Origin of the sequence: Streptomyces dangxiongensis (assembly GCF_003675325.1) — a bacterium.
Classification (GTDB): Bacteria; Actinomycetota; Actinomycetes; order Streptomycetales; family Streptomycetaceae; genus Streptomyces; species Streptomyces dangxiongensis.
Genome location: NZ_CP033073.1, coordinates 6,427,487 through 6,542,829, shown reverse-complemented (window position 1 = coordinate 6,542,829; position 115,343 = coordinate 6,427,487). Strand labels below are relative to the sequence as shown.

Sequence of the window (115,343 nt, the reverse complement as noted above, 5' to 3'; positions counted from 1 at the left end):
CGGCGCGGGCGCGGGCCACACCGTCGGGTCCGGCGAGGACGGACAGCCCGACGAACTCGAACTCCCCTTCCAGGCCGACCCGGTTGACGTACGCGACGTACATCTGGTTCTCGAAGGCGCGCACCGGGATCATCGACTCGGCGACGAACTGGTACGGGTGCATCTGCGCGGTCGGGACGAGGAGGAGGTCGGTGCCGGCCAGGGCGTGGGCGCGGACGTTCTCCGGGAACTCGACGTCGTAGCAGATGAGCAGGCCGACGGTCAGGCCGTTCAGCTCGGCCTGGACGACGTGTTGCTCGCCCGGCGTGAAGTGGTCGCGCTCGAAGCAGCCGAACAGATGGGTCTTGCGGTAGTTCGCGAGCCGGGTGCCGTCGGCCGAGATGAGCTGCGCCGAGTTGTAGACGGTTTCGCCGTCGCGCTCCGGGTAGCCGTAGGCGACGGCCAGGCCGTGCCGCGTCGCGATCTCCGCGATCGCGTCGGCGGAGTCGCCGTCGGCGGGCTCGGCGAGGCGGGGGATGTCGTCGCCGATCGCGTACCCGGTGAGGAACATCTCCGGCGTGGCCAGCAGCCCCGCGCCCGCGGCGGCGGCCCGGCCCGCGGCCTCGTCGAGGACCTTGAGGTTCTCGACGATCGAACCGGGGCGGCCGGAGCCTTGGAGCAGGGCGGTGCGCATGCGGGTTCCTCACCGGTACGGGGGGTTTGGGGGCCGATTAGACGGTACGGTCGGCGCGCTCGGCCGGACAAGCAGGAGCCGTTGCGCGCCGGTGCGCGGTTCGTTGCGTCGAGCCCGGGGCGGGCGGCGATTCGTTGCGCACCTCCACGGAACGCGCGTGCGGACCCCCGGCACGACCTGCGAAAAGAACCTCGCGAGGCGCGCTGCGGGGAGACTGCCGGGAAGCCACCGAGGGGAGACGGACGGGGCGCCACCGCAGGGCGGCGAACGGGACCCCACCGCGGCCTCCAGGCGTAGGGCGCCGCCTTGGCCTCCGCGAGGCGTGGACGTCGCCGCGGCCTCAGCGAGGCGTGGGGCGTCGGACGCGCGCTGTGCGGCCGGAACCGTACCGGCCCGGGTCGCGCGCGTGAGCGCGCGGGCCCGGGCCGGTTCTGCCGGTCGGTGGTGCGGGGCACGGGCGCCCGCTCGCCGCCGGAAGGCCGCGTCCCGTCCGGCCGCCGGACGGGACGCGCCGGGATCACCCCGGTGCGCCGGAGGAGAACCGTCGCAGCAGCGGCGACAGCACCAGCACCGACTTGGTGCGTTCCACGAAGGGCTCGCCGGCGATCCGCTCCAGCACGCGTTCGAAGTGGCGCATGTCGGAGGCGAACACCTGGGCGATCGCGTCCGCGTCACCGGTGACGGTCGACGCGGCCACGACCTCCTGGTAGCGCTCCAGACCCCGCTGGATGGTCTCCGGAGAGGTGTTGCTCCGGCAGTAGATCTCGATGTACCCCTCGGTCTCCCAGCCGAGCGCCGCCGGGTCCACCCGGACGGTGAATCCGGTGATGGCTCCGGTGGCGCGCAGCCGGTCCACGCGGCGTTTCACGGCGGGGGCCGACAGGCCGACCATCTGCCCGATGTCCGCGTAGGAGCGGCGGGCGTCCTCGGCGAGGGCGTGCACGATGCGTTCGTCGAGATCGTTCAGCACAGGGGGTGGTTCACTTCTTCGGTCCGGTCACTTCTCTGCCGTCACCGCGAGGTCCTCGTCGGTCGCGAGACGGGAACGGCGGTAGCCGTACAGGAAGTAGAACACGAGCCCGACAGCCATCCAGACACCGAACACGGTCCAGGTCACGGTGGACAGGCTGCCCATCATCCACACGCAGCAGATGAAGCCCAGCGCGGGCAGCACCCACGACAGCGGGACGCGGAACGTGCGCTTCATCTCCGGACGGGTGCGGCGCAGCACCACGACGGCGATGTTGACGAGAGCGAAGGCGAACAGCGTGCCGATGCTGGTGGCGTCGGCGAGCTGCCCCAGCGGGATGGCCGCGGCGAGGACGCCGCAGAAGAGGGCCACGATGACCGTGTTGGCGCGCGGCACCCCGGTCTTGTGGTGGACCCGGGCGAAGACCTTCGGCACCAGGCCGTCGCGGGACATCGCGAACAGGATGCGGGTCTGGCCGTAGAGCACGGTCAGGACGACGCTGGCGATGGCGATGACCGCGCAGAAGGCCAGCAGGGTGCCCCAGAAGCTCCGGCCGGTGACGTCCGTCATGATCTGGGCGAGCGCGGCCTCGGAGTTCTCGAAGGTCCGCCAGGGCTTCGCACCGATCGCGACGGCGGCGACCAGCACGTACAGGGCCGTGACGATGACCAGGGAGAGCATGATGGCGCGGGGCAGGTCGCGCTGGGCGTCCTTGGCCTCCTCGCCGGCGGTGGAGGCGGCGTCGAAGCCGATGTAGGAGAAGAACAGCGTGGCACCGGCGGCGCTGACGCCTCCCATGCCGAGCGGCATGAAGTGGGAGTAGTTGCCGGACTTGAAGCCCATGAGGCCGATCGCGCAGAACAGCACCAGCGCGGCGATCTTCACGCACACCATGACGGTGTTGGCGCGCGCGGACTCCTTGGCGCCGCCGAGCAGGAAGGTCATCGCGAGGAGCACGACGATCAGGGCGGGCAGGTTGAACACGCCGCCGTGGACGCCGGGCGGGTTGGCCAGGGCGTCGGGGATGGTGACGCCGAAGGTGCCGTCCAGCAGCTCGTTCAGGTACTCGCCCCAGCCGACGGCCACGGCGGCGACCGAGACGCCGTACTCCAGGAGCAGACACCAGCCGCACACCCAGGCGATCAGCTCGCCCATCGTTGCGTATGCGTACGAGTACGAGGATCCGGAGACCGGGATGGTGCCGGCCAGCTCCGCGTAGGACAGGGCCGAGAACAGCGCGGTGACACCGGCGATCACGAAGGAGAGGATGACGGCCGGCCCGGCCTTGGGGACGGCCTCGCCGAGGACGACGAAGATGCCGGTGCCGAGGGTGGCGCCAATGCTGATCATGGTCAGCTGCCACAGGCCGAGGGAGCGCCTCAGCCGGCCTCCCTCACCCTGGCCGCCCTCTGCGACCAGGCGTTCCACGGGCTTGCGGCGCATCAGGCGCGCGGCGACGCCCGGGGACGCGGGGGCGGCCGGCTTCTGGTTCTGCGGGGGTGCGCCTTGATCGAGCACGCGGTTGGCTCCTTATCGCTGCCGGGGATTGCGAGGCGGGCCGGCATGATCGCCGGCCCTCGTGGGTGGGGACCGGTGGGAGCCTGCGCGGGCAGGAACCGACCGAGCGGGGTCCCCCGCCACACCACGTCTAGCGCAGCACCCTACGAGGCGGGCCTTCACGGGCGTAATGCAGCAACCTTGCGCATCTCCGGATGATCATTGCGTCTATCGGCCGGGAGTGCCCATTCGTTGCGCACGCGTTGCCGAGCGTTGCACAGCCCCCTCACGGAGCGCCTTCCCCGTCCGGCCGGCCGCCGTACGGCCCGCGGCCGCTCGCCGGAGAAGTGGCCGCTCGCCGGAGGAGGAGCATCGGACCGGCGCGTTCCCGCTCGCCGCCCGCGCACCCCGCGCGGCGCCACCAGGGTCTCCAGCGAGGGCGCCCGCCGTCCGTGCCGACGGAACGCCGACGGCCCCCGTTCCTCCCGGGCGCGGGAACAAGGGGGGCCGTCGGGACGGAGGCGGGGTCAGTTCCAGCTTGCGTGCAGCGGCTTGCCCTCGGTGTAGCCGGCCGCGCTCTGGATGCCGATGATGGCCTTCTCGGCGAACTCGTCCAGGGAGGCGGCGCCGGCGTAGGTGCAGGAGGAGCGGACGCCCGCGATGATCGAGTCGATCAGGTCCTCGACGCCCGGGCGGGCCGGGTCGAGGAACATGCGGGAGGTGGAGATGCCCTCCTCGAACAGCGCCTTGCGGGCCCGGTCGTACGCCGACTCCTCGGACGTGCGGTTGAGCACCGCGCGCGCGGAGGCCATGCCGAACGACTCCTTGTACAGGCGGCCGTCGGCGTCCTGCTGGAGGTCGCCCGGGGACTCGTAGGTACCGGCGAACCATGAGCCGACCATCACGTTGGACGCGCCGGCCGCGAGTGCCATCGCGACGTCGCGCGGGTGGCGGACACCGCCGTCGGCCCAGACGTGCTTGCCGTACTTCTTCGCCTCGGCGGCGCATTCGAGGACCGCGGAGAACTGCGGCCGGCCCACGCCGGTCATCATGCGGGTGGTGCACATGGCGCCGGGGCCGACACCGACCTTGATGATGTCCGCGCCCGCGTCGATCAGGTCCTTGACACCCTCGGCGGAGACGATGTTGCCGGCGACGATCGGCACCCGCGGGTCGAGCGCGCGCACCACCTGGACGGCGCTGATCATCGACTCCTGGTGGCCGTGCGCGGTGTCGATGACGAGCGTGTCCACGCCCGCGTCGAGCAGTTGCTTGGCCTTGCCCGCCACATCGCCGTTGATGCCGACGGCGGCGGCGATCCGCAGCCTGCCGTTCGCGTCCACGGCGGGGGTGTACAGGGTGGCGCGCAGGGCGCCCTTGCGGGTGAGGATGCCGGCGAGCCTGCCGTCGGCGTCCACGGCCGGGGCGTAGCGGCGGTTGGCCGCGTCCAGCCGGTTGAAGGCCTCCCGCGGGTCGATGTCCGCGTCGAGGAGCAGCAGGTCCTTGGACATGACCACTTCGAGCTGGGTGAAGCGGTCGACGCCGGACAGGTCCGTGTCGGTGACGACACCGACGGGCCGGTGGTTCTCGTCCACGACGACACCGGCGTTGTGCGCGCGCTTGGACAGCAGCGACAGGGCGTCGGCGACGGTCTGGTGCGGGGCCAGCACGATCGGGGTGTCGAGCACCAGGTGGCGGCTCTTCACCCAGGAGACGACCTCGGTGACGACGTCGATGGGGATGTCCTGCGGGATGACCACCAGGCCGCCCCGGCGGGCGATCGTCTCGGCCATGCGGCGGCCGGCTATGGCGGTCATGTTGGCGACGACGAGCGGGATGGTGGTGCCCGTGCCGTCCGGCGAAGCGAGGTCCACACCCTGACGCGAGCCCACCGCGGAGCGGCTCGGCACCATGAACACGTCGTCGTACGTCAGGTCGTACGCGGGCTGGATGTCATTGAGGAAACGCACGTGCTGCACATCCCAGTCGATCAGAGGTGGCCCCCGGACAGGTGTGCCAGGGGGAAAGAGCACGTACTTCATTCTCCCATGACGCCACCCCTGTGCTGCCCTCACAGAACGTCCAGGCCGGCCGCGGCAGCCTAGGAGGATCCTCCAAGCGCGAGCACGACGGTGAGCGCGGGCGCCTCGTCGGCCGCGTCGGCGAACACGTCCAGCGCGGTCCGCCACGCGTCCGGATCCGACTCGGCGTACGGCCGCCAGCCCCGTACGACGATCAGCAGGCCCTGATCGACAGCGGCCTCGGGCCACACGCCGGCGTCGGCGAGGGAGTCGGCCAGCGCGTCCCAGTTCCGGCCGAACCAGTCGGGCAGGTCCAGGGCCCGGGCGACGCGGTCCATCAGGCCCGCCTTGTCCGTGACGCCGTCCAGGTCCAGGGTGACCCGGTACCGGCCGCGCAGGTCTTCCGTCATCTCAGCACCGCCCGGAACGACTTGTAGTGATCATCGGTGTAGTACGTCTCCCCGTCCTGCCCGGTGACGACGCGCCGGGCCCCGCGGTCGCGCGAGCCGGGCGTGCGCACGGTGTACTCGTGGTAGTGACCGCGCCGCTGCCGCGGCAGCCGCCCCTCGACGTTCCCGAAGACGACTCCGTCCCTGGCGTACGGGAAGGGGCCGCCCCGGTCGATGAGGGCGAGGGTCCGGCGGGCCTCGGCGGGCAGCCGGGACTCGCGGACCGTGGCCATGCCCGCGGCCCAGGCCGGGGCGGACGCCCCCGGTGCCGACGGAGCCGTCGTGGCGTCCTCGGGGGGCGCGCAGCCCGTCAGCAGCACCGAGAGGCAGACGAGCAGTCCCGTCAGCGCGACGAGCAGCCCCGTCGGCGCACGGGGGACGAGCCGCGGCAGCGTGCCGGCGAGGCCGCCGCCGTCCCGCCGCGTCGGGACGGCGACCCGCTGCCGGGGCCCGCCGTCAGTGCCCGTCGGGGTCGGCACGGTTCAGTGCGGACTTCGGCGTGGGTCCCGCGGTCATCAGGTAGTCGGCGGCGGACGTGTCCGTCACCAGGCTGGTGACCAGCCCGGAGCGGAGCACCGCGTCGATCGCCGCCGCCTTGCGCTGCCCGCCCGCGATCGCCACGACCTCCGGGACGCGGCGCAACTGGTCGGCCTTGACCGTGATGCACCGCTCCCCCAGATCCCGCCCGATCCGGCGCCCGTCGGCGTCGAAGAGGTGCGCGGACATCTCGGCGGCGACACCGAGCGAGGCGTAGTGCGCGCGCTCCTCGTCGCTGAGCATGTCGTGCACGGTCGAGATGCCCGGCTCCCACGAGCCGATGGAGACGCAGGCGACCGTGACCTTGTCGAAGTACTCGAAGGCCCGCGCGATCCCCGTCTGGTGGCGCAGCGCCACCGCGGTGGCCGCGTCCGGCAGCAGCATCGGCGCGTAGATGGGGTGCGCGTCACCGCCCGACACCTGGGCGGCCCGGCGGACAGCCTCCACCGAACCGCGCTCGGCGGTCCCGGCGTCGTACACGCCCGTTAGCTGCACCACCGTGCACGGCGGCAGCCGGTCGAGCGCGGCGGCCATGTTGATGGTGGACCGGCCCCACGCCAGACCGAGCACGTCCCCCTCGTTGACGAGTTCGCCGAGCAGGTCGGCGGCCACCTCCCCGAGGTTCTCCGGGTCGGGCGTCTCCTCGGCGTCGGCCGGGGACTCGACCACGACGGCGTGCCTGAGGCCGTAGCGGGCGCGGAGCGCGTCGGAGCGCTCGGCGTCCAGTTCGGCCGGCACCCGGATCTCGATGCGCACGAGATCCCGTTCGAGAGCCGTCTCCAGGACCCGGGCCACCTTGAAGCGGCTGACGCCGAACTCCTCCGCGATCTGGATCTTGGACTTGCCCTCGAGGTAGAAGCGGCGGGCCATGGCCGCCGCCTGCACCAGCTCAGCGGGTCCCATCCGCATGGCTGACCGGCCCGCCGACATACCCGACACGGCGATCTCCTCACTGCTGTTCACACTCTGGATTCGCCGTTCATCCTTGCAGATCCGGCGCTGCTGATCCGCCCTGATGGGCGCCGTTCATTCAAGCGTTCACTTCGCTGTGGCTCAGTGGTCGCATGCCCAGGACGCAGGGGCGGTGGCCGTCTCCGCCTGCGTGCGCAGGGCCTGTACGGCCGCTGCCGGGTCCTCGGCCCCGTAGACGGCGGAGCCGGCGACGAACACGTCCGCTCCCGCGTCCGCGCACCGCTCGATCGTGGCGGCCGAGACCCCGCCGTCGACCTGGAGCCACAGCTCCAGACCGTGCTTGCCGATCAGCTCACGGGTGCGGCGGATCTTCGGCAGCATGATGTCGAGGAACGACTGGCCGCCGAAGCCGGGCTCGACCGTCATGATCAGGAGCATGTCGAGTTCCGGGAGCAGGTCCTCGTACGGCTCGATCGGCGTGGCGGGCTTGAGCGCCATGGACGCGCGGGCGCCCTTGGCCCGGATCTCCCGGGCGAGCCGCACGGGGGCGGCGGCGGCCTCCACGTGGAAGGTGACCGAGGAGGCGCCCGCCTCGACGTACCGAGGCGCCCAGCGGTCGGGGTCCTCGATCATCAGGTGGCAGTCCAGCGGGGTGTCCGTCGCACGGGCCAGGGACTCCACGACCGGCACACCGAGCGTCAGATTCGGGACGAAGTGGTTGTCCATGACGTCGACATGGAGCCAGTCGGCGCCTTGCACCGCCTTGGCCTCCTCCGCGAGGCGGGCGAAGTCGGCGGAAAGAATGCTGGGATTGATCTGCACGGCCATGCCCCAAGCCTGCCATGCCCGGGGCACTGATGTTCCCCACTGTCCACAGGCAGGTTCGCTCATCGTACTGGTACGACGATATGTGACTGCCTGTGGACATCACCGGACGCAGCGGCACCGCCGGCCGGTAGGGCGGACCGGCAGGTGGACGGGTTCGGTCGGCAGGCGGAGTCCGCGGGTGCGCCGGATCAGCCGGTGCGCCGGATCAGGGCCAGGTACATCGCGTCGGTGCCGTGCAGATGCGGCCAGAGCTGCACGTCAGGTCCCTCGCCGAGCGAGGGGAGGTCGGGCAGCAGCGGCCGGGCGTCGATCAGCTCGGTCTCCGGCCGTTGCTTGAGGACGTCGGCCACGACCGCCCGGGTCTCCGCGAGGTGCGGGGAACAGGTGGCGTAGCCGACGACGCCGCCGACGCGGACCGAGTCGAGCGCCGTACGCAGCAGCCCGCGCTGGAGCGGCGCGAAGCTGTCCAGGTCCTCGGGGCGCCGGCGCCAGCGGGCCTCCGGGCGCCGGCGCAGCGCGCCCAGCCCGGTGCACGGCACGTCCACCAGCACCCGGTCGAAGGAGCCCAGCCGCCACGGCGGCCGGGTGCCGTCGGCGGTGAGGACCTGGTAGGGCCCGGGGTTGCCGTGCAGCGCCCGGGCCACGAGACCCGCCCGGTGCGGCTGCTTCTCCGAGGCGAGCAGCGTGGCCCCGCGCTCGGCGGCGAGCGCGGCCAGCAGCGCGGCCTTGCCGCCGGGCCCGGCACATCCGTCGAGCCACCGCGCGTCGGATCCGTCGAGCGGGGCGTTGGCCAGTGCGAGGGCGACCAGCTGGCTGCCCTCGTCCTGCACGCCGGCCCGCCCCTCGCGCACGGCCTCGACCGCGCCCGGCTCGCCGCCCTCGGCGAGTCGCACGGCGTACGGGGACCAGCGTCCGGGTTCGGCGGCGTCCTCCCGCAGCAGTTCCCCGGTGGTCGCGCGCCCGGGGCGCGCGACGAGCGTCACCTCGGGCCGCTCGTTGTCGGCGGCCAGCAGCTCCTCGATGCCGGCCCGGCCGCCGCCGAGGGAGTCCCACAGCGCGGAGACGACCCAGCGGGGGTGCGAGTGCACGACGGCGAGGTGGTCCTCGGGATCGTCGTCGTACGGCGGCGCGACCTTCTCGATCCACCCCTGGAGGTCGTCCTGTGCGATCTTGCGGAGCACGGCGTTGACGAACTTGGCGCGCCCGTCCCCGAGCACCACCCGGGCCAGTTCCACGGAGGCGGAGACCGCGGCGTGCGTCGGGATCCGCGTGCCGAGCAGTTGGTGCGCGCCCAGGCTGAGGACGTCGAGCACCGGCGGGTCGACCTCGCGCAGCGGCCGGTCGACGCAGGCGGCGATGACGGCGTCGTACGTGCCCTGCCGGCGCAGTGTGCCGTACACCAGCTCGGTGGCCAGGGCGGCGTCCCGGGCGTCGAAGTCGCCCTTGTCGCGCGCCTTCCTCAGCAGCGGGGGCAGCACGAGGTTGGCGTACGCGTCCCGCTCGTCCACCGCGCGCAGCGCCTCGAAGGCCAGGATGCGGACGGGGTCCTTCTGGGGACGGCGGTAGGGTTTGGCGGGCCCACGGGGCCGCCGGGACTGCTCGCTCACGAAAAAGGTGCTCCGGATGTGATGAAGGGGATGCGGGTCCCAGCCTACGTCGGCGTGTCGCCGCCGCCGTCGTCCGGGCGTCAGCCGCCGAGCGTCTCGCCCTCCGCGATGCGCGTCCCGCGCGCCCAGTCGGCCGCCCGCATCGGCTTCTTGCCCTGGGCCTGCACCCACAGCAGCTCGACGGCGTACGAACCGGTGCCCACGTGCACGCTGTTCTTGCCCGCCGCGAGCCGGCCCGGCGCGAGGTCCGTCCGCTCGGGCACGGGCGTGACGTGGACGAGCTTGAGCCGCTCGCCCCGGAAGGTGGTCCAGGCGCCGGGCGCCGGGGTGCAGCCGCGCACGACCCGGTCGACACGCAGCGCCGGCGCCGCCCAGTCCACCTGGGCGTCCTCGACGGTGATCTTCGGCGCGACGGTGATGCCCTCGGCGGGCTGCGGTACGGCCTTCAGGGAGCCGTCCTCGACGCCGTCCATGGTCGCGGCCAGCAGCCCGGCGCCCGCGAAGGCGAGCCGGGTGAGCAGGTCACCGCTGGTGTCGGTGGGGCGGATCTCCTCGGTCACGGTGCCGTAGACGGGCCCGGAGTCGAGTCCCTCCTCGATGAGGAAGGTGGAGGCCCCGGTGATCTCGTCGCCCGCCATGACGGCGTGCTGCACCGGCGCCGCCCCGCGCCAGGCGGGCAGCAGCGAGAAGTGCAGGTTCACCCAGCCGTGGGCCGGGATGTCCAGGGCGACCTTCGGCAGCAGGGCGCCGTAGGCGACGACCGGGCAGCAGTCCGGCGCGATCTCCCTCAGCCGCTCCAGGAATTCCGGGTCGCGGGGCTTGAGGGGCTTGAGCACCTCGATCCCGGCCTCCTCCGCCCGCTCGGCCACGGGCGACGCGACCAGCCTGCGTCCGCGTCCGGCCGGCGCGTCCGGCCGCGTGACGACGGCGGCCACCTCGTGTCGCCCGGAGGCGAGCAGAGCGTCCAGGGCGGGAACGGCGACCGCGGGGGTACCGGCGAAGACGAGCTTCATGGGCGGGATCGGGCCTCTCGGGCGGGGGTCGGACGGGCAGCGCACCAGTCTATGACCACGGGCGGCGCGCGGGCGGGTGAGCGGCGTACGCGGATGCCCGCGCGCCCCCAGCCCGTGACCAGCGGAGCGTCAGCGCGTTGGTCAAGACAGAGTTGACCACATCGGGCCCCTTCGGCGGCCCGGTTCCTTTCAACGCCGGTTCGAGAGGCTTGTTCATGGCCGACCATGCAACCCACGACGCCCAGGCCCGGGCCAGCCTGCACTTGCTGGTGCGGGACATCGAGCGGGTCCGCCGGCAGGTGGACGCGCTGCGCACGCTCACCGCCCAGCTAGGCAACGTCTACCGCCCGCGCCGCTCCGGCCCCTCCACGGGCTTCGTCGTCTACGGCCGGGCCCCCGCCCCGACCGTGCGCCTCGCCCAGGAGCTGCGGGACAGTGTCGAGACGCTGGTGACGGCCGCCGTGGACTTCGACCGTTCACTGGGCTTCTCGTGGGACGCGGTGGGCTCCGCGCTCGGGGTCACCAAGCAGGCCGTGCACCGCCGCTACGGCGCCCGTCGCGCCGCGGCCCAGGCGGCTGCCGAGGCCGACCGGGCGACGGAACCGGCCGGCACCCGCACGCTCAACGCGAGCGCGGGACTGCCGACGGTGCCGGCGGCCCGCTCCATGCCGACCCAGCCGACCGCGGGCAGCCCGGTGCTCCGCGACGAGGCCCGTCCCACGGCCTTCCCCGGCCCGCGCAACGGCTGACGGGCGACGGCCCCACGCCCGTCAGCCGATGTCGGGCGGATCGATCCGTACCCGCACCGGCTCCTCGCTCCCCCGGGCCGTGCGAGCGGCCTGCGCGGTCTTCAGGGCGGTGGCCAGCGCGGCGCCGCTGCCCGGTGGCACGCGGACGAGCGCCCGCTCCCAGTGCTCACCGGGCGGCGGCCCCCCGGACCTGCGGGGCCGGCCGGGCGGCGCGGGCGGCAGCGGTACCGGCCCCAGCACCTCGGCGTCCGGCGGCAGTTCGGCCGCTCCCAGGAAATCGGCGACGGCCGCGGGCGTCCCGGACACGGCCGCCATCCGGGACACCGGCGGGAACCCCAGCTCGGCCCGCTCGGCCAGCTCCCGCACGGCGTGCCCGACGGGGTCCCAGCGCACGAGGGCCTGTACGGGGCGCAGGGTCGGCTCGGCCACCACGACCACCGTGCCCCCCTCGGCCTGGGGCCGCACCAGCGCGCCGGCCGCGATCCACCGGCGCAGCGCGTCCTCACCGGCCCGCAGGTCGGGCCGTACGAGCATGGCCCAGCCGTCCAGCAGCAGGGCCGCCGCGTAACCGCCCTCGGCGACCGGTTCGGCGCCGGGTGTGCTGACCACCAGCGCGGGCGTGCCGGGCACCGTGTCCAGCACATGCTCACGTCCCGAGGTGCGCACCGGTACGGCGGGGAAGGCCCGCCCCAGTTCCTCCGCGGTGCGCCGCGCGCCCACGACCTGGGCGCGGAGCCGGAAGCCGCCGCACTCCTGGCAGTGCCAGGAGCTCTCCTCGCGCCCGCACCAGTCGCATCGCAGGACGCCCCCGTCCTGCCCCTGGAGCGGTCCGGAGCAGTGCCGGCACCGGGCGGGCGCCCGGCACCGGTCGCAGGCCATCCGGGGCGCGTACCCCCGCCGGGGCACCTGCACGAGCACCGGCCCGTGCCGCAGCCCCTCGCGGGCCGCCTGCCAGGCCAGGGTGGGCAGCCGGGCGGCGCGGGCGGCCTCGTCGCGCGCGAGGTCGCCGTCACCGACCGTCCGGACCAGCGGGGCGGCGCGCCGCACCTGCTCCCGCCCGGCGGCCAGCGGCCGGGCCCAGCCGCTCTCGACGAGCTGGGCGGCCTCCACGGTGCAGCTCCAGCTCCCCAGCAGGAAGGCGCACCCGTCGAGGGCGGCGCGCAGGAGCAGGACGTCCCGGGTGTGCGGCTGCGGGGCGTGCTGCTCGCTGTGGCTGTCGTCCCCGTCGTCCCAGACGGCGACGAGGCCCAGGTCCCGCACGGGCGCGAACATCGCGGCCCGGGTGCCGACGACGGCACGTACGGATCCCCGCCGCACCGCCAGCCACTGCGCGTACCGCTTCTCCGGTCCGGCGTCGGCGGTGAGCAGCGCGTGCCGGCCGGTGCCGAGCAGCTCGGTCAGCGCGGCGTCCACGCGGGCGGCGGCCCGCCCGTCGGGTACGACGACGAGGGCACCGCGTCCCGAGGCCAGCGTGGCGGCGACGGCCCTGGCCAGTTCCTCGCTCCACAGCGGCCCCGGAAGCGCGTTCCACACGGCCCGGGGCGCCCCGCCCGAGGCCAGCGCGCCGAGGAACGCGCCCCCGTGTTCGTACCGCTCCCAGGAGCCGGTGTCCGGGGCCCGCGGCGGCGGCAGCGGTGCCGGGGAGGACCGCTGCTCGGCGCGCGCGTTGCGCGGCGGCACGGCGAGCTGGAGCACATCGGCGAGGCTTCCCGCGTAGCGGTCGGCGACGGCCCGCGCCAGCCCCAGCAGCTCCTCGCCGAGCACGGGCTCCGGTGACACGACCTGGGCGAGGGCAGCTAGGGGGCCGGAGTAGTCGGACTCGGCCCGCCGCTCGACGAGGAAGCCGTCGACGAGCCCGCCGCCCTCCCGGCGCCCCTCGCGCACCCGGTGCCGCCCGGCCCCGAACCGCACCCGCACGCGCACCCCGGGCTGCGCCTGCGCGTCCAGGTCGGCGGGCACGGCGTAGTCGAAGTACCGGTCGAGGTGCAGCACTCCCTTGTCGACCAGCACGCGGGCGACGGGCAGCCGCTCGGCGAGCGCGGCTCCCCGCCAGGTCCGCGGCTTGGCCCGCGGCACCTTCGCCTTCCGCACGCTCTCCCGGATGAGCGCGAGCTGCTCCGGCGGCGCCCCTTCGGCCCCGCCGTCCCCCGGCCCGTTCTCGCTGCTCACGCTTGCATTCTTACCAAACGCCACTGACAACGCCGCCCGGACCCGACCACCAGGGCCTGTCCACCGGGCCCGGCGTCCCGCCCGCACCCGTCCCACCGCCCCGCCACGCCCGCCCCACGCCCGGGCCGCCGCCCCGCGTCCGGGCCCCGCCCCGCGCCGGTCCCCGCGACCCGTCCGCGCGCACGCCGAGGCCCGGCCCCCCGCGCAGGGGAGCCGGGCCTCGGTGAGCGGTATCGCGGGGTTACAGGCCCGCGGCGGCGCGCAGGGCGTCCACGCGGTCCGTGCGCTCCCAGGTGAAGTCGGGCAGCTCGCGGCCGAAGTGGCCGTAGGCAGCGGTCTGGGAGTAGATCGGGCGCAGCAGGTCGAGGTCGCGGATGATCGCGGCCGGGCGGAGGTCGAAGACCTCGTCGATCGCCTTCTCGATCTTCTCGGTCTCGATCGTGTTGGTGCCGAAGGTCTCGACGAAGAGACCGACGGGCTCGGCCTTGCCGATCGCGTAGGCGACCTGGACCTCGCAGCGGGAGGCCAGGCCGGCCGCCACGACGTTCTTGGCGACCCAGCGCATGGCGTAGGCGGCCGAGCGGTCCACCTTGGACGGGTCCTTGCCGGAGAAGGCGCCGCCACCGTGGCGGGCCATGCCGCCGTAGGTGTCGATGATGATCTTGCGGCCGGTGAGGCCGGCGTCGCCCATCGGGCCGCCGATCTCGAAGCGGCCGGTGGGGTTGACCAGCAGGCGGTAGCCCTCGGTGTCCAGCTTGATGCCCTCGTCCAGGAGCGCCTTCAGCTCCGGCTCCACGACGAACTCGCGGATGTCGGGGGCGAGCAGCGACTCCAGGTCGATGTCGGAGGCGTGCTGGGAGGAGACGACCACCGTGTCGAGGCGGACGGCCTTGTCGCCGTCGTACTCGATGGTGACCTGCGTCTTGCCGTCGGGGCGCAGGTAGGGGATGGTCCCGTTCTTGCGGACGTCCGACAGGCGCTTGGACAGGCGGTGCGCCAGGAAGATCGGGAGCGGCATCAGGGTCGGCGTCTCGTCGGACGCGTAGCCGAACATCAGGCCCTGGTCGCCCGCGCCCTGCCGGTCCAGCTCGTCCTCGTCACCCTCGACCCGGGCCTCGTAGGCCGCGTCGACGCCCTGCGCGATGTCCGGGGACTGCGCGCCGATGGACACCGAGACACCGCAGGAGGCGCCGTCGAAGCCCTTCTTGGAGGAGTCGTAGCCGATGTCCAGGATCTTGCCGCGGACGAGGGTCGCGATGTCCGCGTAGGCCTTGGTCGTCACCTCGCCGGCCACATGGACCAGGCCGGTGGTGATCAGCGTCTCGACGGCGACCCGGGAGGTCGGGTCCTCGCGCAGAAGCGCGTCGAGAATGGTGTCGCTGATCTGGTCAGCGATCTTGTCGGGGTGACCCTCGGTCACGGACTCCGAGGTGAACAGGCGACGGGACACAACGCTCCCTGTGGTTGCAGCGGCTGCTGGCTGATCATTTGCGGTCGACACAGGGCTGCGCCCGGTCGACCGTGAACAGTTTATCGGTCGCACTCGGCCGACGGGCCACCATCTCGTTTCTCGGAGGCGTTGTGACCTGCGGCACAGGCATTCTGCACAATCGCGGCCGGTGTGACCAGAGCCGCCACACCCGGCTCGAGCGCCCCGACACGCGCCGTTCACCCGGGCGGAGGCCCCGGCCGGTGGCCAGCGGGCGGGTCAGTCCAGCCGCTGGGCGACCAGATCCCAGACGATGTCGGCCAGGGCCTCCTTGGGGCCGTGCGGCACCGCGGTCTCACTGCCGTCGGCGCCCAGGACGACGGCCTCGTTCTCCTCGGAGCCGAAGGTCTTGCGCTCCCCCACCTCGTTGACCACGAGCAGGTCGCAGCCCTTGCGGGCGAGCTTGGTGCGGCCGTTGGCGAGGACGTCGTCGGTCTCGGCGGCGAAGCCGACGACCACCTGTCCGGGGCGGGCGCGGTCGGCGGAGATCTCCGCGAGAATGTCTGGATTCCGCACCAGCACGACCGGATCGGGCTCGTGGCCGTCCCTCTTCTTGATCTTCCCGGCGGCGTAGACGGCCGGACGGAAGTCGGCGACGGCGGCGGCCATGACCACGGCGTCGGCGTCCGCCGCGGCCTTGAGGACGGCCTCGCGGAGCTGGACGGCCGTGCCCACCGGGACGACGTCCACGCCCGCCGGGTCGGGCAGGCCGGTGTCGGCCGCGACCAGCGTCACCCGGGCGCCGCGGGCGGCGGCCGTACGGGCGAGGGCGTAGCCCTGCTTGCCGGAGGAGCGGTTGCCGAGGAAGCGGACCGGGTCGAGGGGCTCGCGGGTGCCGCCCGCGGAGACGACGACGTGCCGCCCCCGCAGGTCGGGCTCGGTGACGCCGCGGGCCAGCACCCGGCGGCAGACCTCGAAGATCTCCGCCGGGTCCGGGAGCCGGCCCTTGCCGGTGTCGACGCCGGTGAGGCGGCCGACGGCGGGCTCGATGACGACGGCGCCGCGACGGCGGAGCGTGGCCACGTTCTCCCGGGTGGCCGGGTGCTCCCACATCTCGGTGTGCATGGCCGGGGCGAAGACGACCGGGCAGCGGGCGGTCAGCAGCGTGTTGGTCAGCAGGTCGTCGGCGAGGCCGTGGGCCGCCTTGGCGAGCATGTCGGCCGTGGCCGGGGCGACGACCACCAGGTCGGCGTGCTGGCCGATGCGGACGTGCGGGACCTCGTGCACGTCGTCCCACACCTCGGGCGAGACGGGCTTGCCGGACAGGGCCGACCAGGTGGCGGCGCCGACGAACTGCAGCGCGGAGGCGGTCGGCACCACCCGGACGTCATGGCCCGACTCCGTGAACCTTCTCAGCAGCTCACAGGCCTTGTAGGCGGCGATGCCACCACTGACCCCCAGCACGACCCTCGGCTTGTCCACCGTGTCTCCCGGACTCGAAAAACGTACGACCGACTCCATGACACACCACAGGCCCGGCAGCGTGACTGCCGGGCCTGTGGATAAGTCGATCGCAATCTGAAAAAACTACTGCGCCGGGCCCTCGATGGCCTCAGAGGTCAGCAGACCGGCGTTGATCTCGCGCAGGGCGATCGAGAGCGGCTTCTCGTGCACGTGGGTGTCGACGAGCGGACCGACGTACTCGAGGAGGCCCTCGCCGAGCTGCGAGTAGTACGCGTTGATCTGGCGGGCACGCTTGGCCGCGTAGATCACGAGGCTGTACTTCGAGTCGGTGGCCTCGAGAAGCTCGTCGATCGGCGGGTTGATGATGCCCTCGGGCGCGGTGATGGAAGAGGACACGCTCTACCTTCCGATGGATGGAAAAGAATCAGTCATCGTGATCACAGTCACGATCACACAATGTCCATCAAGGCTAGCAGCTCGCGCGCCACGTCCTCGACGGAGGTGTTGACCAGGGTCACATCGAACTCCGGCTCGGCCGCCAGCTCGGTCCTGGCCGCCTCCAGGCGGCGCTCGATGACCTCGGGCGGCTCGGTCCCCCGCCCGGTGAGCCTGCGCACCAGCTCCTCCCAGGAGGGCGGGGCCAGGAACACCAACTGGGCGTCGGACAGCGACTCGCGGACCTGGCGTGCGCCCTGGAGGTCGATCTCCAGCAGGACGGGCTCGCCGTTCTCCAGCCGCTCCTGCACGGCCGCGCGGGGCGTGCCGTAGCGGTTGCCGGCGAACTCCGCCCACTCCAGCAGCTCGCCGTTGGCGATGAGCTTGTCCATCTCGTCGTCGGTGACGAAGAAATAGTGGACTCCGTGCTGCTCGCCTGGGCGCGGCTTGCGGGTGGTCGCCGACACCGAGAGCCAGACGTCGGGGTGTTTCTTGCGCATATGAGCGACGACCGTGCTCTTGCCGACCCCCGAGGGGCCGGAGAGCACGGTCAGCCGCGGACGTGCGTCCGGGGGTTCGGGGGACGTCCCCCGGAGTGTTACTGCCATGCAGCGATTATCCAGCAATCCCGGAGTGCCCGGGACTCCCTGTCCGTCGGGAGGCGGACTCAGGAGCCGGTGCTGCCGAACTCACGCTCCAGGGAGGCGATCTGGTTGGAACCGAGACCGCGCACGCGGCGGCTCTCGGAGATTCCCAGACGCTCCATGATCTGCTTGGCGCGGACCTTGCCCACGCCCGGCAGGGACTCCAGCAGCGCGGAGACCTTCATCTTGCCGATGACGTCGTTCTCCTGGCCCTGCTTGATGACCTCGTGCAGGGAGGCGCCGGAGTGCTTGAGTCGATTCTTGACCTCGGCCCGCTCCCGGCGAGCCGCGGCGGCCTTTTCGAGCGCGGCTGCGCGCTGTTCAGGGGTAAGGGGCGGAAGAGCCACGCCTACGTCACCTCGGATGTCGAACTGTCGGATACGGACCGGTGAGGAACCTAGTCGCCCCACACCTGGGGAGCTACGAGCAACACGCGTCACCCGTTCTCCCCCACTGCCATGGAGGGCGTCGGAGGCACCCCCACTGCTCGGAGACTAGCGGGCAAGTCCGCCAGAGTCAGCGAGAACAGCGGAAAAGTCCTGGTCAGCCTCCGTCAGGTCGGACATTTCAGGCATATTGCCCTCGATTTGCAGATGTATTCACACTCAGGTCGGTGCGACAGCGCTCAGCCGAGCACGCGACCGGCGGTTCAGGCGCCGTCGACGGCCGCCCGGATCTCCTCCGCGACGCGCTCGGCCGCCCCGCGCAGCGCGCTGACGTCGGGACCGTGACGCAGAACACCCCGGCTGACGTTGGGCACCACGTTGCGCACGGCCGCCCCGAAGACACGGGGAAGGTCCGCGGGGGTCGCTCCCTGGGCGCCGATGCCGGGCGCGAGGAGCGGGCCGTTGATGTCGAGGCCGTACGAGGACAGGTCGCCGAGCGTGGCGCCGACGACCGCGCCGAAGGAGCCCAGCGGCTCCTCCCCGGCGTTCTCGGCCGCCAGGTGGGCCAGCATGGTCGCGCCGACGGTCCGGCCGTCGGCGCGCACCGCGTGCTGCACCTCGCCGCCCTCCGGGTTCGAGGTCAGCGCCAGCACGAACAGGCCGGCGCCGCTCTCCCGGGCCAGTGCGACGGCCGGGCTGAGCGAGCCGTAGCCGAGGTACGGCGAGACGGTCAGGGCGTCGGAGAACAGCGGGGCGTCCTGGCGCAGGAACGCCTCGGCGTAGGCGGCCATGGTCGAGCCGATGTCGCCGCGCTTGGCGTCCATCACGACCAGGGCACCGGCCGCCCGCGCCTCCCGGACGGACGTCTCCAGGACCGCGAGGCCCCGCGAGCCGAACCGTTCGTAGAAGGCGCTCTGCGGCTTCAGGACGGCCACCCGGTCGGCCACGGCCTCCACCACCGTGCGGCTGAACCGTTCCAGCCCGGCGACGTCGTCGTCCAGGCCCCACTCGGCGAGCAGGGAGGCGTGCGGGTCGATGCCGACACACAGCGGGCCGCGCTCGTCCATGGCGCGGCGGAGGCGGGCGCCGAAGGGCTCGTACGAGGTCATGCGTGCTTCCTCACGTCGGCGCCGACCGCGTCGGCGAGGGTGGCGTAGGGGCTGGTGCGCAGACGGGCGGCGAGGCCCTTGTGGACGGCGCGGCACCAGAACGGGCCCTCGTAGACGAAGGCGCTGTAGCCCTGGACCAGCGTGGCACCGGCCAGGATGCGCTGCCAGGCGTCCTCGGCGCTCTCGATGCCCCCGACGCCCACCAGGGTGATCCGGTCGCCCACGCGCGCGTACAGGCGGCGCAGCACCTCCAGGGAGCGTGCCTTGAGCGGGGCTCCGGACAGGCCGCCGGTCTCCTCGACCAGCGCGGAGGCGGAGCGCAGGCCGAGGCCCTCGCGCGCGATGGTGGTGTTGGTGGCGATGATGCCGTCCAGGCCGAGTTCGACGGCCAGGTCGGCGACGGCGTCGACGTCCTCGTCGGCGAGGTCCGGGGCGATCTTCACCAGCAGCGGGACGCGCCGGTTCGCCACCGTGCGGTCGGCGGCCTCGCGCACGGCGGTCAGCAGCGGGCGCAGGTGGTCCACCGCCTGGAGGTCGCGCAGTCCGGGCGTGTTGGGCGAGGAGACGTTGACGACGAGGTAGTCGGCGTACGGCGCGAGGCGCTCGGCGGACTTCACGTAGTCGGCGACGGCCTCCGCCTCCGGTACGACCTTGGTCTTGCCGATGTTGACGCCGACGACGGTCCGGAAGACCGGCTCACGGGTCGCCAGGCGGGCCGCGACGGCCAGCGAGCCGTCGTTGTTGAAGCCCATGCGGTTGATCAGGGCGCGGTCCTCGACCAGCCGGAACAGCCGCTTCTTCGGGTTGCCGGGCTGCGGCTCGCCGGTGACCGTGCCGATCTCGACGTGGTCGAAGCCCAGCATGGACATGCCGTCGATGGCGACGGCGTTCTTGTCGAAGCCGGCGGCGAGGCCGAAGGGGCCGTGCATCCGCAGCCCGAAGGCCTCGGTGCGCAGCTCCTTGTGGCGGGGCGCGAGGGCGGCGGCGGCGAAGGTGCGCAGCACGGGGACGCGGGCGGCCAGCCGGATCCAGCGGAAGGCCAGGTGGTGGGCCTGCTCGGGGTCCATCCGCCGGAAGACAAGGCGGAAGAAGATCTTGTACATGTGGGTGTCCTCATGAAGAGGGGGACACCGTTTCCGGTGTCCCCCTCGGGGCTGCTAGTCGCGGGCCGCGATCAGGTGTTCGGCGTGTTCCTGGAGCGAGCGGACGCCCACGTCGCCGTGGTTGAGGGCGTCGATGCCCTGGACGGCCGCCGCGAGCGCCTGGACGGTCGTCAGGCAGGGCACGGAGCGGGCCACCGCGGCCGTACGGATGTCGTAGCCGTCGAGGCGGCCACCGGTGCCGTACGGGGTGTTGACGATGAGGTCGACCTCGCCGTCGTGGATTAGCTGGACGATGGTCTTCTCGCCGTTGGGGCCGGTGCCCTCGGACTGCTTGCGGACGACCGTGGCGTTGATGCCGTTGCGCTTGAGGACCTCGGCGGTGCCGGAGGTGGCGAGCAGCTCGAAGCCGTGGGCGACCAGCTCGCGCGCCGGGAAGATCATCGAGCGCTTGTCGCGGTTGGCGACCGAGATGAACGCGCGGCCCTTGGTGGGCAGCGGGCCGTAGGCACCCGCCTGCGACTTGGCGTACGCCGTGCCGAAGACGGAGTCGATGCCCATGACCTCGCCGGTGGAGCGCATCTCCGGGCCGAGGATGGTGTCGACGCCGCGGCCCTGGATGTCCCGGAAGCGGGACCAGGGCAGGACGGCCTCCTTGACCGAGATCGGCGCGTCGAACGGCAGCTCGCCGCCGTCGCCCTTCCTCGGCAGCAGGCCCTCGGCGCGCAGCTCGGCGATGGTCGCGCCCAGCGAGATGCGGGCGGCGGCCTTGGCGAGCGGTACCGCGGTCGCCTTCGAGGTGAAGGGGACCGTACGGGAGGCGCGCGGGTTGGCCTCCAGGACGTAGAGGATGTCGCCGGCCATCGCGAACTGGATGTTGATCAGGCCGCGCACGCCGACGCCCCTGGCGATGGCCTCGGTGGAGGCGCGCAGGCGCTTGATGTCGAAGCCGCCGAGGGTGATCGGGGGCAGCGCGCACGCCGAGTCGCCGGAGTGGATGCCGGCCTCCTCGATGTGCTCCATGACTCCGCCGAGGTACAGCTCCTCGCCGTCGTAGAGGGCGTCGACGTCGATCTCGATCGCGTCGTCGAGGAAGCGGTCGACGAGGACCGGCCGGGAGGGGCTGATCTCCGTCGACTCGGCGATGTAGGAGGCGAGACGGGTCTCGTCGTAGACGATCTCCATGCCGCGCCCGCCGAGGACGTAGGAGGGCCGGACCAGGACCGGGTAGCCGATCTCGTCGGCGATGGCCTTGGCCTCCTCGAAGGTGGTGGCCGTGCCGTGCTTGGGCGCCGGCAGGCCCGCCTCCGCCAGGACGCGGCCGAAGGCGCCGCGGTCCTCGGCCGCGTGGATGGCCTCGGGGGGCGTGCCGACGACCGGCACGCCGTTGTCCTTCAGGGCCTGCGCCAGGCCCAGCGGGGTCTGGCCGCCAAGCTGGACGATGACGCCCGCGAGCGGGCCCGCCTGCTGCTCGGCGTGGACGATCTCCAGCACGTCCTCGAGCGTCAGCGGCTCGAAGTACAGGCGGTCTGAGGTGTCGTAGTCCGTGGAGACGGTCTCCGGGTTGCAGTTGACCATCACGGTCTCGTATCCGGCGTCGGACAGCGCGAAGGAGGCGTGCACGCAGGAGTAGTCGAACTCGATGCCCTGGCCGATGCGGTTCGGGCCCGAGCCGAGGATGATCACCGCCGGCTTCTCGCGGCGCGCGACCTCGGTCTCCTCGTCGTAGGAGGAGTAGAAGTACGGCGTCTTCGCGGCGAACTCGGCGGCGCAGGTGTCGACCGTCTTGTAGACCGGGCGGATGCCGAGGGCGTGCCGGACCTCACGGACGACGTCCTCGCGCAGGCCGCGGATCTCGCCGATCTGCTGGTCGGAGAAGCCGTGCCGCTTGGCCTCGGCGAGCAGGTCGGCGGTCAGCTCGGGCGCGCCGGCCAGCTCGTCCGCGATCTCCTTGATCAGGAAGAGCTGGTCCACGAACCACGGGTCGATCTTCGTGTAGTCGAAGACCTCCTCGGGCGTGGCGCCCGCGCGGATGGCCTGCATGACGGTGTTGATCCGACCGTCGGTGGGCCGTACGGCCTCGCGCAGCAGGGTTTCCTTGTCACCGGGGTCGCCGGTGAAGGCGAACTGGCTGCCCTTCTTCTCCAGCGAGCGCAGCGCCTTCTGGAAGGCCTCGGGGAAGTTGCGGCCGATGGCCATGGCCTCGCCGACCGACTTCATGGTGGTGGTCAGCGTGGAGTCGGCCTGCGGGAACTTCTCGAAGGCGAACCGCGGGGCCTTGACGACCACGTAGTCGAGCGTGGGCTCGAAGGAGGCCGGGGTCTCGCGCGTGATGTCGTTCGGGATCTCGTCCAGCGTGTAGCCGACGGCCAGCTTGGCGGCGATCTTGGCGATCGGGAAGCCGGTCGCCTTGGAGGCGAGGGCGGAGGAACGCGACACGCGCGGGTTCATCTCGATGACGATCACGCGGCCGTCCTCGGGGTTCACCGCGAACTGGATGTTGCAGCCGCCGGTGTCGACGCCGACCTCGCGGATGACGGCGATGCCGACGTCGCGCAGGATCTGGTACTCGCGGTCGGTCAGCGTCATCGCGGGCGCGACGGTGATGGAGTCACCGGTGTGCACGCCCATCGGGTCGAAGTTCTCGATGGAGCAGACGACCACGACGTTGTCGTGCTTGTCGCGCATCAGCTCCAGCTCGTACTCCTTCCAGCCGAGGATGGACTCCTCCAGGAGGACCTCGGTGGTCGGGGAGAGGGTCAGGCCCTGGCCGGCGATGCGGCGCAGCTCCTCCTCGTCGTGCGCGAAGCCGGAGCCGGCGCCGCCCATGGTGAAGGAGGGGCGGACGACGACCGGGTAGCCGCCGAGCGTCTCGACGCCCTGGATGACGTCGTCCATGGAGTGGCAGATGACCGAGCGGGCGGACTCGCCGTGCCCGATCTTGCGGCGGACCTCCTCGACGACGCCCTTGAACAGGTCGCGGTCCTCGCCCTTGTGGATGGCCTCGGGCTTGGCGCCGATCAGCTCGACGCCGTACTTCTCCAGCGCGCCGTTCTCGTGCAGCGAGATGGCGGTGTTCAGGGCCGTCTGGCCGCCCAGCGTGGGCAGCAGGGCGTCGGGGCGCTCCTTGGCGATGATCTTCTCGACGAACTCGGGGGTGATCGGCTCGACGTAGGTGGCGTCGGCGATCTCCGGATCCGTCATGATCGTCGCCGGGTTGGAGTTGACGAGGACGACGCGCAGGCCCTCGGCCTTGAGCACCCGGCACGCCTGGGTGCCGGAGTAGTCGAACTCGGCGGCCTGGCCGATGACGATCGGGCCGGAGCCGATGACCAGGACGGACTGGATATCGGTGCGCTTAGGCACGCTGGCCCTCCATCAGGGAAACGAAGCGGTCGAACAGGTAGGCGGCGTCGTGCGGTCCGGCTGCCGCTTCCGGGTGGTACTGCACGGAGAAGGCGGGCTGGTCGAGCAACTGGAGCCCCTCCACGACGTTGTCGTTGAGGCAGACGTGCGAGACCTCGGCGCGGCCGAACTTCGTCTCGCTGACCTTGTCGAGCGGCGCGTCCACGGCGAATCCGTGATTGTGCGCGGTGACCTCCACCTTGCCGGTCGTACGGTCCTGGACCGGCTGGTTGATGCCGCGGTGGCCGTACTTCAGTTTGTAGGTGCCGAAGCCGAGCGCGCGGCCGAGGATCTGGTTGCCGAAGCAGATGCCGAACAGGGGGGTCCTGCGCTCCAGGACGGCCGACATGAGCGCGACCGGGCCGTCGGCCGTGGCCGGGTCGCCGGGGCCGTTGGAGAAGAAGACGCCGTCCGGGCCGACGGCGTAGACGTCGTCGGCGGTGGCGGTGGCGGGCAGGACGTGCACCTCGATGCCGCGCTCGGCCATGCGGTGCGGGGTCATGCCCTTGATGCCGAGGTCGATGGCGGCGACGGTGAACCGCTTCTCGCCGACCGCCGGGACGACGTACGCCTCCTTGGTCGCGACCTCCTCGTACAGGCTCGCGCCCTTCATGTGCGGCTGGGCCTGCACGCGCTCCAGCAGCTCGGCCTCGGGGGCGACCGCCTCGCCCGAGAAGATGCCGGCGCGCATCGAGCCGCGCTCACGCAGGTGACGGGTGAGGGCCCGGGTGTCGATGCCGGAGATGCCGACGACGCCCTGGCGCTCCAGTTCGTCGTCCAGGGAGCGCTTAGCGCGCCAGTTGGACGGCACGCGCGCGGGGTCGCGCACCACGTAGCCGGAGACCCAGATGCGGCCCGACTCGTCGTCCTCGTCGTTCCAGCCGGTGTTGCCGATCTGCGGGGCGGTCGCGACGACGATCTGGCGGTCGTACGACGGGTCGGTCAGGGTCTCCTGGTAACCGGTCATGCCGGTGGAGAACACGGCCTCGCCGAAGGTCTCCCCCACGTTCCCGTAGGCGCGGCCGCGGAAGAGGCGGCCGTCCTCCAGGACGAGTACGGCGGGAAGCGCCTTGTTCCTCTGGGAGGAGCTTCCCCTGGTGGAGGTCGTCATCGTGCGCCTTCCGTCTCGGTGGTCATCTGGTTCAGGGTGTCGACCCACTCGGTGTGCTCGGCCGCGCGGTCGGAGCGGAACCCGGAGTCGATCAGTTTGTCGCCGTGCGCCCAGGTCACCACCAGCAGTCCGCCCTCGGTGAGGACCTTGCCGGCGATGCCCTTGTCCAGGCGCGCCTCCCGCAGTGCGGCGGTGGGGACGAAGAAGTCGGCCGCCCCGGGGCGCTCGACCTCCAGGCCCGCGTCGGTCAGGGTGAGCTCGACCCGGCTGCGGGTGCCGAGGCCGTGGGCCACGATGCGGTCCAGCCACTGTCCGGCGGTGGTGGAGCCGTGGTAGCGGCCGCTCATCGTCAGTCTCGCCTCGCCGGGCTCGTCCGGCGCGGTGGGCAGCTCCGGGATGTCGCCCTGGAGGGTGCCGCGCCACTTCCAGCCCTCGCGCATCAGCCAGTAGACGAGCGCGATGAACAGGACGAGTCCGACGAGCCAGCCGATGCGGGCCGGCCAGTCGGTGACGTCGGCCGACCTCCTGGCCTCGGCCAGCAGGATTACAGGTGTCACGTGAGCTTCCCGTCGACGAGCGTGCCCTTGCCCCGCAGCCAGGTGTGGGTGACCCGGCCCGGCAGCTCGCGCCCCTGGTAGGGGGTGTTGCGGCTGCGTGAGGCGAAGCCCGCGGGGTCCACCTGGCCACGGTATGCCGTATCGACGAGGGTGAGGTTGGCGGGCTCACCAGCCGAGACGGGACGGCCGTGCCCGGTGGCCTGTCCGATCTGCGCGGGCCGGAAGGACATGCGGTCGGCGACGCCGGCCCAGTCCAGCAGGCCCGTGTCGACCATGGTCTCCTGGACCACCGACAACGCCGTCTCCAGGCCGACCATGCCCATGGCGGCGGCGGCCCACTCGCAGTCCTTGTCCTCGTGCGGGTGCGGGGCGTGGTCGGTGGCGACGATGTCGATCGTGCCGTCGGCGAGCGCCTCGCGCAGGGCCATGACGTCCCGCTCGGTGCGCAGCGGCGGGTTGACCTTGTAGACGGGGTTGTACGTCCGTACGAGCTCGTCGGTGAGGAGCAGGTGGTGCGGGGTGACCTCGGCGGTGACCCGGATGCCGCGGGACTTGGCCCAGCGGACGATCTCGACCGAGCCGGCGGTCGACAGGTGGCAGATGTGGACGCGGGAGCCGACGTGCTCGGCGAGCAGCACGTCCCGCGCGATGACCGACTCCTCGGCGACGGCCGGCCAGCCGCCCAGGCCCAGCTCGGCGGAGACGACGCCCTCGTTCATCTGGGCGCCCTCGGTCAGGCGCGGCTCCTGCGCGTGCTGGGCGACGACCCCTCCGAAGGCCTTCACGTACTCCAGCGCGCGGCGCATGATCACGGCGTCGTCCACGCACTTGCCGTCGTCGGAGAAGACGGTGACGCCGGCGGCGGACTCGTGCATGGCGCCCAGCTCGGCGAGGTTCCTGCCCTCCAGGCCGACGGTGACGGCGCCGATGGGCTGCACGTCGCAGTAGCCGTGCTCCCTGCCGAGCCGCCAGACCTGCTCGACGACGCCGGCGGTGTCGGCGACCGGGAAGGTGTTGGCCATGGCGAACACGGCCGTGTAGCCGCCGCTCGCCGCCGCGCGGGTGCCGGTGAGCACCGTCTCGGAGTCCTCTCGGCCCGGCTCGCGCAGGTGGGTGTGCAGGTCGACCAGGCCGGGCAGCAGCACCTTGCCGCCGGCCTCGACGACCTCGGCGCCTTCGGCGGACAGCCCGGTGCCGACCTCGGCGACGGTCTCGCCGTCGATGAGCACGTCCTGCGGCTCACCGCCGAGCACCCTGGCGCCACGGATCAGGATCTTGCTCATGGTCTTACTTCTCCTCGGCCGTGAAGGGGGTGTGCGCGGAGCGCTCGTCGGCGGGCTGGTGGTGGGAGACGGACGGGCGGGCGTGGGTGACGGCGGGTTCGTTGCCGCCGAGCAGCAGGTAGAGGACGGCCATGCGGATGGAGACGCCGTTGGCGACCTGCTCCACCGCGGTACAGCGGTCGGAGTCGGCGACCTCGGCGGTGATCTCCATGCCGCGGACCATCGGGCCGGGGTGCATCACGATGGCGTGCCCGGGCAGTCTGGCCATGCGGTCGCCGTCGAGGCCGTAGCGCCGCGCGTACTCGCGCTCGGTCGGGAAGAAGGCCGCGTTCATCCGCTCGCGCTGGACGCGGAGCATCATCACCGCGTCACTCTTGGGCAGCGTGCTGTCGAGGTCGTACGAGACCGCGCACGGCCAGGACTCCACTCCGATCGGCAGCAGGGTGGGCGGGGCGACGAGGGTGACCTCGGCGCCGAGGGTGTGCAGCAGGTCCACGTTGGAGCGGGCGACCCGGCTGTGCAGGACGTCACCGACGACGGTGACGCGCTTGCCGGACAGGTCCTGGCCGAGCCCGGTGTCGCGGCCGGTCAGCCGGCGGCGCAGGGTGAAGGCGTCCAGCAGTGCCTGGGTGGGGTGCTGGTGGGTGCCGTCGCCGGCGTTGATGACGGCGGCGTCGATCCAGCCCGAGTTGGCCAGGCGGTACGGGGCTCCGGAGGCGCCGTGCCGGATGACCACGGCGTCGACGCCCATGGCCTCCAGGGTCTGGGCGGTGTCCTTCAGGGACTCGCCCTTGGACACCGACGATCCCTTGGCGGTGAAGTTGATGACGTCGGCGGACAGGCGCTTCTCGGCGGCTTCGAAGGAGATGCGCGTGCGCGTGGAGTCCTCGAAGAAGAGGTTGACGATCGTCCGGCCGCGCAGGGTCGGCAGCTTCTTGATCGGCCGGGCGGCGACCCGGGCCATCTCCTCGGCGGTGTCGAGGATCAGGACGGCGTCGTCGCGGGTGAGATCGGCGGCCGAGATGAGATGACGGTGCATCTGTCAGGCTCCGTAAGGCAGTTCAAATGGGGAGAAGCAGGGCAGACCAGTGCGCGTACCGGCACGCCGAGGCGGCCGGGCGCCCGGCTTGCTACTGACCGGCCGGCTTGGCACCGAGCAGCACGGTGTCGCGACCGTCCTCCTCGGTGAGCTGGACCTTGACCGTCTCCCGCAGCGACGTGGGGAGGTTCTTGCCGACGTAGTCGGCACGGATGGGCAGTTCGCGGTGGCCGCGGTCGACCAGGACCGCGAGCTGGACCGCGCGCGGGCGCCCGATGTCGTTCAGGGCGTCCAGGGCGGCGCGGATGGTGCGACCGGAGAACAGCACGTCGTCGACGAGGACGACGAGCCTGCCGTCGATGCCGTCACCGGGGATCTCGGTGCGGGCCAGCGCGCGCGGCGGGTGCATGCGCAGGTCGTCGCGGTACATGGTGATGTCGAGCGAGCCGACCGGGACCGTCCGGTCGGTGATCTGCTCCAGCTTGGCGGCGAGCCGCTGGGCGAGGAAGACGCCCCGGGTCGGAATGCCGAGGAGCACCACGTCGTCGGCGCCCTTGGCGCGTTCGACAATCTCGTGGGCGATGCGGGTCAGCACCCGCGCGATGTCGGGGCCCTCCAGGACGGGCCGCGCATCGGCGGCGGACGGATTCGCGTGGGTGTCCATAAGAAACGGACCTCCTTCTCCGCCTCACGGGACGGACCTTAAAGGACGTCGGATTTGCGCCATCCACGGTAGCAGGTACCCGGAGCGGCCCGGTGCGTCACCCCCTCGGCCCAGCCGGCCCCCGCCACCACGGAAGAGTCGGTGTGGACCATTCGGCTTGACGCAGAAGAGTCACGCTGCGTAACCTCACAGTGAGTTACCAGCGGCGCGGCGGGAAGGCAGCCGGCCGCGTCGACACAGTGTCCGGGGAGCTATATGTCCAGCGAATACGCCAAACAGCTCGGGGCCAAGCTCCGGGCCATCCGCACCCAGCAGGGCCTTTCCCTCCACGGTGTCGAGGAGAAGTCACAGGGGCGCTGGAAGGCCGTGGTGGTCGGTTCGTACGAGCGCGGCGACCGCGCCGTGACCGTACAGCGCCTGGCCGAATTGGCCGATTTCTATGGCGTTCCCGTGCAGGAGCTGCTGCCGGGCACCACGCCGGGCGGCGCCGCCGAGCCGCCGCCGAAGCTGGTCCTGGACCTGGAGCGGCTGGCCACCGTGCCGGCCGAGAAGGCGGGCCCCCTCCAGCGCTACGCGGCGACGATCCAGTCCCAGCGCGGCGACTACAACGGGAAGGTGCTCTCGATCCGCCAGGACGACCTGCGCACACTCGCCGTCATCTACGACCAGTCCCCCTCGGTCCTCACCGAGCAACTGATCAGCTGGGGCGTCCTGGACGCCGACGCGCGCCGCGCGGTGGCCGCCCACGACGAGGCCTGAGCCCCCGCTCGCGCCTCAGCAGAAACGTGCCGCCGGGGCGGCCGGAACCTCACGGTTCCGGCCGCCCCGGCGGCGTTCACGACTGTTCCGGCGCTCTGCCGCGCCCGGGCCGGCACACGTGCCGCCCAAGGAGCGCGGGGCCGCATCGCGGATGCGGCCCCGTGACGTGGGCACGAGCGACCACGGACGACCCGCAGCCGCCGCCGAGCGCGCCTAGGCGCGGCGCAGCGTCGGCTTCAGCTCCTTCAGCCGGCCCAGCAGGCCGTTGACGAACGAGGGCGACTCGTCGGTGGAGAACTCCTTGGCCAGTTGCACCATCTCATCCAGGACGACGGCGTCCGGGGTCTCGTCCACCCAGATCAGCTCGTACGCGCCCAGCCGCAGGATGTTGCGGTCGACGACCGGCATACGGTCGAGCGCCCAGCCCACCGCGTACTGGGAGATCAGCTCGTCGATCCGCGCCGCGTGCTCCGCGTAGCCCTCGATCAACTGCATCGTGTACTCGCTGACCGGCGGCTGCCGGGTGTCCGACCGGGAGAGCCGGATCCAGTCCGCGAGCACCGTCAGAACGTCGGCGTCGCGCTGGTCGCCCTCGAAGAGGATCTGGAAGGCGCGCTTGCGGGCCGTGTTGCGGGCAGCCACGGTTAGCTGTTCACCCGGCCGAGGTAGTCGCTGGTGCGGGTGTCGACCTTGATCTTCTCACCGGTGGTGATGAAGAGCGGGACCTGGATCTGGTGACCGGTCTCCAGGGTGGCGGGCTTGGTGCCGCCGGTGGAGCGGTCGCCCTGGACGCCCGGCTCGGTCTCCTGGACGGTCAGCTCGACGGCGGCCGGCAGCTCGACGAAGAGCACCTCGCCCTCGTGCTGAGCGACGGTGGCGGTGAAGCCCTCGATCAGGAAGTTGGCGGCGTCGCCGACGGCCTTGCGGTCGACCATGAGCTGGTCATAGGTCTGCATGTCCATGAAGACGAAGTACTCGCCGTCCATGTACGAGAACTGCATGTCGCGCTTGTCGACAGTGGCCGTCTCGACCTTGACACCGGCGTTGAAGGTCTTGTCGACGACCTTGCCGGAGAGCACGTTCTTGAGCTTGGTGCGCACGAAGGCCGGGCCCTTGCCGGGCTTGACGTGCTGGAACTCGACGACGGACCAGAGCTGGCCGCCTTCGAGCTTGAGCACCAGGCCGTTCTTGAGGTCGTTCGTGGAAGCCACGGTTGCGGAATCTCCTGGACTGACGTACGACCCCGGGACACGCGCCCAGCGGCTCCGGAGAAGTGCCTCTTCCCTGGGTTCGCTCAGAGCGCGAGCAGCTCCTTGGTCGTGATGGTGAGTAGCTCGGGTCCGCCGTCCGCCTCGGGGCGCACGACGAGCGTGTCATCGATCCGGACACCGCCCCGGCCCGGGAGGTGGACCCCCGGTTCGACGGTGACCGGCACGCAAGCGTCCAGTTTACCCATGGCCGCGGGAGCTAGCTGCGGGTCCTCGTCAATTTCGAGTCCGACCCCGTGTCCGGTCAGCGGTGGCAGGGACTCCGCATAGCCCGCCGAGTCCAGTACCTGCCGTGCGGCGTGGTCCACGTCACGGTAGGCGGTACCGGGTGCCAGGCACTCGCGCCCGGCCCGCTGGGCGGCGAAGACGAGGTCGTACAGCTCGATCTGCCAGTCGGCGGGCGAGGTGCCGATGACGAAGGTGCGGCCGATCTCGCAGCGGTAGCCGCGGTAGGTGGCGCCGAGGCACACGGAGAGGAAGTCGCCCTCCTCCACGCGCCGGTCGGTGGGGCGGTGGCCGCGGCGGCCGGCGTGCGGTCCGGTGGCCACGGAGGTGGGGAAGGCCGGGCCGTCGGCGCCGTGGTCCACCAGGCGCCGCTCCAGCTCCAGCGCGAGGTGCCGCTCGGTACGGCCGACCAGGATGGACTCCAGCAGCTCACCGAGGGCCTGGTCGGCGATCTCGGCGCCGATGCGGAGACAGGAGATCTCCTCCTCGTCCTTGACCACCCTGAGCTGTTCCACTGCGCCGCCGAGGTCGACGAGGCGGAGCCCCGGGGCGACGGAGGTGATCGCCCGGTGCCGGCTGACGGTGAGGTGGTGCTCCTCCACGGCGAGGCCGTCGGCGTCCTGCCCCGCGGCGAGGTCCGCCGCGGCGACCGCCGGGTCGCCCCCGGGGGACGCGAGGACGTGCAGGCGCAGGTTCTCGTCCGGCCGGCCTTCGGTGGCGCGGTCGCCGGGCGGACCCGCGCACACCAGGAGGTCCTCACGCCGGCCTAGCAGGAGGACGGCGCCCTGGGGGGCGGCCCCCGCCAGATAGCGCACGTTGGCGGGTCGGCTGACCAGGGCGGCGGGGGCGCCGGCCGCGTTGCAGCGGTCCCTCAGCCGGGATCGGCGGTTCGCGTACACCTCTGACATGAGATGAGCGTAGGAGTTCTGCCCGGATTGTGCCGGTTGGCAAGGGCCGAGTGGGGACGGAGGCCGTGGGGACGGGGGTCCACGGCGCCCCGGATCCGGCCCTCCGGACGCCCTGGGACGGCGCCGCGTCGGATTCCGGGAGCCCGTGGCACGGGGCTTGTGGCACGGCACCGCGGGCCCGGGGCGGGGCACCTTGGGGCCCGGGGCGGGGCACCGCGGGACCCGAAGCGGGACACCGCGGGCCCCGGAGCAGGACGGGACGCAGTGAATTCCGCTAGCCGACAGCACGGGCCTGGAGCGCGGCTCCCCGAGGCCCGGGGACCGGCCCTGCCACGCTTCGCGGCGCGGCTCGATGACGCATCGGGGCGCGGCTCAGCGGCCCCCGGGACTCCGTGACGGATCTCGGGCGCGGCTCCGTGACACCTCGCAGCGCGACTCCGTGACGCATCGGGCGCGACTCAGCGGACCCCAGGAGCCCGTGACACACCTCGCGGCGCCACTCCCTCACGTCCCGCAGCGCGACTCCGTGACGCATCCGGCGAGGCTCAGCGGACCCCCGGACCTCGTGACACCTCGCAGCGCGGCTCCGGTTCCGTCGGACCTGGGGCGCGGCACGCAGGCGCCGGGGCCCGGTTCACCAGCGGCGCGCGTGTGCGGCCCCGGGGCGGGTGGCCCGCGTCGTTTCGCGTGGTCCTCGGGGGCGCCGTCGTTCACCAGCTCGGCGGGCTCGCTATGGCTCTCGCCAGGACCTCGTCCAGGACGCGGGCCGTCGCGGGGACGTCGAGCTGGGAGTTGTCGATGATCGGCAGGCCCGAGCCGTACCAGCCGGCCATGCGGCCGTGGATGCGGGCCACCTCCTCGTCGGTGAGACGGCGGTTGCCGCTGCGTTCGGCGTTGCGCTCCAGGACGATGTCCAGGCCCGGCAGGAGGACGACCGGGAGCAGGCCGGGGCCCACGTGCCGCTTCCAGCCGCCGAGGCCCACGACCGGGCGGTCGGGGAAGACGGCGTCGTCCAGGATGCAGGAGATGCCGTTGGCGAGGAAGTTACGGGCGGCGAAGCCACAGGTGCGGCGGGCCAGGCGGTACTGCGCCTCGGAGTTGTCGTTCCAGCCGGACTGGGGGTCGGCGAAACCGGAACGTACCCATTCGCGGACGTCGTCCAGGCTGATGTGGGCCGTGGGGACGCGGCGGTGGTCCGCCCAGTACTTGGCGACGCTGGTCTTGCCCGCGCCCGCCGGACCGATGAGGAGGACGGCGAGGGTGGTGGAGGCCGGGTCCGGGGCCGGGACCGTGGCCGTGGCGGGCGGCGCCGACGGCACGCCGACCGGGCCGCCGGGTGGCAGCGGCACGTGCCCGGTGGTATCTGGGGCCGGCGGCGGGCCGGGGGTGTGCTGAGGCGGCGCGTGCCGCGGGGGCGCCGGCGGCACCGGACCGGAGCCGGGCGGGGCCTGCGGCGGCGGGCCGGGCGGGGCCGGGAAGCCCGGTGGGAGGACGGGGACGGGACCCTGGGATGTGCCCGGGGGCGGCCCCGGGTGGTGTGCGCCCGACGCCCCGCCGGCGTGCGGGTCTCGCCCCGGGTGGTGTGCGGCCGACGCCCAGCCGGCGTGCGGTCCCTGCCCCAACTGGTGGGGCGGCGGCAGCGGAGACCCGACTGCGTACTGCATCCGTTGCCACTCCGTCTCGTCGTCTTGGCTCGTTCGCCGCCGAGGCGTCCGAGTCGGTGTCGACACGCCCCTCCAGCTCACTCGCTACAGGCAATTGGCGCTGGCAGCGAGGGTGCGCCCCCGCTCGCCACCGAACGGTACCGTCCCCGGCCGTCGTTCGGTGAAACGACCGGGGGCGGCCCGAAGTGCCCGGTCCGGCAGGGAAGAAGCACGCACCACCGGAAAATACGTGCCGGAACACGTGCACAAGAAGCCGGGAACCGGAACGCGGTGCGCCCGGAGCGGTGTGCGGCCTACTGGCCGACCTCGCCGTAGGCGGCGAGCAGGACGGCCGGGTCGGGGCCCTCCAACAGGGTCGGCCGGGCCAGGCCGTCCAGCACGACGAAGCGCAGCAGGTCGCCGCGGGACTTCTTGTCCACCTTCATCGTCTCCAGCAGCTTGGGCCACTGGTCGTAGCGGTAGTGCAACGGCAGGCCGACGGATTCCAGGATGGCGCGGTGACGGTCGGCCGTCGCGTCGTCCAGGCGGCCCGCCAGGCGGCCGAGTTCGGCGGCGAAGTGCATCCCGACGGCGACCGCGGCGCCGTGCCGCCACTTGTAGCGCTCGTTCTTCTCGATGGCGTGGCCGAGCGTGTGACCGTAGTTCAGGATCTCGCGCGGACCGGACTCCTTCAGGTCCGCGGAGACGACCTCCGCCTTGACCCGGATCGACCGCTCGATCAGTTCGGCCGTGTGCGGGCCCGCCGGGGTCCGGGCGGCCTCGGGGTCGGCCTCGATCAGGTCCAGGATCGCCGGATCGGCGATGAAACCGGCCTTGATGACCTCGGCGAGGCCGGAGACGTAGTCGTGGACCGGGAGGGAGTCCAGCGCGGCCAGGTCGCACAGCACGCCGGCCGGCGGGTGGAAGGCTCCGACCAGGTTCTTGCCCTCGGCCGTGTTGATGCCGGTCTTGCCGCCGACCGCCGCGTCCACCATGGCCAGCACGGTCGTCGGGACGGCGATCCAGCGCACCCCGCGCAGCCAGGTCGCGGCGACGAAGCCGGCCAGGTCCGTGGTCGAGCCGCCGCCGACGCCGACGATGGCGTCGGTGCGGGTGAAGCCGGACTGGCCGAGCGCCTTCCAGCAGTAGGCGGCGACCTCGGCGGTCTTGGCCTCCTCCGCGTTGGGCACCTGGATGGCGACGGCCTCGTACCCCTGATCGGCCAGGTCGGCGCGGAGCGCGTCGCCGGTCTCGGCCAGCGACTCCGGGTGGATCACCGCGACCCGCTTGGCCTGCTCACCGATCAACCCGGGCAGCTCGCCCAGGAGTTGCCGGCCGACGAGCACCTCGTACGGGTCGGTGCCCGCGGTGCCGGCGACCTGGACACGGGTGACTGCCTCGCTCATGCTTGTTTCAACTCCAGTGCGTCCAGCGCTGCTTGCGTGACCTCTTCGGGGGTGCGGCCGTCCGTCGGCACCACGGCGGTGGCGACCTCCTCGTACAGGTGCCGCCGCGCCTCCATCAGCTCGCGCCACTGCTTGCGCGGGTTGACCGCGAGCAGGGGGCGGGCCACGTTGAGCCCGGTGCGCCGGACGGCCTCATCGACCTCCATCGAGAGGTAGACCACCCGGTGCCCGGCGAGCGCCGCGCGGGTGTCCGGGTCGAGGACGGCACCGCCGCCGAGCGCGACGACGCCCTCGTGCTCGGCGAGCGCGGTCCGTACCGCCCGTTTCTCGATCGCCCGGAAGGCGTCCTCGCCCTCGTCCACGAAGATCTCGGCGATGGCGCGGCCCTCGGCGGTGACGATGTCCTCGTCGGTGTCCCGGTAGCCGACGCCGAGGCGCTCGGCGAGGAGCCGGCCGACGGTGGACTTGCCGACGCCCATGGGTCCGATCAGGACGATCGCTGGCACGGCACTCACCGGATCGCGAGGTTGTCGAGGTAGGACCGCACGTTGCGGCGGGTCTCCGGGACGGAGTCGCCGCCGAACTTCTCGGCGACCGCGTCTGCGAGGACGAGCGCCACCATGGCCTCGGCGACGATGCCGGCGGCCGGGACCGCGCAGACGTCGGACCGCTGGTGGTGGGCCTGGGCGGCCTCACCCGTGACGACGTCCACCGTCTGCAGGGCCCGGGGCACGGTCGCGATCGGCTTCATGGCCGCGCGGACGCGCAGCAGCTCACCGGTGGTGAGGCCGCCCTCGGTGCCGCCCGAGCGGCCGGTGGAGCGGCGGATGCCCTCGGCGGTGGTGACGATCTCGTCGTGCGCCTGGGAACCGGGCACCCGGGCCAGCCCGAAGCCGTCGCCGACCTCGACGCCCTTGATCGCCTGGATGCCCATGAGAGCCGCGGCCAGGCGGGCGTCCAGACGCCGGTCCCAGTGCACGTGCGAGCCGAGGCCGACCGGCACGCCGTAGGCCAGCACCTCCACCACGCCGCCGAGCGTGTCGCCGTCCTTGTGGGCCTGGTCGATCTCCGCGACCATCGCCTTGGAGGCGTCGGCGTCCAGGCAGCGCACCGGGTCGGCGTCGAGCTTCTCGACGTCGGCCGGGGTGGGGTGGAGGCCGTAGGGGGCCTTGGCCGCGGCCAGCTCCACGACGTGGGAGACGATCTCGATGCCGGCCGTCTCCTTCAGGTACGACCGGGCGACCGCGCCGAGGGCCACCCGGGCGGCGGTCTCACGGGCGGAGGCGCGCTCCAGGATCGGGCGGGCTTCGTCGAAGCCGTACTTCTGCATGCCTGCGAGGTCGGCGTGGCCGGGGCGCGGGCGGGTCAGCGGTGCGTTGCGGGCCAGGCCGCCGAGCACCTCGGGGTCGACCGGGTCGGCCGCCATGACCTGCTCCCACTTCGGCCATTCGGTGTTGCCCACCATGACCGCGACCGGGGAGCCGAGGGTCAGGCCGTGCCGCACCCCGCCCAGGAAGGTGACCTCGTCCCGCTCGAACTTCATCCGCGCACCGCGGCCGTAGCCGAGCCGCCGCCGCGCAAGGTGATCCGCCACCATCTCCGTGGTGATCGGCACGCCGGCGGGAAGGCCCTCCAGCGTCGCGACAAGTGCGGGACCGTGCGACTCGCCCGCGGTCAGCCAACGCAGCCTGCTCAACGATGCTCCTCAGTGTTCGCGCCCGGTACTGCCCGGCATACGCGGGTGTGTGCGTACGGCGACGGCGCGACCGGGTGCGCGATCCCGGTACGCCACCCCCGATCCTCCCACGTATCAGGGGTGCGGCGGCCTCCGGTCCACAGGACGGACGTCCGCGGGGGTGTCAGCGGGCGGCGAGCGCCCGCTCGCCGGCGCGGCGCATGGCCTCCACCGGGGCCGGCGCGCGCCCGGTCATCCGCTCGACCTGGAGGACGGCCTGGTGCACCAGCAGGTCGAGGCCGCTGACCACGGCGCCGCCGAACATGGACCAGCGGGCCGCCAGTTCGGTGGGCCAGGGATCGTAGAGCACGTCGAAGAGGGTGGCGGGGCGTTCCGGTACGGCGGTGGCGAGGGCATCGGTCGTGCCGGCGGGCGTGGTGGCGATCACCAGCGGGGCGCGCAGCGCCTCGGCGGCGTCGGCCCAGTCCGCCGTACGGACCTCCACGTCGAGCCGCTCGCCCCACTGCCGCATCTCGGCGGCGCGGGCCGCGCTGCGGACGTAGGCGACGACCTCGCCGGTGCAGACGCGGGCCAGCGCGGCGAGCGCGGAGGAGGCGGTGGCGCCGGCGCCGAGGATCGCGGCGGAGTCGACCTGCTCGATGCCGTGCTCGCGCAGCGCGGCCACCATGCCCGGGATATCGGTGTTGTCGCCGATGCGGCGGCCGTCCTCGGTGAGGACGAGCGTGTTGACCGCGTCGACGGCGGCGGCGGTCTCGCTGATCTCGTCGGCCAGAGCGATGACCGCCCGTTTCAGCGGCATGGTCAGCGACAGCCCCGCCCACTCCGGTCCGAGCCGGTCCAGGAAGCCGGGCAGGGCGGCCTCGTCGACGTCGAAGCTGTCGTAGGACCAGCCGGTGAGCCCGAGTGCGTCGTAGGCGGCCCGGTGCAGCACCGGGGAGAGGGAGTGGGCGATGGGCGAACCGAGCACGGCGGCCCGGCGGCCGTCGACTGCCCTTGATGTCATGGAAACCTGTCCTTGAGCCTCGCGGATGCGGGTGTGCCCCCGCGCCCGGGCCGCGTTCTTCGTCGCGTGCGCCCGGAGATCCGTCCCGCCGTCAGTTCTTCTTTCTCGACGCGTTCCACTCGTTGACGAGTTTCTCGTGGTCCTCGAGCGTCTTGGTGAATTTGCTGGTCTTGCCGTCCATCGAGATGAAGTAGTACCAGCCGTCGTGTGTCGGATCGAGCGCTCCCCTGACCGCTTCCTCGCCGGGGTTGTCGATGGGTCCCGGCGGCAGGCCCTTGGAGAAGTACGTGTTGTAGGGGTTGTCGTACTTGCGCAGCTCGGCGATGCTGAGGTCGATCTTCGACTGGTTCTTCACGTAGTTGTAGGTGGAGTCGAACTCCAGCCGGCCGTACGTCTGCGGGTTGTCCGGTTCGAGGCGGTTGTAGACGACCTCGGCCATCTTGCGGAAGTCGTCGTGGCTCGTGCCCTCGGCCTGCGCCAGGCTCGCCACGGTGAGCAGTTGCCACGGGCTGTCGAGGCCGAGCGACCTGGCCCGGCTCTCCACGCCCAGCTCCTGGTACTTGGCGGCGGCCTGGGACACCATCTTCTTCAGGACGGCCTCGGGTTTCTGGCCCTTGACGACGGCGTAGCTGGAGGGGAAGAGGAAGCCTTCCAGCGGGTCCTTCAGATACGGGTGGTTCAGCGCCCAGGCGGGCAGCCCGAGTCGCTTGTACTCCTTCTTCGCGACCCGTGCCGTGGTGCCGGCCGCCACTCCGAGGCGCTTGTCGACCAGGGTGTAGACGGCCGTGTTGCGCAGTCCCTCGGCGATGATCAGGTTGCTGCGGCTCTTCGGGCTGAGCATCAGTTCCACCGCGCTCGCGGCGGACATCTGCTTCTCCAGGGTGTAGACACCGTCCTGGATGGACTTGCCCCGGGGGTTGGCCTGGAGGGCGGAGACGAACGCGGCGGCACTCTCGACGACGTCCGCCTCGTGCAGCTTCTGGCCGATCTCCCAGCCGCCGGCGTTCTTGGGGATCTCGACCGTGATCTGGTGGCCGTTCCCACTGCCCGCGTAGTCGGGGGCCGCGCCGAAACGGTTCTGGTAGAACTTGTAGCCGAAATAGCCGACCCCGCCGAGGCCGCCGCCGAAGACCAGGACGACCACCATGCAGGCGCAGCCGGTGCGGCCCTTCTTGCTCTTGACGGGTTTCTTGCCGCGCCGCTCGCGCCGGGTCCGCAGCTCGTGTTCCTCGTCGTCGTCCGCGCCGCCACCGCCCGCGAGGACCGCGTGCTCCTCCTCGGCCGGCGCCTCCGGCTCCGGGTCCGGCTCGGGGCGTCGGCGGCCGGGCGGCACCGGCGGCGGATAGGCCTCGTCCGTGCCGTAGAAGTCGGGCTGCTCCCCGCCGTACGCCACGGGCTGCTGGCCGTACGGGTCGCCCGGGTCGGCGGCGTACGGTACGTGGCCGTGGGTGCCGGTGGCGTCCCATCCGCCCTGGTGGAGCGGGTGCGGGGCGTGCCCGGCGAACTCCTCGTCGTAGCCGGGCTCGCCCTGTCCCTGGCCGTACGGCTGCTGCTGTGCGTCGTGACCGGGCTGCTGCTGCTCCTGGCTCCAGTCGCCGTACTGCGGCTCCTGCGGATGGTGCTGCGGCCGGCCGCCGTAGGGGGACTGCTGACCCTGCTGGGCCTGCTGTCCCTCCCATCCGCCGTCCCCGTACAACGGGTCCTGCGGATGCCACGGTTCGGAGCCCGGGCCCCGGCCATACTCAGTCATCGATCCCCTAGAGCCGCGAGGCCGGCGGTCACGCGGCCGGTGGGCCGGTGTCCGCTCCGCCTCTTGCTGTGCACCGGCTGTTCGAACACCGGTGCATCGCGCGGAACGTTACCGTATCGCGATCAGATGACCACTTCGACGCCTTCGCCGGGTGCCTTGCCTGACACCCGTTCGGATTCCAGGGCCTGCTGCAAAATGATGACCGCGGCCGCCTGGTCGATGACCGCGCGGCCCTTCTTCGACCTCACGCCGGAGGCGCGCAGCCCCTGACTGGCCGTCACGGTCGTCATCCGCTCATCCACCAGGCGCACCGGCACCGGCCTGATGCCGCCGGCCAACTCCTGGGCGAAGGCGCGCACCTTGACCGCGGCCGGGCCCTCGCCCCCCTTGAGGGAGCGAGGGAGACCGACGACGACCTCGATCGGTTCGTACTCCTCCACCAGTTGCCGCAACCGGCGGTGGGCGGCGGGGACGTCCCGGCCGGGGACGGTCTCCACCGGGGTGGCGAGGATCCCGTCGGGATCGCACGAGGCGACCCCGATCCGGGCATCCCCGACGTCGATCGCGAGCCGGCGTCCTCTGCGCATCGTGATGGCCGTCCCCTACTTGGCGGTCTCGGCGACGAGCCGCTCGACGGCCTCGACGGCCTCACCGACGGCGGCCGGGTTCTGACCGCCGCCCTGGGCGACGTCCGGCTTGCCGCCACCGCCGCCGCCGAGAGTCTTGGCAGCGGTCCGGACCAGGTCGCCGGCCTTCAGACCGCGCTCGCGGGCGGCGTCGTTGGTGGCGATGACCGTCAGCGGCTTGCCGTTGTTCACGGTGAACAGGGCGACCACGGCGGCCCGGCCGCCCTGGATCCGGCCGCGCACGTCCAGGACCAGCCTGCGCAGGTCGTCCGGGGTGGTGCCGTCCGGGACCTGCCCGGTGACGACGGCCACACCGCGCACGTCCGTGGCGGACTCGGCGAGACCGGCGGCGGCCTGGAGCACCTTCTCGGCGCGGAACCGCTCGATCTCCTTCTCGGCGTCCTTGAGCTTGCCGAGCATGGCGGAGACCTTCTCCGGCAGCTCCTCCGGGCGGCCCTTGACCAGCTCCTGGAGCTGGGCGACGACCGTGTGCTCGCGGGCGAGGAAGTGGTAGGCGTCCACACCGACGAGGGCCTCGATACGGCGGACGCCCGAGCCGATGGAGGACTCACCGAGCAGCTTCACCAGGCCAAGCTGGGCGGTGTTGTGCACGTGCGTGCCGCCGCACAGCTCCTTGGAGAAGTCGCCGATGGTCACCACGCGGACCCGCTCGCCGTACTTCTCGCCGAACTCGGCGATGGCGCCCTGCTTCTTGGCCTCGTCGATGCCCATGACCTCGGCGTGCACGTCGAGGTCGCGGGCGAGGACCTCGTTGATCTTCTGCTCGACGTCGGTCATCACGGCCGTCGGGACGGCGGAGGGGGAGCCGAAGTCGAAGCGGAAACGGCCGGGCTGGTTCTCGGAACCGGCCTGGGCGGCCGTCGGGCCGAGGGCGTCCCGCAGGGCCTGGTGGGTCAGGTGGGTGGCCGAGTGGGCGCGGGCGATGGCCTTGCGGCGGCGCGAGTCGATCGAGGCGTGGGCCCTGGCGCCGACGGTGACCTCGCCGACCTGGACGACACCCTTGTGGACGTACACGCCCGGGACCGGCTTCTGGCAGTCGCGGACCTCGATCACGGCACCGGAGTCCACCCTGATGCGGCCGGTGTCACCGATCTGACCGCCGCCCTCGGCGTAGAAGGGGGTGCGGTCCAGGACGACCTCGACCTCGTCGCCCTCGGTGGCGGCCGGTGAGGAGACGCCGTCGACGAGGAGGCCCACGATCGTGGTCTCGCTCTCGGTGTCGGTGTAGCCGGTGAAGTCGGTGGCGCCGGCGGAGTCGGCGATCTCGCGGTAGGCGCCCATGTCGGCGTGGCCGGTCTTCTTGGCCTGGGCGTCGGCCTTGGCGCGCTCCCGCTGCTCCTTCATCAGGCGGCGGAAGCCGTCCTCGTCCACGGAGAGGCCCTGCTCGGCGGCCATCTCCAGGGTGAGGTCGATGGGGAAGCCCCAGGTGTCGTGGAGCAGGAAGGCCTTGTCGCCGGAGAGGACCGTGCCGCCGGACCGCCGGGTCTCGGTGACGGCGGTGTCGAGGATGTTGGTGCCGGCCTTCAGCGTCTTGAGGAAGGCGTTCTCCTCGGCGACGGCGACCTTCTCGATGCGCTCGCGGTCGGTGACCAGCTCGGGGTACTGCTGGCCCATCATGGCGATCACGACGTCGATCAGGTCGTGGACGACCGGGCCGGTGGCGCCGAGCAGGCGCATGTTGCGGATGGCGCGGCGCATGATGCGGCGCAGCACGTAACCGCGGCCCTCGTTGCCCGGTGTGACGCCGTCGCCGATGAGCATGGTGGCGGTGCGCATGTGGTCGGTGACGACACGGAGGGAGACGTCGGAGGCCTGGGCGTCGCCGTAGCGGACACCGGTCAGCTCGGTGGCCTTCTCGATGACGGCCATCGACGTGTCGATCTCGTACATGTTGCGCACGCCCTGGAGGATCATGGCGAGCCGCTCCAGGCCGAGGCCCGTGTCGATGTTCTTGCTCGGCAGGTCCCCGAGGATCTCGAAGTTGTCCTTGCCGATGCCCTCGCCCCGCTCGTACTGCATGAAGACGAGGTTCCAGATCTCCACGTACCGCTCGTCGTTGACGGCGGGGCCGCCCTCGGCGCCGAACTCGGGGCCGCGGTCGTAGTTGATCTCGGAACAGGGGCCGCAGGGGCCGGGGACGCCCATGGACCAGTAGTTGTCCTTCATGCCCAGGCGCTGGATGCGCTCCTTGGGCACGCCGACGACCTCGTGCCAGATCCGCTCGGCCTCGTCGTCCTCCTGGTAGACGGTGATCCACAGACGCTCGGGGTCGAGGCCGTAACCGCCCTTGTCCTGGGGGCCGGTGAGCAGCTCCCAGGCGAGTTCGATGGCGCCTTCCTTGAAGTAGTCGCCGAAGGAGAAGTTTCCGCACATCTGGAAGAACGTGCCGTGGCGCGTGGTCTTGCCGACCTCTTCGATGTCCGGCGTGCGCACGCACTTCTGCACGCTGGTCGCGCGGCTGAACGGGGGCTTGACCTCGCCCAGGAAGTAGGGCTTGAAGGGGACCATGCCGGCGGGGACGAGGAGCAGAGTCGGGTCGTCCGCGATGAGCGACGCCGAAGGGACGACGGTGTGCCCGCGCTCCTCGAAGAAGCTCAGCCAGCGGCGGCGAATCTCGGCCGACTCCATCAGTAGTCCTCATTCCGGTTGTGCGTGTACGTCGGGTTCTCGATGTACTTCGGGTTGCTGCGGTCGTTCTCGATGGCGGCGTACCGCCGGGGGGCGGCCGGTCCGGGGGGCGCGTCGATACCCAGCGCCTCGCCCAGTTCGGCCTCGCGCCGCGCCATGTTGTCGCGGACGTCGAGCGCGAAACCGACCGCGCGGTCCTTCAGCCGCTGACCGGTCTCCAGGGCCTTGTTCGCCGCGGTGGCGGCCAGGCTCTCCGGGGTGAGCTGCTTGAGCTTGCGGTTGACCTTGGTGGTGGCCCACACACCGGCGGCGGCACCCGTGGTGAACCAGAACGTACGGCGGAACATCTGACCGGCTCTCCTACTTTTCGGCGTTTCCGCGGTTCCGCCTGCCCCGCCGCGCGGCCGGCACCGTCCGGCCCACGATGACGGTCCGCCGGGTCGGCCCGGCGGGCGCGTCCTCCTTGCGGCCGCCCAGCGCCCGGCGGACGCCGTAGCCGAAGGCCGCGACCTTGACCAGCGGGCCGCCGAACGTGGAGGCGACGGTGGTGGACAGTGCGGAGGCGTTGGACGTGACTTCCTGGACGTCCGAGGCGATCGCGTCGACCCGGTCGATCTGCGTCTGCGCGGAGCGCACCGCCTGGGAGGCGTCGGCGAGCAGCGGGACCGCCTGGTCGGTCACGTCCGCGACGAGCTTGGTGGTCGCCCTGAGCGTCTGGGCCAGCCTCGCCAGTGCGACGGCGAGGAAGGAGACCAGGATCGCCCAGAAGACGGCCACCAGAATCCCGGCCACCTCTCCACCGGACACTGTGCGCACCCGCTCCCTGAAACGTGCTCTGAACATCGGAACCATGAAAAAAGCAGTGCCCCGAGCCTATCGCGCCGGGGCCGGGGCTCCGCACCGCATTCGGCGGGCGCCACGGGCGGAGTCGCGGGAAGCGGTTGTACGGAATGAACACACTTCAGTACGCTCCGTGTCCCATGCGAGGTCCTCAGGCCCCCGGCCCCTGGGCGGACGGCGATCCGCCCCTCGAACTCACCGCCTTCGTCGGGCGCTCGGCCGAGCTGGCCGAACTGACGGCGGCGCTCGGCCAGGCCCGGCTGGTGACCGTGACCGGCACGGGCGGGGTCGGCAAGTCCCGGCTGGCCGTGCGGGTCGCGGCGCGCTCGGCGGCCGGTGCCGCGCCGGGGGGCGCGGGCTGGGGGCGGGTGGACCTGGCGGCCGTGCGCGATCCTCAGTTCGTGGAGTACGCGGTCATGGAGGCGCTGGGCCTGACCGACCGGACCAGCCGCCTGCCCCGCGAGACGCTGCTGGAACACCTGGCCGGCCGGCGGACGCTCCTGGTGCTGGACGGGTTCGAGCATCTGGCACCGGCCTGCGCGGAGCTGGTGGCGGAGCTGCTGCGGAAGCTGCCGCGGCTCGGGGTGCTGGCCGTGGGCCGGCGTCCGCTGGGCCTGGCGGGCGAGCGGCTGTTCCCGCTGGCCCCGCTCGGCGAGGACGAGGCGGTGGAGCTGCTCCGGGACCGTGCGCGCGAGCAGGGCCTCACGGTGGCCGACGGCGCGGAGGTGCGGGAGCTGTGCCGCCGGCTGGACGGGATCCCGCTGGCGCTGGAGCTGGCGGCGGGACGGCTGCGGGCGCTCTCCCCCGCGCAACTGCTCCAGCGTCTGGACGACCGGTTCCGGCTGCTGACCGGCGGCGGCCGGGACGCGCTCCCCCGGCACCGGACGCTGCGCACGGCGATCGGCTGGAGCCACGAGCTGTGCACGCCCGCCGAGCGGCTGCTGTGGGCACGGCTGTCGGTGTTCGCCCGGACCTTCGACCTGGAGGCGGCCGAGTACGTCTGCAGCGGGGACGGGCTGGCCGCCGAGGACGTCCTGGACGTGCTGTCGGAGCTGCTCGCCCAGTCGGTCGTCTCCCGCGAGGAGACCCCGGCGGGCCCCCGCTACGGGATGCTGGACACCGTCCGGGCCTACGGCGCCGACTGGCTGGAGGCGACCGGGGACGCGGAGCGGCTGCGGCGGCGGCACCGCGACTGGTACCTCGGTCTCGCCACGATGTGCGAGCTGGACTGGTTCTCACCCCGGCAGCGGGAGGTCGCCGCGCGGGTGGACGCCGAGCTGCCCAATCTGCGGGCCGCGTTGGACGTCTCCCTGACCGACCCGGAGGACGCGCACCTCGGCCAGTACCTGGCGGGCTCGCTGTGGTTCTGCTGGGTGGGCTGCGGGCGGCTCGCGGAGGGGCGGCGCTGGCTGGAGCGCAGCGTGGACCTGGAGTCGGGCTACGAGCGGTCGCGGCTGAAGGCGCTGTGGGTGCTCGGTTACGTGGCGGTCCTCCAGGGTGACGCCGTGCCCGCATTGAGGGCCCTCCAGGCCTGCCGCGACCAGGCGGAGCGGGCGGCCGACCCGACGGCGCTGGCGTACGCGGAGCACCGCACCGGCTGTCTGGCGCTGGTCACGGACGACATGGCCCGCGCGGAGACGCTCCTGCGGTCGGCGCTGGCCCGCTACCGGGAGATCGGCGAACTGAACAGCAACGTGCTGATGGGTCAGGTGGAGCTGGCGATGACCCGGGCGTTCCAGGGGGACCTGCCGGACGCGGTGCGCCTGTGCGAGGAGGTGCGCCGGGTGTGCGAGGACCACGGGGAGCGGTGGGCTCGCTCGTACGCCCTGTACGTACTGGCGTACGCGGCCTGGCGCGGCGGGGACACCAGCGGTGCGCGGGAGCTGCTGGCGGACTGTCTGGACCACGCGCACGCCTTCCGCGACCTGCTGGCCTGTGTCCTGGCGATCGAGCTGCTGGCGCTGGTGACGGTGACCGAGGGCGACGCGGCCGAGGCCGCCGTGCTCCAGGGCGCGGCGGGCCGGCTGTGGCCGTCGGTGGGGCTGCCGCTGTTCGGGTCGGCGCACTACAACGCCCCGCACGAGAGCTGCGAGGCGTCCGCACGGCGGGCGCTCGGTGACGCGCGGTACGAGGCGCACGTGCGGCAGGGGGCCGGTCTGGACCGGGAGGCGGCGGTGGCCCGGGCGCTGGGACACGGCGGGGCACGGCCGCTGGACGGGCTGCCGGGACCGCGCGGGCCGGTGCCCGGGGACGGCGACGCGGACGGCGGGGAGGCCGGGAGGCGCGGGGAGGCCGGGAAACGCGAACCCGCCGCCTCGCCCACCCGGAAGGGCGGGGAGACGGCGGGCTGAGGGCTTACGCCGAGACCGGGGTCAGCGGGCGTAGTACTCGACGACGAGCTGCTCGTCGCAGATCACCGGGATCTCCTTGCGGTTCGGCTCGCGGTCCAGGCGGAAGGCCAGGGCGCGGAGGTTCACCTGGAGGTAGCGCGGGGTCTCGCCGTCGGGGGCGAAGCCACCCTCACGGGCGACCTGGAAGAGCGTCTTGTCCTTGGAGCGGTCGCGGACCTGCACGACGTCGTCCGGGCGGACACGGAAGGACGGCTTGTCGACCTTCTGGCCGTTGACCTGGATGTGGCCGTGGACGACCATCTGGCGGGCCTGGTAGATCGTGCGGGCGATGCCCGAACGCAGGACCAGCGCGTCGAGACGGCGCTCGAGCTCGATGATCAGGGCCTCACCGGTCTTGCCCTGGACCTTGGAGGCACGCTCGTAGGCGCGGACGAGCTGACGCTCGGACACGTCGTACTGCGCGCGCAGACGCTGCTTCTCCAGCAGACGGACCTTGTAGTCCGAGTTCTGCTTGCGGCCGCGGCCGTGCTCACCCGGCGGGTAGGGGCGGGCCTCGAAGTACTTGACGGCCTTCGGGGTCAGCGCGATGCCGAGGGCACGCGACTTCTTGACCTTGGGGCGGGACTGGTTCGCCACTTGTGTCTCTTTTCGTGAAATTCCGGCTTGTCAGCGTTTAGGGAGGTCGCATCCGCAGCCGGGAGAACCCGTCGGGTCCGCAGGGGACCTGCCGGGCAGCCGCTTCCCTGGTCTGGGCACATACGTGCAGCACGCGAGTGGCCCACCGACCGTCCCGGAACTCCGGGTGGTGGTGGGCTGCCCGCGACACCGTTCGACGGTGCGCGACGCTCCTGGAGCCGGTCCGCGAGGGACCGGATCTCCGGCTGGCTCTCCCGCTCTGACGGCACGGGAGTCAGCACTTCGGAGGAGTCTACAGGGTGGTCAGGACCGCTTGCGACCGAGGTGTTCGCGGGTCCACTCGACCGCGTCCGCGTACCGGGCCTCGGCGCCGTGCCGGGTCGGCGTGTAGTACGCGCGGTCCCGGAGGGCGTCCGGGGCGTACTGCTGCCGGGCGATGCCCTCGGGCAGGTCGTGCGGGTACACATAGCCCTGCGCGTGGCCGAGGTCGGCGGCGCCCTTGTAGTGCCCGTCGCGCAGGTGGGGCGGGACCGGGCCGGCCAGGCCCTTGCGTACGTCCTCCCGCGCGGCGCCGATCGCGGTGGTCGCGCTGTTGGACTTGGGGGCGAGGGCCAGGGCGATCGTGGCGTGGCTGAGGGTGAGCGCGGCCTCGGGGAAGCCGATCATGGCGACGGCCTGGGCGGCGGCGACGGCGATGGGCAGCGCGTTCGGGTCGGCGAGGCCGATGTCCTCGCTGGCGGAGATCATCAGCCGGCGGGCGATGAACCGGGGGTCCTCGCCGGCCTCGATCATGCGGGCCAGGTAGTGCAGGGCCGCGTCGACGTCGGAGCCGCGGATGGACTTGATGAGAGCGCTGGCGACGTCGTAGTGCTGGTCGCCGTCGCGGTCGTACTTCACCGCGGCGCGGTCGACGGTCTGCTCCAGCGTACGCAGGCTGATCTCGCTCTCGCCCTGGGCCAGGGCGGCCCCGGCGGCGGCCTCCAGGGCGGTCAGAGCGCGGCGGGCGTCACCGCCGGCGATCCGCAGCAGGTGCTCCTCGGTGTCCGCGGGCAGGCCGACGGCGTCCTTCAGGCCGCGCTCGTCGGCGAGGGCCCGGCGGAGCAGCCCGCGCACGTCGTCGTCGGTGAGCGGTTCCAGCGTCAGCAGCAGGGAGCGGGAGAGCAGCGGCGAGATCACCGAGAAGTACGGGTTCTCCGTCGTGGCCGCGATCAGGGTCACCCAGCGGTTCTCCACGGCCGGCAGGAGGGAGTCCTGCTGGGCCTTGCTGAAGCGGTGGATCTCGTCCAGGAAGAGGACGGTCTCCTTGCCGAAGCCGCCGACGGCGCGGCGGGCGCCGTCGATGACCGCGCGGACCTCCTTGACGCCCGCGGTGATCGCGGACAGCTCCACGAACCGTTTGTCGGTCGCCTTCGACACGACGTGGGCCAGGGTCGTCTTGCCGGTGCCGGGCGGGCCCCACAGGACCACCGAGGACGGCCCGGCGGGGCCGCCGGAGCCCTCGCCGACCAGCCGGCGCAGCGGCGAGCCGGGTTTCAGCAGATGCTGCTGGCCCACGACCTCGTCCAGCGTGCGCGGGCGCATGCGCACGGCCAGGGGGCTGCCTGCCGGGTCCTTCTCCTGGCGTTCTTCCGCCGCGGCGGTGAAAAGGTCGGGTTCCACGTCAAAACCCTAGAACACGGCACTGACAACGCGGGAACCGCCGGTCAGCTTGTCCAGAAGTCCCACCAGCGGGTCAGCACCAGCATGCCGATGATGCCGACGTGCAGGACCGGCAGCACCCAGGTGAACTCGCCGAAGAAGGACCTCAGCGGGCGCGGGGCCGGCAGGAAGCCGTTGCGGACGTTGAACGAGGTGACGTACCAGAACATGACGATGGTGGCGACCCAGGCCAGCGAGCACCACAGGCACAGCGCGTTGATCCGGTACAGCGACTGGAACTGGAGCCAGCCGCAGAAGGCGACGCCGAAGAGCGTGCCGGCGTTGAAGGTCAGCCAGTACCAGCGCGGGAAGCGGGCGCGGGCCAGCAGGCTCATGCCGACGCAGACGACGATGCCGTAGCAGACCAGGCCGAGCACCGGGTTGGGGAAGCCGAACGCGGCGGCCTGCTTGCTCTCCATCACGCTGCCGCAGGAGACGACCGGGTTCAGGCTGCATCCGGGGGTGAAGGTCTTTCCCTCGACCTTGGCTTCCAGGAGCTTGAACTTGTCGATCGTGATGACCCAGGCGGCCAGCAGTCCGGCCGCACCGGTGATCACCAGCAGCAGGGCGAGGGCCCGGCCGGCGCCCTCGGTGCGCGGGACGTCGGCGGCGGGCCCGGGACCGGAAGCCGTGGAGACGTCGTTGACTGTCGTCTTGCTCATCACGCCGATTCCGTCACTTGAGAGTCGGGACCTGCTTCGGGCAGGGGCCATTGTGCCGCACGCGCATGGGTGCGCACCGTTCGCTCCGGATAAGGATGTTGGTACGACAAAGGGCGCCGGACGCCCCTGCGGGGAGCTTCCGGCGCCCACGCGCGCGGGTGCGGCTAGCCGAGCCGGGACTCCAGTTCGGCCACGATCTCGTTCACGCCGATCGCCGTCTGCTCGCCGGACTCCATGTCCTTGAGCTGGACGACGCCCTCGGCGAGGTCGCGCTCACCGGCGACGATCGCGTAACGGGCGCCCGAGCGGTTGGCGTTCTTCATGGCGCCCTTCAGGCCCTTGCCGCCGTACGCGAAGTCCGCCGCGATACCGACCTTGCGCAACTCGGTGACCTTGGCGAACAGCACACGGCGGGCCTCCTCGCCGAGCGGGACCGCGAAGACGCTGGTCGAGGAGGGCAGGTCCAGCCGCACTCCCTCGGCCTCCAGCGCGAGGACCGTGCGGTCGACGCCCAGGGCCCAGCCGACGGACGGCAGCGCGGGGCCGCCGATCATCTCGGACAGGCCGTCGTACCGGCCGCCGCCGCCCACCGCGGACTGCGAGCCGAGTCCGTCGTGCACGAACTCGAAGGTGGTGCGCGTGTAGTAGTCCAGGCCGCGCACCAGCTTCGGGTCGTCCTCGAAGGAGACGCCCGCGGCGGTGATCAGCTCGCGGACCTCCTCGTGGTACGCCTTGCACGCGTCGCACAGGAAGTCACGCAGCAGCGGGGCGCCCGTAAGCTGCTTCTGGACCGACTCACGCTTGTCGTCGAGGACCCGCAGGGGGTTGATCTCGATGCGGCGGCGCGTGTCCTCGTCCAGGTCCAGGCCGTACAGGAACTCCTGCAACGCGCCGCGGTAGACCGGACGGCACTCCTTGTCGCCCAGGCTGTTCAGCAGGATGCGGAAGTCGCGCAGGCCCAGCGAGCGGTACGCCTGGTCGGCCAGGATGATCAGCTCGGCGTCGACGGCCGGGTCCTCCGCGCCGAGCGCCTCGGCGCCGACCTGGGAGAAGTGCCGGTACCGGCCCTTCTGGGGGCGCTCGTAGCGGTAGTACGAGCCGGAGTACCAGAGCTTGACCGGGAGGTTGCCCGTCTTGTGCAGGCCGGCCTCCAGGGCCGCGCGCAGCACGGAGGCGGTGCCCTCGGGGCGCAGGGCGAGCCGGTCGCCGCCCTTGGTCTCGAAGGCGTACATCTCCTTGGTCACGATGTCCGTGGACTCGCCGACACCGCGCGCGAACAGCTCGACGTTCTCGAAGCCGGGCGTCTCGATGTAGCCGTAGCCGGCGGTGCGCAGCGGGGCGGCGATCGCCTCGCGGACCGCCAGGTACCTGGCCGAGTCGGGCGGGATCAGGTCGTAGGTGCCCCTGGGGGCCTTGAAGGTGCTCACCGAAGGTCTCTCGTCACATTCCTCGTCGGGGAGCCGGGGAGGCTCCCTGGCCGGCCGCCACCTGCCGCAGATGGGGGTTGGTGGCGCGCTCCTGGCCGATGGTCGTCTGGGGGCCGTGTCCGGACAGCACCACGGTGGAGTCGTCGAGCGGCAGGCACACGCGGGCCAGCGACTCGAACATGTCCGTCATGGATCCGCCCGGCAGGTCGGTGCGTCCGATGGAGCCGGCGAACAGCAGATCCCCGGAGAAGAACACCGACGGGATGTCGGCGTTCTCGGGCATCCGGAAGGTCACCGACCCCTTGGTATGGCCCGGCGCGTGCGCGACGGAGAACTCCAGGCCCGCCAGTTCGAGGGTGGCGCCGTCGGTCAGCTCCTTGACGTCGTCCGGCTCCCCCACGGTCAGCTCGCCCATCAGCGGCATGCCGATGGAACGGCCGAGCGCCTTCTCGGGGTCGCTCAGCATGTACCGGTCCTCGGGGTGGATCCAGGCCGGTACGTCGTGCGCCCCGCAGACGGGGACGACCGAGGCCACGTGGTCGATGTGGCCGTGGGTGAGGACGACGGCGACGGGCTTGAGCCGATGCTTGCGCAGCGCTTCCGCGACGCCTTCGGCGGCCTGGTGGCCGGGGTCGATGATCACGCACTCCGCACCGGCGGCGGGGGCGACGAGGTAACAGTTCGTCCCCCCAGGCCCCGGCGGGGAACCCGGCAATGAGCACGATCGTCCTTCGTTGTGTCGGTCACGGGCTGCTTCAGACTGCGGTCAGAAGCCTACCGGCGCTGCCGTTTCCTCAGCTAACCCATATACGGTACGGGGCTACACACTGCGGTCGGCTCACGAGGACGCACGCGTACCGCCCGCCACGACACGCATGAGGAGATAACCCGGTGGTCAGCCAGGAGCAGCGGCGGCGTCAGCTCGCCCGGGAGAAGTTCTTGCGGCAGCAGCAGCGGCGCACCCAGGCGCGGCGCAAGGCCCGTCTGCGCAACTCCGTGATCGCGTCGGTCCTGGGCGTGGTCGTGATCGGCAGTGTCGCGCTGTACACGACCGGGGTCCTCAAGGACGACGGCAAGAAGACGAACGCGAGCGCCGACACCACGCCGAGCGCGGCGCCCACCAGCAAGGCGCCCGACCCGTGCGCGAAGCCGGCGGCCGGCTCGGTGAAGAAGCTCGGCTGGAAGAAGGAGCCGGCGATGACGATCGACACGTCGGCGAAGTACTCGATGAAGCTCGCGACGACGTGCGGCGACATCGACATCGCGCTGAAGACGGCGGCGGCCCCGCACACGGTGAACTCGTTCGGCTTCCTGGCGGGCAAGGGCTACTTCGACCACACCAAGTGCCACCGGCTCACCACCGCGCAGATCTTCGTCCTCCAGTGCGGCGACCCCCAGGGCACGGGGATGGGCGGGCCGGGCTACACCCTCCCGGACGAGAACCTGAAGGACAAGGCCCTCAAGGGCAACACCTACCCGGCGGGCACGGTCGCGATGGCCAACACCGGGAAGAAGCACACCGGCGGCAGCCAGTTCTTCCTCGTCTACAAGGACACCCCGCTGCCGCCGAGCTACACCCCGTTCGGCACGGTGTCCGCGTCGGGCATGAAGGTGCTCACGAAGATCGCCGCGGCCGGCAGCCGGCCGGCCGACCCGAGCACCGGCAACACCGCCCCGAACGCCACCGTGGTGATCGACAGGGCGACGGTGACGAAGTCCTGACGACCGGGGTGGCGCCGGACGGCCGACCGCGGAATTTCGGTCGCGCTGGATGCGGACAGGCCGCCCGCCGGTCGCCTATGTTGGCCGTGACGAAACTGTGGACGATGCCCGGGGGTGCTGAGGCCCCCCGCAGGCATCATGTGGAGGAGGCGCTGTGAGCAGCGACCCGTGGGGACGCGTCGACGAGACGGGGACCGTGTACGTGCGTACGGCCGACGGCGAGCAGGTCGTCGGCTCCTGGGCGGCCGGCTCCCCCGAGGAGGCGCTTGCCTACTTCGAGCGCAAGTACGAGGGCCTGGTTGTCGAGATCGGCCTCCTCGAGAAGCGGGTGCGGACCACCGACCTGTCGGCGAAGGACGCCCAGACGGCGATCGGCCACTTGCGCGAGCAGGTGGACGCGCACCACGCGGTCGGTGACCTGGACGCCCTGCGCACGCGGTTGGACAAGCTGGTGGAGACCGTCGAGGCGCGCCGCGAGGAGCGCAAGGCGCAGCGCGCCAAGCAGTCCGACGAGGCCCGCCATGCCAAGGAGGCGCTGGTCACCGAGGCGGAGGAGCTGGCGCAGTCCGACCAGTGGCGGGCCGCCGGTGAGCGGCTGCGGGCGCTGGTGGACACCTGGAAGGGCCTGCCGCGTCTGGACCGCAAGTCCGACGACGAGCTGTGGCACCGCTTCTCGCACGCCCGGTCGGCGTTCTCCAAGCGCCGCAAGGCGCACTTCGCGCAACTGGACGCGCAGCGCGAGGACGCCCGCCGCGTCAAGGAGCGGCTGGTCGCCGAGGCGGAGGCGCTGTCGGGTTCGGCGGACTGGGGTCCGACGGCGGCCCGGTACCGCGAGCTGATGGCGGAGTGGAAGGCCGCGGGCCGCGCCCAGCGCGAGCACGAGGACGACCTGTGGAACCGCTTCCGCGGCGCCCAGGACGTCTTCTTCGCCGCCCGCAGCTCGGTGTTCGCCGAGCGGGACGCGGAGCAGTCGGAGAACCTGAAGCTGAAGGAGGAGCTGGCCGAGGAGGCCGAGAAGCTCCTGCCGGTCCAGGACCTGAAGGCCACCCGGGCCGCCTTCCGCGCGATCAACGAACGCTGGGAGGCCATCGGTCACGTCCCGCGGGACGCGCGGCCGAAGGTCGAGGGCCGGATGCACGCGGTGGAGCGGGCGATCCAGGAGGCCGAGGAGGCCGAGTGGCGCCGGACGAACCCGGAGGCACGCGCGCGTGCCGAGGGTCTGACGGGTCAGCTCCAGGCCGCCGTGGACAAGCTGGGGGCGCAGATCGAGCAGGCGCGCGCCCAGGGCAACAACGCCAGGGCCGACAAGCTCCAGCGTGAGCTGGAAGGCCGTCAGGAGCTCCTGGAGCAGGCCCTGAAGGGCTTGCAGGAGTTCGGCGGCTGAAGATCTCCCGCCGCTCGCGCGAAGGGCCCCGTACACGCGTACGGGGCCCTTTCGTATGCCCGGCCATGACCGGCTCGAACGGCTCCACACGGCTCGGCCGGCTCGCCCCGGCTACGACCGGCTGCGTCCCGAGGTCACGCGGTACACGTCGTAGACGCCCTCCACGCCGCGGACGGCCTTCAGGACGTGACCGAGGTGCTTGGGGTCGCCCATCTCGAAGGTGAAGCGGGAGGTGGCGACCCGGTCGCGGGAGGTCTGGACGGCCGCGGAGAGGATGTTGACGTGCTGGTCGGAGAGGACCCGGGTGACGTCCGACAGCAGGCGGGAGCGGTCCAGGGCCTCCACCTGGATGGCGACCAGGAAGACCGAGGACTGGGTGGGCGCCCACTCGACTTCGAGGATGCGCTCCGGCTCCCGGGAGAGCGAGTCGACGTTGACGCAGTCGCTGCGGTGCACCGAGACGCCGCTGCCGCGCGTGACGAAGCCGATGATCGGGTCGCCGGGGACCGGCGTGCAGCAGCGGGCCAGCTTGACCCACACGTCGTCGACGCCCTTGACGACGACGCCCGGGTCGGCGCTGGAGCGGCGTTTGCGGCTGCGTCCGCGCGCCGGCGGGACCGACTCGTCGATCTCCTCGGTGGCGGCCTCCTCGCCGCCCAGGGCCTGCACCAGCTTCTGGACGATGTTCTGCGCGGAGACATGGCCCTCGCCGATCGCCGCGTACAGCGCGGAGATGTCCGAGTACCGCATCTCGTGGGCGAGCGTGACGAGGGAGTCGCCGGTGAGGATGCGCTGGATCGGCAGGTTCTGCTTGCGCATGGCCCGCACGATGGCGTCCTTGCCGTGCTCGATCGCCTCGTCGCGGCGCTCCTTGGAGAACCAGGCGCGGATCTTGTTGCGGGCCCGCGGCGACTTGACGAAGCCGAGCCAGTCACGGGACGGGCCGGCGCCGGCCGCCTTGGAGGTGAAGACCTCCACCAGGTCGCCGTTGTCCAGGGTGGACTCCAGCGGTACGAGGCGGCCGTTGACCCGCGCTCCTATGGTGCGGTGGCCGACCTCGGTGTGGACGGCGTAGGAGAAGTCGACCGGTGTGGCGCCCGCCGGGAGGGCGATGACGTCGCCCTTCGGGGTGAAGACGAAGACCTCGTTGCGCGAGAGGTCGAAGCGCAGGGACTCCAGGAACTCGCCCGGGTCCTCGGTCTCCTTCTGCCAGTCCAGAAGCTGCCGCAGCCACGCCATGTCATTGAGGTGGTCGTCCTTGCCGGTGCTGCGGGGCGCGTCGGAGCGCACCTTGGAGGCACCGGCGACGGCCTCCTGCTTGTACTTCCAGTGCGCGGCGATGCCGTACTCGGCGCGGCGGTGCATGTCGAACGTGCGGATCTGGAGTTCGACCGGCTTGCCGTTGGGCCCGATGACCGTCGTGTGCAGCGACTGGTACATGTTGAACTTGGGCATCGCGATGTAGTCCTTGAACCGGCCGGGGACCGGGTTCCATCGCGCGTGGACGGTGCCGAGGGCGGCGTAGCAGTCGCGGACCGTGTCGACGAGGACGCGGATGCCCACCAGGTCGTAGATCTCGGCGAAGTCGCGGCCCCGCACGATCATCTTCTGGTAGACGCTGTAGTAGTGCTTCGGGCGGCCGGTGACGGTCGCCTTGATGCGGGCGGCCCGCAGGTCGGCCTGGACCTCGTCGGTCACTATGGCCAGGTACTCGTCCCGCTTCGGCGCCCGCTCGGCCACCAGCCGTACGATCTCGTCGTACATCTTGGGGTAGAGGATCGCGAACGCGAGGTCCTCCAGCTCCCACTTGATGGTGTTCATGCCGAGGCGGTGGGCGAGCGGCGCGTAGATCTCCAGCGTCTCGCGCGCCTTCTTCTCCTGCTTCTCGCGCTTGAGGTAGCGCATGGTGCGCATGTTGTGCAGGCGGTCGGCGAGCTTGATGACCAGGACGCGGGGGTCCTTGGCCATGGCGACGACCATCTTGCGCACGGTCTCGGCCTGCGCGGCCTCGCCGAACTTGACCTTGTCCAGCTTGGTGACGCCGTCGACGAGCAGGGCGACGGTGTCGCCGAAGTCGCGGCGCAGTTGGTCGAGGCCGTACTCGGTGTCCTCGACGGTGTCGTGGAGCAGGCCGGCCATCAGTGTGGCCGGGTCCATGCCCAGCTCGGCCAGGATGGTGGTCACGGCGAGCGGGTGCGTGATGTACGGGTCGCCGCTCTTGCGCTTCTGCCCGCGGTGCCAGCGCTCGGCGACCTGGTAGGCGCTCTCGATCTGGCGCAGCGTGGAGGTCTCGATCTTGGGGTCGTTGCTGCGCACTATCCGCAGCAGCGGCTCCAGGACCGGGTTGTACGGGTTCGCGCGCTGGACGCCGAGGCGGGCGAGGCGGGCCCGGACGCGGTTGGAGGAGCCGGTGCGGGCCGACGGGGTGTGGGGGGCTGGCGCACCACCGGCGGCTGTGCCGGGCGCTCCGCGGGGGCGGGCTTGGGCCGCGAGGCCTCGGCGCTCTTCTCGACGGGCGCGGCCTGGGCGTGCTCTCCACCGGCCCGCGGGTGTCGTTCTTCACCTGGGACGCGTTCGGCGCGGGCTTCGCCGCGGGTGCCGAGGCGGGCTCGGGCTTGGCGGCGGTCAGTGGCTGGGCCTCGTCTGGCAAGAGGACTCCTCGTGCGCGATCCGGGTCCCCGGTCAGGCCCGGACGTCCATGGTAGCGAGCCGACGTCTTCGGTGCCGACGAGGCCGTTCACCGGCCAGGGGCCCGAGTCAGCTCGGGCCCCTGGCCTCACTCACCCGCCCGGCCCTCCGCTTCGAGCAGCGCGGGACGGCGACGTCACCTCCAGTTGAAGAGCGCGGCGCCCTTCACCTTCATCTCCTTCTCGGCAAGGACGTTCCCCCACGGCACCTTGACAGCGCCGGTCTTGCCGCAGCCGGCGTTGTACCACTTGGCGCGTCCGTTGACGAAACCCTGCACCTTGACGCAGATCGAGCCGCCCCTGAATACCGCCCACTGGTAGCCCATTTTCAGGCCCGGGCGTCCGAAGTGACCACAGCCGTCCTTGACGGTGCTCCACCTGCCCGGCAGACTGCCCGCCCGCATCCACTCGCCGCAGTTGGCCGCTACCACGTTTGACGTCTTGACCGGTGCGGAAGCCGGGCTCGCGCTGGCGGTCGTCGCGCCGGACGTGAGTGCGGCAGCGGAGACAAGCGAGACGACCCCCGTCGTCACCTTGCGTGACATGTTCATCCGATTCCTCCCGTGTCATGCCTCGGTCAGTGGCACAGGGAGATCTAATCAACGGGTGAGCAGGATTGATACACATTTGAGCAACACCTGAGGTGCCACGTGTAACTCAACGTCACGCAGCGACCGCAGCACGGAGGGCGCCCCCCGGGGTATCCGGGGGGCGCCCTCCGCCATGCGTTCCCTCGCCTACCGGCTGTCTCAGACGGTGAGGAGGGCTTCCAGCGGTGCCCCAGCAAGCGCCGTTTCCAGCCGGACGCGGCCCTCGAGGAAGCCCAGTTCCATCAGGACGGCGAGACCTGCCACCTCTGCACCGGCGCGTCGGACGAGCCGGATCGCGGCCTCGGCGGTGCCGCCGGTGGCCAGGACGTCGTCCACGATCAGGATGCGGTCCCCAAAGGCCAGGTCCTCGGCGTGCACCTCGATCTCGGCCGAGCCGTACTCCAGGTCGTAGGCCTGGCGCAGGGTGGCTCCCGGCAGCTTGCCCGCCTTGCGGACCGGGATGAAGCCCAGTCCCGCGCGGACGGCGACCGGGGCGCCGAGGATGAAGCCACGGGCCTCCAGGCCGATGACCTTGGTCGCGCCGGTGGCGACGGCGATCTCGGCGAGGGCGTCGGTGAGCGCCGCGAAGGCCGCCGGGTCCGCCAGGAGCGGGGTGATGTCCTTGAACATCACGCCCGGCTCCGGATAGTCGGCGACGTCACGGATGCGGCTGAGCAGCAGCGTGGAGATGTCCGCGAGCTCGGTCATCGGCGCTTCCCCGAGGTCCGGCCGCGGCCCCGGCCGCGGGAGGCGGGCTGGTTGCGCGGGCCCACGACGGCCGGGGTGGCGTCGTCCGCGTCGTCACCCGGGGCGGCGGACGTCTGAGCGGGGTCCCCGCCGTCCGCGGCCTCGGCACGCTTGGCCATGACCCGCTTGGTGAGGGCCTTCATCGCCGGCTCGCGCTCCTTGAGGTCGGCGACGAGCGGCGTGGCGATGAAGATCGAGGAGTAGGCACCGGCCGCGAGACCGACGAACAGCGACAGCGAGATGTCGTTGAGCGTGCCCGCGCCGAGGAAGCCGCCGCCGATGAAGAGCAGACCGGCGACCGGCAGCAGGGCGACGACCGTGGTGTTGATGGAACGGACCAGGGTGCCGTTGATCGACCGGTTGGCGATGTCGCTGTACGTCCAGCGGGTCTGCTTGGTGATGTCCTTGGTCTGCTCCTTGAGGCTGTCGAAGACGACGACCGTGTCGTAGAGCGAGTAACCGAGGATGGTCAGCAGGCCGATGACGGTGCCGGGCGTGACCTCGAAGCCGACCAGGGCGTAGATACCGGTCGTGATGGTGATGTCGTGGATCAGCGCGACCAGCGCCGCGATGGCCATGCGCCACTCGAAGGCGATCGCCAGGTAGATCACGACGAGGACCATGAAGATCGCCAGGCCCTCCCAGGCCTTGTTGGCGATCTGCTCGCCCCAGCTCGGGCCGACCAGGTCGGCGGCGAGCTTCTCGGGGTCGAGGTTCAGGTCCTTCGCCAGGTCCTGCTTGATCCGGTCGGACTGGTCGGTCTCGATGCCGGCGATCTGGATGCGCAGGCTGCCGTTGCCGAGCTTCTGCACGATCGCCTCATGACCGGAGGCGTCCACGGCGTACTCCTCGGCCTGGGCCACCGAGGTGCTCATCTTGGTCGGCGTGGTGAAGACCGCGCCGCCCTGGAACTCGATGCCCATGTTCAGGCCGCGTACCGCCAGGCCGACGATGGCGGTGATGGTGATGAGGATCGAGACGCCGTACCAGATCTTGCGCTTGCCGACGAAGTCGTAGCTGATCTCGCCGCGGTGCAGTCGAGCGCCGAGGTTGCCGAGTTTCGACATCGCTCATGCCTCCTTCGGGTCGACAGGGCCGGCGGGACCGGCGGAACGGCGGGTACGGCGCAGCGGCGGCTTGGCGCCCAGGCCCTTCGGGTCGAGTCCGGACCACTTGTGGCCGTCCGCGAAGAACTTGCGGCGGGCGAGCAGCGTCATGAGCGGCTTGGTGAAGAGGAAGACGACGACCACGTCGAGCAGGGTGGTCAGGCCGAGGGTGAAGGCGAAGCCCTGCACCTTGCCGACGGTGACGATGAACAGCACCGCGGCGGCGAGGAACGACACGAAGTCGGAGACCAGGATGGTGCGCCGGGCACGCGGCCAGGCCCGCTCCACGGCGGGGCGCAGCGAGCGGCCCTCGCGGATCTCGTCACGGATGCGTTCGAAGTACACGATGAACGAGTCCGCGGTGATACCGATCGCGACGATGGCGCCGCAGACCGCCGGGAGGTTCAGCGCGAAGCCGATGGCCGGGCCGAGCAGCGTCATGATCAGGTAGGTGAGGATCGCGGAGACCACCAGGGAGGCCATGGCCACGAGGGACAGGCCCCGGTAGTACACCACCAGGTAGATCACGACCAGTGCGAGACCGATGGCGCCGGCGAGCAGGCCGGCGCGCAACTGCTCACCGCCGAGCGCGGCGGTGACGGTGGTGACGGACTCCTCGCGGAAGGAGAGCGGGAGGGCGCCGTACGACAGCATGTTGGCGAGGTTCTGGGCCTCCTCCTGAGTGAACCTTCCGGAGATGTACGCGTTGCCGCCGGTGATGGCCCGCTGCACGAAGGGGCTCGAGACGACCTCACCGTCCAGGACGATGCCGAACTCGTTCTGCGGGGACTGGTTCTTGGCCAGCTCGCCGGTGATGTCCGCGAACTTCTTGCCCCCGCCGGAGGTGAAGTCCATCTGGACCTGCCAGCCGGAGGCGCCCTGGGTGTCGAAGACGGCCTGGGCGCTCTTCACCTCGGTACCGTCCACGCCCGCCGGGCCGAGCAGGTACTTGAACCACGCGCCGTCGTTCTCGCCGCAGGCCACGGTCGGCTGGCCGGGCTTGGCCTTCTTGCCGGCGTTGGCGCGCTCGGCGGGCTTGGCGCAGTTCAGGGCCGCGTACCGGGCCTGGAGCGCTGTGTCGCCGGAGGGCTTGCCGCTCGACGGGGCCGAGGGGGTGGCCGACGGCGAGGCGCTGCCGGAGCCGCTCGGGGAGGGGGTGGAGCCGGCCTTGAGCGCGTCGGTGACGGCGCGGCCCTGGGAGGTCGCGGTGCCCGTGGGGGACGCGGAGCCGGAGGTCGCCGTCTGCGGGGAGGCGCTGCCCGAGGGGCTGGCGCCCGGCTTGGGCGAGGAGCCGCCACCGGAGGAGGCGCTCGGCGAGGGGCTCTGCGCGGCGGCGCCGCTGGGCTCGCTGGCGAGGACCGGGCGGAAGTACAGCTTGGCGGTGGTGCCGACCTGCTGCTGGGCCTCCGCGGAGTTGGTGCCCTTGGGGATGTTGACGATGATGTTGTCGGTCCCCTGGGTCTGCACCTCCGCCTCGGAGACGCCGAGGCCGTTGACACGGCGGTTCATGATGTCGACCGCGGTGTCCATGTTGGCCTTGTTGATCGCGGACCCCTGGTCGGCCTTCGCCTTGAGCGTGATGCTCGTACCACCGGCGAGGTCGATGCCCAGACGCGGAGTGGTGTGCCCGGAGGCGAACATCCCTCCGGTGAGCGCCACGATGGCCATCAGGATGAGGGCCAGCGAGCGCCCTGGCTTGCTCTGGGCGCTCGCGCTCCGGCCCCTCTTAGGTGCTGCCACCTTCTCGTACTCCCTCTCGGGCCGCCCCGCGCCCGGTCGGCGCGGTCGGCCATGACATGGTGTCGGGCTCCCGTGCGAGACAGCCGCGCCCGGGGTGCGCGGGGCGGGGCTGGTGGTGCCCCCGCCGCGCGTCCCGGGGCGTGACTACTTCACGTCGGAGTCGCCGTCGGTCTTCTTCGGCTCGTCGTCCGTCCCGGCCTCCGCGGCCTGGGCCCTGTCCTCGGCGGCCCGGATCGCGTCGTCGCCGCGCTCGGCGGCGTCCTTCTTACCGAGGTCGATCTTGTCGTCGGAGGCGGCGGCAGCGGCGGGCCCGTCGGTCTCGTCGGTCTCGGTGAGGGAGGACGCGTCGTCCGGGACGACGGCGGCGTCGGACTTCAGGTCGTGCTCGACGCCGTGGACGATGCGGTTGTACTCGTCGTCGGAGAGGACGGCGCCGATGGCGTTCTTCGCGAACAGCAGGTCCACGCCGGGGCCGGCGTCGAGGAGAACCGTCTCCTCGTTGACCTCCTTGACCGTCGCGTAGATCCCCCCGATCGTGCGGACACCGGAGCCGGGCTGCATCTCGTTGCGCATCTGGGCGGCCTGCTGCTGCTTCTTCTTGGCCGAGCGCGTCATCAGGAACATGGCCGCGATGAGCACGATGAAGGGGAGAAGGGTCAAGGTATTCACGGGACGGGGTTTCCTTCGCGCGACCGCGACGGAGAGCGGCCATTGGGATGGGGGTGTGGTCGGCGCCACCCGCAAGGGCGGCATCGGCGGAGTCTAAGCGAGTCCGCGCGCATGGAACAACGCTCAGCATGGCACCTGGGTTCCTGCCGCGGCCAATGTCCCTGCCGTCACAAAGGCATCACGTCGTCATCGGGCCGTCGCCCGGCCGCCCCCGGACGGGCGACGGCGCGCCGGTCCGCCGGGGGCGGGGTGAGGCCCGGGCGGGCATCAGGCCGCCGTCACGCCCCGAACAGGTCCTGCTGAGCGCTCGACGCGGCCCCGCCGGGAGCCGAACGGGGCGGGGTGAGGCCGAGGTGGGCCCAGGCGGCGGGGGTGGCGACCCGGCCGCGCGGGGTCCGGGCGAGCAGGCCCTCCCGGACCAGGAACGGTTCGGCGACCTCCTCCACCGTCTCCCGCTCCTCCCCCACCGCGACCGCGAGGGTCGACAGACCGACCGGGCCGCCGCCGAACAGCTTCAGCAGGGCTTGCAGGACGGCGCGGTCGAGCCGGTCCAGGCCGCGCGCGTCGACCTCGTACACCGCGAGGGCGGCGGCGGCGATGTCGCGGGTGACGATGCCGTCGGCCTTGACCTGCGCGTAGTCGCGGACTCGGCGCAGCAGGCGGTTGGCGATGCGGGGCGTGCCGCGGGAGCGGCCGGCGATCTCCGCGGCGCCGGCCGGGTCGATCTCGACATCCAGCAGGCTCGCCGAGCGGTGCACGACGCGCTCCAGTTCGCGCGGCTCGTAGAACTCCATGTGCGCGGTGAAGCCGAAGCGGTCGCGCAGCGGGGGCGGCAGCAGGCCCGCGCGCGTGGTGGCGCCGACCAGGGTGAAGGGCGGCAGTTCCAGCGGGATCGCGGTGGCGCCGGGGCCCTTGCCGACGATGACGTCGACACGGAAGTCCTCCATGGCCATGTACAGCATCTCCTCGGCGGGCCGGGACATGCGGTGGATCTCGTCGAGGAAGAGCACCTCGCCCTCCTGGAGCGAGGACAGGATCGCGGCGAGGTCGCCGGCGTGCTGGATGGCGGGGCCGGAGGTGATGCGGATGGGGGCGCCCATCTCCGCCGCGATGATCATCGACAGGGTGGTCTTGCCGAGGCCGGGCGCGCCGGAGAGCAGGACGTGGTCGGCGGTGGCGCCACGCGCGCGTGCGGCCCGCAGCACCAGGTCGAGCTGCTCGCGGACCTTCTCCTGGCCGATGAACTCACCGAGGTCCTTGGGGCGCAGGGCGGCCTCGACGGCCTGGTCCTCCCGGTCGGCGACCGGGCCCACCAGCCGGTCGGGGGCGGGGGTGCCGGTCGGGTCGTCGTCCCAGTTCATGTGTGTGCCTTACGACGGTCTCGGTCAGCGGGCTCGGTTCAGCGTCTGAAGGGCGGCCTTGAGCAGCCGGCCCACCTCGGGGGTGCCCTCGGCGGCCTCGGCCTGGGGGGCGACGGCGGCGACCGCCTCGTCGGCCTCCCGGGTGGCGTAGCCGAGGCCGAGCAGGGCCGCGTGCAACTGGTCGCGCCAGCCCTGGCTGACGGGTGCGCCGACGGCGGGGCCGCCGACCGGCTCGCCGAGCCGGTCCTTCAGCTCCAGCAGCAGCTTCTGGGCGCCCTTCCGCCCGATGCCGGGGACGGCGGTGAGGGCCTTCTCGTCGCCGGTGGCGACCGCGCGGCGCAGGGCGTCGGGGGTGTGCACGGCGAGCATCGCCTGGGCGAGGCGGGGGCCGACCCCGCTCGCTGTCTGGAGCAGCTCGAAGGTCTGGCGTTCGTCGTCGTCGGCGAAGCCGTAGAGGGTGAGCGAGTCCTCGCGGACGACGAGGGATGTGTGGAGTCTGGCCGGCTGGCCGATCCGGAGCGTCGAGAGCGTGTTCGGCGTGCACTGGACGGCCATGCCGACGCCGCCGACCTCGACGACGGCTGCGTCGGGGGCGAGTGCGGCGACCGTGCCGCTGACGAAGGCGATCATGCCGTACGGCCTTTCGTTGCGTGGGCGGTGTGCAGGGCGACGGCCTGCTGGAGCCGGTTCTGCGCGGGGGCGCGCCAGATGTGGCAGATGGCGAGGGCGAGGGCATCGGCGGCGTCGGCGGGCCTGGGCGGTGCCGACAGCCGGAGCAGTCGGGTGACCATGGCGCCCACCTGCGCCTTGTCGGCGCGTCCGCTGCCGGTGACGGCGGCCTTGACCTCGCTGGGGGTGTGCAGGGCGACGGGGATGCCGCGCCGGGCGGCGCACAGCATGGCGACGGCGCTGGCCTGGGCGGTGCCCATGACCGTGCGGACGTTGTGCTGGCTGAAGACGCGCTCCACGGCGACGCACTCGGGCCGGTGCTCGTCCAGCCACCGCTCGATGCCCTGCTCGACACCGAGCAGCCGGTGGCTGAGGTCGGCGTCCGCGGGTGTCCGTACGACGCCGACGCCGAGCATCGTGAGCGGGCGGCCCGCGACCCCCTCGACGACGCCGATCCCGCACCGGGTCAGCCCGGGGTCCACCCCCAGTACGCGCACCGCGCCCCCTCCGATCGACGGCCTGTTCGTGCAGGCTAGCGGGTGCCACCGACAACGCCTCGCACCCGCCGGGCGCCCGGCAACGCGACGGGCCGACGGGTGATGTCCCGTCGGCCCGTGAGCAGCCGTGCGCGTTACGCGTCGACCTTCTCCATGACCTCGTCGCTCACGTCGAAGTTGGCGAAGACGTTCTGCACGTCGTCGCTGTCCTCGAGCGCGTCGATGAGCTTGAAGATCTTCCTCGCGCCGTCCTCGTCCAGCTCGACCTGCATGGTGGGGACGAAGTTGGCCTCGGCGGAGTCGTAGTCGATGCCGGCGTCCTGGAGGGCGGTGCGGACCGCGACCATGTCGGTGGCCTCGCTGATGACCTCGAAGGACTCGCCGAGGTCGTTGACCTCCTCGGCACCGGCCTCGAGCACGGCGCCGAGCACGTCGTCCTCGGCCAGCTCACCCTTGGGGACGATCACCACGCCCTTGCGGTTGAACAGGTACGACACCGAGCCCGGGTCCGCCATGGAGCCGCCGTTGCGGGTCATGGCGACGCGGACCTCGGAGGCGGCGCGGTTGCGGTTGTCGGTGAGGCACTCGATGAGCACCGCGACACCGTTGGGGCCGTAGCCCTCGTACATGATCGTCTCGTAGTCGGCGCCGCCGGCCTCGAGACCCGCGCCGCGCTTGACCGCGGAATCGATGTTCTTGTTCGGGACCGACGACTTCTTCGCCTTCTGGATGGCGTCGTACAGCGTCGGGTTGCCGTCCGGGTCGGCGCCGCCCGTCCGCGCCGCGACCTCGATGTTCTTGATCAGCTTCGCGAAGAGCTTGCCGCGTTTGGCGTCGATCACGGCCTTCTTGTGCTTCGTCGTGGCCCATTTAGAGTGGCCGGACATCTGCCTGTCTCCTTCGCGTAACCCATCTCTGTACGAACGGCAGAGATCCTACAAGGACTCCGGTGTCCGGTCGGCGCGCACCATGTCGACGAACAGCGAGTGCACACGGTGGTCGCCGGTCAGCTCCGGGTGGAAGGAAGTGGCGAGCACGTTGCCCTGGCGCACCGCGACGATGTGGCCCTCGTGCTCGGCGAGCACCTCGGCACCGGCGCCCACGGACTCCACCCAGGGAGCGCGGATGAACACGCCCTCCACAGGATCGCCCGTGACGCCCCGCACGTCGACCGCGGCCTCGAACGACTCGTTCTGCCGCCCGAAGGCGTTGCGGCGCACGATCATGTCGATGCCGCCGATGGTCTCCTGGCCCGAGCGCGGGTCGAGGATCTTGTCGGCGAGCAGGATCATGCCTGCGCAGGTGCCGTAGACGGGCAGGCCGGCGCGCACGCGCGCGCGGAGCGGCTCCATCACTCCGAAGAGGACGGCCAGCTTGGAGATGGTGGTGGACTCGCCGCCGGGCAGGACGAGGCCGTCGACCTCGGCGAGTTCCTCGGGGCGCCGCACCGGCCTGGCCACGGCGTCCGCCGCGGCCAGGGCGATGAGGTGCTCCCGTACGTCGCCCTGGAGGGCCAGGACGCCTATGACGGGGGTGTTCATGTGTTCCGGTGCCTTACCAGCCGCGGTTCGCGTAGCGCTCGGCCTCGGGGAGGGTGTCGCAGTTGATGCCGACCATGGCCTCGCCGAGGTTGCGGGACGCGTCCGCGATGATCTTCGGGTCGTCGTAGAAGGTGGTGGCCTTCACGATGGCGGCGGCGCGCTTGGCCGGGTCGCCCGACTTGAAGATGCCGGAGCCGACGAACACGCCCTCGGCACCGAGCTGGCGCATCAGGGCCGCGTCGGCCGGGGTGGCGACACCGCCGGCGGAGAAGAGGACCACGGGGAGCTTGCCCAGCTCGGCGACCTCCTTGACCAGCTCGTACGGGGCGCGCAGTTCCTTGGCCGCCGCGTACAGCTCGTGGTTGTCGTAGCCGCGCAGCCTGGCGATCTCGTTCTTGATCTGGCGCAGGTGGCGGACGGCCTCGACGACGTTGCCGGTGCCGGCCTCGCCCTTGGAGCGGATCATCGCGGCGCCCTCGGCGATGCGACGCAGGGCCTCGCCCAGGTTGGTCGCACCGCACACGAAGGGGGTCGTGAAGGACCACTTGTCGGAGTGGTTGACCTCGTCGGCCGGGGTCAGCACCTCGGATTCGTCGATGTAGTCGACGCCGAGGGACTGGAGCACCTGGGCCTCGACGAAGTGGCCGATGCGGGACTTGGCCATGACCGGGATCGAGACGGCGTCGATGATGCCCTCGATCATGTCCGGGTCGGACATGCGGGCCACGCCGCCGTCCTTGCGGATGTCCGCGGGGACCCGCTCCAGGGCCATGACGGCGACGGCGCCCGCGTCCTCGGCGATCTTCGCCTGCTCCGGCGTGACGACGTCCATGATCACGCCGCCCTTGAGCTGCTCGGCCATGCCGCGCTTCACGCGGGCGGTGCCGGTCTCGGGAGCCTGGTTGTCGATGGTGGACACGGGCGACCTCACTGGTGGGAAAAGAAGGCTTCTGCATCGCTGAGGAAACGCGAGCGGACCAGTCCAAAGCAAGGGCCAATGGAAAGCCGGTGGATCGTTTTGGGCCCACCGGGGCCGTCGGCGGGCGGTCAGGAGACCCGTTCCACCAGGGCCGCGGGCGGCTCGTCGTCCATCTCGACGGCCAGCGGGAACGGGGCGTGGCCGGCCAGCCGGAACCAGCGCACCTTGCGGTGTTCCCGCAGTCTGCGCGCGGCCCCCACGCCGTCGTTGTGGAAGCGGCGGGCCATCGGCACCCGGCGGACGGCCTCGGCCAGCTCGCGGGCGGCCTCCTCACCGCCCGGCGCCTCCCGTACGGCCTCCACCTGCGCCGGTTCGGCGAAGACCGCGCGCAGTGCCTGGCTCAGTTCGCTCTCGGCGACCTCCCGCTGCTCCTCCTCGGCCTGCCGGGCGGCGTGCGCGGCCTCGTACAGCACGATCGAGGCCGCCGGGTCCAGGACGCCCGAGGTGGCCAGTTCCTGCGCCACGGAGGCCCGCCGCAGCAACTGGGCGTCGAGGGCGGCCCGGGCGGCGTCCATCCGCACGTGCAGCCGGTCGAGCCGGCCGGCCGTCCAGCTCAGGTACACGCCGACGGCGACGAGCGCGAGAAGGATCCAGATGAGGGTTACGGTCACGGCCGAAGGCTATCGGCTGCTCGGAACGCCCCCGTCTCGGTCCCGGAGTCCCGGAGCCGTCGGTTGCTCGCGGGTGCTGCCGCTCCCGTCCCGGGTCAGGCCGAAGCGGGCCCGCAGGCCCGTCGTCCGCTCGTCCGCGGCGACCGCCGCCGCGCCGGCCGTCACCGTCTCGTAGACGGACAGGATGTCCGCGCCGACCGTGGACCAGTCGAACCGCCGCACGTGGGCGCTGCCGCGCTCGCGCAAGCGCGCCCGGCGCGCCGGGTCCGCCAGCAGCCGTACGGCCGCCTCCGCCAGCGCGGTCGCGTTCTCGTTGGCGAAGACCTCGCCGGCCCCGCCCTGGTCGAGGACCTGTACGAAGGCGTCCAGGTCGGAGGCGAGGACGGGGGCACCCGCGGACAACGCCTCGACGAGGACGATGCCGAAGCTCTCGCCGCCGGTGTTGGGCGCGACGTACAGGTCGACGCTGCGCAGGAGACGCGCCTTGTCCTCGTCGCTGATCATGCCGAGGAACTCCACGCGCGAGCGCAGCTCCTTGGGCAGGTTCTGGACGGCCGCCTCCTCGTCGCCCCGGCCAGCCACCAGCAATCGCGTCCCCGGCCGGGCGGCCACGATGTCCGGCAGGGCCTTCATCAGCACGGGCAGGCCCTTGCGGGGCTCGTCGATGCGGCCGATGAAGCCGATGGTGTCGCCCTGCCACCGCGGGTCGGGGTCGGCCTTGGCGAAGAAGTCCACGTCGACGCCGTTGGGGATGACCACCGCGTCCCCGCCCAGGTGCTCGACCAGGGTGCGGCGGGCGTACTCGCTCACCGCGATGCGCGCGCTGATCTTCTCCAGGGCGGCCTGGAGGATCGCGTAGGCGGCGATCATCGCGCGCGAGCGCGGGTTGGAGGTGTGGAAGGTGGCCACGATCGGGCCGGACGCCGCCCAGCAGGTCAGCAGGCCGAGCGAGGGCGAGGTCGGCTCGTGGATGTGGACCACGTCGAACTTGCCGTCGTGCAGCCAGCGCCGCACCCGCGCGGCCGACAGGAACCCGAAGTTCAGCCGGGCGACCGAGCCGTTGTAGGGCACCGGGACGGCGCGGCCGGCCGAGACGACGTAGGGCGGCAGCGGGGTGTCGTCGTCGGCCGGGGCGAGGACGGACACCTCGTGGCCGAGGCGGAGGAAGTACTCGGCGAGGTCGCGGATGTGGAACTGGACGCCACCGGGCACGTCCCAGGAGTACGGGCAGACGATCCCGATTCTCACGCGGGTCCCTTCGTGGGGTCGAGGTCGGCGAGCCACAGGCGCTGGAGCATGTGCCAGTCCTCGGGGTGGTCGGCGATCCCGCCGGCGAAGGCGTCGGCCAGTGCCTGGGTCATGACGGCCGTCCTCTCGGTCCGCGTGCCGGAGGCGGGGACCTCGACGGGCGGGTGCACCCGGCCCCGCATGACGGGCGAGTCGTCGTACCAGAGGGTGGCGGGCAGCAGCAGCGCGCCCGTCTGCTGGGCGAGGAGGGCGGGGCCGGCGGGCATGCGGGCCCTCTCGCCGAAGAAGTCGACCTCGACGCCGGAGGCGGACAGGTCGCGGTCGGCGACCAGGCAGACCAGGCCGCCGTCGCGCAGCCTGCGGGCCAGGGTGCCGAAGGCGGAGCCGCCGCTGTGCGGCAGGACCTCCATGCCGAGGCCCTCGCGGTAGGCGACGAAGCGGTCGTAGAGCGTCTCCGGCTTCAGACGTTCGGCGACCGTGGTGAACGGCGTCTCCAGGGCGGTGGTGACCCAGGCGCCCGCCAGGTCCCAGTTGGCCAGGTGCGGCAGCGCGAGGACCACGCCCCGGCCGGCGGCCAGCCCGTCGGTCAGGTGGTGCAGGTCCTTGGGGTCGAAGCCCGAGCTGATCCGCTCGGCGCTCCAGGCCGGCAGCCGGAAGGACTCCATCCAGTACCGCAGGTAGGAACGCATGCCCGCGCGGGACAGTTCGGCGAGCCGCTCGGGGCTCGCGCCGGGCACCACGCGCGCGTAGTTGGACTCCAGACGCTGTACGCCCTTGCCGCGCCGTTTCCAGGCGAGGTCGGCGATGGTCCGGCCCAGGCGCGCCGCGGCGGGCTCGGGGAGCTTCTTGACCGTGCTCCAGCCGGCGCCGTACAGCGCGTCGGTGAGCCGGTCGGCGCCGGTCACTGCGCCGCCTCGCCGGCGGTCGGCCGAGCCTCCGCCTCCGCCTCGGCGGACTCGCGGCGCACGGTGACGACCCGCTGGACCAGCGTGACGAGGCTGCCGACGGCGACGATCCACAGGGCGACCGGCAGCAGCCACCGGACGCCCGGCACGCCGAACTCGTGCAGACCGGCGAAGCCGGCCGCGACCAGCGAGATCACCAGCCGCTCGGCGCGCTCGACGAGCCCGTTGACGGCGACCGGCAGCCCGATCGACTCGCCGCGCGCCTTGGTGTACGACACGACCTGCCCGCTGGCCAGGCAGAAGATCGACACCGCGCACAGCACGTCGTCGTTGCCGTGGCCCGCGTACCAGAGCGCGAACCCGCCGAAGATCGCGCCGTCGGCGACCCGGTCCAGGGTGGAGTCGAGGAAGGCGCCCCAGCGGCTGGAACGGCCGAGCTGGCGGGCCATGTTGCCGTCGACCAGGTCGGAGAAGACGAACAGGGTGATCACGACCGTGCCCCAGAAGAACTCGCCCCGGGGGTAGAAGACCAGCGCACCCGCGACCACCCCGGCCGTGCCGAGGAGTGTGACCGTGTCGGGGCTCACGCCCCGGCGGATGAGAAACGCGGCGAACGGTGTGAGGACACGCGTGAAAAATGCACGCGCGTACTTGTTCAGCATGGCCTTCCCGACGGTCGGTGTCGCCGCGGCCCCTGGTGGCCACCGGCTGGCCCATCGTAGCCACGCACGCGCGTGCGTGGCGGGCGGGCACCCGCAGCCGCGCCGGGAAGCGGGGCGCACCACCGTGCGCGGGGCGTTCGTGACGCGTTCGATGTCCCGTACGCACCCTTCGTGGCCCTTCGTATGGACGCGGCGTGACGGGAGTGGAAAGCTCGAATGACCGCGGGCGTCGCCGGAACCGCCCCAGCACGCGGATGCGGCATGTCCGCGCCCACAGTGACCTCACCGTGCACGGGAGGCAGGATCATGGGCGACAAGGCACAGACACACCACCCCGGGGCCGCCGGCAGGGCTCTCGCGGCCGACCGGCCCGCGTCCGTACGGAACGTGGTGCTGGTCGGCCACTCGGGCTCGGGCAAGACGACTCTGGTGGAGGCCCTCGCGCTGACCGCGGGGGCGGTGAACCGGGCGGGCCGCGTGGAGGACGGCGGCACCGTCTCCGACTACGACGACATCGAGCACCGCCAGCAGCGCTCGGTCCAGCTCTCCCTGGTGCCGGTCGCCTGGGACGGCATCAAGATCAACTTGCTGGACACCCCCGGATACGCCGACTTCGTCGGGGAGCTGCGGGCCGGTCTGCGCGCCGCGGACGCGGCCCTCTTCGTCGTCTCGGCCTCGGACGGCGTCGACGGCACGACCCGGATGGTGTGGGAGGAGTGCGCGGCCGTCGGCATGCCCCGCGCGATCGTGGTCACGCACCTGGAGGCCGCGCGCGCGGACTTCGAGGAGATGACCCGGATCTGCGCGCAGGCCTTCGGCGGCGACGATCCCGACGCCGTACTGCCGTTGTACCTGCCGCTGCGCGGCCCCGAGAGCCCCGACGGGCACACCTCCGTCACCGGGCTGGTCGGACTGCTGTCGAAGAAGCTGTTCGACTACGCGTCCGGGGAGCGCAAGGAGTCCGAGCCCGGCGAGGACCAACTGCCGGACCTCGAAGAGGCCCGCGACCGGCTCATCGAGGGGATCATCTCGGAGAGCGAGGACGAGACCCTCATGGACCGCTATCTGGGCGGCGAGCAGGTCGACATCAAGACACTGATCGAGGACCTGGAGCGGGCCGTCGCCCGCGGCAGCTTCTTCCCCGTCCTGGCCGCCGCCCCCGCCGCCGAGGGCGCCCGGCAGGGACTCGGCACGGTCGAGCTGCTCCAGTTGATCACCGGCGGCTTCCCGACCCCGTTCGAACACCCCCTGCCCGGCGTGACCACCGTCGACGGCGAGCCGCGCGAGCTGAAGCCGTGCGACACGGACGGGCCGCTGGTCGCCGAGGTCGTCAAGACCTCCTCCGACCCCTATGTCGGCCGGATCTCACTGGTCCGCGTCTTCTCCGGCACGCTGCGTCCCGACCAGCCGGTGCACGTCTCCGGGCACGGCCTCGCCGACCGCGGCCACGAGGACCACGACGTCGAGGAGAAGACCGGCGCCCTGTCCATGCCCTTCGGCCGGCAGCAGCGCCCGGTGACCCACGCCGTCGCCGGCGACCTGGTGTGCGTGGCCAGGCTCGGCCGCGCCGAGACCGGCGACACGCTCTCCGCCAAGGACGACCCGCTGCTGATGGAACCCTGGCAGATGCCGGACCCGCTGCTGCCGCTCGCCATCCAGGCGCACAGCAAGGCCGACGAGGACAAGCTCTCCCAGGGGCTGGCCCGGCTGGTCGCCGAGGACCCGACCATGCGGCTGGAGCACGACCAGGACACCCACCAGGTGGTGCTGTGGTGCCTGGGCGAGGCCCACGCCGACGTCGCCCTGGAACGGCTGCGCAGCCGCTACGGCGTCCAGGTCGACGTCGTACCGCACCGGGTGTCCCTGCGGGAGACGTTCGCGGACCGGGCCACCGCGCGCGGCCGGCACGTCAAGCAGTCCGGCGGACACGGCCAGTACGCGATCTGCGAGATCGAGGTGGAGCCGCTGCCGGGCGGCTCGGGCATCGAGTTCGTGGACAAGGTCGTCGGCGGCGCGGTGCCCCGGCAGTTCGTCCCGTCCGTCGAGAAGGGCGTGCGGGCGCAGGCCGCCAAGGGGGTCGCCGCCGGTTATCCGCTCGTCGACGTGCGGGTCACTCTGGTGGACGGCAAGGCCCACTCGGTGGACTCCTCCGACGCCGCCTTCCAGACGGCGGGCGCGCTCGCCCTGCGGGAGGCCGCGGCCGACGCGCGGATCCATCTGCTGGAGCCGGTCGCCGAGGTCACCGTGCTGGTCGGCGACGACTACGTGGGCGCCGTGATGAGCGACCTGTCCGGCCGGCGCGGCCGGCTGCTGGGGACCGAACAGGTCGGCTCGGGCCGGACCCTGATCCGCGCGGAGGTACCGGAGTTCGAGATCGGCCGGTACGCGGTCGACCTGCGTTCGCTCTCCCACGGCACGGCCCGCTTCGACCGGAGCTACGCCCGGCACGAGCCGATGCCGGCGCAGATCGCCGAACGGATCCGCGAACAGGCGGGTGACGACGGGTAGTCGGGCGGGCGGGGAGGTTCTGGCGCCGGTGTGCGGGCGGGCGGCTTCGGCCGTCCGCCCCCGGGCTGTCGGTGCCGGCGGATACGCTGATCACCGGAGCGCGTCGTGCCGCGGCCGTCCGGCTTTCGCCGGGCGACGGCACGCCGAGCGGTCCAACAGGTGTGCCGGGCAGGGAAGTCGGGAAGGCCGCAGAAGCGACACCGGCGGCGATGGGGGCGGGAATGTCGTTTGGAACGGAGTGGGACGGGCCCCAGGTGCCCGTCTCGGGCGACGAGGGGCAGGCTGCGACCTCCGCGCTGGCGTCCGCGGCGTACCGGGACAGCCCGGTCGAGGAGATCAAGAAGGCCGACAACGAGTGGCACCAGTCGGCCGTGAAGGCCGGCAGGATGAAGATGTTCCGGCCGAATCTCGGTGAGGCGTTCTCGCGTGCCGTCATCGACCGGATGCTCGCCCCCGGCCGCAAGCCGCTCATCCAGTCCTTCGGCTCCGAGCCCCAGTTCGTCGTGGAACACGCCCTGGCCGCCAACAACATCCGCAGGGAACGCGACAACCGCCTCACCGTGGTCACCGTCGTGTGCGGCCTGCTCTTCCTGCCGGGAATGCTCTGCTGGCTGCTCGTCTTCCAGCTTCGCGGTCTCGTCGCCCGCAGTGACGACCGGCGGGCCGGGGCGCTGGGCACCGTGCTGCTGCTGGGCGTCGGCATTCTCGCCGCGCTGTTCCTGGTCAAGATGCCGTTCTCCGGCTTCTGGGCGTGGTACGCCCGCGCGTCCGTCGTCGTGCCCGTGCTCGGCTGGTTCTGGGCCAAGCGGATCTGCGAGCGCACCGCCCAGGACCTGCGGGGCCGCTGGGACGGGCTGCTGTCGGGCAGCAGCGTCGGCGCCAAGGTCCCGGAGGCCGTGCCCCGCGCCCCCGGCCAGACCGCCGCCGAGGACCTGCGGCAGTCCCTGGCCCGGCTCCGGGCGGAACAGCGGTCCAACTCCGTCTTCTACGCCGGCCCCAAGGGCATACTCGGCATGGGCACCCGCTGGGGCGCCTGGCAGCTCGCCGAGGACCTCGTGGCCGCCGATTCCACCCGGGAGATCCACCCCTTCCGGAGCTGGGACGTGATACGCGCGATCCACGACCAGCTCGCCCTCCTGGAGCGCGGCCCGTTGAACACCGGCGGCTTCCCGAAGCCGTCGATACGGCACTGGATCGTCACCCCGATCGGCGAGAAGGCCACGGCCGTCTCCCGCCCCGAGGGCACCGACGTCGAGGCCTTCCAGATCAAACCGCACGCCATACAGGAGATCTGCAACAAACAGCAGTTCGGCAGCGGTGACCGGCACTATCTGGGCGTGCAGTGGACGCTGTGGGACGGACAGCTCGTCATCACGATGCTGATCACCGTCACGGTGCTGCACGAGACCCTGCGCATCGAGGTCACGGGGCATGCGCTGGGACCGGTGAACTCGCTCTTCACCACGAAACCGGAGGCGCCGGCCAAGGAGGTCACCAAGTCCTTCAAGCCCTGGGAGACCCGTACGGTCAAGCTGCCCCTGGTCGGCACCGACGAGGTCGTACGTCTGGCGGTGCGCGCCCCGCTGACGTGGTATCCGCCGCTGCTCAACTGGCTCGGCGGCTCCCTCGGCCTGCCCGAGCCGTTCGGCCTGCGGCACGCCTGGGCCGATCAGCCCTGGCGCCACCGCTTCATGGCCGACGACGCCCTGCGCGCGGCGACACCGGTGCTGCGGGTGGTGCACTCCGCCGCGCTCAAGGTCCTGCGGGAGAACGGCGTGGACACCGAGAAATTCGGTGCCCGCTCGGCGTTCCTCAGCGGCAACGTCCAGGACCCGACGCCCCGGAAGGCCGACCTCTACGACGCGTAGGCCCGCGCCGGACCGGCCGTGGCCGTCCGGTCAGCCGGCCGGCCACGCCTGCGCCAGCATCCCGCGGGTGTCGGCCAGCAACTGCGGCAGCACCCTCGTGTGGCCCACGACGGGCATGAAGTTGGTGTCGCCGCCCCAGCGCGGGACGATGTGCTGGTGCAGATGGGCCGCGATACCGGCACCCGCCACCGCGCCCTGGTTCATGCCGATGTTGAACCCGTGCGCGCCGGACGCCGTGCGCAGAGCCGCCATGGCCTGCTTGGTCAGCTCCGCCAGCTCGACGGTCTCCGCCGGGGTCAGGTCGGTGTAGTCGGCCACATGCCGGTACGGCACCGTCATCAGGTGACCGCCGGTGTAGGGGTACAGGTTGAGGACGGCGTACACGTGCTCTCCGCGCCGGACGACGAGCCCGTCCTCGTCCGACTTCGCCGGGATGGAGCAGAAGGGACAGCCGTCGTCGGCCCCCGGACCGCTCGGCTTGTTCTCGCCCTGGATATAGGCCATCCGGTGGGGCGTCCACAGGCGCTGGAACGCGTCCTGCGTCCCCACTCCGATCTGCTGTTCCGGCTCGCTCGTCATGCTAGGCAGCATATGGCTTCGCCCGATCCCGGCGTGTCGCCGGGTGACCCCGGCAGCGGTCTGCGGCCAAGCTTGGCCGGTGGACGACGACAGCGCCCTGGCCCGCTGGGAGCAGCACACCGAGATTCCCCTGTTCCTGGCGTCGCTGGTCTTCATGGCCGCCTATGCCACCCGGGTCCTGGCCGTGAGCCTGTCCTGGGGCTGGCGGGACCTGTGCGGGTTCGCGATGCTCGCCCTCTGGGTGCTGTTCGCCGTCGACTACGTGGTGCGCTGGCGGCTGGGCGGGCAGCGCTTCTGGCGCTTCGCCACCACGCACTTCCTGCACACCGCCGTGGTGCTGCTGCCGTTGCTGCGCCCGCTGCGGATCGTCCCGCTGTACGACGTCATCCAGCGTCGGCAGGGAGATCCACGGCTCTCCCTGTACGCGCGCGTGATCGCCTACGCGAGTCTGTCCACGCTGCTGCTCGGCCTCTCCGGTGCCCTCGCGGTCTACCAGCAGGAACGCGGGGCGCCCGGCAGCAGCATGCGCACCTTCGGGGACGCCGTGTGGTGGGCCGCCTCGACCCTCAGCACGGTCGGCTACGGCGACGTCACCCCGGTGACCCCGCTCGGCCGGGTGATCGCGACCGGGATGATGGCCTGCGGGCTGGGTCTGCTCGGCGCGGTGACGGGTTCGTTCTCGTCCTGGCTGATGCAGACGTTCTCCCGGGAGAGCGACGAACGGCCCCCGGGGAGGTGAAGGTGATCCCCGGGGGCCGTTCGGGCGGGTGGGGGTCAGACCTGGGTCCGCTCCTCCACGACCTTCACGATCTTGGCGATGGCCTCGTCGAACGGGATGCCGTTCTCCTGCGAGCCGTCCCGGTAGCGGAAGGACACGGTGCCGGCGTTCATGTCCTCGTCGCCGACGATGACCATGAACGGGACCTTCTGCTTCTGGGCCGTCCTGATCTTCTTCTGCATACGGTCGGAGGAGGAGTCCACCTCGACCCGCAGGCCCTTCTTCCTGGCCGCGGCGGCGAACTTCCCCAGGTACTCGATGTGCGCGTCGCCGACCGGGATGCCGATCGCCTGGACGGGGGCCAGCCAGGCCGGGAAGGCGCCCGCGTAGTGCTCCAGGAGCACCGCGAAGAACCGCTCGATACTGCCGAACAGGGCCCGGTGGATCATGACCGGACGCTGCTTGGAGCCGTCCGGGCCGGTGTACTCCAGGTTGAACCGCTCGGGCAGGTTGAAGTCGAGCTGGATGGTCGACATCTGCCAGGTGCGGCCGATCGCGTCCTTGGCCTGGACGGAGATCTTCGGGCCGTAGAAGGCGGCGCCGCCCGGGTCGGGCACGAGGGGCAGGCCCTGCTTCTCGGCGACCTGGCGCAGGGTTTCGGTCGCCTCCTCCCAGGCCTCGTCGGAACCGACGAACTTCTCCGGGTCCTTGGTGGACAGCTCCAGGTAGAAATCGGTCAGGCCGTAGTCGCGCAGCAGGTTCAGCACGAAGGTGAGCGTGCTGTCCAGTTCCCCGGACATCTGCTCACGGGTGCAGTAGATGTGCGCGTCGTCCTGGGTGAAGCCGCGGGCCCGGGTGAGGCCGTGCACGACACCGGACTTCTCGTACCGGTACACGGTCCCGAACTCGAAGAGGCGCAGGGGCAGTTCACGGTACGACCGGCCGCGCGCGTCGAAGATCAGGTTGTGCATCGGGCAGTTCATGGGCTTGAGGTAGTAGTCCACGCCCTCGTCGAGCTGCATGGGCGGGTACATGCCGTCGGCGTACCAGTCCAGGTGGCCCGAGGTCTCGAAGAGCTTCCCCTTCGTCGCGTGCGGGGTGTAGACGAACTCGTAGCCCTCCTCCTCGTGGCGGCGGCGCGAGTAGTCCTCCATGACCCGGCGGATGATGCCGCCCCTGGGGTGGAAGACGGCGAGGCCGGAGCCGATCTGCTCGGGGATGGAGAAGAGGTCCAGCTCGCTGCCGAGCTTGCGGTGGTCGCGCTTCTCGGCCTCGGCGAGGAACTCCAGGTGCGCCTTCAGCTCGTCCTTGGACGGCCAGGCGGTGCCGTAGATGCGCTGGAGCATCGGGTTCTTCTCGCTGCCGCGCCAGTAGGCGGCGGCGTTGCGCATCAGCTTGAACGCCGGGATCAGCCGGGTCGAGGGCAGGTGCGGACCGCGGCAGAGGTCCTTCCAGCACAGCTCGCCGGTCTTGGCGTCCAGGTTGTCGTAGATCGTCAGCTCGCCGGCGCCGACCTCGACGTCCGCGCCGTCGTCGTGCGACGCCGAGCCCTTGAGGCCGATCAGCTCCAGCTTGTACGGCTCGGAGGCCAGCTCCGCGCGGGCCGCCTCGTCGGTGACGACACGGCGGGCGAACTTCTGCCCGCGCTTCTGGATCTCCTGCATCTTCTTCTCGACGGCCTTGAGATCCTCGGGCGTGAAGGGCTTCTCCACGTCGAAGTCGTAGTAGAAGCCGTCCTTCACGGGCGGGCCGATGCCCAGCTTGGCCTCGGGGAACAGCTCCTGCACGGCCTGCGCCATGACGTGCGCGGTGGAGTGGCGCAGGATGTTCAGGCCGTCCTCGGACGAGATCTCGACGCCCTCGACCTCGTCACCGTCGGACAGCTCCCACGCGAGGTCCCTCAGCTCGCCGCCGACGCGCGCGGCGATGACGGAGCGCTCGCCCGCGAAGAGGTCGGCGGCCGTAGTGCCCGTCGTCACCACGCGTTCTTCCCGCTCGGAATCGCGTTGGATGATCACACGGACGTCTGACACCGGTCTCTCCTGACTGAAGGGTGGGTGCGGCGCCGTACGAGGAGCGCGCGCTCAGGCGATCGTACCGACCCGACGGCACCGACCGCGAAACGGTTACCCCCCCTCCTCCTCCCCGTACGCCCCCTCACCTGGCTCGTCGCACGTCCCGTCGAAGAAGTCGAGGTTCTCGTGGAGGGACTTCAGCAGCCGGTCACGCTCGGCGTAGTCGACCTGTACGGGGACGACCCCGCGGGCGCCGGTGAGCCGGCGGAAGCCGCCCCGCCGTTCCAGCCGGCCCTGCACGCGCACCGGGAGCCCGACGAGGTGGGCGTGGCCGGCGACGCGGTAGTCCTCCTCGTCCAGGGTGACGCGCAGGTGCGGGACCTCGGCGCCGGCGAGGACGCGCAGGCGTACGGTGCCCCGGCCGCCGGGTCCGGAGCGGCGCATGCGGACGACGGCACCGGTGACGCTGACCGGGACGGAGGGCTCCGCGCGGAGGTAGCGGGCGGCGGCCTCGCGCAGCACGGGCAGGTCGCCGGGTGAGAACTCGACGGGTTCGGCGGAGGCGTCACAGCCGTCGGGGACGCCGGCGCCGGGGGCCCAGGACACGGCGACGCGGGCGCCCTCGGTGCCTGCCACGAGCGCGGAGAGCGCCTCGGTCAGCTCATGGCTGACGCCGGCCTCGACGGCGCCGTCGAAGGCGTCCATGCCGCCGGTGGCCCGCTGGTAGTCGATGGCCTCGCGGGCGGCGTGGAGGGCCTGGTGGAGGCGGACGGAGAGGCCGCGTCCCGCGGGGACGGGGACGAAGGCGGTGAGGGCGTGGCCGTCGGCGGCCGGACCGACGAGGACGTCCCCGACGAGGGCGGCGGCGGAGCGGCGGTGGCGGGCGCCGTGGTATCCGGCGGGTGCGCGGGTGGCGAGTGCGGCGGCGAGCAGCATCCGGCGGGCGGCGCCGCGCAGGTGCGCGTCGGCGGTCCAGGGCGCGGCTCCGGCGGGCCCGGCCGGGGTGTCGCGCCACCAGCGGATCTCGTCGCTGGGCACGGCGAGGCAGAGCAGCACCTCGCGGGCGCAGGGGGTGTCGCCGCGGGCGAGGGCTTCGAGGGCCTCGCCGAGCAGGTCGTCGCTGTCCGGGAACGCGCGGCTCTCCGGCACGAGCAGGCTGGTCGCGGCGCCGCCCGGCCCGGGCGGGGTCCAGCGGCCGTAGCGTCCGGCCGCTCCCCCGCGCCGCTGCCAGCCGTGCCGGTGCAGCAGGGCGCCGAGGACGGCAGGGTCGACGTCGGCGGGCCGGAGCAGGGGGGTCCGGAGGATGTCACCGGGTTCCGGCCGGACCTGCCGTACCGGCTCGTCGAGGACCTGCCGTACCGGCGGTCCGTCGGAGGGACGGTCTCTCATGGCCTGCCTCCCGTCCCGACCCGCGCCATGATCTCGCACAGCGCCCGGTCGTCGAAGATGCGCGAGGTCGGTATCCGCACGGTGGTCCGGTGCCGGCCGGTGACGGGGTGGCCGGCGAGGTTGGTCCAGTAGCAGCAGTGTCTGAGTTCCAGCCGTTCGTGGCCGGCGCGCAGCCAGTCGTCCGGGGAGCGCGGGACGAGCATGACCACCAGGATCTTGTGGACCGACACCGGGGTGCGGGCGAGTTTGCGCAGGTGGGCGTTGTCGAGGGTGAAGGAGAAGAAGGGGCCCGGGGGGTCGGGCGCGACCTGGTAGGTGGCCTTCAACTGCACCTTGACGGTGACCTCGTCGTCGACGGTGTGCCCGGGTGCGCTGTGGCTGACGTGCCAGTCGATGCCGTTGTCGGGGAAGGGCTGGGACAGCGAGCAGCCGGCCGCGGCGGCGACCGCGTGCAGATAGCCGACCTGCAACGTCTCCATGCAGGCGGTGGTGGCGAGCGTGCCGCGGAGGGTGCCCGGGCGGTCGGGCAGCAACCCGCCCCGCTCGGGCTGTGCTACGGCCATGACCAACAGCCCTCCCAGCCGGGTGTTCTCCTGCGGTGGGCCGCTGAACTGCAAAGACCCGTACTCCTGTTGTCTCCTCCCGGCGTACGGCGCAAACAGCCCGGGTATCACCGAACCGGACAGGGGACGGAACGTCATCTGTCGCGGGAGAACGAGGAGTTGGGTGGGAATGACGACCTGGTACGAGGGGCCGCTGGCCGCCTTCGACACGGAGACGACGGGCGTGGACGTCGAGACCGACCGGATCGTGTCGGCCGCCGTCGTCGTCCAGGACGCGCCGGGGACCCGGCCCCGGGTGTCCCGCTGGCTGGTGAACCCGGGTGTGCCGGTGCCGGAGGCGGCGACGGCGGTGCACGGACTGACGGAGGATCACCTGCACCGCAACGGGCGGTGGCCGGCGCCGGTGATGTACGAGATAGCCGAGCAACTGGCCGAGCACGCGGCGCTGGGCCGGCCGCTGGTGGTGATGAACGCGCCGTTCGACCTGACGCTGCTGGACCGGGAGCTGCGCCGGCACCGGGCGTCGGCGCTGGACCGCTGGTTCGAGTCGGTGCCGCTGAGGGTGCTGGACCCGCGGGTGCTGGACAAGCACCTGGACCGGTACCGCAAGGGCCGCCGGACGCTGACCGACCTGTGCGCGCACTATGACGTGCCGCTCCAGGACGCGCACGACGCGGCGGCGGACGCGCTGGCCGCACTGGACGTCGTACGGGCGGTGGGCCGCCGTTTCGCGGCCCGGCTGGAGCGCCTGTCCCCCACCGAGCTGCACGCGCTCCAGGCGAACTGGCACGCGGCGCAGGCGCGGGGACTGCAGGCGTGGTTCGCGCGCAGCGGCTCGGAGGAGACGGTGTGCACGGACTGGCCGCTCAGGCCCGAGCTTCCCGCGGCGGCGTAGACACCGGGCGGGGCAGGAGGGTCCGGGACGCGCGAAGAGCCGGCCCGCTGCTGCGGACCGGCTCTCTCCCGGTGGGCGATACTGGGTTCGAACCAGTGACCTCTTCGGTGTGAACGAAGCGCTCTCCCACTGAGCTAATCGCCCGGGAACGCACTGAACAATACAGGCCCGGGCGCCGTTCGTTCAAACCGCTCCCAGGTGCCGCCGCAGTCCGCGCCGTCCGGCGCGCATCATCAGCCGGTGGTTGGCGCGGAAGACGGGCCGTCCGGGTACGGCGAGCAGCCTGAGCAGGGGTTTGCGCACATCGACCTCCTGGTCGTAGCGGGCGAGCGCGCCGGGGCCGACCGCTGTGACCGTCCAGCGTGCCCAGCCCTCCATGTCGCCCGAGAGCGCGACCTCCAGGACGCCGGCGGACGGGTCCCTGCGGGTCTCCCGCACGGCGACGGTGAGGTCGTACGGCAGCACGGACCTGATGGTGATCACGCCGGTGCGGCTGTCCCGCCGGGTCACCGCCCGCACCTGTGGCCACCAGCGGGGATACCCCTCGGGGCGCTCCAGTGCCGCGTACACCGCGGCCGGCGGGGCGGGCAGGGGCCACAGGCTGTGGAAGCGGTGGTGGTTCCAGTCCATGGGGTGAGTGTGCCCGCGGCGGCCGCCCGTATCTGAGGGCGGTCGTGCTCGGGGCGCGAGCGCCGCCACCCGTGCGCCGGCGCTCCCCCGGTCCGGGCCAGGCGGGCATCCTGCTCGGCCTTCGTGGCGTCGGAGTACCGGCAGTAGTCGAGGTAGGCGTTCTTGAACGCGGGCAGGTCGACGAGGTGGATGAGCTCGGCGCACAGTTCGTCGAGGCCGAAGACCGCCGAGAGGCGGGAGACGGAGACGGCGGGCTCGTCCGCGACGGCGAACCCGCCGGTGCCGATGTCGTAGAGGCCGCTGCCCCGCACGCAGCCGTCGGACTGGGCGGCGATGGGCTCCATGGTGGACAGGACGCGGGCCCTGGCCCTCTCCCACCTCGGCCCCTGCGCTCCCACTCCGTGAACCAGGCCGAGACCAGGCCGCTCCTGTCGGTGCCGAAGCCGATGGACAGGCGTGCGGGTCGGGGTGCAGGGGTCGGTGCGGACCTTGCGCCGGGGATCGGGGACGAGGTGAACTCCGACCCGCCGTGACCGGCGGCAGCCGTCCGTCCACCACTCCGTCAGGTCGCCCCCGACGAAGCCGAGTCCGCCGTCGGTGAAGAACACCCTGCCGTTCTGACGGCAGTGGAGGTCGTACAGGTACATGCGGGTGAAGTAACCGGTGTCCCCGGGAACGCCCGTCCTGTCGTGGACCGTCTTCAGCGCCTTGAAGTACTCGTCCCAGGTCCAGCCGGAGCTCGGTGCGCCGCCGGCCCTGCCGAAGAGCTTTTTGTCGACGACGAGCGCCATGGTCTTCGAACCGACGGGAATTCCGTGCTGCTTGCCGTCGGCCTCCCCCACCTTCGTGACGTTCTCCCGGAAGTGATCCAGACTCAGATTTCCGGCCTGCACCTGCGACCGCAGATCGAGGAGAATTCCGCGTTTGTCGTATTTGCGAAGGAAAGTGACGGCGCTTTGGAAAATGCCCGGGGGATTTCCGCCCGCGGCCCGCGTCCGGAACTTCTCCCAGAAGGACTCGTACGTCTGAAAGTCGGCCTTGACCTCGATCTTCGGGTACTTCTTCTCGAACAGTGCGATGCTCCGGTCGATCCTCTCGGCCCGCTCCTCGGCACCCCCCAGGCGTAACGGAAGGTCACGGTCCCGTTCCCGGAACCGCCGCCCCCGCATCCGGTCGTCGCGCCGAGCCCGGCCACGGCCACCGAGGCCCCGGCCGCCCTCCGGATCGCCCGCCTCCTGAAGCACCCGCCGGTTCACACGGTCGGCCCTCCCGGCAGCGTCCATGGATCGTTTCGAGTAAGCGCTTGCCGGCACAAGGCGCGGAGGGGTCCGGGGTGCGTCAATGACTCGCACAGGATTTGTCGAGGAGACACGCGGTCGCAGGGCGCGTGTCCCTGAGGGCTGCAGGGCGGTCGACCCGCGGGACGGGAGGTCACTCCGTACGTGGGCCGTCGTCCGGGGCCCGGATCCGTGGGCCCGTCGGTCGCGGTCAGGGGGCTGGGCACCGCACTCCCCCGGGCCGCCCTGGCGGCCGGACACTGCCCGCACCGGGGGCGGACACGCCGACGGCCCACCCGCTTGTCGCAGGTGGGCCGTCGGTCCGGGTGGGCGATACTGGGTTCGAACCAGTGACCTCTTCGGTGTGAACGAAGCGCTCTCCCACTGAGCTAATCGCCCGGGCGCAGGAAGAACATTACCCCAAGTCAGGGGGTGCCTCCGAACCAGGGGCGGGGCGGCGCAGCCGTCAGTGCCGCGGCCGTGTCACTGGTCCTTGATCTTCCACGGCATGACGGCACCGAACTTCCACAGATAGAACCCGGCGAGTACGCCGACGATCACGAGCCCGACGACCGTGAGGGTGATGTTGCGACGCCGCACCTTGGGGTCGAGGGCCCGCTGGGCCGCCTCGGTGACCTTGCGCTTGGTCCAGCGGAGCACGAGCTGGGCCCAGACGAACTCGGTCGCCCAGATCGCCATGCCGCCGAAGATCACCACCCAGCCGGGACCCGGCAGGGGCAGCATGACGATGCCGGCGGCGACGACCGCCAGCCCGATCACGAAGACAGCGACCTGCCAGCTCAGATGCAGGAGCCGGCGCTCCCTGACGTATTCGGGCGCCCGGGAGCCGAGCCCCCGCTCGGGACCCTTCTCGCCCACGCGCCTGTCCGCCTTCGTCTCGTCCACTGCCACCGCGACCTCGCCCAGGTCGTCACTCCCCGTATTCATACAGACAAACCCTACCGGAGCGAATCGGTCACCGGAATGGTCCCCGATCCGGTACGAGTTCTCGGCCGGAAGAGTTACGTAAACCAACGCAAAACCCTCAGAGGGGTTTACAACGGCACCGTAGGTGGCATGTCGATTTCGCCGACGTGCGAATCCCCGAGCGCACACTGAGCGAAAGGCCCTGGCGCTTATGAACACCACGGTCAGCTGCGAGCTGCACCTGCGCCTCGTTGTGTCGAGCGAGTCCTCCCTGCCTGTCCCCGCAGGCCTGCGGTACGACACGGCCGACCCCTACGCCGTGCACGCCACCTTCCACACCGGAGCCGAGGAGACCGTCGAGTGGGTGTTCGCCCGCGACCTCCTCGCCGAGGGGCTGCACCGGCCCACCGGCACCGGAGACGTCCGCGTCTGGCCATCGCGCAGTCATGGTCAGGGCGTCGTGTGCATCGCCCTCAGCTCCCCGGAGGGGGAGGCCCTGCTCGAGGCCCCTGCGCGGGCCCTCGAGTCCTTCCTGAAGCGAACCGACGCCGCCGTGCCGCCCGGCACGGAGCACCGGCACTTCGATCTTGACCAGGAGCTGTCGCACATCCTGGCGGAGAGCTAGGTCGCGGCCCCCCGAAGCAGCCCGGTGCCGTCCACTCGGGGAGACGGCTCGGGCCAGGACAACCGCAAACGGCACAGGCCGGCGCCGTCACCGTGAGCGATCGCGGCGACGGCGCCGGCCTGTGCGCGCCGGCTGTCACCGGGCGGCCGGCCGGGCGCCCCGGAGCACGGGAGGCCGTGTCTCCCGCGGCCGGGACGGACGGTCCGCGATGCACCGGGCCTGGTTGTCGCTACCATCGGCCAGCATCGGCGGGCGTCCGCCCGACCCCCAGGCCAGGGAGCGAAACGTGCTGATCACCCACGACACCCGGTGCGCCCTCGACACCGTGGTGGATCTGGTGAACTCCGCGCCGGAGGAGGACCCGGCGGCGGACGGGCTGCCCGACCTCCGGGCTCTCGCGGAGTTCGTACGGAACCACCAGATCAGCGACGTCGGCGTCCTCTCGGAGTTCGACCTCTCCGCGGTGCGCCGGATCCGGGGGCGGTTCGCCTCGGTCTTCGCCGCGCCCGATGCCCGGTCGGCGGCCACGCTGATCAACGAACTGGTCGCCGCGGCGGGCACCACCCCCCGTCTCACGGACCACGACGGCTACGACTGGCATGTGCACTACTTCGCGCCGGGCGCCTCGGTCGCCGACCATCTCGCCGCCGACTGCGGGATGGCGCTCGCCTTCTTCGTGGTGGCCGGGGAGCAGGAACGGCTGCGGCGCTGTGAGGCACCGGACTGCCGGCGCGCCTTCGTCGATCTCTCCCGCAACCGCTCGCGCCGCTACTGCGACAGCCGGACCTGCGGGAACCGGCTGCACGTCGCCGCCTACCGGGCCCGGCGCAAAGAGGCGACAGGCTGACCGGAAGGGACGGACGGCGGCCGGGGCGACGTCGGTCCCGGCGGGTGGCGCCGGGACGGACGTGTACGGCTCACAGCAACAGCAGATCGTGCAGCGCAGCCATGAGGAGCAGACACCCGATCACCGCAAGGAAGATCATCAGCGGTGGCTGGGAAAGGGCGAAGAGGCATCCGCGCGGCTCGTCCTTCGGCGGCGCGGCCTCGCTCTGTCGGGGTGTGTCCAGCATCTCGCGGCAGATGATGGCCTACCAGGGACCCCGTACGCGATCACCGCTCAGGGATCTTGCGGGAGTTCGCCGAATGCCGCGAGGTCTCGTTCGGCTCGTGAACGATTCCGGACGTCCCCGGACCCACTGTGTCGTTTCAGCGAGTCATGTGACTGTCATATGCCGTGCTTCTTGAGGATGGCCTCGATGTCGCTGAAGTCGTCACCCTGGCCGGCGGCCGGGCGGGACGCGGGGCGGGCGGCCCGGCCCTGACCGAGGGAGGGCGCCGAGGCCTCCGGGGCCACCGCCTCCGGCCCGGCCTGCCGGGCCGCCTTGCGCCCGGACCCGGCGCCTGCGCGCCGGCGCTCCACGGCACGCGTACCGGCGAACAGCAACCAGGCCGCGCCCAGCAGGCCGAAGCCCGCCCAGGCGGTGGGGCTCAGGGCGGTGCCGGCGAGCCAGCCGACGACCCCGGTCATCACCAGGCCGACCGGCACGAGGGAGTAGGCCGCGAGACGGGCCGCAGCCAGATACCGCTTGCGGTAGGCCGTGACCACCGCGATGCCCAGGCCCGCCGCGGACACGGCGGAGCAGACGGTCTCGGCAATCATCCGGTCCTCCTGGCAGGGCTCGTTCGTCCCTTCCATCCTGCACCGCCGCGTCCCCGCGATGCCATGCCCCGGGCACACATCAGGGACATCTCCGGGTCGCCTCCTCCTGGAGTGCCGGGCCCCGGACGCGGATCCCGGCGCCCGCACCCGGCCGGTGCTCCGGCGTCCCGATTGGGTCGCCCGGGTCCCGCCTGGAAGACTGGGGGACATGAGCGACTCCTCACCCGTACGCACCGACGCCCTCGTCCTCGACGTCTGGTGCGAACTCCAGTGCCCCGACTGCCGCGGCGCCCTCGACGACGTCCGCGCCCTGCGCGCCCGCTACGGTGACCGGCTGGAACCGCGTCTGCGGCACTTCCCCCTGGAGAAGCACAAGCACGCCTTCGCCGCCGCCCAGGCCGCCGAGGAGGCGCTGGAGCAGGGCCAGGGCTGGGCGTACGTGGAGGCCGTGCTGGAGCGGGTGGAGGAACTGGACCGTAGGGGCGAACCCTTCCTGGTCGAGGTGGCCCGGGAACTCGGACTGGACGCCGAGGAGTTCGACACCGCGCTGATCGACGGCCGGCATATCCTGACCGTCGACGCCGACCAGGCCGAGGGCAAGGCCATCGGTGTCACCGGCACGCCCACGTACGTCGTCGGCGGCGAACGCCTCTGCGGCGGCAAGAGCCAGGAGGGGCTGCGCGAGCGCATCGAGGGCATCGTGGACCGGCTGCTGGCCGACGGGACGGCCTGAACCGCGCGCCGCGCCCCGGCCCCCTCCGGGCACGCCCCGGAAACCCGGACGTTCCGGCCCATGCCGAGTCCGGCCGGCACACCCCGAGTCCTTCAGGCCCTCCCCGGACCCGTTCCGGCGCGCGTCCCGGACTCTCCCGCGGGGGCGGCCGGCCCCGCTACAGCAGGGGCTTGGTCAGGGAGTGGGTGACCGGCTCGTAGCCCAGTGACGCGTACAGCCGCTCGGCCGGGGTGTTGCCGGCGAAGACGTTGAGGCCGAGGACCGGCCGGCCGGCCTCGATGGCCTGGCGTTCCGCCAGCAGCATGAGCGTGCGGCCGTGTCCCCGGCCGCGGTGGGCGGCGTCGGTCTCGACGTCGAAGACGAACGCCTCGTTCTGCCGCAGGGCCACCCACAGGATGCCCACCCGGTCGCCCTCGTGCTCCAGCACGCTGAAGAGCATGCCGTCGGTCGCGAGCCCGTGCGGCAGCAGCCGCCCGTGGTCGTCGCGGGCCTTGGCGCGGGCCGCGGCCTCGGGGACGCCCCGCTCGCTCCACGTGCGCGCGTACCGCTCGCTCTCCGTCTCCCGCCCAGGCGTCGAACTCGGCCTCCGTCATGGGTCGCGCACGGCCGGCCCGCGGCAGGTCGGGCGGAGCGGTGCCGAGGCGTTTGTCCATGCGGCGGTTGCGCACGGTGTAGCCGAGGGCGCCGAGCAGGCGCAGCCCGGCGTCCGCCGTGGCGGGCACGGTGGTCTCGATCTGGGTGCAGCCCCAGCCGCGCGCCACCTCCTCCGCGGCGAGCGCGGCCACGGTGCCCCGGCCGCGCCGCCGGTCGGGCTCGGCGATCCGCAGGTCGATGATGCGGGCCACCGAGGCACCGAGGTCGGGCGAGGTGCCGAGACGGATCTCGCCGACGGGGCGGCTGTTGACGCACACCTGGTAGTGGCGTGAACGGCTGCCGTCGGGATGCTGCTGGAGCGGCTCGGCCGGCCGCAGGGTCGTGGTCATCAAGGCTGTTCTACCCGCGACTGCCCGTCGGGTCAGCCTGTTTTCACCGGGCTCAGGGATCCAGGTCCTGCCCGGACAGCTCGTCGAAGATCCGCATGGCCTTGGCGGTCACCGGGCCCGGCGTGCCGGGCAGTTCGCGGCCGTCGACCCGGTGCACGGCCTGCACGTCCCGCAGGGTGGAGGTCAGGAAGACCTCGTCGGCGCGCTGCACGACGTCCAGCGGCAGGTCCGTCTCCCTGGCGCCCGTCCACTCGACCGTCAGGGCGCGGGTGATGCCGGGCAGGCAGCCGGAGGCGACCGGCGGGGTGTGGATCTCGCCGTCGAGGACGACGAAGACGTTGGATCCGGTGCCCTCGCAGAGCCGCCCGACCGTGTTGCCGAAGAGTGCCTCGGAGGCGCCGTGCCGGTGGGCGCGGGCCAGGGCGACGACGTTCTCGGCGTACGAGGTGGTCTTCAGGCCGGTGAGGGCGCCGCGCTCGTTGCGGGTCCACGGGACGGTGATGACGGCGGTGGTGTCCGGGCGGCGGGTGACCTCGCCGAGGGCGACGACGAGGGTCGGGCCGTGCGCGCCGCGGTCGGAGCCGAGGGGGCCGTAGCCGCCGGTGTAGGTGATCCGCAGCCGGCCGAGCGGCATCGGGTTGGCCGCGAGCACCGCCGTGCAGGCCTCGCGGATCTCGTCGTGGGCGGGGTCGGGCAGGCCGAGGCCGCGGGCCGAGCGGGTCAGCCGGTCGAGGTGCCGGGTGAGCGCGAACGGCCTGCCCTCGACCGCCTTCACGGTCTCGAAGACGCCGTCGCCGACGGTCAGCCCGTGGTCGAAGACGGAGACCCGGGCGGCGTCCGAGTCCCGCAGCCCGCCGTCCAGCCAGATCCTCATGTGAGCGCCCTTTCCGTGTCCTCGTACGATCCCGACGCTACCGCGAGCAGCCGGGACGCCTTCAGCTCGGTCTCCCGCCACTCCCCCTCGGGGTCGGAGCCCCAGGTGATGCCGGCGCCGGTGCCGAAGCGCAGGTTGCCGTCGGCCCGGTCGATCCAGAAGGTGCGGATGCCCACGGCCAGCGCGCCGGTGCCCCGGTCGGCGTCGACCCAGCCGATCCCGCCGCAGTACGGGCCGCGCGGTGCCGTCTCCAGCGCCGCGATGATCCCCAGGGCGCTCGGCTTCGGCGCGCCGGTGACCGAGCCGGGCGGGAAGGCGGCGGCCAGCAGCTCCGGCCAGCCGGCGTCCTCGCGCAGCTCGCCGCGCACGGTGGAGACGAGGTGGACGAGGCCCGGGTGCTTCTCCACGGCGCACAGGTCGGGGACGCTCACGCTGCCGGCCGCGCAGACACGCCCGATGTCGTTGCGGACGAGGTCCACGATCATCACGTTCTCGGCGTAGTCCTTCTCCAGGAGGTCCGCCTCGGTGCGCCCGGTGCCCTTGATCGGCCCCGATTCGACGACGCGGCCGTCCCGGCGCAGGAACAGCTCGGGCGAGGCGGTGGCGATCTCCACGCCGTGCTCCGGCAGGCGGACCGTGCCCGCGTACGGCGCCGGGTTGCCGCGGGCCAGCAGGGCGGTCAGGGCGTCGACGTCGGCGTCCGGGGCGACGGGCGCGCCGAGCACCCGGCAGAGGTTGGCCTGGTAGACGTCGCCGGCCGCGATGTGCTCGCGGATCCTGCGGACGGCCGCCGTGTACGCGGCCCGGTCCAGGGAGGAGGTCCAGTCCCCCGGCGCCGGGCCCCGCCAGGCGCCCGGCACCGGGGCGGGCACCGGCTCCTCGCGTACGTCCGCGAAGCGGGCGCAGGTCAGCCGGCCCTCGAAGTCCGCGCAGACGGCCCAGAAGCCGGTGGAGTCCAGCGCGGCCGGGTCCGTGGTGACGTCGAGGAGGCCGGTGGCGACACGGTCGCCGAAGCGGGCCAGGGGAGGGTGGTGGAGCACGTGGTCGAGTCTAGGGCGGGTGTCCGAAAGTCGACCTCGGGGTGTCACGGAGGGGGCGCGGACCGGCGGCTTGGGCGGGCGCACGGCGGCACGCTGCGCAAACGCGTTTTTGTGCTGGCCGGGGAATCCGCTAGAGTTCAACACGTCGCCGGGACGCGCAAGCGCACCGAAACGACAGGCGGACGTAGCTCAGTTGGTAGAGCGCAACCTTGCCAAGGTTGAGGTCGCGAGTTCGAGCCTCGTCGTCCGCTCGAAGGAAGAAGGGGTCGTCCCGATCCCCTACACTCCTGGTGGAGTGGCCGAGAGGCGAGGCAACGGCCTGCAAAGCCGTCTACACGGGTTCAAATCCCGTCTCCACCTCCAAGGACGATTAGCTCAGCGGGAGAGCGCTTCCCTGACACGGAAGAGGTCACTGGTTCAATCCCAGTATCGTCCACTGGATCCGCCGGCCCGTACGGCAAGATCCGGCCCGCGCGATTAGCTCAGCGGGAGAGCGCTTCCCTGACACGGAAGAGGTCACTGGTTCAATCCCAGTATCGCGCACTGTCCGTGACTCGCGAGTCACGGTCCGCGGACGATTAGCTCAGCGGGAGAGCGCTTCCCTGACACGGAAGAGGTCACTGGTTCAATCCCAGTATCGTCCACACAGCAGCAAGCCCCCGGCCGTCTCGTACGGCCGGGGGCTTCTTCGTGCGCTCAGCTAGAGAAGAGCATGTGGCCGAAGCTCTTGTGGCGGTGCTGCTCGTAGTGACCGTGCCCGCCGCCGTGGTGACCGCCGTGGTGACCGCCCTGCGGGGCGCCCCAGGCGGGCGCGGGCGGGGCCGGGTACGACTGCGGGGCCGGCGGGGGCGGAGCGGGCTGGGACCACTGGGTCTCCAGGCGGGTCAGCGCCTCCAGCTCGCCGTAGTCGAGGAAGATGCCGCGGCAGCCGCTGCACTGCTCGATCTGAACGCCGTTGCGGTTGTAGGTGTGCATCGGCGCATGGCACTTCGGACACTGCATGGTCGGCTCAACTCCTCGCCGGTCGGTCCTGCTTGGTGTTTCCCCAGGACAGACTCCGTGCGGCCCCGGGCGGTTGCAGCCTAGTCCGACGGACCGGGCGCGGGTCGAGGGGGTACGGAGGGCATCCGCGCGCACGCGTCGACCAGGGCCTGCTCCACCTCGTCCAGCGGGCGGTCCGCCGCGAGCGCCTTCGTGAGCGCGAGCGCGGCCGTCTGGACGGTGAGGGCGCGGGCCGGCACGTCCAGGGCGGCCCAGGGGTCGCCGTGCGCGGGTACGGCCGGCCCGCCGGAGCGCCGGTAGGCGGTCAGGAAACGGGTCCACTCGTCGGGCGGGAGGAGCCCGCAGGCGTACCAGGCGGCGGGGCGGGCCAGGTCCCAGGCCGGGACGCCGGCCCCCAGGTCGTCGACGTCGATCAGCTTCCAGGGGCCGTCCGGCGCCGGATGCCGGACCAGTTGGCCGAGGTGGAGATCACCGTGGCAGAGGGCCGGCGGGCCGGGCATCGGCGCCTTCGCGCGGGCCCAGGCGGGCAGGGCGGCCCAGGCGTCCAGGACGGGACGGGCGGCCGGAAGGCGGGGGGCGGCGATGACGGTTGCGGGGGCGGTTGCGGGGGCCGTTGCGGTTGCGGGGGCGGGGGTGCGGAGGGCCGCGCGGAGCCGGGCGACGGCGCGGGCGGCCTTCGCGGGACCACGCATCGGGGGGAGACCGGTGGGGAGGGGGGCGCGGTGCAGGTTCGCCAGGAGGACGGCGGCGGCCTCCCAGGGGGCCGCGTCCGGATCCTCCCGGTCCACCGGGACCCCGTAGGGCCAGAAGGTCACCAGGCGGGCGCGCAGGAAGGCCGGGGCGCGGGGGTGAGCGGGGGAAGCAGCACGTCCGGGTGATCGGCGGCCGTGGCGAGGCGCCGGATCAGCGCGGCCCGCTCGGTGTCCGGCGCGTGCGCCTTGGCGACGGTACCGGCATGCCGCACGACCGTGGCGTCCTGGCGGTCGGCGAGGGGGGCTCTGACGCAGGCGCAGGGGGCGGTGGGGGGACGCGGGTGGGCCGCGGCCGTCGCTTCCGCGGCCAGCGCGGTCATCAGGGAGGGGGCGGACGCATCTGCGGTCAAGGCTGCCTCGGGGGGACGGGTTCGGCCGAGGGTACGGGGCCGGGGTTCGCCGGGGGGTGGACGGTTCCGCCGAGGGTAGTGGGCCGGGGTCCGCCGGACGGGTGGGGGGTGGTGCGGTGCGAGGTTCACCGGAGAGGGAGTGCTGATGGCGGCGCGGCCCGTCCGTGCGTGCGTGGGAGAACGGCTAATGCCGGCGCAGCTCCCCAGCTACGCCGGCATCTGTGCCGTCCGCCGCACCCCCGTCCCCACGGGGTTTCATGGATAGATGTTTCCGCCCGGACCGCTCTTCCGGGCCTGGGGGCGCCGCTCAGCGCCCCAGCATCACACCCACGGACGACGCCTGTGCGGCCACCGTCTCCCAGCCGTCGAAGACGAGCAGGAGCAGGGCCGCCAGGGGAAGGGCCATGAGCGTCGCCACCAGTGGGTGGCGACGGGCCGTCCGACGGGAGGCGAACGCGGTGCGTCGCGGTGCCGTGTGGGCCATGGTCCCTCTCCTGTTGTCATCGGCAGCGGCGGGTGTCTGACCTCGGGGGACGAGTGCTGCACCCGCCGCTTGACCTCAAATCTAGGCGCGCGGCGGACACCGGGCGTCATGCCCTCGTACCGATTGCCGGGCCTCCCGGAGGATGAGCGTCGACCTGCGGAGTACTCCCCTGGGTGGAGGCGCCGGTCCGGGTCTCGGGGTCTTCCCGGAGGGGGGTGCCCGCTGTGTCCGGGCATGTCCGACGCGTCCGGCACGCCCGGCGGAGTGACATCGATCACCCCTGGCGGGGCCGGGAGGGGGGCGGGAGGCGGAGCGTGGTGCGGTGCGCGGTGAGGCCCGCGGGCTGCCGGCGGCCGGTCACCGACGACCGTACCGCGCGACGCCCGGCACCCACACCGGAACCCAACCCCCCTGCCGTGCACGTGGGTTGGTTTCTCACGCCACGTCAACCCGCTTTCGGGCGGCGTCTGCTGACCGCGTTTCACCTCCCCCGAACGGCGTACACAATCCGCCGGGTCGAGAGGGCGCGGCCTCTGCGCGCGGGCGGCCGTGGAAACGTAAGCTGTGCCACGTCACAGGGACCGGGCAGCGGGGATGAACATGGCGATGATGCGCCTGAGGCGCGAGGACCCGCGCGTCGTCGGCTCGTTCAGGCTTCACCGACGGCTCGGCGCGGGCGGGATGGGCGTGGTCTATCTCGGCTCCGACAAGAAGGGGCAGCGCGTCGCGCTGAAGGTGATCCGGCCCGACCTCGCGGAGGACCAGGAGTTCCGCTCGCGGTTCGCGCGCGAGGTGTCGGCGGCCCGGCGTATCCGCGGCGGGTGCACGGCCCGGCTGGTCGCCGCGGATCTGGAGGCCGAGCGGCCATGGTTCGCCACCCAGTACGTGCCCGGCCCGTCCCTGCACGACAAGGTCGCCGACGAGGGCCCGCTCTGCGCGGCGGACACCGCGGCGGTCGGCGCGGCCCTCTCCGAGGGACTGGTCGCCGTGCACGAGGCGGGTGTCGTCCACCGGGATCTGAAGCCGTCCAACATTCTGCTGTCCCCCAAGGGGCCGCGGATCATCGACTTCGGCATCGCCTGGGCCACCGGCGCCTCCACCCTCACCCATGTGGGCACCGCGGTCGGATCCCCCGGCTTCCTCGCGCCCGAGCAGGTGCGCGGCGCGGCGGTCACCCCGGCGACGGACGTGTTCTCCCTCGGCGCGACCCTGGCGTACGCCTCGACCGGTGACTCGCCCTTCGGACACGGCAGTTCCGAGGTGATGCTGTACCGGGTGGTGCACGAGGAAGCGCAGTTGTACGGCGTACCGGACGCGCTCGCCCCGCTGATCCGGGCCTGCCTGGCCAAGGATCCCGAGGACCGGCCCAGCACCCTCCAGCTATCACTGCGGCTCAAGGAGATCGCCGCGCGGGAGGCGCAGGGGCTGGACGGCGCCCGGCCGCCCGCGCCGCGCGCCGCCGAGGCGGACCGGCCCACCGGACGACTCGCCGACACCTATCCCGACCAGCAGCGCGTCCAGCGGCGTGCCTCGTCCGGTATGCCGCTGCCGCGCGGGGTCGCGCCCTCCCGCGGCGGGGTGCCGTCGCGCGGCGGGATGTCCTCGCGGGGCGAGCCGTCCCGCGGCGGGGTCGCCTCGCGCGGGGGCAGCGGCGGGCGCGGCGCGGGGGCCGCGGCCCGGCCGGGTACGGCACGCCCCACGCCGGTGCCGCGCGGTGCCGCCCCGCGCTCGGGCAGCGGCCGGCGGCCCGCTCCGCGCAGCGGTTCCCGGCGGCCGGGGCAGCGTCCGTCGGGGACCGGGCGGCGGCCGGCCAATCCGCGGCTGCTGCGGCAGCGGTTGTTCGTGTTCGTGGTGGTGACGCTGCTGGTGGCGCTCGGCATCGCGGTGGCCCAGGGCTGCCAGGGACCGGCGCGCGGGCTGGGCGGCGACGACCGCGACGGCGGCGTGCAGCGGCAGGGGAACGCGCAGCCGAGCTACCCGCCGCTGGGCAACGACAAGCTCATGTCCGACCGGTACACGTCGACGCTGAGCCGCGACGCCGGCAGGTGAGCACCGGCCCGGAACCGCTGGCCCCTGGGGGACACCGGGCGGCGGACGGCCGGCGGCAGCGGCTCGGAGGCGGTTGGGCGGGTACGACCGCTGACGGCCGGTCCCGCCCGTACCACGCCCTCGGCGGGCCGGGGTTCAGAGCTGCGGTCGGCCTGTCGCCACCGCGTAGAAGGCCACCGCGGCAGCCGCGCCCACGTTGAGCGAGTCGACGCCGTGCGACATAGGGATGCGTACCCATGTGTCGGCGGCGGCCAGTGCCCGCCGGGACAGCCCGTCGCCCTCGGCGCCGAGCATCAGGGCGACCCGGTCGATCGTGTGCGGGGCGACCTCGTCGAGGGTGCGGGCCTTCTCGTCCGGGGTCAGGGCGAGGAGGGTGAAGCCGGCCTCACGGACCGGCTCCAGCCCCTTCGGCCAGGTCTCCAGGCGGGCGTACGGCACCGAGAACACCGCGCCCATGGAAACCTTGACGCTGCGCCGGTACAGCGGGTCGGCGCAGTCGGGCGACAGCAGTACCGCGTCCATGCCCAGGGCCGCCGCCGAGCGGAAGATGGCACCGATGTTGGTGTGGTCGTTGACCGACTCCATGATCACGACCCGGCGGGCGGTGCGGAGCAGTTCGCCGGCCGCCGGCAGCGGCTTGCGCTGCATGGAGGCGAGGGCGCCGCGGTGCACGTGGTAGCCGGTGACGCGCTCGGCGAGTTCGGGGCTCACGGCGTACACCGGGGCCGGGAGTTCGTCGATGACGTCACGCATGACGTCGACCCACTTGGCCGAGAGCAGCATCGAGCGCGTCCCGTAGCCCGCTTCCCTGGCCCGGCGGATGACCTTCTCGCCCTCGGCGATGAACAGGCCCTCGGCGGGCTCGCGCCGGCGGCGCAGTTCGACGTCGGTCAGGCCCGTGTAGTCGGCCAGGCGCGGGTCGTCGGGATCGTCGAGGGTGATGAGATCGGCCACAGGGTGATACTGCCTTGTCCTGGGTGGGGTGGGAACGGATGACGACAGTGACGACGGGTGGCGTCACCGGGGTCACGGGTGATCGGGCCGCGGTCATGCCCCGGGTGTGGAGCCGGCGCGCACGACCTCGCCGATGACGATGACCGCCGGGGGCCTGACGTCCTCGGTACGGACCGTCCGCGCGACCGTGGCCAGGGTGGCGTCCACGCGCCGCTGCGCCGCCGTCGTCCCCTCCTGGACCAGGGCGACCGGCGTGTCGGGGGACTTCCCGTGCGCGACCAGTGTCTCGGCGATCTTCCCGATCTTGTCGACGCCCATCAGGACCACCAGGGTGCCCGTGAGCCTGGCCAGCGACGGCCAGTCGACAAGGGAGCGTGCGTCGTCCGGGGCGACATGGCCGCTGACCACGGTGAACTCGTGGGCGACACCCCGGTGGGTGACCGGGATGCCGGCCGCGCCCGGCACCGAGATCGAGCTGGAGATGCCGGGGACCACCGTGCACGGGATCCCGGCCTCGGCGAGCGCCTGGACCTCTTCCATACCCCGGCCGAAGACGTACGGGTCGCCGCCCTTGAGCCGGACGACCGCCTTGCCCTGCTTGGCGTGCTCGATGAGCGCGTTGTTGATGGCCTCCTGGGCCATGTACCGGCCGTACGGGATCTTCGCGGCGTCGATCACCTCGACGTGCGGCGGGAGTTCGGCCAGCAGGTCGCGCGGGCCCAGCCGGTCGGCGATGACGACGTCCGCCTCGGCGAGCAGCCGGCGCCCGCGGACCGTGATCAGGTCGGGGTCGCCCGGGCCGCCGCCGACCAGGGCCACGCCGGCGGTGCGGGTGCGGTGGTGCGGGGCGACGAGGGTGCCGTCGCGCAGGCCCTCGACGACCGCGTCCCGGATGGCGGCGGTGTGCCGGGGGTCGCGTCCGCGCGCGTGGGTGGTGAGCACGGCGACGGTGACGCCCTCGCTGTGGCCGGTCGCCGGGGTCCACGCCGTCGCCCGGTCGGCGTCGTCGGAGCGCACACACCAGACGCGGTGCCGCTCGGCCTCGGCGGACGCCCGCGCGTTGGCCTCGGTGTCACCGGTGGCGATGAGGGCGTACCAGGCCTCGGCGAGGTCACCGTCCTCGTACGCGCGGCGGAGCCAGGTGATCTCGCCCGCGTCCGCCATGGCCTCCACCGACGGGGTGGCCTCCGGGGAGACGAGGACGATGTCCGCGCCGGCCGCGATGAGCGCCGGCAGACGGCGCTGGGCGACCTGGCCGCCGCCGAGGACGACCACGCGGCGGCCGGAGAGGCGGAGACCTACGGGGTAGGCGGGGTGTTCAGCCATGAGGGGCGGCTCCTCCTGCGGCGGTGCGGTGGGCCCACTGCGACTGTGGAGCGGCCCTGACGTGCGGATTTTACGGTGTGGGCAGCGCAGACGACACGGGTGGTCCGGCAGTTGAACACCAGACCACCCGTGATGTCCGTGACGTCTACTTCTCGGTGACTCCCGCCGAGTCGAACGTGGCCACCTCGTGCATCGCCCGGGCCGTGCTCTGCACCAGCGGCAGGGCCAGCAGCGCGCCCGTGCCCTCACCGAGACGCAGGTCCAGGTCGACCAGCGGGCGCAGGCCCAGCTTGTTCAGCGCGGCGACGTGACCGGGCTCGGCGCTGCGGTGGCCCGCGATGCAGGCCGCCAGCACCTCGGGGGCGATGGCGCGGGCCACGAGCGCGGCGGCACCGGCGCTGACACCGTCCAGGATCACCGGCGTACGCAGGGACGCGCCGCCGAGGAGCAGACCGACCATGGCCGCGTGCTCGAAACCGCCGATGGCGGAGAGGACGCCGATCGGGTCGGCCGGGTCCGGCTGGTGCAGTTCCAGCGCGCGCCGGACCACCTCGGTCTTGCGGGCCAGGGTCTCGTCGTTGATGCCCGTGCCGCGGCCGGTCACCTCCGCCGGGTCGGCGCCGGTGAAGACGGAGATCAGCGCGGCGGACGCGGTCGTGTTGGCGATGCCCATCTCGCCGGTGAGCAGCGCCTTGTTGCCGGCCGCCACCAGGTCGCGGGCGGTCTCGATGCCCACCTCGATGGCCGCCCTGGCCTCCTCGCGGCTCATCGCGGGACCGGTGGTCATGTCGGAGGTGCCACCGCGGATCTTGCGCGGCAGCAGGCCGGGGGTGGCGGGCAGGTCGGCGACGACGCCCACGTCCACGACACACACCTCGGCGCCGACCTGGGCGGCGAAGGCGTTGCAGACGGCTCCCCCGCCCAGGAAGTTGGCCACCATCTGGGCGGTGACCTCCTGCGGCCAGGGAGTGACGCCCTGGGCGTGCACACCGTGGTCGCCCGCGAAGATCGCCACGGCGGCGGGCTCCGGGATCGGCGGCGGGCACTGGCGGGACAGCCCGGAAAGCTGCGCGGAGATGATCTCCAGCATGCCGAGCGCCCCGGCCGGCTTGGTCATGCGCTTCTGACGCTCCCACGCCTCGCCGAGCGCCTTGGCGTCGAGCGGGCGGATCTGTGCGACGGTCTCGGCAAGCAGGTCGTGGGGGTCCTCTCCGGGCAGGGCGCGGCGGCCGTACGTCTCCTCGTGCACCACCCAGGACAGGGGGCGCCTCTTGGACCAGCCGGCCTGCATCAGCTCGGGCTCGTCCGGGAACTCGTCGACGTATCCCACGCACAGGTAGGCGACGACCTCCAGGTGCTCGGGCAGGCCGAGCGCGCGGACCATCTCCCGCTCGTCGAAGAAGCTGACCCAGCCGACGCCGAGGCCTTCGGCGCGGGCGGCGAGCCAGAGGTTCTCCACCGCGAGCGCCGAGGAGTAGGGCGCCATCTGCGGCTGGGTGTGACGGCCGAGGGTGTGACGGCCGCCGCGGGTGGGGTCGGCGGTGACGACGATGTTGACCGGGGTGTCGAGGATGGCCTCGATCTTCAGTTCCTTGAACTGCTTCGCCCGGCCCTTCGGCAGCGACTTGGCGTACGCCTCGCGCTGACGCATCGCCAGCTCGTGCATGGTCCGCCTGGTCTCGGCGGACCGGATGACGACGAAGTCCCAGGGCTGCGAGTGCCCCACCGAGGGCGCGGTGTGCGCGGCCTCCAGGACGCGCAGCAGCACCTCGTGCGGGATCGGGTCGCTGCGGAAGCCGTTGCGGATGTCGCGGCGCTCGCGCATCACCTTCAGGACGGCCTCACGCTCGGCGTCGGCATAGCCGGGCGCGGCCGGGCCGGTGGACTGTCGTGGTTCTGCCACTGCGGCCGTGCTCTCTTCCTGGTCGGCGGCCCTGGTCGGCAGGTCCTCCGCGTGCTGTACGACGTCGGGGGCGGGCTCCCCCTCCGGTGCGGCCGGCTCCCCCTCGCGGGGCGCGGGCACGGTGGCCGCCGACTCCGGCTGCTCCTGCGGCCCCTGCGGAGCCTGACCGTCCCTGGGCAGGACGACGGGGTGGGGCGGGGTCGGAGCCAGGTGCGGGGTGGTGGGCACCTGCCCCTGCACCGGCACGAACTGCCCGAACGACTGCTCCGGGCGCGGGTCCTCCGGGATGACGGGGGCCGACGGCTGCTCCGGGATGGCGGCGGGCAGCGGCTGCTCGGGGGTGGCGGACTGCGACGGCTGGTCCGGGTGCGACTGCTCCGGGATGGCGGCGGGCAGCGGCTGCTCGGGGGTGGCGGACTGCGACGGCTGGTCCGGGTGCGACTGCTCCGGGATGGCGGCGGGCAGCGGCTGCTCGGGGCTCTGCTCGTGCGCGGCGGCCACCGCGGGGTCCGTCGACGCGGCCATCTCGGGCTCCGCGGGGTCCGGTACGGCGGCGTCCGGGGCCTGCGGCAGGGGCTGCGGGCCGGCGGGCCGGTCAGCGGCGAGGGCGGGGGCGGCCGGAGCGTCGGTGCCTTGCGGGGCGTACTCGACGAGCTGCGGGCCCTGCGCCTGGAGCACCGCGGGCTGCACCGGCTGGGGCTGCACCGGTTCGGCCGGGACTACGGCCTCGGGGGCGCTGTCGCCCACGGCTCGGGCGGGTACGACGTCCTGGGCCGGGGCGGCGCCGGGTACGGCGGGCTGCGCCGCGTCCGCGAGGGGCGCCTCGGAGGCCGGGGCGGCCGGTGCGGGGGCGGCGGACTCCGCTGCCTGCGGTGTCTGCGGTGCCTGGCCCGCGGCGGGCTCGGCGATCGGTGCGACGCCGGGGACGTCCAGGCCCGGCTGGGCCGGAGCGGTTGCCCCGGGGTGCCCGGCCGCGTCCTGCGCGGCGGCGGTCTCGGCGGCCCGGGCGACGGTCGGGTCGGCGACGACGACGACTTCGTCCGCGGGAGCCGTGTCGGGGGCCTGGGCAGGGTGCTGGGCGGCAGCCTCGTCAGGGGCCTGGGCGGCAGCCTCGTCGGGGGCCTGGGCAGGGTGCTGGGCGGCAGCCTCGTCAGGGGCCTGGGCGGCAGCCTCGTCGGGGGCCTGGGCAGGGTGCTGGGCGGCAGCCTCGTCGGGAGCCTGGGCAGGGTGCTGGGCGGCAGCCTCGTCGGGAGCCTGGCCAGGGTGCTGGGCGGCAGCCTCTTCGAGGGCCTGGCCAGGGTGCTGGGCGGCAGCCTCGCCGGAGGGCTCGACCATGGTCTGACCGGCAACCGCGTCGACGGGCGCGGCTACGCCCTCGACGGTGACGGGAGCCTGGGCGTCGGCGGGAGACTGGGGCTGCGTGGCGTCGGCAGCGTGCACCGCGTCACCGGCCTGCTCGGCGTCCGTAGGCTGAACGTCACCGGTGGGCTGCGCATCTTCGGTGTACCCGGTGACCGCTGCCTGCACGGTGTCGGTGTGCTCCGTGCCGGCGTCCGGCTGCGCGCCCCCGGCCGGCTCGGCCGCTACGACGGGCTGAGCCGCCTCGGCAGCCACCGTATCGACGGGGGTCGCCTCCACCGGCGTCGCACCGGCCGGAGTTGTCCCGACCGGGGTCGCCTCGACCGGCGTCGTCCCGTCCGGGGTCGTCCCGGTCAGTGGACCGGTCTCCGAGGCGTCCCTGACCGCGGGGGTGGCCTCCACGGGCCGCGCGCTGTCCGGCGTCTCGGCCGGTACGGCCTGCCCCGGCACCTCCTCGGCGGGAACGCCCTGCGCGATCGGGTCCGTCACGGGCGCCTGTGCGGCCGGGGGCACGTGGCCGAAGGCCTCCTGCCCGGCGACCGCTTCGACATCTTGGGCGGGTACCTGGCCGGATGCGCCACCCGGCGCCTCGACGACCTCGGCCGTCCCGGGCCCCGGGCCCTGCGTCACGGCACCGTCGGCGACCGGCACGGCCTGCCCCGCCGGGGACACCTCGGCCGGGAGGGTGCCGTCGGGCAAGTCCTCGCCCGCCACAGGGGCCTGCGCGCCGTCAGCGACGTGCGCGCCGTCGGCACCCGACTCCGTCGGCACCTGTGTGGCCTCGGCGACCGTGCCGCCCTGCCCCACCGACGCCTCGACACCGGGCGCGACCGGCACCCGCACACCCTCGGCGGCTTCTGCCACCGACGCGTCAGGACCTTCGGCGCCCACCTCTGCGCCCTGCGCCACGGGCACCTGGACACCGCCGGCCGCCTGCACCACCGGCACCTGAACACCCTCGGCACCGGACACCACCGGCACCTGCGTGTCCCCGGTGTTCTGGCCGGCCGGCGTGGTGTGCACGCCGTCGTGGGCGTGGACGACGTGTGCCGCCCCCGCCGGTCTCCAGTCGCCGTCGGCGGACTGGTCCGGGGCCGCCGCCTGGCCGGCGAGACGGGCCATCGCGGCCTGGGCCGCGTCGGCCGGCTCGGCCGGGTCGACCGTTTCGACAGCCGGCGCCGGGGCCGCCCCCCAGGGGGCCGCGGTCTGGGGAACCATGTCCCGCAGCGGCTGTGCGTCGAGGTACTCGGGGCCGGCGGCGACGGCCGGTCCGGACTGCCGTACCGGCGCTCCCGCGGGGCCGCGGTCGGCGAGGGAGCGGACCGGGCTCGCGGAGGTGTTCGGGATCGGCGGGCCGAGGTGCAGCGGGCGGCGCGGCGGCTGGGGCGCGGACGCCGGGTCGTGCGGCGCCGAGAGGATGGGCGACGGCGGCACCGACGCCGGGCCGGAGTGGGGCAGGCGGACTCCGTCGAGGTCGACCGAGCCGCTGTCCCGGCCGGCCGTCTCGTGCGGGCCCGGCTCGTGGACGGCCTCCACCACCGGTTCCGGAGCGGGGGGCGGTACCTCGTTGCCCCACGCGCCCTGGGCACCCGGCAGCAGCAGGTCTTCGTCCTCGGCCGGAGCCTCGGAGAGGTAGGTGTACGCACCGTGCGGGGGAACGCCCGGCTGCTCCACCATGCCTGCGCTCTCCGGCTGTCCCTCGCCCGGGATCTGGCCGGTGTCCGTCATGCGTACCCCTCGCCCATCGGTTGATGCTCCTACGACCCGCTCACCCGGAACGGCGCACCGCCCGCCCACAGTGAAGAACGAGCGTCCGTGCCCAGCGGCACGAACGACCCGCCGGAAAAGGCGACAAAGCCATTCAGTGGCATTGTCCCGGCCGTCGCGCCGTCGCGACAGCATGATCCGCGACAGCCCGCTGTGGACTGCGCCACGTTGCGCGTCCTCCGGTCGCCGTACCCCACCCACCCATAACGGGTGTGCGTTCCGGACATTGGCGAACGAAGTTCGGATCACCGGTGCGGTACAACGATCGGCCAGCCTACCGCGCGCGGTACGACAACCCGATCACGGGGCGCGATCCGGCAGTACCCCGCTGAGCAGGAACGCGACGCTCCGCTCGGTCTCCGTCCAGGCCCGGGTGTCGAGTTCGACGGACTGGAGCAGGGCGCACTCGACCCGGTATCCGTGCTCGGTCAGGTCGCGGCCGACGCGTTCCGCGGCGTCGCGGGTCGCGGCGTGCGCGACGATGCGCTGCGGGCGCCGGTCGGCGACCGCGGAGACGACGGCCGGCCCCCCGCCGCCGACGCGCACGACGTCCGGTTCCGGCAGGTCCTCGAGGACGTGCGGGGCGCTGCCGCGGACGACCTGGAGCTGGACGCCGCTACGGCGTGCGGCGGCCTCGGTGCGGGAGCAGGCCGCCAGGTCGTGGTCGACGGCGATGACGGCCGCTCCGGCGAGCGCGGCCTCGGCGGCGAACGCGCCGCCGCCGCAGCCGATGTCCCAGACCAGGTCGCCGACCCGGGGTCCGAGCCGGGCGAGTTGGGCGGCGCGCAGCAGTTCCGTCTCGCCCTCGCCGAGTCCGCCGCCGTAGGTCTCGTCCGGCTGCACCCAGCCGCGCGGGCCGGCGCCCGGATCGCGTCCGGCGATCCAGCCGCCGCCCTCCCCCGCACCGGCCGGTCCGCCGATGACGATGACGACGTTGGGGTCGCGCCAGATGTGGTCGGCGGCCTTGTCGGAGGTGACGACGCTGACCTGTTCGCGTGCGGTGCCCAGCTCCTCGCAGATGACGAAGGTGCGGTGCACGCCCTGCAGCAGGAGCCCGAGTTCGGCGGGGCCGGCGCCCGGCGCGGTGAGGACGGCGACCTTGGTGTGGGCGCGGCAGACGTTCACGGCGCGGCGCAGGGTGCGCGGGTGGGCGACGACGACCTGGGCGTCGTCCCAGGGCATGCCGGCGCGGGCGAAGGCGGCGGCGACGGCGGATACCGCGGGGACGACCTCGACCTCCAGGCCGAACTCGGGCGCGCGCAGGCTGCGTACGACGCCGAAGAAGCCGGGGTCGCCGTCGGCGAGCACGACCGCGGTGCCGCGGTGGGCCGCGATGCGGCGGGCGGCCAGGGCGAGGCTGCCGAGGCGGACGCGTTCGGCGGTGGGGGGCAGCTCGGGGAGTTCCAGGTGGTGGGCGGCACCGGCCACCAGTGTGGCGGCGCCGAGGGCGGCGCGTGCCGCGGCGGTCAGCGGCGAGCCGTCCCAGCCGATCACCGTGACCCGGTCGGCCATCGTCGTCAGTCTCCAGTGGGTTGTACGGCTCTTCGAAGGGGGCCCGGGGCGGGCTCCGTGAGGGTACCCGGTGGGGTGCGGGGACCGGGCGCCGACGGGCTCAGTTCCAGTCCGGGTACGACGTGAATCCGTCGGGGTCCGCCTGCTGCTCGCCGACTCCGGCGAGGTCCTCCGGCAGCAGGCTCCAGACGATGACGTCCGTGCGCACCTCGGTCCAGGAACCGTTCCCGGTCCTGGCGCGTGCTATCCAGGCGTTGCGGAGCACGCCCTCGCTGATGCAGCCGATCTTCTGGGCCACCTGCTGGGAGGCGGTGTTCCCGGCGGCGGTGCGCAGTTCGAGGCGTTCGAACTTCTGGTCGTGGAAGAGCCACTCGGCGATGGCGAGGGTGGCTTCGGAGGCGTATCCCTCGCCGCGGGCCCAGGGGGCGATGACGTAGGCGATCTCGCTGGAGCGGATGCGCCGGTCCGTGTTCTTCAGGTGCACGATGCCGACGAGCCGCTGGGTGAGGAACTCGGTGACGGCGAGGACGATGCCCCGGCCCCGGGTGCGCTCGCCGGGGGCCGACCGGGTGATCCACTCGTGGGCGTGGGCCTCGGTGCAGGGGTGCGGGACGCTGGTCCAGGCGACGACCTGCTCGTCGTTCATCATCTCGGCCAGGGCGGGGGCGTCGTCCTCGTCGAAGGGGCGCAGCACCAACCGCTCCGTGCTGATGGAGATGTTGGGGAAGGTGCTCGTCATGCGCCGCTCCGTAACCTTCGGTAGTTCTCGATGGACCGTCAGTCCTGCTGAACTGCCCAGCATGCAGCATGAAACCACCGGACCGCACGACGGGGTGCTCCCCCGCCGCCCGGCCCGCTCCGGGCGTCCCTGGCGGGTGAGCGCCTCGCCGACGGGGACGGGAACGGCGGTGGCACCGGCGGCCGACGGGCCGCCGGTGCCACCGCCGGTGCGATCTGAGGCAGGAGATCAGGAAGAGAGGATCAGAAGGAGGGGATGACCGAGCCCTGGTACTTGTCCTCGATGAACTTCTTCACCTCGGGCGAGGTGAGGAGCTTGGCGAGCTTCTTGACGCGCGGGTCCGTCTCGTTGCCCTTCTTCACGGCGAGGAAGTTGCCGTACGGGCTGTTCTTCGCGGACTCCAGGACCAGGGCCTCCTTCGCGGGCTTGAGGCCGGCGGAGATGGCGTAGTTGCCGTTGATCACGGCCGCGTCGACGTCGTCCAGGGAGCGCGCGGTCTGGGCCGCCTCGACCTCCTTGAACTTGAGGTTCCGGGGGTTCTTGGCGATGTCCTGCGGGGTGGCCTCGGTGCCGACGCCGTCCTTGAGGGTGATCAGCCCGTGGGAGGCGAGCAGCTTCAGGGCGCGGGCCTCGTTGACGGCGTCGTTCGGGACGGCGACGGTCGCGCCGCTCTTGAGGGCGTCGGCCTTCTTGACCTTGTGGGAGTAGAGGCCGAGCGGCTCCAGGTGCACCGTGACGACGGGCACGATGTGCGTGCCGCGCTTCTTGTTGAAGTCGTCGAGGTACGGCTGGTTCTGGAAGTAGTTGGCGTCCACGTCACCGTCTTCGGTCGCCGTGTTCGGCGTGATGTAGTCGGTGAACTCCCGGACCTCCAGGTCGAGGCCCGCCTTCTTCGCCAGGTTCTTCTTGACGTAGTCGAGGATCTCGGCGTGCGGGGTCGGGCTCGCGGCGACGACCAGCGGGCCGGTGTGGTCGGAGGAGCCGGAGTCCTTGTCCGAGCCGCAGGCGGTGAGCCCGAAGGTGAGGGCTCCGGCGGCGAGGACGGCGGTGGTGAGCTTGGCGGTGTTACGCACGAAAAGTGCCTTTCCTTATGGGTGGTGCGACCCCGTGTCGGGTTACGGGGGTCTTCGGGGAGTGGTCAGGCGACCTTGCCGACGTCGGCCGCGGCGGGCTTCTCGGCCTTGAGCAGGCGGAGCCGGGGGCCGGGGCCGGAGCGGGCGCCGCGGCGGTGCATCGAGCGGGCCGCGAGGTCACCGGCGAACTGGATGACGGTGATGACGACGGCGAGGATCGCCACGATCACCCACATCAGTCCGGTCTCGAAGCGCTGGTAGCCGTAGCGGACGGCGAGGTCGCCGAGGCCGCCGGCGCCGACGGTGCCGGCCATCGCGGAGTAGCCGATGAGGGCGACGAGGGTGGTGGTCGCCGAGGCGATCAGGGAGGGCAGGGCCTCGGGCACCAGGACCTTGCGGACGATGGTGAAGGTGCTGCCGCCCATCGACTGCACTGCCTCGACCAGCCCGCCGTCCACTTCGCGGACAGCCGTCTCGACCAGCCGGGCGAAGAAGGGGATGGCGCCGATGGCCAGCGGCACGATGGCCGCGTCACGGCCGATGCTGGTGCCGGTGACGAAGCGGGTGACGTCGGTCAGCGCGACCATGAGGATGATGAACGGCATCGAGCGGGTGATGTTCACGACCTGCCCGAGGACCTTGTTCACCACGACGTTCTGGAGCAGGCCGCCGCGTTCGGTGAGGACGAGCAGGATGCCGAGCGGCAGACCGCCGACGACGGCGATGAGCGTGGACCACCCGACCATGTACAGGGTGTTCCAACACTCGGGCTGCAGCAGCTCCCACATCTCGGACCAGGTCACTTCGCACCCTCCTTGACCAGCAGGGGCTCGTCGCCCTCGTGGCCGACGACATCGATCTGCAGGCCCTGTTCGCGCAGGAATCCGACCGGCACCACGTTGTCCTCGTAGCGGCCGGGCAGTTCGATGCGCATACGGCCGATCTGGAGACCGCCGACGGTGTCGATGGCGGCGCCGAGGATCGAGATGTCGATGTTGTAGGTGCGCGCGAGCTGGGAGATGACCGGCTGGGTGGCGGCCTCGCCTTGGAAGGTGACGTCGAGGACGGTCCGGTCGGTGCCGGAGGCCTCGCCGCCCACCGGGAAGAGCGCGGCGGCGAGCGTGGAGCCCGGGGTGGCCAGCAGCTCGCCGACCGTGCCGGATTCCACGATCCGGCCCCGCTCCATCAGGGCCGCGGAGTCGCAGACCGACTTCACGACGTCCATCTCGTGGGTGATGAGCAGGACGGTGAGGCCGAGCTGCCGGTTCAGGTCGCGCAGCAACTGGAGGATGGAGCGGGTGGTCTCGGGGTCGAGGGCGCTGGTGGCCTCGTCGGAGAGCAGCACCTTGGGGTCGCCGGCGAGGGCGCGGGCGATGCCGACGCGCTGCTTCTGTCCGCCGGAGAGCTGGGCGGGGTAGGCCTTGGCCTTGTCGCCGAGGCCGACCAGGTCCAGCAGTTCCAGGGCCTTGCGGGAGCGTTCCCCGCCGGACTTGCCGAGGATCTCCAGCGGCAGCTCGACGTTGTCCTGGACGGTCCGTGAGGAGAGCAGGTTGAAGTGCTGGAAGACCATGCCTATGCGGCTGCGGGCGCGGCGCAGTTCCCGGCCGGCGCGCGGGCCGCGGCCGGCCAGGGCGGTGAGGTCCTGTCCGGCGACGGTCACGGTGCCGGAGGTGGGGCGCTCCAGCAGGTTGACGCAGCGGATGAGGGAGGACTTGCCGGCGCCGGATTGGCCGATGACGCCGTAGACCTCGCCTTCGCGCACGTGCAGGTCGACGCCGTCGAGGGCGGTGACCTCACGGCCGCGGGAGCGGTAGACCTTGGTCAGGCCCGAGGTGGTGATCACGTGGGTTTCCGTCACTGTCGAGTGCGCGGGCGCGGGTGTGCCCGGGCACGAATGCGTTGTGTGCGTTCGGTCAGGGACGCGGCACGGTTCTCGGGTGGCGGGGGAACCGGGGAGAACAGCGTGTGCGCGGGGCGGCCTCGGTCACGTACGCCGGGGTGCCGGCGCGGGACGGGCCACGGCTCTCGCTTCGGGGCGCGAGGCTCGGCTGGTGCGGGGGCCCTCTAGAAGGCGCACATTCGACACGGACACATACAACGAGCACCGGGCGTGCTGGTCGCCTCGGTCGCAAGGGTGCGGCTGCTCGTCGTGGTCATGCGATCAGTAAAGCAGACACACGGTCCTGAACGGTCGCCGCTGTCCGGATAGTGGACAGCCGCGGACAGGGTTCAGCCGCGGACGGTGATCTCCACGGTGTCGGCGGTGACCAGGGCCGACAGGGCCGACAGGTCCGTGACCACCAGGTCGGCGTCCAGCTCGTGCGCGGGATGGGTTGTGGCCAACGCCACGGTGGTCATGCCGGCCGCGCGGCCCGCCCGGAGTCCGGCGGGGGCGTCCTCGAAGACCACGCAGCGGGCCGGGTCCACGCCGAGCTGCCGGGCGGCGAGCAGATAGGGCTCGGGGTCGGGCTTGCCGCGGGTGACGTCGTCCGCGGAGACCAGGGATTTCGGGGAGATGCCGACGGCGTCCAGGCGGGCCTCGGCCAGCCGGCGGGTGGCGGAGGTGACCACGGCCCAGCGGTCGGCCGGCAGGGAGTCCAGGAAGGCCCGGGTGCCGGGCAGCAGGCGCACACCGCCGTCGGGGACGTCCTCGACCTCGAGCTGCTCGACCCGGGCGACGGCCTCCGGGACCAGACGGGCGGGCAGCAGGTCGCCGACGATCTCGACCGCCGTACGCCCGTGCAGCTCCACACGCCCGAACTCCTCCGCGGTGATCCCGTACTCCCGCGCCCAGCGGGTCCAGCAGCGCTCGACGGAGTCGAGGGAGGAGACGAGGGTGCCGTCGTTGTCGAACAGGAGGGCGTGCGCGTGGATCGTCATGCTCCCGACCCTACGGTGTACGCCGGGGTCGGCGGCGGTGGGCCTTTTCCGCCGTAATAGGGTCACGGCATGCTCAACGTCCTGATGCTGGTGACCGGGGTCGCCGCGCTGTTGCTCGCCGCCTGGTGCGGCTGGGCCGCGTACCGCGACCAGCCCACCAAGGACTGGCATTTCATCGGCATGGCGGTGGTGTCGCTGCTGGCCGTGATCCAGCTTGCGGCCGGCGTCGTGCTGCTGGCGCGGGGCGAGAAGCCGGAGCAGGGCACGACGATCTTCGTGTCGTATCTGCTGGGCGCCTTCGCGTGCGTCCCGGCGGCGGGTTTCATGTCACTGGCCGAGCGCACGCGCTGGGGTTCGGTGACGGTCGCGGCGGGCGGTGTGGTGCTGGCCGTGCTGGAAGTGCGGCTCTACGACATCTGGGGAGGCTGAGGTGACCGCGGTGGAGGAGAAGCCGGTCCGGCTGATCAGCGGGCCGGGCCTGCTGCTCGTCTGGTTCTACGGCGTGATGGTGGTCGGCGCGCTGTCGCGGTCGGCGTACCAGATCGCCACGGAGTTCGACCGGGCACCGCTGGCGTACTCCCTGTCGGCCGTGGCCGGTGTCGTGTACGCGTTCATCACGTACACGCTGGTGCGGGGCGGGGAGAGGGCCCGGCGGGCGGCGTCGGTGTGCTGCGCCGCCGAGCTGGCCGGGGTGCTGCTCGTCGGTACGTGGACGCTGGTCGACCGCTCGGCCTTCCCGGACGCCACCGTGTGGTCCGACTACGGCATGGGCTACGTCTTCATCCCCGTACTGCTGCCGCTGTCCGCCCTGTACTGGCTGCGCAGGGCGCGGGACCGCAGGGGCGCCTGAGGACGACGGCCGGGGGCCGGCCGTGACCGCCCGCGCGGCTCCCGGCACCCCGCACGTCAGGCCGTCTGCGCGTACTCCCCGGCCGGCTTCTCCAGGATGATCATCTCGACGCCGTCGGCGCCCTGGGCCCTGCCCACGGTCTGGTATCCCACCCGGCGGTACAGCCGCAGGTTGCCCTCGCTGCGGTGGCCGGTGAACAGGCGGAACCGGGTGGCGCCGCGCTCCCCGGCCAGCGCGGCCTCTGCCGCGCGGAGCAGGCGGGCGCCGATGCCGTGGCCCTGGAGACGCGGGTGGACGCAGAGCTTGCCGATGGCCGCGGCACCGTCGTCGGTGACCCTGCCGCGCACGGAGCCGACCACCTCCTCGCCGAGCCGGGCGACGAAGACGCAGTCGCCGTCGACCTCCTGGCGGACGGACTCCAGGGTCTGGACGAGCGGGTCGATGCGGTAGTTGCCGTACAGCGCCGCCTCGCTCTGGAAGCACAGGTACTGGAGCCTGAAGATCTGCTCCGCGTCCTGCCCGGTCGCCACCGAGATGGTCACGCTCATGCCCATGTGCGCACGCCTCCCGCTCACCTGATCACCTGTCGTCCCTCACTCCTATCCCCGCGCTCCGCGGGAAGCAACCTCCGGACTGAGCAAACGCCGAAGACATCCCAGACATCTGGAGCGTTCCGGCCCGAGACTGCCCTGTGAGATACCCAACTCCCCCGCGATTTCCCGGTAGGTCGGGTCCTTCGGGGAGAGCAGGGCCTCCAGGAGGCGGGGGCAGCGGCCGGGCAGGCGGCGGACGGCGTCCCGCAGCGCGCGGTACCGGGCGGCGGTGAGGGCGTGCTGCTCGGGGCCGGGCCGGGCGTCGTCGGCCGGCTCGACGCCGTACGGACGTTCGAGGCGGGTGGTGCGGCGGGTGCGGCGGGCCTCGGCGCGCACGGCCCTGCGCAGCCAGCCCTGCGGGTCCCGCGGTGGCCCGTCGGTCTCCAGCCGCTCCAGCAGGCGGAGCCAGACGGCCTGTTCCAGATCGCCCGGCTCGCTCCCGGAGGCATATGCCTCGGCGGAGGCCTCGGCGGTCAGCAGGGGGCGCAGGGCGGCTACCAGGTCGGGCGTCATATGCACAACGACGAGCCGCCCCGGCGGCGGGTTGCCGGGGCGGCGCACAGTCACCCCGAAAGGGGGGTCTGCGGGTTCGGAGGTTGACGTGCTCAACCGCGCAGGAAGTCCTCGCGGGCGAGGATCCCGGTGTCGGCGTTGTCCGTGAAGACGCCGTCGATACCGGTCGCGAAGTACGTCCTGAAGGCGCCGAAGACGTCGCCGTACGCGTCGGCCGCGCCGCCCTTGCGGTACTCGGCCGGCAGGAACGGGTTCTCGTTGCGCATGGTGTAGGGGTGCAGGACCAGGCCCACCTTGTGCGCGTCGGGGACCAGCGTGGTGGGCCGGCCCAGGGTGCCGTCCGCGTTCCTGGGGATGACCAGGTCCAGGGTCGGGCCTATGCCCTGCGCGTAGCCGGCGATCTCCCGCAGGCCCCTGGGGGTGACCAGGTCGGCGACCGTACGCGGGTCGCCGGCCGCGACGAAGTCGTACGGGCGGCTGTCCGCCGAGGAGAGCAGGACGACCAGCGGGTTGTCGACCAGCCGGTTCAGCCGCTGGATGCTGGTCGGTTCGAACGACTGGAGGATGACCGGCGCGTTCCTGCCGTCCTTGCCGTACTTGCGCAGCAGCTTGGCCACCCGCTCCTCCAGGGGGAGGCCCAGCTTGCGGAAGTAGGTGGGGTGCTTGGTCTCGGGGTAGATCCAGACCTGCCGGCCGCGCCTGCGGGTCTGCTCGTCCTGCCACTTCAGGACGTCCTCGAAGGCGGGGATCTCCCAGCGGCCGTTGTAGAGGGTGTTGTGCGGGCGGTTGGCCGGGATGCGCTCGACCGCGCGCAGCGTCTTCAGCTCGGCGAGCGTGAAGTCCTCGGTGAACCAGCCGGTGGTGGGGACGCCGTCCAGCACCTTGGTGGTCCTGCGGTCGGCGAACTCGGGATGGGAGGCGACGTCCGTGGTGCCGCCGATCTCCGGTTCGTGCCGGCAGACCAGATGTCCGTCCTTGGTGGGCACCAGATCGCCCGCCTCGACGACGTCGGCACCCAGGTCCAGGGCCAGCTCGTACGAGCCGAAGGTGTGCTCGGGGCGGTAGCCGCTGGCACCCCGGTGGCCGATGATCGTCGGCACCGGCAGGCTCTTCAGCCCGCGGCCCCCGTGCCCCGCCGTCCGGGGCCCGGCGGCCCGGGCCGTGCCGGGCAGCCCGAGGGCCGTTCCGCCCGCGCCGAGCACCGCGGCGCCGAGGAGCGCCCGCCGTCCCGTTCCCCGCGTCTGCCCGTTCGCCTGGTCCCTGTCCATGAGCGCTCTCCCGCCGCCTTCGCCGTGTGTCCTGGTCTCGGCGCTCCGTCCGCCGGACCGCGCCTGGGTGCGGGCCGATCGTAGGGGCGGTCACATGACGGGAGGGAGACCCCGGTGCGAACAGCCGGGTGAGGTCGGGTGTCCGCTCGAACGGCGGAAGGTGACGGTCCGTCGGCGGTCGGGGCCCCGGAGTGCGCGATGTGCGTCACACCCGCGCGAGGGCCCGGCGGGCCGGTACGGGCACGCAACCGCAGGTAAACCCGCGTCAACTCTTCGTAAGGCCTCGGTGAACCGGGTGTTCCCGATGTGCGCCCGGACCGGACCCGCGAGTAATGTCCTCACCTGCACAGACTCATATCGCTTCCCTCGCCGTCGGAGGACCCGTTGTCCCGCTTCGCGCTCATCAAGGCAGTGCTCGGACCGATCATGCGTCTGATGTTCCGCCCACAGGTTGAGGGCGTGGAGCACATCCCCGGGGACGGCCCGGTGATCCTGGCCGGTAATCACCTCACCTTCATCGACTCGATCGTGCTGCCGGTGGTCACCAAGCGGCAGGTGTGCTTCATCGGCAAGGACGAGTACGTCACCGGCAAGGGCGTCAAGGGCCGGCTGATGGCGTGGTTCTTCACCGGCGTCGGCATGATCCCGGTCGACCGGGACGGGGCGAACGGCGGCGTGGCCGCGCTGATGACGGGGCGCCGGATCCTGGAGGAGGGGCGGGTCTTCGGTATCTACCCGGAGGGCACGCGGTCGCCCGACGGCCGGCTGTACCGGGGGCGCACCGGCATCGCGCGGCTGACACTGATGACCGGCGCGCCGGTGGTCCCGTTCGCCATGATCGGCACGGACAAGCTCCAGCCGGGCGGCCGGGGCATCCCGCGGCCCGGCCGGGTCACCGTCCGGTTCGGCGAGGCCATGGAGTTCTCCCGCTACGAGGGCATGGACCGGGACCGGTACGTGCTGCGGGCGGTGACGGATTCCGTGATGACCGAGGTGATGCGGCTGTCCGGGCAGGAGTACGTCGACATGTACGCCACCAAGGCGAAGGCGGCCTAGGAGGGTCCCGGTCCGGCGGGCGTGGCGACACGCGGCCGTCCGCCTGCCGGAGGAATCTGGCCCCGACACATGGGGCATTCGGCCGTATCACCCGGCCATATGACCACACGACATGTCTCATTTAGATATGTTCCTTCCTTCTCGGCGTACCCTGCTCCGTGCCCCCCTCGCCGGTGCGGGCGCGGGACTCCTGGCAGCCTGCACCGGCTCCGGCTCCGGCTCGGAGCCCCGCTCGGGCCCCCAAGACAGCGGCGTCCAGGGTGACTTCGTCCCAGCGGGTCCCCGGGGGTACATCAACCCCTCGGACCCGGAGGTACGCGCCGCAGAGCGGAGACGCGGGTCCGGCCCGGTACGCACGCACCGGTTCACCGCGGCCGAGAGCACGCTGGACCTGGGCGGGAAGTCCGTGCGGAGCTGGGCGTACAACGAGTCGCTCCCCGGCCCGCTGGTGCGTGTCACCGCCGGTGACGTGCTCGACATGACGCTCACCAACCGGCTGCCCACATCGACCACGCTGCACTCCCACGGGGTGCGGCTGCGCTGCGACATGGACGGCACCCCGGAGCTGACCCAGGCGGCCATCAGGCCCGGGGCCGACTTCCGCTACCGCTTCACCGTCCCGCATCCGGGCACCTATCTGCTCCACTCCCACGTCGGCACGCAGCCCGACCGCGCGCTGTACGCGCCGCTGGTCGTCGACGACCCCAAGGAGCCCCTGTCCTACGACAAGGAGTGGCTCGTCGTCCTGGACGACTGGGTCGACGGCGTGCAGGGCTCCACCCCCGACGAGGTGCTGCGCCAGCTCAAGCCCGGCGCGGACACTTCCATGTCCATGCAGGGCATGGCCGGTCCGGGCCACGGCAGCCCGAGCCCGCACGGAACGGCGGCCCGGCACGGGACCGCGAACCCGCACGCCTCCGCGTCCAGGAAGCCGGCGGGCCCCTCCCGGGTGCTGCGCGAGTCCCACAGCCGCATCCTGCACGGCGACGGCGGCAGCGTCGACTACCCCCATTACCTCGTCAACGGGCGCGTGAACACCAGTCCCTCGGCGTTCCGCTGCCGTCCCGGCGACCGCGTCCGGCTGCGCATCGTCAACGCCGGTTCCGAGACCGCCTTCCGGGTGGCGCTCGGCGGCCACACGATGACCGTGACGCACACCGACGGCTACCCCGTGCAGCACAAGAAGACCGACGCCCTGCTCGTCGGCATGGCCGAGCGCTACGACGTGCTCGTCACCGCCAAGGACGGGGTCTTCCCCCTCGTCGCGCTCGCCGAGGGCAAGAAGGGCCAGGCACTCGCCGTCCTGCGCACCGCCAAGGGCGGGGACGTGCCGAAGCCGGACGTCCGGCCGGACGAGCTGGACGGCAAGGTCGTCCCGGCGCGGCGCCTGGTACCGGCCGAGTCCGTGGCCCTGCGCAAGCGCGATCCCGACCGGGAACTGCGGATCAGGGTCACCGGCACGATGGAGAAGTACGACTGGGGCTTCGACCACCAGGCCTACGACGTGCGCCGCCGCCATCCGGTCAAGGCCGGTGAACGGGTGCGGCTCACCCCTCATCAACGCCACCGACATGTGGCACCCGCTGCATCTGCACGGGCACACGTTCTCGATGACCGGGCTGGACGCCGCCGGGGCGCTCAAGGACACGGCGGTGGTGCTGCCGCACCGCAAGCTGGTCGTCGAGTTCGACGCCGACAACCCCGGGCTGTGGATGCTGCACTGCCACAACCAGTACCACTCGGAGACCGGGATGATGACCGTGCTGGGCTACCGGCGCTGACCGGGCGCGGGCACCCGGGCGGTCGGCGCGCCCCCGGGCGGGTGACTCAGCCGGAGGTCTCCAGTTCCTGGTGCCGCAGCAGGAACCAGGACACCGCCGATGCCGTCAGCAGGACCGCCGCCCCCGCCGCGGAGGCCAGGTGCAGGCCGTGGACGAAGGACGTGCGGGCCGCGTCGAGCAGGGCCTCCGCCTGGTGGGGTGCCAGGTGCGCCGCGGCCTGCGTGGCCGCGCCGAGGGACTCGTGGGCCTCGGCCCGGGGTGCCGGCCGGGCCCTCGAAGCCGCGGTAGACGCCGGTCACGACGGAGCCGAGCAGGGCGATGCCCAGGGCGGCGCCCAGTTCGTACGCCGTCTCGGAGACCGCCGAGGCGGCGCCCGCCTGGTCCCTGGGGACGCTGGAGAGGATGACGTCGGCCGTCACCGTGAACGAGAAGCCAGCGCCGATGCCCACCACCAGCAGGGCGGCGCCGAGGACCGGGTAGCCGGTGGACCGGCCGACCGTCGTCAGGGCGGCCAGGGCGATGCCGACGGCGGCCAGGCCGCCCGTGACCACCGTGCGGACCGAGAGGCGCCGGGCGACGCGGCCCGCCACCAGGCCGGCCGCCACCGCGCCCACGGCCGCGGGCAGCTCGGCCAGGCCCGCCTCCAACGGGCGGCGGCCCTGGACGAGTTGCAGGTACTGGGAGAGGAAGAACACCAGGCCGGACATGCCGAGGACGGTCAGCAGGTCGGCGAGGACCGCGCCACTGAAGCCGCGGCGCCGGAACAGCCGCATGTCCAGCAGCGGCATCGGCATGGTGAGCTGGCGGTGGACGAAGCCGTACAGGGCCGCCGCGCCCAGCAGGCCGGCGGCGAGGGTCGTCGGGGTGAGGCCGTGGGTGGCGGCCTCCTTGACCGCGTAGACCAGGGCGATCATGCCGACCAGGGACAGCAGGACGCTGCTCAGGTCCCAGGGGCCCGGGTGGGGGTTGCGGGACTCGGGCAGGGTGCGGATGCCGACCAGGACCAGGACGGCCATCACGGGCAGGTTGATGAGGAAGACCGACCCCCACCAGAAGTGCTCCAGGAGGAAACCGCCGGTGATCGGGCCGACCGCCGTACCGGCCGAGGCGGTGGCGCCCCAGACGCCGACGGCGAGGCTGCGCTCGCGCGGGTCGTGGAAGATGTTGCGGATCAGGGCCAGGGTGGCGGGCATCAGGGTGGCGCCGGCGACGCCGAGCAGCGCCCGGGCGAGGATCATCAGCTCGGGTGTCGTGGCATAGGCGTTGAGGACGGACAGGGCGCCGAACGCCGTGGCGCCGCACAGCAGGATCCGCTTGCGGCCGATGCGGTCGCCGAGGCTGCCCATGGAGACCAGCAGACCGGCGATGACGAAGGAGTAGACATCGCCGATCCACAGCAACTGGGTGCCGGAGGGCCGCAGGTCCTCGCTGATGTAGGGGGTCGCCAGGCCGAGGACGGTGGCGTCGACGGCCACCAGCAGCACGGCCAGGACGAGGACGGAGAGCGCGAGCCAGCGGCCCGGGCGCTTCACCGCCTCGGTCGTGTCGGCCGGCCGCAGGGTGGTGGTCATGGTTCCTCTCTTCGCAGAGCGCCGCCGAGCAGCAGCTCGGCGATCATGGTCGGGAAGTCGCGGGCGGCCACCCGGCCGTCCAGGGTGGCCCAGGCGCCGGAGGCGATCAGGCCGTACAGCGCCTCGGTGAGCCAGGCCGGGGTGAGGTCGATACGGAACGCGCCGTCGCGCTGTCCGCGCTGGAACAGGGCGCCGATGCGGGTGTCCAGGCGCTGCCAGCCGTCGTGCTGCCGGTCCGCCTCCCATAGCTGGTTCTCGCCGTAGAGGAACGCGAGCAGACCGGCGGCCGGCTGGATCTCGCGCAGCAGCCGGCGTACGGCCTCGGGCGCGGGGCCGTCCTCCGGGCGGGCCCGCTCCAGCGCCGCCTCGCACTCGGCGATGCCGAGCGACTCCAGCGCCCGGACGAGCGCGTCACGGCCGGCGAAGTGGCGGTGCAGCGTGGCCCGGCTGATGCCGGCGGCGCGGGCGACCTCGTCCATGGTCGCGGTGGACTTGCGGGTCAGCAGGGCGGCTGCGCTGCGGAGCACGTGGTCACGGTCGAGGGCCATGAGACAAGAATAACCTAGATGAGACACTCATGTCTCATCACGGGCGCAGGTGACTCACCCCGGTGGGTCGTGCGGGGTGCCGTGATCAGTGCCAGGGAAGCTGTCCGCGCCGCTCCCAGTAGGCGCGCGGGTCCTCCGCCAGCGTGGCGAGGCGGGCGAGCCGGTCCTCGTCGAGGTCGACGGCGGGAGCGTGCAGGTTGGACGTGAGCTGGGCGACGGTCGCGGCACCGGAGAGGACCACGCCGGCCCACGGCTGCCGCAGGACCGCGGCGAGGGCCACGGCGTCGCAGCCCAGTCCCGTCGCGGCGGCCACCTCCTTCAGCGCGTCCGGCGCGTGCGGTCCGGCCAGCCGGCCGTTGGCCATGCCCTCCTTGACGATCACGGTGAGCCCGGCCTCGTGCGCCTCGGCGAGGGCCGCTCCGGCCGAGGTCTCCAGGACGTTGTACGTCGACTGGACCGTACGGAAGAGGGGCTCGCCGCCGACCGTCACGGCGAGCGCGGCGCGGACCGCGTCGGCCTGGGCCGGGCCGCTGGTGGAGAAGCCGACGGTGAGACCGCCGGCGGCGGCGTCCGCCAGCCGGGCGTGGAGGTCCTTGTCGGCGAGGGCCGGGCTGTCCTGGGTCACCGAGTGGATCTGGTAGAGGTCGAGCCGGCCGCCGAGCAGGGCGTCGGTCTCGGCGCGCTGGCGTTCGTAGGTGGCGAGACCGTGGTCCTTGACCTCGTGCCGGTCTGCGTCGGTGGACCAGCCGGCGGTGTAGGTGTAGCCCCACTTGCTGCCGACGACCACGTCGTCGGCGCCGGGGCGGGCGTTCAGCCAGTCGGCGAGGAACTCCTCGCTGCGGCCGTAGGAGCGGGCGGCGTCGACGTACCGGACGCCTTGGGCGTAGGCGGCGTCCAGGAGTTCGTGGGTGCGGGCGCGCATCGCCTCGACGCCGCGGTCCCGGCCGAGGTCCTCGTCGCGGCCGAGGTTGATGTAGCCGGGGCGGCCGACGGCGGCCAGGCCGAGGCCG

97 protein-coding genes, 7 tRNA genes and 9 pseudogenes (2 of these 113 running past the window's edge) are annotated in these 115,343 nt (G+C 72.4%); 22 read left to right on the top strand and 91 right to left on the bottom strand.

Annotated features, from left to right (window positions below):
- From D9753_RS29620 to fmt, 10 genes are all read right to left on the bottom strand, one after another.
- Positions 1–673 carry the 5' portion of a carbon-nitrogen hydrolase family protein gene (locus D9753_RS29620; protein ID WP_121789789.1) on the bottom strand. It extends 116 nt beyond the left edge of the window, so 673 of the gene's 789 nt are visible here — the first part of the coding sequence; the start codon lies at positions 671–673; the stop codon falls past the left edge of the window.
- Between the two features lie 517 nt (positions 674–1,190).
- On the bottom strand, positions 1,191–1,643 hold the full coding sequence (locus tag D9753_RS29615) for an Lrp/AsnC family transcriptional regulator (RefSeq protein ID WP_121789788.1): 453 nt from the start codon (positions 1,641–1,643) through the stop codon (positions 1,191–1,193).
- A 27-nt stretch (positions 1,644–1,670) separates the two neighbouring features.
- Complete coding sequence (locus D9753_RS29610) at positions 1,671–3,161, bottom strand: amino acid permease (RefSeq protein WP_121789787.1); 1,491 nt, start codon at positions 3,159–3,161, stop codon at positions 1,671–1,673.
- A 506-nt stretch (positions 3,162–3,667) separates the two neighbouring features.
- Positions 3,668–5,110, bottom strand: coding sequence for a GuaB1 family IMP dehydrogenase-related protein (locus D9753_RS29605; protein ID WP_163010824.1), 1,443 nt, complete (start codon positions 5,108–5,110; stop codon positions 3,668–3,670).
- Between the two features lie 131 nt (positions 5,111–5,241).
- On the bottom strand, positions 5,242–5,571 hold the full coding sequence (locus tag D9753_RS29600) for a barstar family protein (protein ID WP_121789785.1): 330 nt from the start codon (positions 5,569–5,571) through the stop codon (positions 5,242–5,244).
- Positions 5,568–6,002 (bottom strand): ribonuclease domain-containing protein, encoded by a 435-nt coding sequence (locus D9753_RS29595; RefSeq protein ID WP_205614431.1) that lies wholly within the window; start codon positions 6,000–6,002, stop codon positions 5,568–5,570. Before D9753_RS29595 ends, D9753_RS29600 begins: the two co-directional genes overlap by 4 nt.
- A gap of 64 nt (positions 6,003–6,066) precedes the next feature.
- Positions 6,067–7,110 carry a sugar-binding transcriptional regulator gene (locus D9753_RS29590; protein ID WP_121789784.1) on the bottom strand — a complete coding sequence of 348 codons (1,044 nt, stop codon included), beginning with the start codon at positions 7,108–7,110 and terminating at the stop codon, positions 6,067–6,069.
- Positions 7,111–7,200: 90 nt separating this feature from the next.
- On the bottom strand, positions 7,201–7,887 hold the full coding sequence (rpe, locus tag D9753_RS29585; RefSeq protein WP_121789783.1) for a ribulose-phosphate 3-epimerase: 687 nt from the start codon (positions 7,885–7,887) through the stop codon (positions 7,201–7,203).
- Between the two features lie 188 nt (positions 7,888–8,075).
- A complete protein-coding gene (locus tag D9753_RS29580) occupies positions 8,076–9,494 on the bottom strand; it encodes an RsmB/NOP family class I SAM-dependent RNA methyltransferase (RefSeq protein WP_121789782.1) in 1,419 nt (472 codons plus the stop codon).
- A gap of 80 nt (positions 9,495–9,574) precedes the next feature.
- The gene (fmt, locus tag D9753_RS29575) at positions 9,575–10,507 is read right to left on the bottom strand and encodes a methionyl-tRNA formyltransferase (RefSeq protein WP_121789781.1); all 933 of its coding nucleotides are present in this window, start codon (positions 10,505–10,507) and stop codon (positions 9,575–9,577) included.
- Positions 10,508–10,722: 215 nt separating this feature from the next.
- On the opposite strand from fmt, the gene D9753_RS29570 reads away from it, so the two are divergent.
- Positions 10,723–11,256 carry a hypothetical protein gene (locus D9753_RS29570; protein ID WP_121789780.1) on the top strand — a complete coding sequence of 178 codons (534 nt, stop codon included), beginning with the start codon at positions 10,723–10,725 and terminating at the stop codon, positions 11,254–11,256.
- Positions 11,257–11,277: 21 nt separating this feature from the next.
- Here D9753_RS29570 and D9753_RS29565 read toward each other — a convergent pair whose 3' ends face one another.
- From D9753_RS29565 to pyrR, 14 genes are all read right to left on the bottom strand, one after another.
- Positions 11,278–13,425 carry a primosomal protein N' gene (locus tag D9753_RS29565; protein WP_121789779.1) on the bottom strand — a complete coding sequence of 716 codons (2,148 nt, stop codon included), beginning with the start codon at positions 13,423–13,425 and terminating at the stop codon, positions 11,278–11,280.
- 241 nt (positions 13,426–13,666) lie between these two features.
- The gene (gene metK / locus D9753_RS29560) at positions 13,667–14,875 is read right to left on the bottom strand and encodes a methionine adenosyltransferase (protein WP_121789778.1); all 1,209 of its coding nucleotides are present in this window, start codon (positions 14,873–14,875) and stop codon (positions 13,667–13,669) included.
- A 258-nt stretch (positions 14,876–15,133) separates the two neighbouring features.
- On the bottom strand, positions 15,134–16,336 hold the full coding sequence (coaBC, locus tag D9753_RS29555; protein WP_121789777.1) for a bifunctional phosphopantothenoylcysteine decarboxylase/phosphopantothenate--cysteine ligase CoaBC: 1,203 nt from the start codon (positions 16,334–16,336) through the stop codon (positions 15,134–15,136).
- Positions 16,337–16,441: 105 nt separating this feature from the next.
- Positions 16,442–16,714 carry a DNA-directed RNA polymerase subunit omega gene (gene rpoZ / locus D9753_RS29550; protein ID WP_005319902.1) on the bottom strand — a complete coding sequence of 91 codons (273 nt, stop codon included), beginning with the start codon at positions 16,712–16,714 and terminating at the stop codon, positions 16,442–16,444.
- Between the two features lie 53 nt (positions 16,715–16,767).
- Complete coding sequence (gene gmk / locus D9753_RS29545) at positions 16,768–17,361, bottom strand: guanylate kinase (RefSeq protein WP_121789776.1); 594 nt, start codon at positions 17,359–17,361, stop codon at positions 16,768–16,770.
- A 59-nt stretch (positions 17,362–17,420) separates the two neighbouring features.
- Complete coding sequence (locus D9753_RS29540) at positions 17,421–17,744, bottom strand: integration host factor (protein ID WP_003977346.1); 324 nt, start codon at positions 17,742–17,744, stop codon at positions 17,421–17,423.
- A 302-nt stretch (positions 17,745–18,046) separates the two neighbouring features.
- On the bottom strand, positions 18,047–18,892 hold the full coding sequence (gene pyrF / locus D9753_RS29535) for an orotidine-5'-phosphate decarboxylase (RefSeq protein ID WP_121789775.1): 846 nt from the start codon (positions 18,890–18,892) through the stop codon (positions 18,047–18,049).
- Complete coding sequence (locus D9753_RS29530) at positions 18,889–19,995, bottom strand: quinone-dependent dihydroorotate dehydrogenase (protein WP_121789774.1); 1,107 nt, start codon at positions 19,993–19,995, stop codon at positions 18,889–18,891. The genes pyrF and D9753_RS29530 overlap by 4 nt, the downstream gene beginning before the upstream one ends.
- A gap of 54 nt (positions 19,996–20,049) precedes the next feature.
- A complete protein-coding gene (gene carB, locus D9753_RS29525) occupies positions 20,050–23,358 on the bottom strand; it encodes a carbamoyl-phosphate synthase large subunit (RefSeq protein ID WP_121789773.1) in 3,309 nt (1,102 codons plus the stop codon).
- Complete coding sequence (carA, locus tag D9753_RS29520) at positions 23,351–24,508, bottom strand: glutamine-hydrolyzing carbamoyl-phosphate synthase small subunit (protein WP_121789772.1); 1,158 nt, start codon at positions 24,506–24,508, stop codon at positions 23,351–23,353. The genes carB and carA overlap by 8 nt, the downstream gene beginning before the upstream one ends.
- Complete coding sequence (locus D9753_RS29515) at positions 24,505–25,065, bottom strand: PH-like domain-containing protein (protein WP_121789771.1); 561 nt, start codon at positions 25,063–25,065, stop codon at positions 24,505–24,507. The genes carA and D9753_RS29515 overlap by 4 nt, the downstream gene beginning before the upstream one ends.
- Positions 25,062–26,348 (bottom strand): dihydroorotase, encoded by a 1,287-nt coding sequence (locus D9753_RS29510; protein ID WP_121789770.1) that lies wholly within the window; start codon positions 26,346–26,348, stop codon positions 25,062–25,064. The genes D9753_RS29515 and D9753_RS29510 overlap by 4 nt, the downstream gene beginning before the upstream one ends.
- Positions 26,349–26,352: 4 nt before the next feature.
- The gene (locus tag D9753_RS29505) at positions 26,353–27,387 is read right to left on the bottom strand and encodes an aspartate carbamoyltransferase catalytic subunit (protein ID WP_121789769.1); all 1,035 of its coding nucleotides are present in this window, start codon (positions 27,385–27,387) and stop codon (positions 26,353–26,355) included.
- 91 nt (positions 27,388–27,478) lie between these two features.
- Positions 27,479–28,051 (bottom strand): bifunctional pyr operon transcriptional regulator/uracil phosphoribosyltransferase PyrR, encoded by a 573-nt coding sequence (gene pyrR / locus D9753_RS29500; protein WP_121789768.1) that lies wholly within the window; start codon positions 28,049–28,051, stop codon positions 27,479–27,481.
- Positions 28,052–28,306: 255 nt separating this feature from the next.
- Here pyrR and bldD point away from each other — a divergent pair, with 255 nt between their 5' ends.
- Complete coding sequence (bldD, locus tag D9753_RS29495) at positions 28,307–28,810, top strand: transcriptional regulator BldD (RefSeq protein ID WP_121789767.1); 504 nt, start codon at positions 28,307–28,309, stop codon at positions 28,808–28,810.
- 213 nt (positions 28,811–29,023) lie between these two features.
- Here bldD and nusB read toward each other — a convergent pair whose 3' ends face one another.
- The 13 genes from nusB to D9753_RS29430 form a co-directional block, all read right to left on the bottom strand.
- On the bottom strand, positions 29,024–29,452 hold the full coding sequence (gene nusB / locus D9753_RS29490) for a transcription antitermination factor NusB (RefSeq protein ID WP_121789766.1): 429 nt from the start codon (positions 29,450–29,452) through the stop codon (positions 29,024–29,026).
- A gap of 2 nt (positions 29,453–29,454) precedes the next feature.
- Positions 29,455–30,021 (bottom strand): elongation factor P, encoded by a 567-nt coding sequence (gene efp, locus D9753_RS29485; protein WP_121789765.1) that lies wholly within the window; start codon positions 30,019–30,021, stop codon positions 29,455–29,457.
- Positions 30,022–30,104: 83 nt separating this feature from the next.
- Positions 30,105–31,211, bottom strand: a complete 1,107-nt coding sequence (locus D9753_RS29480) for an aminopeptidase P family protein (RefSeq protein WP_121789764.1) — start codon at positions 31,209–31,211, stop codon at positions 30,105–30,107.
- 710 nt (positions 31,212–31,921) lie between these two features.
- A complete protein-coding gene (locus D9753_RS29475) occupies positions 31,922–32,875 on the bottom strand; it encodes a Pro-rich N-terminal domain-containing protein (protein ID WP_121789763.1) in 954 nt (317 codons plus the stop codon).
- Positions 32,876–33,168: 293 nt separating this feature from the next.
- The gene (gene aroB, locus D9753_RS29470) at positions 33,169–34,260 is read right to left on the bottom strand and encodes a 3-dehydroquinate synthase (protein WP_121789762.1); all 1,092 of its coding nucleotides are present in this window, start codon (positions 34,258–34,260) and stop codon (positions 33,169–33,171) included.
- Complete coding sequence (locus D9753_RS29465) at positions 34,257–34,739, bottom strand: shikimate kinase (RefSeq protein WP_240468501.1); 483 nt, start codon at positions 34,737–34,739, stop codon at positions 34,257–34,259. Before D9753_RS29465 ends, aroB begins: the two co-directional genes overlap by 4 nt.
- A 32-nt stretch (positions 34,740–34,771) precedes the next feature.
- Positions 34,772–35,956: a chorismate synthase gene (aroC, locus tag D9753_RS29460; protein WP_121789760.1), complete on the bottom strand. Its 1,185-nt coding sequence runs from the start codon at positions 35,954–35,956 to the stop codon at positions 34,772–34,774.
- Between the two features lie 163 nt (positions 35,957–36,119).
- Positions 36,120–36,959: a shikimate dehydrogenase gene (locus tag D9753_RS29455; protein ID WP_121789759.1), complete on the bottom strand. Its 840-nt coding sequence runs from the start codon at positions 36,957–36,959 to the stop codon at positions 36,120–36,122.
- Between the two features lie 91 nt (positions 36,960–37,050).
- Entirely contained in the window at positions 37,051–38,709 is a 1,659-nt protein-coding gene (gene mltG / locus D9753_RS29450; RefSeq protein WP_205614295.1) for an endolytic transglycosylase MltG, read from the bottom strand.
- A gap of 122 nt (positions 38,710–38,831) precedes the next feature.
- Positions 38,832–39,296: a Holliday junction resolvase RuvX gene (gene ruvX, locus D9753_RS29445; protein WP_121789757.1), complete on the bottom strand. Its 465-nt coding sequence runs from the start codon at positions 39,294–39,296 to the stop codon at positions 38,832–38,834.
- A gap of 15 nt (positions 39,297–39,311) precedes the next feature.
- Positions 39,312–41,984: an alanine--tRNA ligase gene (gene alaS / locus D9753_RS29440; RefSeq protein WP_121789756.1), complete on the bottom strand. Its 2,673-nt coding sequence runs from the start codon at positions 41,982–41,984 to the stop codon at positions 39,312–39,314.
- Positions 41,984–42,331 (bottom strand): hypothetical protein, encoded by a 348-nt coding sequence (locus tag D9753_RS29435; RefSeq protein WP_121789755.1) that lies wholly within the window; start codon positions 42,329–42,331, stop codon positions 41,984–41,986. Before D9753_RS29435 ends, alaS begins: the two co-directional genes overlap by 1 nt.
- A gap of 13 nt (positions 42,332–42,344) precedes the next feature.
- Complete coding sequence (locus tag D9753_RS29430) at positions 42,345–42,827, bottom strand: DUF948 domain-containing protein (protein WP_240468314.1); 483 nt, start codon at positions 42,825–42,827, stop codon at positions 42,345–42,347.
- A gap of 137 nt (positions 42,828–42,964) precedes the next feature.
- On the opposite strand from D9753_RS29430, the gene D9753_RS29425 reads away from it, so the two are divergent.
- Entirely contained in the window at positions 42,965–45,175 is a 2,211-nt protein-coding gene (locus D9753_RS29425; protein ID WP_205614294.1) for an ATP-binding protein, read from the top strand.
- Positions 45,176–45,196: 21 nt separating this feature from the next.
- Here the strand turns inward: D9753_RS29425 and rpsD are convergent, their stop codons facing one another.
- From rpsD to D9753_RS29400, 5 genes and pseudogenes are all read right to left on the bottom strand, one after another.
- A complete protein-coding gene (rpsD, locus tag D9753_RS29420; RefSeq protein WP_121789752.1) occupies positions 45,197–45,811 on the bottom strand; it encodes a 30S ribosomal protein S4 in 615 nt (204 codons plus the stop codon).
- A 303-nt stretch (positions 45,812–46,114) separates the two neighbouring features.
- Positions 46,115–47,470, bottom strand: a complete 1,356-nt coding sequence (locus D9753_RS29415) for a replication-associated recombination protein A (protein WP_121789751.1) — start codon at positions 47,468–47,470, stop codon at positions 46,115–46,117.
- 44 nt (positions 47,471–47,514) lie between these two features.
- Positions 47,515–48,171: a vitamin K epoxide reductase family protein gene (locus D9753_RS29410; RefSeq protein ID WP_121789750.1), complete on the bottom strand. Its 657-nt coding sequence runs from the start codon at positions 48,169–48,171 to the stop codon at positions 47,515–47,517.
- A gap of 164 nt (positions 48,172–48,335) precedes the next feature.
- Positions 48,336–49,598 carry a histidine--tRNA ligase gene (gene hisS, locus D9753_RS29405; RefSeq protein ID WP_121789749.1) on the bottom strand — a complete coding sequence of 421 codons (1,263 nt, stop codon included), beginning with the start codon at positions 49,596–49,598 and terminating at the stop codon, positions 48,336–48,338.
- Positions 49,599–49,611: 13 nt separating this feature from the next.
- Positions 49,612–50,320: pseudogene (locus D9753_RS29400) on the bottom strand (MBL fold metallo-hydrolase).
- Positions 50,321–50,489: 169 nt separating this feature from the next.
- On the opposite strand from D9753_RS29400, the gene D9753_RS29395 reads away from it, so the two are divergent.
- Both D9753_RS29395 and D9753_RS29390 read left to right on the top strand, forming a co-directional pair.
- Entirely contained in the window at positions 50,490–51,320 is an 831-nt protein-coding gene (locus tag D9753_RS29395) for a peptidylprolyl isomerase (protein ID WP_121789748.1), read from the top strand.
- 154 nt (positions 51,321–51,474) lie between these two features.
- On the top strand, positions 51,475–52,704 hold the full coding sequence (locus D9753_RS29390; RefSeq protein ID WP_121789747.1) for a DUF349 domain-containing protein: 1,230 nt from the start codon (positions 51,475–51,477) through the stop codon (positions 52,702–52,704).
- A gap of 111 nt (positions 52,705–52,815) precedes the next feature.
- Here the strand turns inward: D9753_RS29390 and relA are convergent.
- The 16 genes and pseudogenes from relA to pgsA all read right to left on the bottom strand — a co-directional run bounded on the left by relA (position 52,816) and on the right by pgsA (position 68,716).
- A pseudogene (gene relA, locus D9753_RS29385) lies at positions 52,816–55,354 on the bottom strand (GTP pyrophosphokinase).
- A gap of 174 nt (positions 55,355–55,528) precedes the next feature.
- Positions 55,529–55,936 (bottom strand): hypothetical protein, encoded by a 408-nt coding sequence (locus D9753_RS29380; RefSeq protein ID WP_163010823.1) that lies wholly within the window; start codon positions 55,934–55,936, stop codon positions 55,529–55,531.
- A 204-nt stretch (positions 55,937–56,140) separates the two neighbouring features.
- Positions 56,141–56,689: an adenine phosphoribosyltransferase gene (locus D9753_RS29375; RefSeq protein WP_121789745.1), complete on the bottom strand. Its 549-nt coding sequence runs from the start codon at positions 56,687–56,689 to the stop codon at positions 56,141–56,143.
- Positions 56,686–57,795 carry a protein translocase subunit SecF gene (gene secF, locus D9753_RS29370; protein ID WP_121789744.1) on the bottom strand — a complete coding sequence of 370 codons (1,110 nt, stop codon included), beginning with the start codon at positions 57,793–57,795 and terminating at the stop codon, positions 56,686–56,688. The genes D9753_RS29375 and secF overlap by 4 nt, the downstream gene beginning before the upstream one ends.
- 3 nt (positions 57,796–57,798) lie before the next feature.
- Entirely contained in the window at positions 57,799–59,574 is a 1,776-nt protein-coding gene (gene secD / locus D9753_RS29365; RefSeq protein WP_205614293.1) for a protein translocase subunit SecD, read from the bottom strand.
- Positions 59,575–59,718: 144 nt separating this feature from the next.
- Entirely contained in the window at positions 59,719–60,243 is a 525-nt protein-coding gene (gene yajC, locus D9753_RS29360; protein ID WP_121789743.1) for a preprotein translocase subunit YajC, read from the bottom strand.
- Positions 60,244–60,521: 278 nt separating this feature from the next.
- Entirely contained in the window at positions 60,522–61,604 is a 1,083-nt protein-coding gene (gene ruvB, locus D9753_RS29355; RefSeq protein WP_121789742.1) for a Holliday junction branch migration DNA helicase RuvB, read from the bottom strand.
- 24 nt (positions 61,605–61,628) lie between these two features.
- Positions 61,629–62,234 carry a Holliday junction branch migration protein RuvA gene (gene ruvA, locus D9753_RS29350; protein ID WP_121789741.1) on the bottom strand — a complete coding sequence of 202 codons (606 nt, stop codon included), beginning with the start codon at positions 62,232–62,234 and terminating at the stop codon, positions 61,629–61,631.
- A complete protein-coding gene (gene ruvC / locus D9753_RS29345) occupies positions 62,231–62,770 on the bottom strand; it encodes a crossover junction endodeoxyribonuclease RuvC (RefSeq protein ID WP_121789740.1) in 540 nt (179 codons plus the stop codon). The genes ruvA and ruvC overlap by 4 nt, the downstream gene beginning before the upstream one ends.
- Before the next feature lie 134 nt (positions 62,771–62,904).
- On the bottom strand, positions 62,905–63,657 hold the full coding sequence (locus D9753_RS29340; protein ID WP_121789739.1) for a YebC/PmpR family DNA-binding transcriptional regulator: 753 nt from the start codon (positions 63,655–63,657) through the stop codon (positions 62,905–62,907).
- 48 nt (positions 63,658–63,705) lie between these two features.
- Complete coding sequence (pdxT, locus tag D9753_RS29335; RefSeq protein WP_121789738.1) at positions 63,706–64,311, bottom strand: pyridoxal 5'-phosphate synthase glutaminase subunit PdxT; 606 nt, start codon at positions 64,309–64,311, stop codon at positions 63,706–63,708.
- Between the two features lie 13 nt (positions 64,312–64,324).
- Complete coding sequence (gene pdxS, locus D9753_RS29330) at positions 64,325–65,230, bottom strand: pyridoxal 5'-phosphate synthase lyase subunit PdxS (protein ID WP_121789737.1); 906 nt, start codon at positions 65,228–65,230, stop codon at positions 64,325–64,327.
- A 128-nt stretch (positions 65,231–65,358) separates the two neighbouring features.
- Entirely contained in the window at positions 65,359–65,901 is a 543-nt protein-coding gene (locus tag D9753_RS29325; RefSeq protein ID WP_121789736.1) for a hypothetical protein, read from the bottom strand.
- Positions 65,902–65,988: 87 nt separating this feature from the next.
- Positions 65,989–67,149 (bottom strand): annotated as a pseudogene (locus D9753_RS29320) (glycosyltransferase family 4 protein); the annotation flags it as partial.
- Complete coding sequence (locus D9753_RS29315; protein WP_121789735.1) at positions 67,146–68,054, bottom strand: phosphatidylinositol mannoside acyltransferase; 909 nt, start codon at positions 68,052–68,054, stop codon at positions 67,146–67,148. The pseudogene D9753_RS29320 and the gene D9753_RS29315, both read right to left, overlap by 4 nt.
- Complete coding sequence (gene pgsA / locus D9753_RS29310; protein ID WP_121789734.1) at positions 68,051–68,716, bottom strand: phosphatidylinositol phosphate synthase; 666 nt, start codon at positions 68,714–68,716, stop codon at positions 68,051–68,053. Before pgsA ends, D9753_RS29315 begins: the two co-directional genes overlap by 4 nt.
- Before the next feature lie 306 nt (positions 68,717–69,022).
- Here pgsA and D9753_RS29305 point away from each other — a divergent pair, with 306 nt between their 5' ends.
- On the top strand, positions 69,023–71,224 hold the full coding sequence (locus D9753_RS29305) for an elongation factor G-like protein EF-G2 (protein WP_121789733.1): 2,202 nt from the start codon (positions 69,023–69,025) through the stop codon (positions 71,222–71,224).
- Between the two features lie 221 nt (positions 71,225–71,445).
- Positions 71,446–73,092 (top strand): hypothetical protein, encoded by a 1,647-nt coding sequence (locus D9753_RS29300; RefSeq protein ID WP_121791349.1) that lies wholly within the window; start codon positions 71,446–71,448, stop codon positions 73,090–73,092.
- A gap of 30 nt (positions 73,093–73,122) precedes the next feature.
- Here D9753_RS29300 and D9753_RS29295 read toward each other — a convergent pair whose 3' ends face one another.
- Complete coding sequence (locus D9753_RS29295) at positions 73,123–73,683, bottom strand: HIT family protein (RefSeq protein WP_121789732.1); 561 nt, start codon at positions 73,681–73,683, stop codon at positions 73,123–73,125.
- 67 nt (positions 73,684–73,750) lie between these two features.
- Here D9753_RS29295 and D9753_RS29290 point away from each other — a divergent pair, with 67 nt between their 5' ends.
- The gene (locus D9753_RS29290; protein WP_121789731.1) at positions 73,751–74,410 is read left to right on the top strand and encodes a potassium channel family protein; all 660 of its coding nucleotides are present in this window, start codon (positions 73,751–73,753) and stop codon (positions 74,408–74,410) included.
- 35 nt (positions 74,411–74,445) lie between these two features.
- On the opposite strand, the gene thrS is transcribed toward D9753_RS29290, so the two are convergent.
- The 3 genes from thrS to D9753_RS29275 all read right to left on the bottom strand — a co-directional run bounded on the left by thrS (position 74,446) and on the right by D9753_RS29275 (position 78,356).
- Entirely contained in the window at positions 74,446–76,422 is a 1,977-nt protein-coding gene (gene thrS, locus D9753_RS29285; RefSeq protein ID WP_121789730.1) for a threonine--tRNA ligase, read from the bottom strand.
- A 93-nt stretch (positions 76,423–76,515) separates the two neighbouring features.
- Positions 76,516–77,793, bottom strand: a complete 1,278-nt coding sequence (locus tag D9753_RS29280; protein ID WP_121789729.1) for a hypothetical protein — start codon at positions 77,791–77,793, stop codon at positions 76,516–76,518.
- Entirely contained in the window at positions 77,790–78,356 is a 567-nt protein-coding gene (locus tag D9753_RS29275) for a DUF4365 domain-containing protein (RefSeq protein WP_121791348.1), read from the bottom strand. Before D9753_RS29275 ends, D9753_RS29280 begins: the two co-directional genes overlap by 4 nt.
- A gap of 169 nt (positions 78,357–78,525) precedes the next feature.
- Here D9753_RS29275 and D9753_RS29270 point away from each other — a divergent pair, with 169 nt between their 5' ends.
- A complete protein-coding gene (locus D9753_RS29270; RefSeq protein ID WP_121789728.1) occupies positions 78,526–79,251 on the top strand; it encodes a 3'-5' exonuclease in 726 nt (241 codons plus the stop codon).
- Between the two features lie 72 nt (positions 79,252–79,323).
- On the opposite strand, the gene D9753_RS29265 is transcribed toward D9753_RS29270, so the two are convergent.
- The 6 genes and pseudogenes from D9753_RS29265 to D9753_RS29245 all read right to left on the bottom strand — a co-directional run bounded on the left by D9753_RS29265 (position 79,324) and on the right by D9753_RS29245 (position 82,106).
- A tRNA-Val gene (locus D9753_RS29265) sits at positions 79,324–79,395 on the bottom strand.
- A 39-nt stretch (positions 79,396–79,434) separates the two neighbouring features.
- Complete coding sequence (locus D9753_RS29260) at positions 79,435–79,881, bottom strand: SRPBCC family protein (protein ID WP_121789727.1); 447 nt, start codon at positions 79,879–79,881, stop codon at positions 79,435–79,437.
- An 80-nt stretch (positions 79,882–79,961) separates the two neighbouring features.
- A pseudogene (locus D9753_RS37180) lies at positions 79,962–80,393 on the bottom strand (exo-rhamnogalacturonan lyase family protein); the annotation flags it as partial.
- A gap of 36 nt (positions 80,394–80,429) precedes the next feature.
- Positions 80,430–81,076 (bottom strand): annotated as a pseudogene (locus D9753_RS37175) (ABC transporter substrate-binding protein); the annotation flags it as partial.
- 409 nt (positions 81,077–81,485) lie between these two features.
- A tRNA-Val gene (locus D9753_RS29250) sits at positions 81,486–81,557 on the bottom strand.
- Between the two features lie 84 nt (positions 81,558–81,641).
- Positions 81,642–82,106 (bottom strand): TIGR02611 family protein, encoded by a 465-nt coding sequence (locus D9753_RS29245; protein WP_121789726.1) that lies wholly within the window; start codon positions 82,104–82,106, stop codon positions 81,642–81,644.
- A gap of 190 nt (positions 82,107–82,296) precedes the next feature.
- Here D9753_RS29245 and D9753_RS29240 point away from each other — a divergent pair, with 190 nt between their 5' ends.
- The gene (locus D9753_RS29240; RefSeq protein WP_004002642.1) at positions 82,297–82,710 is read left to right on the top strand and encodes an SsgA family sporulation/cell division regulator; all 414 of its coding nucleotides are present in this window, start codon (positions 82,297–82,299) and stop codon (positions 82,708–82,710) included.
- A gap of 286 nt (positions 82,711–82,996) precedes the next feature.
- The gene (locus D9753_RS29235) at positions 82,997–83,557 is read left to right on the top strand and encodes a CGNR zinc finger domain-containing protein (RefSeq protein WP_121789725.1); all 561 of its coding nucleotides are present in this window, start codon (positions 82,997–82,999) and stop codon (positions 83,555–83,557) included.
- A 70-nt stretch (positions 83,558–83,627) separates the two neighbouring features.
- Here D9753_RS29235 and D9753_RS36735 read toward each other — a convergent pair whose 3' ends face one another.
- Both D9753_RS36735 and D9753_RS29230 read right to left on the bottom strand, forming a co-directional pair.
- Positions 83,628–83,783 (bottom strand): hypothetical protein, encoded by a 156-nt coding sequence (locus D9753_RS36735; RefSeq protein ID WP_163010822.1) that lies wholly within the window; start codon positions 83,781–83,783, stop codon positions 83,628–83,630.
- Positions 83,784–83,938: 155 nt separating this feature from the next.
- Complete coding sequence (locus tag D9753_RS29230) at positions 83,939–84,373, bottom strand: hypothetical protein (protein WP_121789724.1); 435 nt, start codon at positions 84,371–84,373, stop codon at positions 83,939–83,941.
- Between the two features lie 208 nt (positions 84,374–84,581).
- Between D9753_RS29230 and D9753_RS29225 the strand changes: the two genes are divergently transcribed.
- Entirely contained in the window at positions 84,582–85,106 is a 525-nt protein-coding gene (locus D9753_RS29225; RefSeq protein WP_121789723.1) for a DsbA family protein, read from the top strand.
- A gap of 157 nt (positions 85,107–85,263) precedes the next feature.
- Here the strand turns inward: D9753_RS29225 and D9753_RS29220 are convergent.
- From D9753_RS29220 to D9753_RS29210, 3 genes and pseudogenes are all read right to left on the bottom strand, one after another.
- A pseudogene (locus tag D9753_RS29220) lies at positions 85,264–86,089 on the bottom strand (GNAT family N-acetyltransferase).
- A 52-nt stretch (positions 86,090–86,141) separates the two neighbouring features.
- On the bottom strand, positions 86,142–86,963 hold the full coding sequence (locus tag D9753_RS29215) for an aminotransferase class IV (RefSeq protein ID WP_121789722.1): 822 nt from the start codon (positions 86,961–86,963) through the stop codon (positions 86,142–86,144).
- Positions 86,960–88,003 (bottom strand): chorismate-binding protein, encoded by a 1,044-nt coding sequence (locus D9753_RS29210; RefSeq protein ID WP_121789721.1) that lies wholly within the window; start codon positions 88,001–88,003, stop codon positions 86,960–86,962. Before D9753_RS29210 ends, D9753_RS29215 begins: the two co-directional genes overlap by 4 nt.
- A 178-nt stretch (positions 88,004–88,181) precedes the next feature.
- Between D9753_RS29210 and D9753_RS29205 the strand changes: the two genes are divergently transcribed.
- The 5 genes from D9753_RS29205 (at position 88,182) to D9753_RS29185 (ending at position 88,647) form a co-directional block, all read left to right on the top strand.
- A tRNA-Gly gene (locus D9753_RS29205) sits at positions 88,182–88,254 on the top strand.
- A 38-nt stretch (positions 88,255–88,292) separates the two neighbouring features.
- Positions 88,293–88,366 (top strand) — tRNA-Cys (locus tag D9753_RS29200).
- Position 88,367: 1 nt separating this feature from the next.
- Positions 88,368–88,439, top strand: a tRNA-Val gene (locus D9753_RS29195).
- Between the two features lie 35 nt (positions 88,440–88,474).
- Positions 88,475–88,546: transfer RNA gene (locus D9753_RS29190), tRNA-Val, on the top strand.
- A 29-nt stretch (positions 88,547–88,575) separates the two neighbouring features.
- A tRNA-Val gene (locus D9753_RS29185) sits at positions 88,576–88,647 on the top strand.
- 52 nt (positions 88,648–88,699) lie between these two features.
- On the opposite strand, the gene D9753_RS29180 is transcribed toward D9753_RS29185, so the two are convergent.
- The 3 genes and pseudogenes from D9753_RS29180 to D9753_RS36730 form a co-directional block, all read right to left on the bottom strand.
- Entirely contained in the window at positions 88,700–89,005 is a 306-nt protein-coding gene (locus tag D9753_RS29180) for a TFIIB-type zinc ribbon-containing protein (protein ID WP_121789720.1), read from the bottom strand.
- 80 nt (positions 89,006–89,085) lie between these two features.
- Positions 89,086–90,077: pseudogene (locus D9753_RS29175) on the bottom strand (phosphotransferase family protein).
- A gap of 337 nt (positions 90,078–90,414) precedes the next feature.
- A complete protein-coding gene (locus D9753_RS36730) occupies positions 90,415–90,591 on the bottom strand; it encodes a hypothetical protein (RefSeq protein WP_163010821.1) in 177 nt (58 codons plus the stop codon).
- A 594-nt stretch (positions 90,592–91,185) separates the two neighbouring features.
- Between D9753_RS36730 and D9753_RS29170 the strand changes: the two genes are divergently transcribed.
- The gene (locus tag D9753_RS29170) at positions 91,186–92,640 is read left to right on the top strand and encodes a serine/threonine-protein kinase (RefSeq protein ID WP_163010820.1); all 1,455 of its coding nucleotides are present in this window, start codon (positions 91,186–91,188) and stop codon (positions 92,638–92,640) included.
- Positions 92,641–92,775: 135 nt separating this feature from the next.
- On the opposite strand, the gene D9753_RS29165 is transcribed toward D9753_RS29170, so the two are convergent.
- The 9 genes from D9753_RS29165 to D9753_RS29125 all read right to left on the bottom strand — a co-directional run bounded on the left by D9753_RS29165 (position 92,776) and on the right by D9753_RS29125 (position 106,153).
- Positions 92,776–93,594, bottom strand: coding sequence for a TrmH family RNA methyltransferase (locus D9753_RS29165; RefSeq protein ID WP_121789718.1), 819 nt, complete (start codon positions 93,592–93,594; stop codon positions 92,776–92,778).
- Between the two features lie 93 nt (positions 93,595–93,687).
- Positions 93,688–94,920, bottom strand: coding sequence for a uroporphyrinogen-III C-methyltransferase (cobA, locus tag D9753_RS29160; RefSeq protein ID WP_121789717.1), 1,233 nt, complete (start codon positions 94,918–94,920; stop codon positions 93,688–93,690).
- 145 nt (positions 94,921–95,065) lie between these two features.
- Positions 95,066–99,910 (bottom strand): nicotinate-nucleotide--dimethylbenzimidazole phosphoribosyltransferase, encoded by a 4,845-nt coding sequence (cobT, locus tag D9753_RS29155; protein WP_121789716.1) that lies wholly within the window; start codon positions 99,908–99,910, stop codon positions 95,066–95,068.
- Between the two features lie 339 nt (positions 99,911–100,249).
- Positions 100,250–101,461, bottom strand: coding sequence for a precorrin-6y C5,15-methyltransferase (decarboxylating) subunit CbiE (gene cbiE / locus D9753_RS29150; protein WP_121789715.1), 1,212 nt, complete (start codon positions 101,459–101,461; stop codon positions 100,250–100,252).
- A gap of 100 nt (positions 101,462–101,561) precedes the next feature.
- A complete protein-coding gene (locus tag D9753_RS29145) occupies positions 101,562–102,200 on the bottom strand; it encodes a GNAT family N-acetyltransferase (RefSeq protein ID WP_121789714.1) in 639 nt (212 codons plus the stop codon).
- A 242-nt stretch (positions 102,201–102,442) separates the two neighbouring features.
- Entirely contained in the window at positions 102,443–103,273 is an 831-nt protein-coding gene (locus tag D9753_RS29140) for a MetQ/NlpA family ABC transporter substrate-binding protein (RefSeq protein WP_121789713.1), read from the bottom strand.
- Positions 103,274–103,338: 65 nt separating this feature from the next.
- Complete coding sequence (locus D9753_RS29135) at positions 103,339–104,076, bottom strand: methionine ABC transporter permease (protein ID WP_121789712.1); 738 nt, start codon at positions 104,074–104,076, stop codon at positions 103,339–103,341.
- Positions 104,073–105,116 (bottom strand): methionine ABC transporter ATP-binding protein, encoded by a 1,044-nt coding sequence (locus D9753_RS29130; RefSeq protein WP_121789711.1) that lies wholly within the window; start codon positions 105,114–105,116, stop codon positions 104,073–104,075. Before D9753_RS29130 ends, D9753_RS29135 begins: the two co-directional genes overlap by 4 nt.
- Positions 105,117–105,502: 386 nt before the next feature.
- Positions 105,503–106,153, bottom strand: a complete 651-nt coding sequence (locus D9753_RS29125) for an HAD family hydrolase (RefSeq protein WP_121789710.1) — start codon at positions 106,151–106,153, stop codon at positions 105,503–105,505.
- Between the two features lie 69 nt (positions 106,154–106,222).
- Between D9753_RS29125 and D9753_RS29120 the strand changes: the two genes are divergently transcribed.
- Positions 106,223–106,582 (top strand): hypothetical protein, encoded by a 360-nt coding sequence (locus D9753_RS29120; protein ID WP_121789709.1) that lies wholly within the window; start codon positions 106,223–106,225, stop codon positions 106,580–106,582.
- Position 106,583: 1 nt separating this feature from the next.
- Positions 106,584–107,003, top strand: a complete 420-nt coding sequence (locus D9753_RS29115; protein ID WP_121789708.1) for a hypothetical protein — start codon at positions 106,584–106,586, stop codon at positions 107,001–107,003.
- 56 nt (positions 107,004–107,059) lie between these two features.
- Here the strand turns inward: D9753_RS29115 and D9753_RS29110 are convergent, their stop codons facing one another.
- The 3 genes from D9753_RS29110 to D9753_RS29100 all read right to left on the bottom strand — a co-directional run bounded on the left by D9753_RS29110 (position 107,060) and on the right by D9753_RS29100 (position 109,377).
- Positions 107,060–107,557, bottom strand: a complete 498-nt coding sequence (locus D9753_RS29110) for a GNAT family N-acetyltransferase (protein ID WP_121789707.1) — start codon at positions 107,555–107,557, stop codon at positions 107,060–107,062.
- Between the two features lie 45 nt (positions 107,558–107,602).
- A complete protein-coding gene (locus D9753_RS29105) occupies positions 107,603–108,109 on the bottom strand; it encodes a sigma-70 family RNA polymerase sigma factor (RefSeq protein WP_121789706.1) in 507 nt (168 codons plus the stop codon).
- Between the two features lie 92 nt (positions 108,110–108,201).
- Complete coding sequence (locus D9753_RS29100) at positions 108,202–109,377, bottom strand: glycerophosphodiester phosphodiesterase (RefSeq protein WP_121789705.1); 1,176 nt, start codon at positions 109,375–109,377, stop codon at positions 108,202–108,204.
- Positions 109,378–109,761: 384 nt separating this feature from the next.
- Between D9753_RS29100 and D9753_RS29095 the strand changes: the two genes are divergently transcribed.
- Together D9753_RS29095 and D9753_RS29090 are read left to right on the top strand one after the other, a co-directional pair.
- Positions 109,762–110,433 (top strand): lysophospholipid acyltransferase family protein, encoded by a 672-nt coding sequence (locus D9753_RS29095; RefSeq protein ID WP_121789704.1) that lies wholly within the window; start codon positions 109,762–109,764, stop codon positions 110,431–110,433.
- Positions 110,434–110,560: 127 nt separating this feature from the next.
- Positions 110,561–112,214 (top strand): annotated as a pseudogene (locus D9753_RS29090) (multicopper oxidase family protein).
- Positions 112,215–112,260: 46 nt separating this feature from the next.
- Here the strand turns inward: D9753_RS29090 and D9753_RS29085 are convergent.
- The 3 genes and pseudogenes from D9753_RS29085 to D9753_RS29075 form a co-directional block, all read right to left on the bottom strand.
- Positions 112,261–113,785: pseudogene (locus D9753_RS29085) on the bottom strand (MFS transporter).
- The gene (locus tag D9753_RS29080; protein WP_121789703.1) at positions 113,782–114,333 is read right to left on the bottom strand and encodes a TetR/AcrR family transcriptional regulator; all 552 of its coding nucleotides are present in this window, start codon (positions 114,331–114,333) and stop codon (positions 113,782–113,784) included. Before D9753_RS29080 ends, D9753_RS29085 begins: the two are co-directional and overlap by 4 nt.
- Positions 114,334–114,418: 85 nt before the next feature.
- Positions 114,419–115,343, bottom strand: the 3' portion of a protein-coding gene (locus D9753_RS29075) for an aldo/keto reductase (protein ID WP_121789702.1). Its footprint extends 47 nt past the window's final position; only the last 925 of its 972 coding nucleotides appear in the window; its start codon lies beyond the right edge, outside the window; its stop codon occupies positions 114,419–114,421.

Coding starts and splice junctions, on each gene's coding strand:
- ruvB (WP_121789742.1), bottom strand. CDS start 61,604: ATGAACTGGGACGACGACCCGACCGGCACCCCCGCCCCCGACCGGCTG.
- carA (WP_121789772.1), bottom strand. CDS start 24,508: ATGACGACCTCCACCAGGGGAAGCTCCTCCCAGAGGAACAAGGCGCTT.
- D9753_RS36730 (WP_163010821.1), bottom strand. CDS start 90,591: ATGGCCCACACGGCACCGCGACGCACCGCGTTCGCCTCCCGTCGGACG.
- rpe (WP_121789783.1), bottom strand. CDS start 7,887: ATGGCCGTGCAGATCAATCCCAGCATTCTTTCCGCCGACTTCGCCCGC.
- D9753_RS29110 (WP_121789707.1), bottom strand. CDS start 107,557: ATGGGCATGAGCGTGACCATCTCGGTGGCGACCGGGCAGGACGCGGAG.
- D9753_RS29430 (WP_240468314.1), bottom strand. CDS start 42,827: ATGTTCAGAGCACGTTTCAGGGAGCGGGTGCGCACAGTGTCCGGTGGA.
- D9753_RS29530 (WP_121789774.1), bottom strand. CDS start 19,995: ATGTACAAGATCTTCTTCCGCCTTGTCTTCCGGCGGATGGACCCCGAG.
- aroB (WP_121789762.1), bottom strand. CDS start 34,260: ATGAGCGAGGCAGTCACCCGTGTCCAGGTCGCCGGCACCGCGGGCACC.
- D9753_RS29280 (WP_121789729.1), bottom strand. CDS start 77,793: ATGAGAGACCGTCCCTCCGACGGACCGCCGGTACGGCAGGTCCTCGAC.
- cbiE (WP_121789715.1), bottom strand. CDS start 101,461: ATGGCCGACCGGGTCACGGTGATCGGCTGGGACGGCTCGCCGCTGACC.
- D9753_RS29380 (WP_163010823.1), bottom strand. CDS start 55,936: ATGTCACGCAAGGTGACGACGGGGGTCGTCTCGCTTGTCTCCGCTGCC.
- D9753_RS29080 (WP_121789703.1), bottom strand. CDS start 114,333: ATGGCCCTCGACCGTGACCACGTGCTCCGCAGCGCAGCCGCCCTGCTG.
- gmk (WP_121789776.1), bottom strand. CDS start 17,361: ATGGCAGTAACACTCCGGGGGACGTCCCCCGAACCCCCGGACGCACGT.
- D9753_RS29245 (WP_121789726.1), bottom strand. CDS start 82,106: ATGAATACGGGGAGTGACGACCTGGGCGAGGTCGCGGTGGCAGTGGAC.
- D9753_RS29305 (WP_121789733.1), top strand. CDS start 69,023: ATGGGCGACAAGGCACAGACACACCACCCCGGGGCCGCCGGCAGGGCT.
- pdxT (WP_121789738.1), bottom strand. CDS start 64,311: ATGAACACCCCCGTCATAGGCGTCCTGGCCCTCCAGGGCGACGTACGG.
- D9753_RS29600 (WP_121789785.1), bottom strand. CDS start 5,571: ATGACGGAAGACCTGCGCGGCCGGTACCGGGTCACCCTGGACCTGGAC.
- D9753_RS29505 (WP_121789769.1), bottom strand. CDS start 27,387: ATGCACCGTCATCTCATCTCGGCCGCCGATCTCACCCGCGACGACGCC.
- ruvA (WP_121789741.1), bottom strand. CDS start 62,234: ATGATCGCCTTCGTCAGCGGCACGGTCGCCGCACTCGCCCCCGACGCA.
- D9753_RS29145 (WP_121789714.1), bottom strand. CDS start 102,200: ATGACGAGCACCTTCCCCAACATCTCCATCAGCACGGAGCGGTTGGTG.
- D9753_RS29410 (WP_121789750.1), bottom strand. CDS start 48,171: ATGAGCAAGACGACAGTCAACGACGTCTCCACGGCTTCCGGTCCCGGG.
- D9753_RS29180 (WP_121789720.1), bottom strand. CDS start 89,005: ATGCAGTGTCCGAAGTGCCATGCGCCGATGCACACCTACAACCGCAAC.
- D9753_RS29475 (WP_121789763.1), bottom strand. CDS start 32,875: ATGCAGTACGCAGTCGGGTCTCCGCTGCCGCCGCCCCACCAGTTGGGG.
- D9753_RS29295 (WP_121789732.1), bottom strand. CDS start 73,683: ATGCTGCCTAGCATGACGAGCGAGCCGGAACAGCAGATCGGAGTGGGG.
- bldD (WP_121789767.1), top strand. CDS start 28,307: ATGTCCAGCGAATACGCCAAACAGCTCGGGGCCAAGCTCCGGGCCATC.
- D9753_RS29215 (WP_121789722.1), bottom strand. CDS start 86,963: ATGAGGATCTGGCTGGACGGCGGGCTGCGGGACTCGGACGCCGCCCGG.
- D9753_RS29260 (WP_121789727.1), bottom strand. CDS start 79,881: ATGGACTGGAACCACCACCGCTTCCACAGCCTGTGGCCCCTGCCCGCC.
- pyrF (WP_121789775.1), bottom strand. CDS start 18,892: ATGACCTCGTACGAGCCCTTCGGCGCCCGCCTCCGCCGCGCCATGGAC.
- D9753_RS29240 (WP_004002642.1), top strand. CDS start 82,297: ATGAACACCACGGTCAGCTGCGAGCTGCACCTGCGCCTCGTTGTGTCG.
- D9753_RS36735 (WP_163010822.1), bottom strand. CDS start 83,783: ATGCTGGACACACCCCGACAGAGCGAGGCCGCGCCGCCGAAGGACGAG.
- D9753_RS29570 (WP_121789780.1), top strand. CDS start 10,723: ATGGCCGACCATGCAACCCACGACGCCCAGGCCCGGGCCAGCCTGCAC.
- D9753_RS29170 (WP_163010820.1), top strand. CDS start 91,186: ATGAACATGGCGATGATGCGCCTGAGGCGCGAGGACCCGCGCGTCGTC.
- D9753_RS29120 (WP_121789709.1), top strand. CDS start 106,223: ATGCTCAACGTCCTGATGCTGGTGACCGGGGTCGCCGCGCTGTTGCTC.
- D9753_RS29105 (WP_121789706.1), bottom strand. CDS start 108,109: ATGACGCCCGACCTGGTAGCCGCCCTGCGCCCCCTGCTGACCGCCGAG.
- ruvX (WP_121789757.1), bottom strand. CDS start 39,296: ATGCGCAGAGGACGCCGGCTCGCGATCGACGTCGGGGATGCCCGGATC.
- cobT (WP_121789716.1), bottom strand. CDS start 99,910: ATGACGGACACCGGCCAGATCCCGGGCGAGGGACAGCCGGAGAGCGCA.
- D9753_RS29300 (WP_121791349.1), top strand. CDS start 71,446: ATGTCGTTTGGAACGGAGTGGGACGGGCCCCAGGTGCCCGTCTCGGGC.
- alaS (WP_121789756.1), bottom strand. CDS start 41,984: ATGGAGTCGGCCGAGATTCGCCGCCGCTGGCTGAGCTTCTTCGAGGAG.
- D9753_RS29510 (WP_121789770.1), bottom strand. CDS start 26,348: ATGAGCAAGATCCTGATCCGTGGCGCCAGGGTGCTCGGCGGTGAGCCG.
- D9753_RS29125 (WP_121789710.1), bottom strand. CDS start 106,153: ATGACGATCCACGCGCACGCCCTCCTGTTCGACAACGACGGCACCCTC.
- D9753_RS29225 (WP_121789723.1), top strand. CDS start 84,582: ATGAGCGACTCCTCACCCGTACGCACCGACGCCCTCGTCCTCGACGTC.
- pyrR (WP_121789768.1), bottom strand. CDS start 28,051: ATGGACACCCACGCGAATCCGTCCGCCGCCGATGCGCGGCCCGTCCTG.
- secF (WP_121789744.1), bottom strand. CDS start 57,795: ATGTCGAAACTCGGCAACCTCGGCGCTCGACTGCACCGCGGCGAGATC.
- D9753_RS29275 (WP_121791348.1), bottom strand. CDS start 78,356: ATGGCCGTAGCACAGCCCGAGCGGGGCGGGTTGCTGCCCGACCGCCCG.
- D9753_RS29100 (WP_121789705.1), bottom strand. CDS start 109,377: ATGGACAGGGACCAGGCGAACGGGCAGACGCGGGGAACGGGACGGCGG.
- D9753_RS29375 (WP_121789745.1), bottom strand. CDS start 56,689: ATGACCGAGCTCGCGGACATCTCCACGCTGCTGCTCAGCCGCATCCGT.
- D9753_RS29425 (WP_205614294.1), top strand. CDS start 42,965: ATGCGAGGTCCTCAGGCCCCCGGCCCCTGGGCGGACGGCGATCCGCCC.
- D9753_RS29455 (WP_121789759.1), bottom strand. CDS start 36,959: ATGACATCAAGGGCAGTCGACGGCCGCCGGGCCGCCGTGCTCGGTTCG.
- mltG (WP_205614295.1), bottom strand. CDS start 38,709: ATGACTGAGTATGGCCGGGGCCCGGGCTCCGAACCGTGGCATCCGCAG.
- D9753_RS29230 (WP_121789724.1), bottom strand. CDS start 84,373: ATGATTGCCGAGACCGTCTGCTCCGCCGTGTCCGCGGCGGGCCTGGGC.
- D9753_RS29435 (WP_121789755.1), bottom strand. CDS start 42,331: ATGTTCCGCCGTACGTTCTGGTTCACCACGGGTGCCGCCGCCGGTGTG.
- fmt (WP_121789781.1), bottom strand. CDS start 10,507: ATGAAGCTCGTCTTCGCCGGTACCCCCGCGGTCGCCGTTCCCGCCCTG.
- cobA (WP_121789717.1), bottom strand. CDS start 94,920: ATGGCTGAACACCCCGCCTACCCCGTAGGTCTCCGCCTCTCCGGCCGC.
- D9753_RS29465 (WP_240468501.1), bottom strand. CDS start 34,739: ATGGGCGTCGGCAAGTCCACCGTCGGCCGGCTCCTCGCCGAGCGCCTC.
- D9753_RS29480 (WP_121789764.1), bottom strand. CDS start 31,211: ATGTCAGAGGTGTACGCGAACCGCCGATCCCGGCTGAGGGACCGCTGC.
- pgsA (WP_121789734.1), bottom strand. CDS start 68,716: ATGCTGAACAAGTACGCGCGTGCATTTTTCACGCGTGTCCTCACACCG.
- D9753_RS29270 (WP_121789728.1), top strand. CDS start 78,526: ATGACGACCTGGTACGAGGGGCCGCTGGCCGCCTTCGACACGGAGACG.
- D9753_RS29340 (WP_121789739.1), bottom strand. CDS start 63,657: ATGTCCGGCCACTCTAAATGGGCCACGACGAAGCACAAGAAGGCCGTG.